Raw genomic sequence first — 113688 nt, forward strand, 5'->3', positions numbered from 1 at the left:
CCTGGCGGGTGGACGAGCTCGGGGACCAGCGGGCGCCGGTGCTGCCGCTGGCGTGACCGGCGCCGCAGCAGTCATTCCGCCGCGGCGACGAAGTTCCGCAGGATCTCGCGGTCGTCGTCGGCGCGGGCGGCCCAGACGAGCTCGCTCCGGTGCTCGTCCGCCTCGAGCGGCAGCAGCACGACCGTGTCCGGAGCGGCGAGGGTCGCGCTCTCCGGTGCGACCGTGACCCCGAGGCCCGCTCCCACCAGGTGCAGCACCGTGGCCCAGGTGGTGGCCTCCTGCACGACCACGGGTCGCCTGGCGCCCGACACCACCGGCGAGAGGTTGCGTTCGGTGGCGACCGAGCCGGCCTCGGCCGGGAAGAACACGAACGGGTCGTCGAGCAGCTCCGGGCCCCGGATCGACGACCGCGCGGCGAGGCGGTGCCCGCTCGGGACCGCCGCCACGAACCGCTCGCTGCGGAACGACAGGAAACGCACCCCCGGGTCGGGATCGGGGTCGCGCAGGACGGCGAGATCGAGCTCCCCGCGGACGATCCGGGCGAGCAGCGTCGACGAGTAGCCCTCGGTGAGTTCCACGCGGACGAGGGGGTAGCGCTCCCGGAACACCTGGACACGCTCGATGGGGCCGAGCGGCAGGGCGGAGACGACGAACCCGACGTCGAGGCGACCGGCCTCGCCACGACCGACCCGGACGGTCTCGTCGAGGTCCCGGCGCGCCTGGGCCAGGAGCGATCGCGCGCGACCCTGCAGCGACCGGCCTGCCGCGGTGAGGGCCACGCTGCGACTCGTCCGGGCGAAGAGGTCGACGCCGAGCGCCTGCTCCGTCCGCCGGATCTGCTGCGACAGCGCGGGCTGGGCGATCCGGAGCGCCCGGGCGGCCCGGCCGAAGTGCAGCTCGTCGGCCACGGCGAGGAATGCGTGCAGCTGGCGGAGGTCGACCTCGGGTTCCCGATCCATGCACTGAGCGTATCGATCGACACGAACGAGTATTGGACGGCACTCGGCCCGAGTCCGAGGATGGGTCCATGCCCGATGCGACCACCGACGCCGTCCTCATCACCGACATCGCCTCCGCCGCCGACGCCGAGGCGTTCCGTGTCCTCAACGAGGCGTGGATCAGCCGGTTCTTCACGCTCGAGGACGAGGACCGGAAGCTCCTGGGCGACCCGCTCGGGCAGATCGTCGAGCCCGGTGGCGCGGCCTTCGTCGCACGGCTCGGATCGGACGGGCCGGTCATCGGCTGCGTCGGCATCGCGCCCATCGGGCCCGGGGTGTTCGAGCTGGTCAAGATGGCCGTCTCGCCCGAGCACCAGGGGCACGGCACCGGCCGGAAGCTCATCGCCGCGGCGCTCGAACGTGCCCGGGCGATCGGTGCGCACCGGGTGGTGCTGGAGAGCAACGCGCAGCTGGCCAGCGCGGTGCACCTGTACGAGGCGTTCGGGTTCCGGCACCTCGGCCACGACGAGGTCGCGCCGAGCCCTTACGCGCGCGCCGACGTCCACATGGCGCTCGACCTCTGACCCGCCGACCGGCGCGACCGAGCCGACCGGCGCGACCGGCGCGTCCGGGCCGAGCGCCGCGTCCGGGCCGGCCGGCGCGTCCGGCGCGTCCGGGCGGCCGGTACGCTCGCGGCATGGCGACACACGAGGTGCAGGCCGTCCGCGAGGGCGGCGCGTGGCAGGTGTTCATCGACGGGTTCCTGGTGACCGAGGTCACCCGGTGGCCGTCCGTCGGGTTCGTCGCCCGCGAGTGGATCGCGCTCACCGAAGAGGTGCCCGCGCGCGAGGTCGACATCACGATCCGCGTGGTCGGCCGCAACCAGTACGTGGCCTGACGTCCCCCGTCAGCGAGCAGCTGCGACGAGCTGCTGCGCCCGTTGGTGCGACACGTGGAGCAGCGGGCCGATCTCCCGCACGGTGAGCCCGGACTCGTGGAGGACCAACGCCGCAGCTGCGGTCTCCCTCGCCGCCTCGACGCGCGCACGCTCGGATTCCTCCCGAAGCGCCCGGGCACGGTCCAGGTGTGCCTGCGCCGCCTCGGGCATCGCCACCTCGACGACGAGCTCGAACGACTCCGGATCACGGTCGTCGTTCATCAGCGAGAGCCAATCGCGAGCCATGAGCTCGATCTCGCGTTCGCGCTTTGCCTGCGTCCGGACGACCCCGTCGATCGAGATCACCCAGTACTTCGTGCCTCGTTCGGCTCGTACCGTGTGTCGGCTCATCGTCGGCCATCTCCTTGTCGTTCGCATTCGCGGAGGATGCTGCGCGCCGTCAGCTCCTCCACCTCTCGGTGTCTCGGGACGGCGATCGTGTTCGGACCGAACCGGAACAGCTCGTGACGCCCGCCGTGGCGCTGGAAGACGAACCCGACACCCTGCTCGTCGGCTTTCCGAGCAAGCCGGCGGAGCAACTCCGTGCGCCTCACGGTAGTTGCCCAACTGTCGGTAGGCAACTCTGTCTAGTTCCGTTGGACAAGTGAGATCCGTGTGGTCGCATGCACCGACCGTGACGGGCCACGGACCGCTGCGCCGGAGCAGCGACACCACCGGTGGACAGGTGTGGCCAGCGGGGCGCTGTGGAGGAATGTCTGGGCACGGGCCGACGCCGCGCGCTGCGACCGTCTGCGCGACCTGCACGGACCGTTCGTGGCGTCCTCGGCTCGCCGCCTCATCGAGGCGCGCCGGACCGAGCAGCCGACCCGCGCCTCCAGGGCGACGGCAACAGCCGACAGCCGACAGCCGTCGGCCGACAGCTCACACCCGCCCGCCGCTCACGCGACGTGCCAGACCAACCCCTCCTGCGCACTCGACGGGTAGGCCGCGGCGATCCGCAGCACCGCCTCGCGCAGCGTGTCCGGCGAGCACGCGAGGTTCAGCCGCGCGAAGCCGCGCCCCTGCGACCCGAACCCGAGGCCGGAGTTCAACGCGACGTAGGCGTGCTCCCGGAGCGGCACGGCCGGGTCGTCGCCCAGCCCGATGCCGCGGAAATCGAGCCACGCCAGGTAGCCGGCGCGGGGCCGGGTGTACACGACGCCGGGCAGGTGTTCGGCGAGCAGGGAGCCGAGCAGCCGCTCGTTCGCGACGATCCGGGCGACCACGTCGTCGAGCCAGTCCGTCGCCAGGCTGAACGCCGCGAGGTTCGCGTGCAGACCGAGGATGCTCGTGCGGCAGGCGACCTCCTCCCACAGCGTGTCGAGGAGCGCCGCCGTCCGTACGTCCCCGGCGACGATGATCGAGCACTTCACGCCGGCGAGGTTCCAGCCCTTGCTCGCACTCGTGACGCAGATGCTCCGCGCACCAGCGGGTTCGGCGACCGCGGCGAACGGGGTGAAGCGGACGCCGGGGTGCGTCAGCGGTGCGTGGATCTCGTCGCTGATGACGAGGACGTCGTACCGTGCGGCCAGTTCGGCGAGCGCCACCAGGTCGTCGTGGTCGTGCACGAGGCCGACGGGGTTGTGCGGGTTGCAGAGCAGGAAGACGCGGACACCGTCGGCGAAGGAGCGCTCGAGCGCCTCGAGGTCGAGCCGGTACACGCCCCACTGTTCGAGCAGGGGGACCTCGGCGACCTGACATCGGGCCTCTTCGACGAGCTCGAAGAACGGCGGGTACACCGGCGGGGTGATCGCCACGCGGCCACCGTCGGGCAGGGCGAGCCGCAGCGACTCGACGATCCCGACGCTGACGTCCGTGGCCAGGTAGACCCGGGCCGGGTCGACGTCCCAGTCCCACCGGTCCTTCGCGAACGCGGCGAACGCCGGCGCGAGCGGGCCGGGGCCGTCGAGGTAGCCGAGGTCGGACTGCTGCACCCGCTCGATGAGCGCCTGCCGGATCGCCGGTGCGACCTCGTGGTCCATCTCGGCGACGAACAGGGGCAGCACGTCGGGCGCGTACCGCGTCCACTTGATGCTCGTGCGGACCCCTCGGAGCGTGCCGACCGGGTCCTCCTCGTCGTGCGCCATGCGTCCCAGCATGCATCGGACTGGAGGCGCGGCGCGAGTCCGGCCGTCATCCTGCGTCGCGCGGGGGCCACGCTGCGGCCGGGGGTCGCGTGGCGGCCGGGGGCCGGATCGCATCGTGAGCAGAAGTGGTCGGGTTGCCTGCGCCGACCCGACCACTTCTGCTCACCAGATGCGCGTCACGCCCTCGGCTCGGGCTCGACCGCCAGCCAGAGCTCGGCATCCGCGCTACGACCGTCGGGGGCGAGCCGGACACGAGCGATCTCCGGCGCCGCCACGAGACGGTAGGGGTTGGCGGGCAGCCACTCCCCGAACGCCTGCGGCCACAGCGCCTGGATCGCTCCGGGCACCGATCCCGAGCCGGAGAACACCACCCACGTCGCTGCCGGCACCTCGATGACGTCGAGGCCCGGTGCGCTCTCGACCGAGGTGGCGGCGACGACGGAGTAGCGGAGTCGACTGCCGTCCGCGCGACCCTCGGTGAACGCATCGGACACCGAGAGCACACCCGACGGCTCCTGGTCGGACAGCCCAGCGATGCGCGCTCGGTCCTCCGGAGTGATGCTGCGTTCGAACGCCTGGATCGCGTCGTTCGGCCCCTCGTACACGAGCGGGACACGGGTCGAGCGTCCGATGAGACGGAAGGCGGGTTTCTGGACGAGGCGGTACTGCACGGGAGTGCTCCCTTCGACGGTGAGACGGAAGGACAGCCGACCCTGCGACCGGAGGACGGCGCCGGGCTCGCGCGCCTCCTGTGGCCCGATGCCGTGCACGGCTCGGAACGCCCGCCCGAACGCATCGGCAGAGCCGTACCTGAAGCGTGCGGCGACGTCGGAGACGGTCATCGTCCCCGAGGCGATGACGGCGGCGGCGAGCGTCATCCGGCGACGCCGGACGTAGTCGGAGAGCGGCATGCCGGCGAGCGCGGAGAACACCCGCCGGAAGTGGTACTCGCTCGTCCCGGTGATGCGCGCGAGCTCGTCCACGGCGAGCACCGTGTCGTCCGGGCCGCCGTCGAGGTGTTCCTCGACCGCGGCGATCGCCTCGTTCCAACGCTCCATGTCGGTGTCCTTCCTGGTGGTGTCCTCGACGCTACGGTGACGTCGCGCGACGGACACGATGATCCCTGCCCGGGTCGGTCGGCCTACTGTCTGGGTCATGAGCACGAGCACCGCCGACAAGGCGACCACCCTCAAGCAGCTGCACGAAGCCCCGGAGATCCTCCGGGTCGTCAACGTCTGGGACGCGATCAGCGCGAAGGTCGTCAGCGACCTGCCGGAGACGAAGGCGATCGCCACCGCCGGGCACTCCATCGCCGCCTCGCACGGGTACGAGGACGGCGGGATGCCGCTCGACGTCGCCCTCGCCGGGGCCGCGACCGTCGCCGCCGCCACGGACCTGCCCGTCACGGCGGACCTCGACGACGGCTACGCGGACCCGGCCGAGACGATCCGGCGCGCGATCGCTGCGGGGATCGTCGGCGCGAACGTCGAGGACCGCCTGCGTCCCTTCGACGAGGCCGTCGCCCGCGTCGCCGCCATCACCGCCGCCGCCCAGGCCGAGGGCATCGACTTCCAGCTCAACGCCCGTACCGACGCCATCGCCCGCGGTGGGGACCGTCCGATGGAGGAGAGCATCGCGGACGCCATCGCCCGCGGCAAGGCGTTCCTCGACAACGGTGCCGCGCTGGTGTTCGTGCCGGGAGCCGTCCAGCGGGACGTCGTCGAGCAGCTCGTCGCCGGCCTCGGCCGCGGCAAGCTGTCCGTGATCGGCCTGCCCGGCGCCCTGCCCGCCGCCGAGTACGAAGCCCTCGGGGTCGCCCGCATCTCCTACGGGCCGCTCACCCAGCGCGTCGCGCTGCGCGCGCTCCGCGACCTGGCGACCGACCTGTACGGCGGTGGCGTCGTGCCGGAGGACACCCCGACCCTGAACTGAAGCAACAGGCGGACAGGAGGCGCGGTGTCGGCTGGCACCGCGCCTCCCGTCCGTCGGCCGGTCGCCTCCGCTAGCGTCGTGCCATGACCCTGGACGTCGACGCACTGCTCGCACCGCCCTCCCCCGTGGCCGCGCGGGCGCTCGACGTCGTGCGGGCGTGGTCCTCACCGGCGCTGGTGAACCACTGCCTGCGCTCGTGGGCCTGGGCCGTGCTCCTCGCGGAGTCCGACGGTCACGAGCCGGACCGTGAGCTCCTCTTCGTCGCGACGATGCTGCACGACCTGGGTGTGACGCCCTCGTTCGACGCCCACGCCGTCCCGTTCGAGGAAGCCGGCGGCGCCGTCGGCAGCGTCTTCGCACGCGGTGCCGGATGGGACGCGCTCCGCGCCCGTCGCGTCGGCGAGGTGATCGAGCGGCACATGTGGACGTCGGTCGACCCCGCGCTCGACGTCGAGGGGCACCTGCTCGAGGTCGCGACCTCGCTCGACGTCTCCGGGGCCGGGTTCTCCCGCTGGAAGACGTCGGACCTCGGCGCCGTCACCGCAGCCGTCCCCCGCCTCGACTTCTCCGAGGCGTTCGACGGGCTGGTCCACGAGCAGGCCGGTCGGAAGCCGTCCTCGTCCGCCGCCCGCCTGGACGGCTCGGGCAACGTGGCGGCCGGCGGCACCCGCTGGCGATCGTTCCTGGACAATCCGTCCGCCATCCACTAGTCTGTTCACTTGGTGCACTGCAGCGAACCCATCTGACTCGCGCACACCGACCCGTCTCGAAGCCGACTCACCCGAGTCGCATTCCCGCGAGACCCCGCTCGATCCGAACGGACGAGCTGCACGTCGAAGCTCGACGTGCGCGCCCCGCACTCGATGCGTCGCGCCGGACTCAGCCGTCCGCCGACACCGAGTCGCCCTGGCGCCGAACGACCAGGAAGTACCGCAACACCATGACCAGCAACGAACGCATCACCATCATCGGCACCGCCCTCGCGGCGCCGACCGTCTCCCCCGACCGCATCGCCGAGTTCGGGGTCCGTGACGAGCACTCGCAGCGCGAGTACCTCGTCCGCATCCCGGCCGACGACCTCGGTCTCTTCATCACCCGTGGCGCTCGCGTCGACATCGACGGCGAGGCCGGCTGGACCGTGCCCGGTCGCTCGTGGCGCGGCGAGGCGAGCCGCACGCTCGTGCAGGCACAGTCCGTCCGCGGCGGCGAGCTCGCGCTCGCAGCCTGACACCAGCGCCCCACCACACGAAGGCCGTCGAGCACTGCTCGGCGGCCTTCGTCGTACGCCCGGTCAGTCGGTGTCGTCCGCACCGGCGAACCGGTGCCCGCCGTCGACGTCGACCGGGCGTTCGGTCCCCGCTCGCGTGGCAGCGTCACGCAACCGTCGGATGAAGTCGTGGTCCTCGGGTTCGAGTTCGTCGTCCGGTGCCGCACTCACGGTCAGTTCGCTCGACGGCCCGACCAGCACCGTGGTCCGGGTCACCGAGCCGTCGTCGGCCACCGCCGGGATCGCAACGGTGTCCGTCCGAGCATTGGCACCGAGGACCGCCGCGTAGTCCGCGACCGCATCGGCGATCGCGTCGCCCGTGAGGATCCGGCTGCCGTCGTAGTGGATGTACTTCACGTTGCCTCCTAGCGTCCCGACGGTAGGAGGGCGTGATGCACGCGGGCCGGGCGAGCGCGTTCCGTGGCCAAACGAGGGGCGTTCCGGACCGGCTGAGGCCACGAACATCCGGAATGTCCGGGCCGCCGCCGTCCTGCAGGCCATCGTGGTCCGATGCGTGTCGAAGACAGTGCCGCCCTGATCCGCTCGGCTCGCGATGACGTTCTGATGTCGAGGGCATCGCTCGCACGCGCAGCCGGGGTCCCGGCATCCGCGATCGCGGCGTTCGAAGGAGGGAGAGAGCGCCCCTCGGAAGCGGTGTTCCTGAGCATCCTCCGCGCGGCACGTCTCCGACCGAGCATCCCGCTCGCCTTCTACGCCGACGATGTCCTCGCCGAGGCTCGCCGGTTCCGACTCCGGGACGTCCGTGTGTTCGGGTCCGTGGTGCGCGGCCACGACACCGAGACGAGCGACATCGATCTGCTGGTGTCCATCACCTCGACGACGTCGCTCTTCGACCTGGGCGGCTTCGCCCATGCTGTCGAACAGATCACGGGGTTCCCCGTCGACTTGCTGGCGGACGACCTCTACGACGACGAGCAGTTCCGCCACGTCCTCGTCGAGTCCGTACCGCTCTGAACGCTGTGGGTCAGTACTCGCCCTTGACGACGAAGTACGACCCGCGGATCGTCCCGGCGAGCTTCGACTTCTGCCGGGCGAACTTGAACCCGGACAGCTCGTCGGGCACCTCCATGCCGTCCGAGAGCTTGAAGCCGACCGCGCGCTTGCCGCCCGGCTCCAACGTGTAGAGGACGTTCACGGCGAGCCCCGACTCGTAGAAGACGTGGGTCCAGCGGATCCCGTCGACGAAGGCCTCGGTGGCCTCGAGCGGCTTCGATGCGATCACCAGCCCGCGTTCGTCCTGCAGGACCTTCGTGACGTAGTCGACCAGGTCGGGGACGTCCTCGGCGGGGTGGGTCGTGAAGACGTGGTCGTACTTGTTCTTGAAGTAGCGGGCCTCGTTCGCCCGGAGCCCGGCGAGGGCGTCCGCGACCGGCGAGGACTCCAACCCGACGGTGGACAGGTGCTCGAAGTCGACGACGTACGACATGGGGCCTCCTCGGCGATGTGCTCAGCGTCAATGTAGCGCGGCGACGTGAACTTAACACCCCGGAGATTCAGGTTCTTGAACGCCCTCGTCGCCTCGCTCTGATCACCGCCCCGACACACTGATCCCGGATGACGACTTGATTATCGTCCGCAACCGCTTGCCGAGCGGCGCCTGCTCGTGGAACGCGCGCTCCAAGTAATCAGGTTCACCGCGACAGAGCTGAAAGTCGTACACATCGCGCTCCTGCAGCAGACAGCGAATTTCCGACTGGTTCTTCCCTCAGCGTCGCCTATCGGAAGCGCGCTCAGCCGGTCAGGACAGGATCCGCGAACATCATTCAATCAGAAACGTCAGGAGCCAGAAGATCGGCATTTGCCTCATCGAAGTCAGAGAGCCTCCTGGCGCCAAGTTCCTTCGATCGGCTTGACCTTCAGGACTATGGACCCTGGGCCGTATTCCTCGTCGGTGCTTCCATCGATGGAAGCCCCGGAGGACTTGTTCAGCAACTCGCCAAGCTTGGCCCGATCGGGTTCCTTTTCGCAGCTCAGATTGATATCAAGTTTTGTACACCATTTACTCCCGTTGAGACTTTCGTAGGTTGACCGCAAAGTGATCCGATGTTCGTCGCCGCGTTGGAGTTCGCGCAAAAAATCCTGAGATTTGGATCCATATAGACGACTGGCTAAGACCGTAGAGTCCGAGATTGTGGCCCCTAGAGGCTCCGCAAGCGCTGATCTACTTTGACCGCTACCAACCGCCGGAAGGTCCGGCGATGCGACAACTATGTTGAGAGCCGGATCCTGAGACTCATTCCGGATCGTTACCGAAAGACGCAAACGGACGTCTAGCGCATCATTGGTCCACTCCACTCGGCGGATTTCTGCACCATCCTCATCGATTGATGGCAAGACGAAAGGCCGCCTGCTCCGCTTTCGTTCCGTCGTGTCGGCACTCAACGCGAATGCAACCCCGAGCAAACCAATTCCGGAAAATATGGCCGCAGCGAGACCGAAGATGTCGCCCACTTGGCCATATCCCGCTAGCGACTGCGCGTCCACAAGTGAAGCGAGAATCGGTACAACTAACCAGACTCCGACGAGAATGGCAAAGATTGCTACGGTCAACCCTGCCCAAAGTGCAATCCGGGACGACTTACTCAAAGCCACTCACCAATCCATTCCATGACCTTACGGGCTCTGATTTCCATCGACACTTCCATCTCGGAGCCATCCGGGAAGCCCTGCGTAGTCAAGGACGTCCCCTTCATAGGAACGAAGCGAGATCGCGCAAACGGTTTATCCACCACGACGAGGTCACCAACACGAACGGCAGCAGCTGGCACCTTTACACCGGTGATCAACGTCGAGAATGGCACGTCTCCCGCGGCCTGCGAGAGGACCGTTCCAGATGTCGGGTCCTCCGCCTGCCCCAGAACGGCGGCGCCACGAAGGCCAAGACGGAGGATTCGGCTTCGCCGGATCGGCTCCTTCAGCGCAGCCGAAAGCACGTCGACGGCATCTTCAATGCTTGGAACATCTCCGTTATGCGCAGCATCAGTGAGTATCCGCGTATTAGCTCCTTGCGCATAAGCCTGCGCAAGAATGGACCGCCAGTACCACCTTTGAACCGTTTCGGGAGAATTCTGCTTCCGGAGCAAGAACGCCGCGGTAAGAACCATAGCTTCTGACGGGAGATTGCCTTGTCTCACTCCACACCGAAGCTCGAAAAATTCCAATGCTTTTCGATAGTCCAGGATCGCGTCATCCCACTCTTCGACTACAGTTTCGGGCTTCAGTGAAAGCACGTCGCGCTGCCGAACACCCATTACCGCGCGAGGGCCTACTGGCCGCCCCTCCTCACGGAGAGAGGCCCATTCGACAAGCGCGATCAATTTAAGGATTTCCGTACCTGAAGTTTTGTACTTCCGGAACAGCTCCTCGCTTTCCAAGCATTCGTCCCACCGAGCACGAAGATTGAAATTGTGTGGATACAACAACGCTACCATCAGGTCAAAAGCATTTAACTGCTCCCCGGTCCTGTTCAGCGTCTCAAAGATTCTGGTGAGCGCCTCGAGGTCGATATCATTCTGCATCAAAATGGTGGAGAATTCGTATCCCCCGGAGAGGAATCCGACAACTCGCTCGCCGATAAGCTTCACCCGGCGAGCATCCTCACCACTTACTGTCGTCAAACGCCGATCCAGCAGGGATTTGTTGACCAATTCACGAATGGTGAATTTGGAGTCGGTTGGGCTGAAATTGTCCCTATCGGCCCATCGAATCGACGGATACTCTTCGAATTCGCTCTGTTCAGAGGTGTCCACGAAATAGACGACACTACCGGTATCTGTCAATGCATGGAAAAGAGCAGTGATTCTCTGTTGACCATCCAACACATGAAGTCGAACATATTTTCGATCAACTTCCGGGCCGCCAGCTATCTGCTTGACCCGGAAGGGCTGGGGGCCTTCGAGGAGCAAGAGTGACCCGATTGGCCAGCCCCTCGCAACACTCTCGAGAAGCTCAATTACCTGATCAGGCTTCCAGACGAAGTTGCGCTGAAACTCAGGGATCGCTAGGGTCCCGGCCGACACCATCTGGATGAGTCGCTCGAGAGGATACGACGTCGTTGCATGCTTCAAGCTGTAGCTCGATCATGAGAGATCATGATCTTTTTCTAACAGTCGTCACAACGCATGCGGACTCGACACGCGGAGCAGGCACAGGCGCCCACTCGAATCGACGGAAAGAACCCCCGAGATCCTTCATCATGTCGAACAGGACTTTGGCCGAGTCGAGACGCGGACGACACTGCCATATTGCACGCGGCAGTTCGTCCGGTCCATGGCTGTATTGACCGGCCGGCGGCCCCTGGCTCGCCCTGGCATGAAGGCGGGTCAGTTGTTGAAGCGGAACTCCACCACGTCGCCGTCCTGCATGACGTAGTCCTTGCCCTCGATCCGCGCCTTGCCGTGCGCACGAGCCTCGGCGATCGAGCCGGCGGTCATGAGGTCATCGAACGAGATGACCTCGGCCTTGATGAAGCCCTTCTCGAAGTCCGTGTGGATGACGCCGGCAGCCTGGGGAGCCTTCCACCCCTTGCCGATCGTCCACGCGCGGGCTTCCTTCGGACCGGCCGTCAGGTAGGTCTGCAGCCCGAGGGTGTCGAAGCCGATGCGGGCCAGCTGGTCGAGGCCGGACTCGGTCTGCCCGGTCGACTCGAGGAGCTCGGCGGCGTCGGCCGGGTCGAGCTCGATCAGCTCGGACTCGACCTGCGCGTCGAGGAACACGGCCTGGGCGGGAGCGACGAGCGCGGCCAGCTCGGCCTTGCGCGACTCGTCGGTGAGGATCGCCTCGTCCACGTTGAAGACGAAGATGAACGGCTTGGCCGACAGCAGCCCGAGCTCGGCGATCGGTGCGAGGTCGATCGAGGTGGCGGACAGGAGCGTGCCCTGCTCGAGCGCAGCCTTGGCCTCGCGAGCGGTCTCGAGCACGATCGGCTCGGCCTGCTTGAGCTTCACGGTCTTCTCGTACCGCGGCAGCGCCTTCTCGATCGTCTCGAGGTCGGCGAGGATCAGCTCGGTGTTGATGACCTCGAGGTCGTCCTTCGGGGACACCTTGTTCGCCACGTGCACGACGTCGTCGTCGGTGAAGCCGCGGACGACCTGCGCGATGGCGTCGGCCTCGCGGATGTTGGCGAGGAACTTGTTGCCGAGCCCCTCGCCCTCGCTCGCGCCCTTGACGATGCCGGCGATGTCGACGAACGACACGGGGGCCGGCACGGTCTTCTCGGAGTTGAAGAGCGTCGCGAGCTGGTCCAGCCGCGGGTCCGGCAGGTTCACCACGCCGACGTTCGGCTCGATCGTCGCGAACGGGTAGTTCGCGGCGAGGACCTGGTTCTTGGTCAGGGCGTTGAACAGGGTCGACTTGCCGACGTTCGGGAGACCGACGATTCCGATGGTGAGTGCCACGGGAGGACAGCCTACCGGCGGCCGCCCGCCGGGGCCGACCCGCGCCTCCAGTCCGATGCCTCAGCGACCCGCGTGATCGCGCGCTCGACGACGTCGAGGACGTCGGTCTGCAACCGCTGCGAGCGCCGCCAGTCGCCGCGCACCTGCAGCGCGTGGTCGGCACCGCCGACGGTCTGGAGGCGCGCGGCCGTCCCCGATGCACGCTCGGGCCGCCACATGGTGTCTCCCCCACCCCCGATGGCGACGTGCTCGTCACCCGCGTCGGCGAGGGAACGAGCAACGTCGTCGTGCGTCAGCACCGGCGTGAGCCAGATGCCTGCGACCCCGTTCCGGACCGCCCACGGCAGGGCGAAGCACCCGAAGGACTTCGCGACGACGAGGTCGGGCAACCGGCCGCCGAGCGCGTCAGCGACGGCGGCCTCGACGAAGCCGACGGGATCGGTCGCAGCACGGTCGTCGACGTCCCAGCCGGGCGCGACGACCTCGCACCCGGCCGCGGTGGCGATCTCGCGGGACCACCAGAGCAACGGTGCCTGCTGGCCGTAGCCGGACCCGGCGAGCACGAGGACGAGCGGCGGTCGGTCGGTGCGGTTCCCCATCCGCCCACCGTACGGCTGGGACCGCCGACCCGGCCGCAACGCCGGGGCGGCTTCCAGCGATGTCGGCGCCGCGTGCGACCATCGGAGCCGTGCCGTTGAACTTCACCGCGATCGACTTCGAGACCGCGAACAGCTCGCCCGCCAGCGCCTGCTCGGTCGGACTCGTCAAGGTCCGTGCCGGCCGGGTCGTCGAGCGGGCGTCCTGGTTCATCCGGCCGCCGGTGGGGCACGACGCCTTCCTCGAGTGGAACACCCGGATCCACGGCATCGTCGCGTCGGACGTCGTCGGGGCGAAGTCGTGGGAGCAGCAGTACCCCGACATCGTCGCGTTCGCCGAGGGGGACGTGCTCGTGGCGCACAACGCCCGGTTCGACATGGGCGTGATCGCGGGCGGGTGCTCGGCGACGGGGATCGACCTCGCGGAACACCACTCGCTGTGCTCGCTGCAGGTCGCCCGCAAGACCTACACCCTCGACTCCTACCGGCTGCCGATGGCGGCACGGGCCGCCGGGTACGAGGGGTTCCAGCACCACGATGCCGCCGCCGATGCCGAGGCCTGCGCGGCGATCGTCGTGCACGCGGCCGGGCACCACGGCACGGACACGGTCGAGGCGCTGGGTGCCGCGGTCCGGGTCGCCATCGCGCCGGTGCGGGCACGAGCCGAGCAGCCGCGCACGGCTCCGCAGACGCGGCTGTCGAACCGCCCGATGATCTTCGCCGACTGACCCTCCCCGCCGAGCCGTTCCGCCGCTACGCTCAGCGCATGGCCGCGACCACCACCATCGAGCGTGACGTCGTCATCGCCGCGCCGACGTCGACGATCCTGCCGCACCTGTCCGACCTCCACCGGTGGGTGGACTGGTCGCCGTGGGAAGGCCGCGACCCCGAGCTGCACCGCGAGTACGGCGGGACACCCGGCGCGGTCGGCTCCACGTACGCGTGGAAGGGCAACCGCAAGGCCGGCAGCGGCGACATGGTCATGCGGCGGGTCACCGCGGACGAGGTGGAGATCGGCCTGCGGTTCACGGCACCGTTCGCGTCGTCGAGCACCACCGCGTTCCGGCTCGACGAGGTCCCCGGCGGCACCCGTGTGGTGTGGACGATGACGAGCCCGGTGACGGTGATGTCGAGGATCGTCAACCTGGTGATGAACATGGAGCGGTTCATCGGGGGCGACTTCGAGAAGGGCCTCGCGCGGCTCAAGGTCGTCGTCGAGCGCTGACGACGACCGCACGGCACCGCGGCCGGGACCGCACGAGCCCCGGTGGTGCGGCCGGGACCGCACGAGGCCCGGTGGTGCGGCCGGGACCGCATGAGCCCCGGTGGTATTGTCATGACAATCCCTCGGTGCCGCCGCCGAACCGTACTGCTGAAGGACCGCGATGACCAACGATGGCCAGCTGCCGTCCGACCTGTTCCTGGACCTGGACCGGTCGGGGCCGATGCCCCTGTACTTCCAGGTGGCCTCGCGCATCGAGGAGTCGATCCGCTCCGGCGCCATGCCGCCCGGTGCCCGTCTCGAGAACGAGATCGCCCTCGGTGAGCGGCTCGGACTGTCGCGTCCGACCATCCGCCGGGCGATCCAGGACCTCGTCGACAAGGGCCTGCTGGTACGCCGCCGCGGGATCGGCACGCAGGTCGTGCACGGCCCCGTGACCCGCAAGGTCGAGCTCACGAGTCTGTACGACGACCTCGCGCAGGGGTCGCAGGCACCCGCGACGAAGCTGCTCGAACGGAACGACGTCCCCGCGCCGGAGGTCGTCGCCGAGGCCCTCGGCATCGCACCGGGGACCACGGTCGCGCACATCCGCCGCGTGCGCTTCGCCGAGGACGTGCCGATGGCGATCCTCGAGAACTACCTGCCGCCCGAGTTTCTCGAGATCACCGACGACGACCTGCAGTCGCACGGCCTCTACCAGCTGCTGCGCGGCCGCGGCGTCACGATGCGGGTCGCGAAGCAGAGGATCGGTGCCCGGGCGGTCACCGACGAGGAGGCCACGCTGCTCGAGATCGAGGACGGCGACCCGGTGCTGACGATGAGCCGCACGGCCTACGACGCCTCGGGCCGAGCGGTCGAGTACGGCGTGCACTGCTACCGACCGGACCGCTACTCGTTCGAGGTCACGCTCGTCGACAAGTAGGACTCAGGCCGACGGCACGCCGAGCTCGCCGGTCACGTACTGCGCGCGACCGAAGCCGAACGACCAGTCCTCCGGACCGTTCTCGACGTACCCGATGAAGACGTCCTCGGACGCCACCCCGACCGCGGCGAGCCCGTCGTGGATCGCCCGGTAGAGCTCCTGCTTCGCCGCCTGGTCCCGCCCGCGCTGGGTGAACACCTGGATCATGACGACGCCGTCGGTGCGCTCGAACCCGAGCCCGGCGTCCTCGGCGATGATCTGCTGGGCGGGGTGCTCGGTGATGACCTGGAAGCGGTCGCGGGCCGGGATCCCGTACACGTCGACGATGGCGGTGTGGATCGCGTCGGCGATGGCGCGCACGGCCTCGGGGGCGCGGCCGGTGGTGAGGTCGATACGGACGAGCGGCATGGCGCCTCCTGCAGTTCGGAACTTTGTCCTGTCAAAGTACCACGTCGGTGGATCGCGACACCCAGACGGACGGGAGGCGCGGTGCCAACTGGCACCGCGCCTCCCGTCCGTCCGTCGTGGCCGGCTAGAGCACCGGGGTCGCCGCCTTGTAGGTGAGCGGTCCGTCGACGCGCGCGACCTCGTGCCATGCCCCGTCGGCGAGCGACGCCTCGGCCGCTTCCACGATCGACGCGGCCGCCAGGCCGTCGGCGACCGACGGCGCGAGCTGCTCCCCGCGCCGGACGCTCGCGATGAACTGCGCCGCCTCGACGGTCTTCAGGTCGTCGTAGCCCATCGCGGTGCCGGCGCCCGGTTGGAAGCGGGCGAACTCGCCGTCACCCGGGGCCACGTAGTGGGTGGCGTACCCGTCGACCTCCTGCCCGTCGAGGAACACCTCGAGCTCGTTGAGGCGCTGGAAGTCCCACCGGATCGACCCCCGCGTGCCGTAGACCTCGAGCGTGTACTCGGCGTGCGGCCCGCGCATCACCCGGCTGGAGTCCATCGTGCCGACGGCACCGTCCTCGAAGCGGAAGAGGAGCGCCGCGTAGTCCTCGTTCTCGACGGGCTTCCGCTCCCCCGTCGCGGCGGCACTGCGGTCGACGATGCCGGCGCCGGGGAGCGGGCGGTCGGCGATGAAGGTCTCCGCGAGCGCCGTCACGGACGCGATCCGGCCGACGACGTACTGCGCCAGGTCGAGGCCGTGCGAGAGCAGGTCGCCGAGGACCCCCGACCCGGCACGCTCCCGTTCGAAACGCCAGGTCAGCGGCGCCGCGGGATCGGCCGAGTAGTCGGCGAGGAGCGATCCGCGCACGTTCGTGATCCGACCGAGCCGACCGGTGCGCACCAGCTCCCTGGCGCGTTGGACGGCGGGGGCGTGCCGGTAGTTGAAGCCGACACTCGTGACGACGCCCGCGCGCTGGACGGCCTCGTGGATCGCGCGGGAGTCGCTGGCGTACCGCCCCATCGGCTTCTCGATCCAGAACGGCTTGCCCGCCTCGGCGGCGGCGACCGCCATCTCGCGGTGCAGGAAGTTCGGCGAGCAGATCGACACGACGTCGACCTCGGGGTCGGCGAGGACGTCGTGGAAGTCGGCGACGGCGCGGTCGTAGCCGAGCCGCGACGTGGCCTGGTCGCGGGCGGCCTCGATCGGGTCGGCCGCGACGACGAGCCGGGGGTGGACGCCGAGCTCCGGGAAGTGGTCGGGCAGGGCACGGTAGGCGCGGGAGTGCAGGCGCCCCATCCAGCCGACCGAGATGAGGCCGACCCCGATGGTGGCAGGCGCGGGCGCAGCCCCGGGTGCGGGTACGGGCTCGGGTGCGGGTACGGGCTCGGGCCCGGGTGCGGGTGGAGTCGCGGTCATGCTGCCGGCACGATGATGTCGCGTACCAGGGCGTCGGGCTTCGCGTCGGCGTCGAGGAACTGCCGCAGCGTGGTGACCGTCGCCCCGAAGCGGTCGAACTCGTCGATCGTCATGCCGTCGACGTCGTAGCCACGCGCGAACTCCGGCGTGGCCGCACGGAGCGCCGCGATGACCGCTGCCGGGACCTCGTCGTGGATCGCGTCCGGTCGCCACGGGAAGGCGTTGTCGTTGATGTCCTTGGACCACTGGAACGGCGGCGACACGACGAGGTCACCGCCCTGGAACTCCGACCACTGCAGCGGGTTCCGGAAGGCGGCGACGAGGACCCGCGACCGGAAGCCACGCTCCTGGAAGACCCGGTAGGCGTGCTTCACCGCGGCGACGCCCGCCCACTCGAGGATGCCGGGGTCGACCATGACGTGCTCGCGCGCCACCACCGTCTTCAGCCAGTCGTCGAACCGGCCCGCCATCAGCGTGACGACGTGACCGAACTCCTGTTGCGGCAGCCCGTCGGCGGCGCGACGGTCGAGGGCGCGCTCGATCGCCTCGCCCACGGCCACCACCTGCGGCACCGTGAACGACACCGTGGCGTTGATCGAGACACCGCGGTACGCCGCCTCCTCGATCGCCGCGATGCCGACCTTCGTCGCCGGGATCTTCACGATGATGTTCGGCGCGAGCTGCGAGAACCGAACGGCCTGCTCGACGAGCGCGTCCTGGTCGCGGTGGAACCGCGGATCGGTCTGCATGCTCAGTCGACCGTTGCGGCCGCCGGACGCCTCGAACGCGGGCAGCAGCTGTGCGGCCGCCGCGATCGAGAGCTCCTCGACGGCCTTCCAGCCGATCCAGGACTCCCCCGCCGTCGGGTGCTCGGCGGCGATCTCGCGGATGCGGGGCACCCAGCGCTCGGGGTCCTGCTGGATGCACGTGTAGGCGATCACCGGGTTGCACGTGGCCCCCACCGCCCCGTACTCGTGGATCGCGGTGGCGAGCTCGCGGGGGTCCGCCGAGTCGTTCCACAGGGCGGTCGGGGTCTGTTCCGCGGCCTGTCGGGTGACGGGGCGGACGTCGGCGTCGGAGGTCGCCGGGGTCCCCGGGGTCGCCGGGGTCGCCGGGGTCGCCGGGGTCGACAGCGTGTCGGTCATCGGGAGAGTCCCTTCGTGATCGTGGCGAGTCGGGAGCGCGAGACCTGGGCCGCGGGTTCGTCCGGCATCGGTCAGGCCGTCTCGTAGAACGCCGGCTTCCGGGTGGCGTACGCGATGTGTTCGAGGGCGCCGGACTGCTGGGCCCGCACCGCGACCTCGGCGACGACCGAGGCGGTGTAGCCGTCCCACGCGCTCGGACCGTCGATGCCGCCCTGCTTGGCGGCGTCGACCCAGCGCTGCACCTCTTCGTCGTAGGCGGCGCCGAAGCGTTCCACGAACGACGGCGTGACGCCCTGGCCGGACACCCCCTGCGAGACGAGGGTCATCGAGGTCTCGCGGCCGATGTACGCGACGCCGGACTCGAAGACCGCGTCGGTCGTCACCTGGTACCCGAACTGGGCGTTCACGTTGATCTCGACGATCGCCATGGTGCCGGACTCGGTCGTGAACAGGACGAACTGCGGCTCGGGCAGGTCGGCCGGGGCGAGGGAGCTCTTGCGCGGCTTCTTCACCTCGACGGCGACGATCGGCTCGCCCGTGATGAACGGGATGATGTCGATCTCGTGGATCACCGAGTCGTGGATGAGCATCGACTCGCTGAAGTTCGGCGGCGTGGTCGGGTTCCGGTGCGCGTGGTGCAGGGCGAGCAGTGCGCCGTTCGACCCCGACTCCCGCAGCGCCCGGAGCTCCTGGTACCCCTTGTCGAAGCGCCGCATGAAGCCGACCTGGATCATCGGACGGTCGGCCTTCGCCTGCTCGAGCTCGACGATGCGCAGGGAGTCCTCGGCGCTCGTCGTCAGCGGCTTCTCGCACAGGACGGCGAGGCCCCGCTCGACGGCGGGCACGAGGACGGGTTCGTGCAGGAACCCCGGGGTCGCGACGATGACCGCGTCGATCCCGGTGGCCACGAGGGCGTCCTCGAACGACGCGGCGGTGATCGCACCGGGCGCCGTCGCCGCGGCGGCCGTGGCACGCGCGGTGTCGGGGTCGACGATCGCGACGACGTCCGCGCCGGCGATCGTGGAGGTGATCCGGCGGACGTGGTCGCTGCCCATCGCGCCGGCACCGACGACGGCGACGCGGAGGTTCTCGGTGGTGCTCATGCTGGTCTCCAGTGGTGGTCGGCGCGTCAGCGCGTCCGGGCGGCGGCGGTCGAGCCGAAGATGTGCTGGAACGTGCGCTCGGCGATCGGGCCGGGAGCGTCGACGGAACAGCCGTACATGTCCTGCTCGACGATCCCGAAGACGTCCGGGTTGATCGCCGCGACCGCCTCGATGATCGGGGCGAGCTCCGGGGTGCCGTGTGGCGGCTCGGTCATGATCCCCTGCGCCACCGCGGTGCCGAACGGCACGTCGTTCTTCAGCACGTCGAAGAGCAGGTCGGTGTCGACCTGCTTGAGGTGCAGGTAGCCGATCCGCTCGGGGTGCTCGGCGATCATCCTGAGGTTGTCGCCGCCGTAGTAGGCGAAGTGCCCGGTGTCGAGGCAGAGGTTCGTGTACGCCGGGTCCGTCTCCGACAGGAAGCGGACGGTCTCCCGGTAGGTGCCGATGTGGCTGTCGGCGTGGGTGTGGAACTGCTGGTGGACGCCGAACTCCTCGAGCAGCGCCTTGCCGAGCTGGTCGTGGCCCTTCCCCAACCGCTCCCACTGCTCGTCCGTCAGGGTCCGGGGTTCGAGCACCTGGTTCGTGGCGTCCGAGCGCCACAGGTCCGGGATCGTGACGAGGTGCTCCGCGCCGAGCTCGGACGCGAGCCCGGCGACCTTGACGGCCTGGTCCCAGGCGCGCTGGAACTGGTCGTCGCCCTTGTGGAAGCCGGTGAACACGGTGCCGGCCGAGAGCTGCAGCCCGCGGGACTCGAGCTCGTCGGACAGCTGCGACGGATCGGTCGGCAGGTACCCGTACGGACCGAGCTCGATCCACTCGTAGCCGGCGGCCGCGGCCTCGTCGAGGAAGCGCTGCCACGGGACCTGGTTCGGGTCGTCCGCGAACCAGACGCCCCACGAGTCGGGGGCGGTGCCGATCCGGATGGCGTCGGTGGCGGTGGCGGTGTCGGTCATGACGTCGTCGTCCTTTGCGGAGGGGTCGGGTCGGAGGGGTGTTCAGCCGAGCAGGGGGCGCTGCGCCGTGACCTGCTGCTCGTACGCGGCGCGGGCGGCCTGCGTCGTGGGCAGGGTCGAGGTCTGGGCGACCGGCACGTCCCACCAGCCGTCGCCGTCGGGGGCGTAGACGAGCGGGTCGGAGTGGACGTGCACGAGCGTGGTGTGGTCGTTCGCCTTCGCCTGACGCACCGCGGCCCGGAGGTCGTCGATGGCGCTCGGCCCCGGCTGCACCTCGATGACGTCCACGCCGTAGGAGCGGGCGTTCGCGGCGAGGTCGACCGGCAGCACGTCGTCGTTCTCGAACGAGCCGGTCTCGTCGAGGTACCGGTACTTCGTGCCGTACCGCTCGGAGCCGACCGTCTCGGACAGGTGCCCGATGGACGCGAACCCGTTGTTCTGGATGAGGACCACGACGATCTTGATGCCCTCGGCGACCGCGGTGACGAGCTCGGTGTGGAGCATGAGGTAGCTGCCGTCACCGACCATCACGATCGCGTCGCGGTCCGGGGCGGCACGGCGCACCCCGATGCCGCCGGCGATCTCGTAGCCCATGCAGGAGAACGCGTACTCGACGTGGTACCCGAGCGCGTCCCGCACCCGCCAGAGCTTGTGCAGGTCGCCGGGCAGCGATCCGGCCGCCTGGATGACGACGTCCCGCGGGTCGGTCGCGGACTGCACCGCGCCGATGATCTCGGACTGCCCGGGCAGGGCGCGACCCGACGGTGCGAACGCGCGGTCGACGACGGCGTCCCACTCCTGCTTCCGCTCGGCGATCTCGGCCGCGTAGCGAGCGTCGACCGCGTACGACGAGTCGGACGTGAGCGACGTGGTCAAGGCGACCAGCGCCTCCCGGGCGTCCGCGATCAGCGGGAGCTGCGACCCGTGCTTGTAGGCGTCGAACGCGGCGACGTTGACGTTGACGAACGTGACGTCCGGGTTCTGGAACGCCGTCCGCGAGGCCGTCGTGAAGTCGCTGTACCGCGTACCGATCCCGATGACGACGTCGGCCTGTGCGGCGATCGCGTTCGCGGCAGCCGTGCCGGTCGCACCGATGCCGCCGAGGTACTGCGGGTGGTCCCAGACGAGCGACCCGCCGCCGGCCTGCGAGGTGCCGACCGGGATGCCGGTCGCCTCGACGAACGCGGCGAGCTCGCCCTCGGCGCCGGCGTAGAGCACGCCACCACCGGCGACGATGACCGGCCGCTTCGCCGCCCGGATCGCCTCGACCGCACGCGCCAGCGGGCCGTGCTCCGGCAGCGGGCGGCGGATGTGCCACTCGCGCGGCTGCAGGAAGGCGACGGGGACGTCGAACTGCTCGGCCTGCACGTCCTCCGGCAACGCGATCGTGACGGCACCGGTCTCGGCCGGGTCCGTCAGCACCCGCATCGCCGCGAGGGCGATCGAGAACAGCTGTTCCGGCCGTTCGACGCGGTCGAAGTAGCGCGAGAGCGGACGGAACGCGTCGGTCACCTGCAACGAGGTGTCGTGCGGCAGCTCGATCTGCTGCAGGACCGGGTCGGTGGTCCGCGTGGCGAAGGTGTCCGACGGCAGCAGGAGCGCCGGCAGCCGATTCGTCGTGGCGAGTGCCGCGGCGGTGAGCATGTTGGCGGCGCCCGGGCCGACCGACGCCGTCGCCGCGAAGGTCGCACGACGGCGGCGCATCCGCGCGAAGCCGACGGCCTCGTGCACCATCGCCTGCTCGTTGCGGGCCTGGTGGTACGGCAGCAGTCCCGGCTGCTCGACGTGCAGCTGCTTGATGGCCTGGCCGACGCCGGCGACGTTGCCGTGCCCGAAGATGCCGAAGATCCCCGGGATCGTGCGTTCGCGGACGTCGCCGTCGACGGTCCACTGGTTCGCCAGGAACAGAACGAGCGCCTGGCCGACGGTCATCCGACGGGTCTCGGTCATCGGACGGGGTCCTTCCGGTAGGGCAGGCGTGGGTCGAGCTGTTCGTGCTCCCACGTCTGGCGGACCCAGCCGTGTGCCGGGTCGTCGGTGATGTTCCAGACGCGCTCCGGGTCGGGCCCGGCCATCACGTTGAGGTAGTACATGTCGTAGCCGGGCGCCGCGACGGCCGGCCCGTGCCAGCCGAACGGCACCAGGGCGATGTCCCCGGTGCGGACCTGACGGAACTCGTCGATCGCCCGGTCGTCGGACGCGTACGTCCGGTGCAGCGCGAAGGGGGCGGCCTCCGGTGGGGCGGCGACCCCGCGGGACACCGCGGCCTCGTAGTAGTAGATCTCCTCGAGGTTCGACTCCTCGCCCCCGACGTGCGTGTCGTGCTTGTGCGGCGGGTACGACGACCAGTTGCCCGCGGGGGTGATCACCTCGCACACGATGAACCGCGCGGCGTCGAGTGCGGCGGGCGTCCCGAAGTTGTGCACCTGTCGACTCGACTGCCCTGCGCCGCGGAGCTCGACCGGGACGTCGTCGCGGGCGATGTACGCGCTCGGCCGGACGGTCTCGGTGGGCGCCTCGGCGACGGCGACCCGGCCCTCGCCGGTGATCGTCGCGGCGGTCCCGGAACCCAGGTAGAGGACGTCGGTCGGTCCCTCGAAGACGCTCGCGCGTCCGTCGAGGGGCTGCGTGGTGCCGTCGTACGCGACCGTGAAGCTGCCGGCGAGGGGAACGACGAGTCGTTCCACTGCGTCGGCCGGGAGGCGCAGCTCGCCCCCGTCGCGGAGCGCACCGGTCCGCAGACCGGTGTGCGCCCACCCCGCGATGCTGCCGTCCACCACGTCGGTCCAGCCCGCCTCGGGGCGGGAGCCGGCCGGGATGAACCAGTTCTCGTTCGTCATCGGTCGCGTCAGCCGTTCGACGGGAAGCCGAGGTTGATGCCGCCGTGCGACGGGTCGAGCCACCGGCTCGTGATCGCCTTCTGGCGGGTGAAGAAGCTCACGCCGTCGGCCCCGTACGCCTTGTGATCGCCGAAGAGCGAGTTCTTCCACCCGCCGAACGAGTAGTACGCGACCGGCACCGGGATCGGCACGTTGATGCCGATCATGCCGACCTGCACGTCACGCTGGAAGCGACGAGCTGCACCGCCGTCGTTGGTGAAGATCGCGGTGCCGTTGCCGAACGCGCCCGAGTTGATGAGCGCCAGGCCCTCCTCGTAGCTCGCGACACGGACGACGCTCAGCACCGGGCCGAAGATCTCCTCGGTGTAGACCCGGCTCGTCGTCGGCACCTTGTCGATGAGGGTCGGGCCGAGCCAGAAGCCGTTCTCGTCGCCGTCGGCGCGGACGGTCCGGCCGTCCACCACGACCTCGGCGCCGTCCTGCTCGGCGACCTCGATGTACGAGGCGACCTTGTCGCGGTGCTGCTTCGTGACGAGCGGCCCCATGTCGCAGCCACGACGGCCGTCGCCGACGCGCAGGGTGGCCGCGCGCTCGGTGATCTTCTGGATGAGTTCGTCCGCCACCGGCTCGACGGCGACGATGACCGAGATCGCCATGCAGCGCTCACCGGCGGAGCCGAAGCCCGCGTTGATCGCGTTGTCGGCGACGAGGTCGAGGTCGGCGTCCGGCAGCACGAGCATGTGGTTCTTCGCGCCGCCGAGGGCCTGCACGCGCTTGCCGTGCTTCGTGCCGGTCTCGTAGACGTACTGGGCGATCGGGGTGGAGCCGACGAACGAGATCGACTCGACGTCCGGGCTCGTGAGCAGGCCGTCGACGCTCGTCTTGTCGCCGTTGAGCACGTTGAAGACGCCGTCGGGGAGGCCGGCCTCCTGGAACTTCGACGCGAGCCAGATCGCCGCCGACGGGTCCTTCTCGCTCGGCTTCAGGACCACGGTGTTGCCCGCGGCGATCGCGATCGGCAGGAACCACAGCGGCACCATCGCGGGGAAGTTGAACGGCGAGATGATCCCGACGACCCCGAGCGGCTGCCGGATCGAGTAGACGTCGATGCCGGTCGAGACCTGGTCGGAGAACTCGCCCTTCATCAGGCTGGGGATGTTCGTCGCGAGCTCCACGACCTCCTGCCCGCGGGCGATCTCACCGAGCGCGTCGTCGATGACCTTGCCGTGCTCGCTCGTGATGATCTCGGCGAGCTCGGCCTTGTCGCGGTTCAGGATCTCGCGGAAGGCGAAGAGGATCTGCTGGCGCTTGGCCAGCGAGCGCTCGGCCCACGCCGGGAACGCCGCCTTCGCACTCGCGATCGCCGCCTGGATCTCGTCCTCGTTCGCGAGGGCCACCTGTTTCGTCGCGACACCGAGCGCCGGGTCGTAGACCGGGGCCGTGTTGCCGGACGCCGACGCGACGCGCGCCCCGTCGATCCAGTGCCCGATGGTCGTGGTGGCGGTCTCCGTGGTGGTCATGCGTTGCTTCCTTCCGGGATGGACGGGTCCATGGTGGTGGCCTGCGCGGGCCGAGCGGTCGGTTCGTGGGCATCTGTGGAGAACCCGGACCCGGTCGGGCGGGTGTGGACGAGCCCCGCGGCCACGTCCACCGCGGCGGCGACGTCGCCGTCCGGCGGGTAGAGCAACGTCCGGCCGACGACCAGGCCGCGCACGCCGGGGAGCGCGAGCGCGTCGGCCCACTTGGCGTAGGTCTCGAGCGGACGGGTCGACGGGTCCCCGCCGAGCAGCAGCGTCGGCAGCGTCGTGGCCGCCATCACCCGCTCCATGTCGTCGACGACGGGGATCTTCAGCCAGCTGTACGCGCTCGACTCCCCCAGCCCCGCGGCGATCGCCATCGAGGTGATGACGGCGTCGGCGGTGAGGTCGTTCACGACCCGGCCGTCGCGCCACGAGGACATGAACGGCTCGAGCATGATCGGCAGCCGGAGCGCCGCCGCTTCGCTCACCGCCCGCGCCGTGGCCTCGAGCGTCGGGGCGGTCCCCGCGTCCTCGAGGGCGATGCGCACCAGCAGCTTGGCGAAGTCGAACCGGGAGTCCGCGATGGCCTTGGCCGAGTACGCCGTGTACCGGTCGTCCATCTCGAACGCCGCACCGCGCAGCCCGCCGCGGTTCATCGACCCGACCACGACCTTGTCGTCGAGGGCGCCGAGGAGCGCCAGGTCCTCGAGGACGTCCGGCGTCCCGAGCACCCCGTCGACCCCGGGTCGTCCGAGGGCCGTGACGAGCCGCTCGAGCAGGTCGTAGCGGTCGGCCATCGCGGACTCGTCACCCCGGACCGCCAGGGCTCCGCGTGCCGGGTGGTCGGCGGCGACGATGAAGAGCTTGCCGTCGTCGGCGAGCAGGGAGCGCGTGCGACGGGCGTCGAGCGCGGCACGGACGAGGTCCGGCCGTCCCGCGCGGACGTCCCGCAGCCGCGCGAAGTCGGCGGTGCTGATCTCAGGCACGGACGGCCTCCTCGGTCGGGTTGTCCTGCAGGAACCGTTCGATCTCGTCGCTCGTCGGCATCGCGGTCGAGCACTCGAAGCGGGTGGCGACGATGGCGCCGGCGGCGTTGCAGAAGGCGAGCGTCCGCTCGAGCCCCCACCCCTGCAGCAGCCCGTGGGTCAGTGCCCCGCCGAACCCGTCGCCGGATCCGAGGCCGTTGACGACGTCGATGCGGTGCGGGCGGAGCTCGACGAACTCGTCGCGGGTCTTCGCCAGCACGCCCTTCGGTCCCTGCTTGACGATCGCGATCTCGACGCCGCGCTCGAGCAGCGCGTCGGCCGCTCGGACGGGGTCGGTCTCGCCAACGGCGACCTCGCACTCCTCGCGGTTGCCGACGGCGACCGTGGCGTGCTCGAGGGCAGCCTCGACCTCGCGCGTCGCGGCCTCGGGGCTCGACCAGAACATCGAGCGGTAGTCCAGGTCGAGCACCGTGTGCAGCGCGGTCGGTGCGTCGGCGTCGCTCCGCGCCCGCATCGCCGTGTGGTGCGCACTGCGGCTCGGCTCCTCGCTGAGGCCCGTCACGGTGGTCCAGAAGACCCTCGCGCGCTCGATCTCGTGCAGCGGCAGCGACTTCGCCGTGATCATCAGGTCCGGCGCCTTCGGTGCCCGGTAGAAGTACAGCGGGAAGTCGTCCGGCGGGAAGATCTCGCAGAACGCGACGGGGGTGTTCAGCCCCGCGACCGTCTCGACGAAGGCGTTCGCGACGCCGAACTCCGGCAGGGTCCTGGCGATGTACCGACCGAACGGGTCGTTGCCCGTTCGGGTGATGACCGCGGCGTCGGCGCCGTGCCGGGCTGCCGCGATCGCCACGTTCGTGGCGCTGCCGCCGACCGACTTCGAGAAGGTCGTGACGTCCTCGAGCGGCCCGGTCTGCTGCGGGTAGACGTCGACGCTCACACGTCCCATCGTGATCACGTCGTACGCGTGGGGAGCGGGGTTCGTCATGCGACGCGAGGGACCTTCCGTGCGGCTTCATCGGCGGACGATGACGACTGTACACCGTGTTTGCCATAATGTCATGACATGGATGCACCAGGCCTGAAGGCGCGGTGTCGGTGGGTCCTGACAAGGTCACGACATGCAGATCCTCGCCCTGGTCATCGGTCTCGTGATCGGCGTCGCCGTCGGTGCGGTCGTCGCCTGGTCGCTCGCACGGTCGCGCGCCGGCGTGGACGCCGCCACGTCCCGCGCCAGCGCCGACGCCCTCCGGTCGCGCCTCGACGAGGTCCGTCGCGACGCCGAGGAACGACTCGACGCACAGGACGCGCAGTACCGCCGGCAGGTCGACTCGCTCGAGCGCCGGGCCGCCGAACTCGAGCACCTCGTCCAGCGCATGCACGGCGCCGACGCCGCCCGGTCGCAGGGCGAGTCGAAGGTGCTGTCCGCGCTCAGCCCGGTCGCGCAGACGCTCGACGTCATGCGCGCCAAGATCGCCGAGCTCGAACAGTCCCGCAGCGAGCAGTACGGGGCGATCTCCGCGCAGCTGCGGTCGGCGGCCGAGTCCGAGGAACGCCTCCGGGCCACCGCCGACACCCTCGCGAGCGCGCTGTCGTCGAACAGCACACGCGGAGTGTGGGGCGAGACGCAGCTGCGCAACGTGGTCGAGGCCGCCGGCCTGCTCGAACGCGTCGACTTCGACGTGCAGTCCTCGGTGACGACCGCCGCCGGCACCGCCCGGCCCGACATGGTGGTGCACCTGCCCGGTGGCAAGACGATCGCCGTCGACGCCAAGGTCCCATTCAGCGCCTACCTGCAGGCGGCGGAGATCCCCGCGACCGCGACCGGTGCCGAGGGTGCTCGACGCGACGCGCTCATCGGGCAGCACGTCAAGGCACTGCGGGCGCACGTCGACGCCCTCGCCGCGCGTGAGTACTGGACCGGGTACGACGCCTCACCCGAGCTGACGATCGCGTTCATCCCCTCCGAGTCGCTCGTCTCGAGCGCCCTCGCCGCCGACCCCGGGCTGCTCGACCACGCGTTCCGCAAGCGCATCGCCCTGGCCTCGCCCGTGACGCTGTGGTCCGTGCTGAAGACCGTCGCGTTCTCGTGGCAGCAGGACGTCGTCTCGCAAGAGGCGCACGAGCTCTTCCGGGTCTCCCGCGAGCTCTACGGCCGCCTGGCCACCATGGCCGGGCACGTCGACAAGCTCGGGCGCTCGATCCGTGGCTCCGTCGTCGACTACAACCGCTTCGTGGGGTCGCTCGAACGGCAGGTGCTCCCGAGCGCCCGTCGACTGTCGCTGCTCGACGAGTCGAAGGTCATCGCGGACCCGGCGTCGATCGACGACGAGCCGCGACTGCTCACCGCGCCCGAGCTCGTCGCCGCCGTCGACGACTGACCCCGCGCCCGCGGCGCACTGGCGCCGCTCCGTCGAACCACGAATGCGACATCGAACTCCCCCGCGGGGCTGGTTCGATGTCGCATTCATGGTTCGACCCGGCCGCGGGTCTGCGGGTCAGCGGGTCAGCGGGTCAGAACCACTTCTCGGCGCGGTGGTCGGCCTGGATGCGGCGGATCGTGTTCGAGCGGGACCGGAGCACGAGCGAGTCCGTGTGGATGACGCCACGCGAGCGCCGGACACCGTCCACGAGGACACCGTCGGTGACACCGGTGGCGACGAAGAACGTGTTGTCCCCGGTGACCAGGTCGTCCTGGTCGAGGACCTTGTCGAGGTCGTGCCCGGCGGCGAGGGCCTTCTCGCGCTCCTCGTCGTCCTTCGGCTGGAGCTTGCCGAGGATGACCCCGCCGAGCGCCTTGATCGCGCACGCCGTGATGATGCCCTCGGGGGTCCCGCCGACACCGACGCACATGTCGATCGTCGACCCGGGCAGCGCCGCCGCGATGCCACCGGCGACGTCACCGTCGAGGAGCAGTCGCGTGCCGGCACCGGTCGCGCGGATGGCACGGATGAGCTCGTCGTGACGGGGACGGTCGAGGACGGCGATCTGCATGTCCTCGAGGTCCTTGCCCTTCGCCTTCGCGAGCGCACGGATGTTGTCGCCGATGGGCTTGTCGAGGTCCAGGACCCCACGCCCCTCGGGGCCGGCGGCGATCTTGTCCATGTAGAACACCGCGCTCGGGTCGTACATCGAGCCGCGGTCCGACACGGCCATGACGGAGATGGCGTTCTGGCGACCAGCGGCGGTCAGCGAGGTGCCGTCGATCGGGTCCACGGCGATGTCGCAGGCCGGGCCGTGCCCGTTGCCGACGTGCTCGCCGTTGTAGAGCATCGGGGCGTTGTCCTTCTCGCCCTCGCCGATGACGACCACGCCGTCGAAGTTCACCGTGCCGAGGAACTTCCGCATCGCGTCCACGGCGGCACCGTCCGCGAGGTTCTTCTCACCGCGCCCGACCCACGGCTGCGCTCGGATCGCCGCCGCCTCGGTCGCACGCACGAGCTCGAGCGCCAGGTTGCGGTCGGGCTGGAGGAACAGGGAACCGGTTTCCGTCGTGGGAGTCACGCTCGTCAGCCTACCGACCGGCGGCCGACCGCCGGTCCGGACGGCGGGCCCGTGAACGCATGTGCACGCCCGCCGCGCGTCGGCGGCGTGACCCGCACCGCGCCTCTCCCAACCGGCACGGCCGGCCCGCCGCTGGCGCGTCGCACCGGAACCGGCGGTCGGGGCCCAGTCCTGCTGACTACGATCGGCGAGGACACCACCGAAGTCGAAGGAGATCCACGTGCCCATCGCAACGCCGGAACAGTACGCCGAGATGATCGAACGAGCGAAGGCCGGCAAGTTCGCGTACCCGGCCGTCAACGTGTCGTCGTCCCAGACGATCAACGCGGTCCTCCAGGGCCTGCAGGAGTCCGGCTCGGACGGCATCCTCCAGGTGACCACGGGCGGCGCCGACTACTTCGCCGGTCACACGGTCAAGAACCGCGCAGCGGGCGCCCTCGCGATGGCGCGCTTCGCCCACGAGGTCGCGAAGAACTACGACATCACCGTCGCCCTGCACACCGACCACTGCCCGAAGGACGCCCTCGACGGCTTCGTGCTCCCGCTCATCGCGGCGAGCGAGGAAGAGGTCCGCCAGGGTCGCAACCCGATCTTCCAGTCGCACATGTGGGACGGCTCGGCCGTGCCCCTCGACGAGAACATCGAGATCGCGACGACCATGCTCCAGAAGACCCGGAACATCAACGCCATCCTCGAGGTCGAGATCGGCGTCGTCGGCGGCGAGGAGGACGGCGTCGAGCACGAGGGCACGAACGACGCCCTCTACACGACCCCGAACGACGTCGAGAAGGTCGTCGACGCCCTCGGACTCGGTGACCAGGGCCGCTGGATCGCCGCGCTCACGTTCGGCAACGTGCACGGTGTCTACAAGCCCGGTGGCGTCAAGCTCCGCCCCGAGCTCCTCGGTGAGATCCAGGCGTCGGTCGCCGCGAAGCACGGCACGGGCGAGAACCCGCTCGACCTCGTCTTCCACGGTGGCTCCGGCTCGACCGACGACGAGATCCACGAAGCCGTGCGCAACGGCGTCATCAAGATGAACATCGACACCGACACGCAGTACGCCTTCACGCGTTCGATCGCCGACTCGATGTTCCGGAACTACGACGGTGTGCTGAAGATCGACGGCGAGGTCGGCAACAAGAAGCAGTACGACCCGCGCGCCTGGGGCAAGGTCGCCGAGACCGCCATGGCGGCCCGCGTCGGCGAGGCCGCGAAGGTGCTCGGCTCGGCCGGTCACAGCCAGGGCTGACGCGCCGGGGTCACGACCTGGAGGAACGGGGCGCGTCCGTCGGACGCGCCCCGTCCTGCATCCGGTCGCCTCCACCGCGTGCCACGATGGCAGGGTGACCGCCGACGCCATCGCCTCCGACTTCGCCCAGTTCGTCACCGAGTCCCCGACCGCGTTCCACGCGGCCGCGGTGGCCCGGGACCGCCTCGTGGCGGCGGGGTTCGAGGAGCTCGACGAGCTCGCCGCCTGGCCGACGACGCCCGGCGCCTACGTGGTGGTCCGTGACGGTGCCGTCATCGCCTGGCGTCTGCCTTCCGGCGCCACCGCGACGACACCGTTCCGGATCCTCGGCGCCCACACCGACTCCCCGGGGTTCCGCGTCAAGCCGAACCCCGGTGTCCGGACCGGCGGCTGGGAGCAGCTGAACGTCGAGGTCTACGGCGGTGCGCTCCTCTCCACGTGGTTCGACCGCGACCTGCGGATCGCCGGCCGGGTCGTGGACGCCGACGGATCCGTCCGGCTGGTGTCGACCGACGCCGTCGCCCGCATCCCGAACCTCGCGATCCACCTCGACCGCGGCGTGAACGACGGCAAGGAGATCGACCGGCAGCGGCACACGCTGCCGATCGTCGGCGTCGACGGTGACGCCGGCGGCACCGACGTGGTCTCGTGGCTCCGCGCCCGACTCGGCGAGACCTGCGTGTCCTGGGACCTGTTCCTCGCCGACACCCAGGCCCCCGCGCGCATCGGCATCGACCGCGAGTTCCTCGCATCCGGTCGCATGGACAACCTGACCAGCGTGCACGCCGGGCTCCGCGGCATCGTCGACGCGCCGGCCGACGGCGACCACATCCCCGTGTTCGCCGCGTTCGACCACGAGGAGATCGGGTCGTCGACGCCGTCCGGCGCGGGCGGGCCCTTCCTCGAGGACGTCCTCGGCCGCGTGCAGGAGGGCCTCGGCGCCACCCGCTCCGAGGCGGCGCGGGCGTTCCGTGCGTCGTGGCTGCTCTCGAGCGACGCCGGACACCTCGTCCACCCGAACCAGCCCGAGAAGCACGACCCCACCAACCGCCCGCGCCCCGGCGGTGGGCCGCTCCTGAAGATCAGCGCGAACCAGCGCTACATGACCGAGGCGAAGGGCGAAGCCGTCTGGGCCGCCGCGTGCGCCACCGCCGGCGTGCCGTGGCAGCCGTTCGTCAACGTGAACACGATCCCCGGCGGCTCGACGATCGGCCCGATCGCGGCGACCCGGCTCGGGATCCCGACGATCGACATCGGCGTGGGGCTGCTCTCGATGCACTCGATCCGCGAGCTCGTGCACGTCGACGACCTCGCCGCCCTGCACGGGGCCGTCGCCGCGTTCCTGGCGGGGTAGCAGGGTCGCCCGGAACGGCCGGGTGCCCAGCTACAGCGTCACGACCACCTTCTGGGCGGACACTCCCGCGCGCTGGCGGTCGATCGCCGTCTGCACCGACCCGAGCCCCTCGCCGACCACGAGCGCCTCGGGGACCGGACGCAGCGTCCCGTCGGACAGCCCGGTCTCGAGCACCTCGCTCCAGAGTCGACGGCCCACCTCGTCGTCGCGCAGGCTGCTCCCCCAGACGAACGCCGACCGGATGCCGGCCCGTCGTGCACGCAGCGTGAGCCGGGCCATGGTCAGCCCGACCCGCGTGAAGACGGGCAGCATCGCCGGGAACAGGCGTCGGCGGCCCGCGAGTCCGTCGAGCGAGACGGGCGTGCTCGCCATCGCGAGGACACTCCCGCCGGTCCGTCGGAGCACCTCGATGCACGCGGCTGCCGAGGTCGTGCCGAGTGCGACGGCCCCCACGACCCGGCGCCCGCCGATGCCCTCGACGAGGTGCTCGACTGCCCGCGCGTCGCCGTGGTCCACGACGACGTCCGCTCCGAGCGACCGCACGAGTGCGGCGTTCCGGGGCGATGCCGTGCTGACGACGTCGTAGCCCGCTGCCCGGGCGAGCTGGACGGCGTTCATCCCGACACTCGTCGAGCCGCCCCACACCACCACGACGCCCCGCTCACCCTCGGGCTCGACGGCGTCACCGGGCACGACGGCGTCGCCGGGCATCCTGAGGCCGAGGTGCGCCGGCTGGAACAGTGCGCAGGCAGCGGTCGAGGCGCCGAGCGGCAGGACCGCGGCCTCTGCGTCCGACACGCCGGACGGCGTCGCAGCGGTCAGCCGCTCGAGCAGCACCGTCGTCTCCTGGAACGCTCCCTCCCGCATCGGGTCACGCCCGCGGTCGGTGCCCGTCGCGAGCCCGAACACCCGGTCCCCGACACGGAAGCGGGTGACCCCAGCGCCGACCGCCAGCACCTCGCCGGCGACGTCCGACCCGAGGACCGCCGGGTAGCGGAGCCAGCGGTAGGTCACCGACCCCGTGCCCTGGATCACCCAGTCGACCGGGTTCACGGCGATCGCCCGGACGCGCACCAACACCTCGCCCGCTCCGGGTTCGGCGTCGGGGACGCTCGACACGACGAGGGGAGCGCGAGATGCGCGGAGGACGGCGGCGGAGTGCTGCGACACGGGTGTGCCTTTCTGCAGGAGTGATGACACGCGGTGTCGTCACTCTAGCGCGTGACGACACCCGGTGTCATCATCTAGGCTCGCGGCATGGCCAGATGGGCGCCCGACTCCCGGGAACGACTGCGGACCGCCGCGCTCGAGCTCTTCGCCGAGCGCGGTTTCGCGGCCACGACCGTGCCGGAAATCGTCCTCCGGGCGGGACTGACGAAACGGACCTTCTTCCGGCACTTCAGCGACAAGCGCGAGGTGTTCTTCGGCGACGACGAGATCCCGCGCCTGGCCGCGGGGGTCCTCGCGGACGCACCCGCCGACGTCGGTCCGCTGGAGCTCGTGACCGAGGGACTCCGGACGCTCGCGATCCGACGGTTCGAAGCACAGCGCGAGCACATGCGTTCGGCCCGGCGGATCATCGAGGCCGAACCGTCACTCCGCGAGCGGGACCTGCGGAAGCAGGCCGACCTCCGAGACGCCGTGCAGCAGGGCTTCGTCGACCGGGGCGAGGACGAACTCACGGCACGTGTCCTCGGCGGACTCACCGTCGAGCTCTTCCAGACCGCGCTCGAGGGATGGCTGGCCGACGACGACACCGCACCGCTCACCGAGCACCTGGACCGGGTGCTCAGCCGGATGCGGTCGACCTTCGGCTGCTGACCCGGCGATCGAGACCGTCGTCGCCGCGTTCCCCGTCGGCGGACGCGCTGGGCGGGTCAGCCGCCGGTGGCCATCCGCTGCACGTACGCCGTGAACGCCGGGTCCTGGAGGAGCACGACCATCACCGGCACGATGCCGAGCACCGACGCGACCACACCGCCCAGGAGCGGGACCCAGAACGTCCAGCGCCGGGCACGGAGCCGCCGGATCGACCACCAGGCGACCAGCACGAACACCACGACGAGCACGACCGCTCGGACGAGCACGGCGGTCGAGAGCGCCGCCGGGTCGGACAGCTCGGTGTACTGGCGCTCGACGAGGGTCCGGATCGTCGAGGCGGTGGTGCCGACGGCGAGGGACTCGACGACCGACCAGAGGCCGATCACCAGCAGCCCGACCGTCAGGACGACGTCGAGCGGGGTGGCACCGAACCGTCCGGCGACCGGTGTCGGGCGGGCCGTGGCATCGTCGGTCGCAGCGCTGGGCCGCTGCGCGCCGGCACGGGGACCGCGGTCGCGAGCGGGCTGGTCGCGCGCCGCGCGTTCGTCAGCCGACCGGGAGCGTTCTTCGTGTTCGAGTCGCTCCTGTTCGACGAGCACCGGGTTCACCCAGCCCTCGGGCGCGTACTCGCCGTACTGCGGTGCCGGGCGGCCGTGGACGCGACCACGCTGGTCGGCGTCGGCCGACGTGGCGGGGGTGCGCCGCGCCTCCTGGCCGGCAGGGGGATCGGCGACGTGACCCGGGTCGCGGGCCGGGACCGCAGACCAGCCGTCCGTGCCGCCGCTCACCGGCGCCGCCCGCCGAGTGCGCGCGTCGGGTTGCCCGACGCGTCGGTGCGGAGCTCCTTGGGGAGCGAGAACATGAGGTCCTCGTGCGCGGTGACGACCTCTTCGACGGCGCCGTAGCCGGCGTCCGCGAGCTGGTCGAGGACCTCGGTGACGAGTTCTTCCGGAACGCTCGCGCCGCTCGTGACGCCGACGGTCACGACGCCGGTCAGCCAGTCCTGCTGGATCTCGGCGGCGTAGTCGACGCGGTGCGCGGCCTTCGCGCCGTGCTCCAGCGCGACCTCGACCAGGCGCACGCTGTTCGACGAGTTCGCCGAGCCGACGACGATCACGAGGTCTGCCGCGGGCGCGACCTTCTTGATCGCGACCTGGCGGTTCTGGGTGGCGTAGCAGATGTCGTCGGAGGGCGGGTCCTCGATCGCGGGGAACTTCTCGCGCAGCCGACGGACGGTCTCCATGGTCTCGTCGACGCTCAGCGTGGTCTGCGAGAGCCAGACGAGGTTGTCGGGGTCGGGGACCTCGAGCGCGGCGACGTCCTCGGGACCGTTGACCAGGATCGTGCGGTCGGGCGCGTGCCCCATGGTGCCCTCGACCTCTTCGTGGCCGGCGTGTCCGATGAGGATGATCGTGCGGTCGGCCCGGGCGAAGCGCGTGGCTTCGCGGTGGACCTTCGTGACCAGGGGGCACGTGGCGTCGATGGCGTGCAGGTCGCGGTCGGCCGCGCCGGCGACGACCGCCGGCGAGACGCCGTGCGCGCTGAACACGACGTGCGAGCCGCGCGGGACCTCGGTGACGTCGTCGACGAACACCGCTCCGCGCTGCTCGAGGGTCGACACGACGTGGACGTTGTGCACGATCTGCTTGCGGACGTACACCGGCTCGCCGTACTGCTCGAGGGCCTTCTCGACCGCGACGACGGCTCGGTCGACGCCGGCGCAGTAGCCGCGGGGCGCTGCGAGCAGGACCTTCTTGGTGCCGGCGACCGGTTCGTCCCGCAGGCGGCCGCGCGCCGCGAGGACCCGCGGGGCGGCGAGCGGGACCGTGTGGCCGTTGGTGATCGTCACGTCCTCGATGATAGGTGAGCGGGTCGCGTGCGGGCTGGGCGCGGGTGCGACCTGTGGAGAACCCGTCGCGCCCCCGCTGTCACCGGTGTCCGGCACGATGGACGTCCCGCACGAGAAGGAGCGACATGGCGATCGAACAGGGACCACCCACGGCCGACAACCCGTGGCCCGTCGCACTGCTCGGTGCCAAGATCCGCGACTGGATCGACCGCCTCGGCACCGCCTGGGTCGAGGGCGAGATCACCCAGTGGAACGTCGCCGGCGGCAACGTCTACGGCAAGCTCAAGGACGTCGAGGTCGACGCCACCGTGTCGTTCTCGATCTGGTCGAGCGTGCGCTCCCGGGTCCCGGCGGACATCAAGCAGGGCGACCGGGTCGTCGCCGCCGTCAAGCCGAACTACTGGGTCAAGGGCGGCTCGCTGACGATGCAGGTCGTCGAGATGAAGCACGTCGGGCTCGGTGACCTGCTCGAACGCCTCGAACGGCTGCGCCGGACCCTCGCCGAGGAAGGGCTGTTCGACCCCGCCCGGAAGAAGCGGCTGCCGTTCCTGCCGCACCGGATCGGCCTCATCACGGGCAAGGACTCCGACGCCGAGAAGGACGTCAAGCGCAACGCGCAGCTCCGGTGGCCCCAGGTGGAGTTCCGGACGGTGCACACCGCGGTGCAGGGCGACCGCACCGTCGGCGAGGTCACGGCCGCGATCGCGGAACTCGACGCCGACCCCTCCGTCGACGTCATCATCGTCGCCCGCGGCGGCGGCGACTTCCAGAACCTGCTCGGCTTCAGCGACGAGGGACTCGTGCGTGCCGCCGCCGCGGCGACCACCCCGATCGTCTCGGCCATCGGGCACGAGGCCGACCGGCCGATCCTCGACGAGGTCGCGGACCTCCGCGCCTCCACCCCGACCGACGCGGCCAAGCGTGTGGTGCCGGACGTCGCCGAGGAACTCGCCAACGTCCGGCAGGCGCGGGCACGACTCGGGCTGCGCCTGTCGCACACCCTGTCTGTCGAGGCGGACCGGATCGCGGCCCTGCGCTCCCGCCCGGCCCTCGCGTCCACCGCGTGGCTCGTCGACACCCGCGCGGAAGAGGTGGCGCGCGACCTCTCCCGCGCCCGTGAGCTGCTGGACCGGCGGCTCGAACGCTCCCACGCCGAGGTCGATCACCTCACCGCCAGGCTCCGGGCGCTGTCGCCGCGGGACACCCTGCGCCGTGGCTACGCCATCGTCCAGACGGCGGACGGCGGGGTCGTGCGCGGCGCCGATGACCTGTCCGGGGCGACGCCCGTGCACGTGACGCTCGGCGCCGGGACGGCCACCGGGACGCTCGAGCCGGACGGGCCGGGGCCGGACGGCGTCTGAGCGGCTGCGGGTTCTCCACCGGTCTGCCCGTGCGGGGCACACGTCGGTGGGCGCTCGGTAGGATCGAGGGGTGTCATCCCAGCAGGAACCCGAGCAGCCCGCCGTCCGGTCGCTGAGCTACGAAGCGGCGCGCGACGAACTCGTGCGCGTCGTCGCCGAGCTCGAACAGGGGTCGGCCACGCTCGAACGCTCGCTGTCCCTGTGGGAACGCGGCGAGTCGCTCGCCGCCCGGTGCGAAGAGTGGCTCGTCGGCGCACGCGCGCGGCTCGACGCCGCCCGTGCCGCGTCCGAGTCCGAGGACGGCGCAGCGCGATGACCGACGCCGACGGCCGCCCGATCGTCGCCGAGCTGGGCCGCGCCGAGACCCCGGAAGAGACCTGGGCGCGAAAGGACGCCGCACGCACCGCACGACGGCAGCACCAGACGGCGTTCAACCTCGTCATCGCGCTGATCGCCTCGCTCGGGATCGTCCTGTTCCTCGTCGCCGTGGTCGTCCGCCCGGACACCACGATCGGCGACCGCACGGTCGACTACCGGCAGGTCGCGTCCCAGGCGCAGGTGCCCGGCGTCACGCTGGCGGCTCCGGCCCTGCCGAAGGGCTTCTCGTCGAACCGCGCCGACTACCAGGACAAGACCTCCGACGGCGTGAGCGTCTGGACCGTCGGCCTGATCACGCCCGACAAGCAGTACATCGGCCTGCAGCAGGGCATCGACGCGAACGCGACGTGGGTGTCGAACCAGCTCGACCAGCACGCGGCCACCGGCTCCCGCGCGATCGCCGGCACGAAGTGGACCGTGTACGACCGCCGGTCCGAGGGGGACGACGCCGGCAACCAGGCGTACTCGCTCGTGGCGAGGTTCGACCAGGGCACCGTCGTCCTGGCCGGCACCGCCGACGACGCCGCCTTCCGGACCGTCGCCACCGCCGTCGCGAAGCAGTTCGCGAACTGACCCTCCGCACCAGCGCGAGCACCAGCCCCAGCACGACCACCAGCGCGAGCACCAGCCCCAGCCCGACCCCCAGCACGACCACCGACCCGAAGCCCCGAGGAACCCCATGCCCGACCGCGCCGCCGCCACCCCGTCCGACGCCCTCCGACTCCTCGTCGAGGGCAACGCCCGCTTCGCCGCCGACAAGCGCCGCACCGGCCGGATCGACCCGGACCGCCGCTCGGAACTCGCCGGGTCGCAGGCGCCCTTCGCCACCGTGCTCGGCTGCTCCGACTCGCGCGTGCCGTTCGAGCACGTCTTCGACGCCGGCATCGGTGACCTCTTCGCGATCCGCAACGCCGGGCAGATCGTCGACGACGTCGTGCTCGGGTCGATCGAGTTCGCCGTCGTCGCGCTCGGCACCCCGCTCGTGGTCGTGCTCCGGCACACCAAGTGCGGTGCGGTCGCCGCCGCCCGCTCCGGCGAGCCCGTGCTGGCACCGCACCTGCAGGCGCTGGTGGACGCCATCGCCCCGAGCGTCGAGCGTGTCCGCAGCACCGACGCCGACGTCCCGCAGGAGTCGGTCGGCGCCGCCCACCTCGAGGCCACGCTGCGCCAGGTGATCGAGCGGTCCGGTGCCGTCTCCGACGCGATCGCCGAGGGTAGATTGGCCGTCGTCGGCGCGACCTACGACCTCACCACGGGCGAGGTCGCCATCGACACCGTCGTGGGCCAGGCCTGACCCGCCGCCACGACGAATCGTCCCGGACACCCTCGGGACACCCACCAGCCGGCGCGACCGCGGCCGGCGAGCACCCCAGGAAGGACCACGACGACGTGACCGACACCACCCCGACCACCGTGACCGACAGCTCCGGCGAGTACCGCATCGAGCACGACACCATGGGCGAGGTCCGGGTGCCGGTGTCCGCGCTCTACCGGGCGCAGACGCAGCGCGCGGTGGAGAACTTCCCGATCTCGGGGAGCGGACTCGAGTCGGCGCAGATCGTCGCCCTCGCCCGGATCAAGCGCGCCGCCGCGATCGTCAACGGGGAGCTCGGCATCGTCGACCCCGCGCTGGCCGACGCCGTCGCGCAGGCGGCGGACGCGATCATCGGCGGGGCGCACCACGACCAGTTCCCGGTCGACGTCTACCAGACCGGCAGCGGGACCTCGTCGAACATGAACATGAACGAGGTCCTCGCGACGCTCGCGTCGGACATCGCGGGCACCGCCGTGCACCCGAACGACCACGTGAACGCCTCGCAGTCCTCGAACGACGTCTTCCCCACGTCGGTGCACGTGGCGGTGACCGAGGCCCTCATCCGCACCCTCGTGCCGGCGCTCGAGCACCTCGCCGAGTCGCTCGAGGCCAAGGCGACGCTGTGGGCCGACGCGGTGAAGTCCGGTCGGACGCACCTCATGGACGCGACGCCCGTCACCCTCGGGCAGGAGTTCGGCGGCTACGCACGCCAGGTCCGTCTGGGCATCGAGCGGGTCGAGGCGACGCTCCCCCGCGTCGCCGAGGTCCCCCTCGGTGGCACGGCGGTCGGCACCGGGATCAACACGCCGAAGGGCTTCCCGCAGCGCGTCATCGCCCAGCTCGCGACCGACACCGGCCTGCCGATCACCGAGGCGCTCGACCACTTCGAGGCCCAGGGTGCGCGTGACGCCCTCGTCGAGGCCTCGGGTGCCCTCAAGGTCCTCGCGGTCAGCCTGACGAAGATCAACAACGACCTGCGCTGGATGGGCTCCGGGCCGAACACCGGCCTGGGCGAGCTGCACATCCCCGACCTGCAGCCGGGCTCGTCGATCATGCCCGGCAAGGTCAACCCGGTCATCCCCGAGGCCACTCTCATGGTCGCCGCCCGCGTCATCGGCAACGACGCCACGATCGCTTGGGCGGGTGCGTCCGGCGCGTTCGAGCTGAACGTCGCGATCCCGGTGATGGGCACCGCGTTGCTCGAGTCGATCCGTCTGCTCGCGAACAGCTCGCGGGTGCTCGCCGACAAGACCATCGACGGGCTCGAGGCGAACCTCGACCGTGCCCGCGCGTTCGCCGAGTCCTCGCCGTCGATCGTGACGCCGCTCAACCGCGTGATCGGGTACGAGGCAGCCGCCAAGGTCGCCAAGTACGCCGTGCGCGAGGGGATCACCGTGCGCGAGGCCGTGATCGCCCTCGGTCACGTCGAGCGGGGCGAGGTCACCGAGGAGCAGCTCGACAGCGCCCTCGACGTGCTGAGCATGACGCACCCGAACTGACGCACCCGCGGTGCAGACGGGAGGCGCGGTGCCAGCTGGCACCGCGCCTCCTGTCCGTCTCATGCACCGTCTTCACGCGCTGAGCGACACGTCACGGCCGCGCGACAGCGTGACGTGTCGCCCAGCGCGAAAGCTCCCCGCGCGCCGCGCCGCGCCGCCGCACGCCCGGCCGGCCGTCGGCCCCGCTAGACCAGGTCCGGCGAGTCGAGCATCTCCGTCACCAGTGCCGCGATCGCCGACCGCTCCGAGCGCGTCAGCGTCACGTGCGCGAACAGCGGGTGCCCCTTTAGGCGTTCGATCACCGACGCGACCCCGTCGTGCCGGCCGACCCGCAGGTTGTCGCGCTGCGCGACGTCGTGGGTGAGGACGACCCGCGAGTTCTGGCCGATGCGGGACAGCATCGTGAGCAGGACGTTCCGTTCGAGGGACTGCGCCTCGTCCACGATTACGAACGCGTCGTGCAGGGAGCGCCCGCGGATGTGCGTCAGCGGGAGCACCTCGAGCATGCCCCGCTCGACGACCTCGTCGAGGACGTTGTCGGAGACCAGGGCACCGAGCGTGTCGTACACGGCCTGGGCCCACGGGTTCATCTTCTCGGCCGCGTCGCCCGGCAGGTACCCGAGCTCCTGGCCGCCCACCGCGTAGAGCGGCCGGAACACCATGATCTTCTTGTGCTGCTGGCGTTCGAGGACCGCCTCGAGGCCGGCGCAGAGCGCGAGCGCCGACTTGCCCGTCCCGGCGCTGCCGCCGAGGGACACGATGCCGATCTCCGGGTCGAGCAGGGCGTCGATCGCGAGCCGCTGTTCGGCCGAGCGGCCGCGGAGGCCGAAGACCTCGCGGTCGCCGCGCACCAGCGCCACCGCGCCAGCGGTGTGCACCCGGCCGAGGGCCGAGCCGCGCTCGGAGTGGATCACGACACCGGTGTTGACCGGGACGCCGTCCAGCTGGGACGACCGGATCTCCTCGTTCTCGTACAGGTCGGACATCTGCTCGCCGGAGACCTGCAGGTCGGCGATGCCGGTGTAGCCGGAGTCGATCGCGAGCTCGGCACGGTACTCCTCCGCCGCCATGCCGATCGACGAGGCCTTGACGCGCAGCGGCAGGTCCTTCGACACGACGACCACGTCGAGGCCGTCGTTCTTGAGGTTCGACGCGACCGCGAGGATCCGCGAGTCGTTGTCGCCGAGCTGCAGCCCGGACGGGAGGACGGACTGGTTCGAGTGGTTCAGCTCGACCCGGAACGAGCCGCCGTCGCCGATCGCGATCGGGAAGTCGAGCCGCTCGTGCTCGATCCGCAGCTCGTCGAGGAGCCGGAGCGCCTGCCGGGCGAAGTACCCGATCTCCGGGTCGTTGCGCTTGGACTCCAGCTCGCTGACGACCACCACGGGCAGGACCACCGCGTGCTCCGCGAAGCGGAACAGTGCCCGCGGATCGCTGAGGAGCACCGAGGTGTCGAGCACGTACGTGCGCTGGGCGACCGATGTGGACGAGTCCGCGGTGTGCTGCTGCTGTGTTCCGCGAGAGACGTTCTGAGAGGTCACGACCACTCCATCCCCGGGCCGCGCTCGGCCCGGTCCATGTCCTCGAACGCGGCCACTGGAGCGGTCCCGAAGCACCGACTGTGGCCGCTTCGATCGGGCGCGGTGCCCGATGCCGTCAAACTACGTCGGACCGCTGACACGACGCGAGCGACACGCGGTTTCCGGAGTTACGGTCACGTGAACAGCGCGACCGTCCGCCGGTCTGGAGGCGCGGTGCGGGCCCGCCCCGCGTCTGGCGTCCCGCGTCTCCCGCCCCGCGTCTTCCGCCCCGCGCGAATTCACGGGCCCAGCGACACTTCTCGCGCTGTAGAGCGCGTGAACTGTCGCTCACCCCGTGAGATCGCGGGCGCAGCGCGGCTGGCAGCGCGGCGCGCGCTGCGCGGGCGCGCCGCGCCCGCGCCGCTACTGCATCGTGGCGTAGGAGAGGCAGGCGTCGCGGAACATGTCGAGGGTCTCGTCCGTCGTGGACGCGAACACCGAGACCCGCGCGACCCCGAGCCGCGTCGTCACCGTCACCCCGTGGTTGTGGAACGCGGCGGACAGCGCGGTGAGGCGCCCCTGCGGCGGCCGGAGCACCACGATGCCGGCCCGCTCGCGCGGGTCGCGGCTGGACTCGACGGACAGGCCGAACTCGTCGGCGATGTCGAACACGCGCTCGACGCGGTCGGCGACGCGCTCCTGCACGGCGGGGACGCCCACGGCCACGAGCCGGTCGAGCGAGACCGCCATGCGCGCCTGCGCCACCGGGTCGATCCGGGTCATCTGGAACCCGGCGGCACCGGGGCGGACGGCGGGGACCTCGGTGGGCCACCCGGACGTCCCGTGCGGGCCGGACAACGCGGGGCGCAGCCGGTTGAGCGCGCGGTCACTGAACGCCGTGAACCCGGTGCCCCAGCCAGCGTGCAACCACTTCTGCCCACCCGTGGCGACGACGTCGGCGACCTCGTACGGAGCGTCCACCACGCCGAAGCCCTGGATCGCATCGACGATGAGGAGGCGGTCGCCGATGACCTCGCGGACGGCGGCGAGGTCGGCGAGGTAGCCGGTCTGCCAGTCGACGAGCGAGAGCGCGACCGCGGTGACGTCGTCGGTGAGGCGCGACTCGATGAGCGACGGGGTCATCCACCCGGCACCGGACTCGATCACGACCGGCTGCACGCGCCCGCCCGTCGCCGAGGCCGCACTCGCGAGTGCCAACGGCAGCGACGGGTACTCGTCGGCCGAGACGAGCACCCCGCCGGTCAGCCCGAACGCGGTGTGCAGGAGCCCGGGGGTCGTCGCGGTCTGCGACACGACCTGGTCCTCGCGCCGGCCGACCAAGCGGGCCGCGACGGTCCGGACGCGTGCGTCCTGCTCGTCGAGCGTCTCCATGGCACCGAAGCGCATGTGCTCCTGGATCGTCCCGAGCACGCGCTGCTCCTCGAGGACCGCGGTCTGCACGGGGCCGAACGCGGCGTGGTCGAGGTAGCCGGGCTCCTCGGCGAAGCCTGAGGCATACTCGGCGATGTTCACAGGGGCAACCTTCCGTGGGACGAAAACCCTGTGAGTCTACTGGGATCAGCGAGAACGGACCGCACCCGGTCCGGTCCACGCACCGGTGCCAGCCGACGGCAGTGCCCGACGGCACCTGCCCGGGGACGGAGCGCGCGGTCCGGTCGTCAGCCGCCGAAGCGCCGCGACCGCAACCCGAAGTCGCGAACGGCCCGCAGGAAGTCGACCTCGCGCAGGTCCGGGTAGAACGCCTCGACGAAGTAGAACTCGCTGTGCGCGCTCTGCCACAGCATGAAGTCCGACAACCGCTGCTCGCCCGACGTCCGGATGACGAGGTCGGGGTCCGGCTGCCCCTGCGTGTACAGGTGGTCGCCGATGAGCTCCGGCGTCAGCACCTCGGCCAGGGTGTCGAGCGTGCCGCCGCCCTCGCCGTGCGCGCGGACGATGCTGCGCATGGCGTCGGCGATCTCGCGGCGCCCGCCGTAGCCGACCGCGAGGTTCACGTGCAGGCCGGTGTGGTCGGCCGTCCGTCGTTCCGCGGCGGACAGCGCCTCGACGAGGGGTCCGGGGAGCCCCTCGTTCGCTCCGACGTGCTGCACGCGCCAGTCACGGTGGTCCGCGAGGGTGCCCGCGAGGTCGGCGATGATGCCGACGAGCTGCTCGAGCTCCTCACCACCGCGGCCGGTCAGGTTGTCGGAGGACAGCAGGTAGAGCGTCACGACCTCGATGCCGAGGTCGTCGCACCAGGTCAGGAACTCCGGGATCTTCGCGGCGCCCGCCCGGTGCCCGTGCGCAGCGGACTCGAGACCGAGCTGCTTCGCCCAGCGCCGGTTGCCGTCCACGATCATGGCGACGTGCTTCGGCATCGCCGAGCCGTCGATCTGCCGACGGATCCGGCTCTGGTAGGCGCGGTAGAGGATCCCTCGTCCTGCCCATCCCACCCTGCCGGTCACGGATCGAACATAGTGCACCCGACCTCGGAGCGGACCGCGTTCGCCGGGAGGTCCGGACGTGTTCGGCGTTCGTTCGGCATCTGGCCCTACGGTCGGACCATGCAGGCCGAGCACGACACCGGGACCCTCCCCCACGTCCCCTTCACCGACGAGGCCCAGAGCACGGTCGCCGGACGGTCAGCCGCCGGTCGCGCCGCCGGCGTGCCCGAGCCCCGGCCCGCCTGGCGCGGATGGATCCACCTCGGGGCGTTCCCGTTCGCGATCGCGATGGGCGTCGTCCTCATCGCCCTGGCGGGCTCCCCCGCGGCGAAGGTCGGCAGCGCGGTGTTCATGGCGACGTCGCTCGCCATGTTCGGCGTCTCGGCGACGTACCACCGCTTCCCGTGGGGCCCGAAGGTCAAGGCGGTGCTGAAGCGCATCGACCACACGAACATCCTGCTGCTCATCGCCGGCACCTACACACCCGTGGCGATCTGCGCCCTGTCGCACACCCTGATGGTCGTGGTGCTCTGGGTGATGTGGTCCGGCGCGGCCCTCGGCATCGCGTTCCGCGTCCTCTGGATCGGCGCGCCACGGTGGCTCTACGTCCCGATCTACCTCGTCCTCGGCTGTGCGGCGCTCGGGCTGCTGCCGCAGTTCTTCGCGGCCAGCGTGCCGATGACGGTGCTCGTGCTCTCCGGCGGGCTCGCGTACGTGATCGGCGCGCTCGTGTACGGCTTCAAGCGCCCGAACCCGTCCCCGACGGTGTTCGGCTTCCACGAGGTGTTCCACGCCCTCACCGTCGTCGCCTTCGCGGCCCAGTGGGCGGGCGTGCTCATCGTGGCGCTGGACCCGGTGCGCTGACCGCGACGGGACGTCGGACAGGAGGCACGGCTCGCGCCCGCCCCGCCCCCGACGTCGCGCACACGCGCGCGTCCACCGCACCGGTCACGTCCACCGCGCCGGTCGCGCGGTCGCGTCACCCGCGCTCGGTGTCGTCCCCGACGTCGGCCCGGCCGTCCTCGGCCGCGCGCCGCTCCGGCTCGTCCGTCGCGACGCCGTCACGCCCGACACCGTCCGGCCCCGTCGCGGTGCCGTTCGCCTCGGCCTCGAGCCGCTCCCGGATCTCGGCGCGGTAGCGCGTCCGCCGGATGCGGCGGGTCATGTCGATGACGAGCAGGATCGTCACGATCGCGACGACCGCGATCGCGATGAAGCCGGCGACGCCCGGCGTCACGTCCACGTCGGGGACGGTCGAGGTCGGGCTCGGGCTGGGGGTCGCGGCGAGTGCCGCGTGGATGGTGCTCACGCAGTGGTGTCCTTGTCGGCAGGGATCCCCGCGAACAGGTCGGACTCGGGGAGCTCGGTCGGCACGCGTGCCTCGACGAGCTGGTAGTCCTCGGTCGGCCACACCGTCGCGAGGAGGTCGTTCGGCCAGTAGAAGAAGGCACTGTCCGGCGGCACCTGGCTCGCGTGCGCCCGGAGCGCCGCGTCCCGCGCGTCGAAGTACTCGTGCACGTCGACGTGAGTGGTGGCGAGGTCGGGCCGGTCGGCGAACCGCTCGACCCACTCGCGGAGCTGCTCCACCGCGGGGCTGTCGGGATCGCGTTCCTGCAGGGCCGCGAAGACCGTCCGGAAGCGTCGGGGGTTCATCGTGCGCTCGTAGTAGAGCTTCGCGATCGACCAGGCGGGGCCGGCGTCCGGGTAGGCGGTCGGGTCGGCGGCGGCCGTCCAGGCGGCGACCGAGACCTCGTGCGTCCGGATGTGGTCGGGGTGCGGGTAGCCGCCGTTCTCGTCGTAGGTGACGAGGACGTGCGGGCGGAACCGACGGATGACCCGCACCAGCGCCTCGGTCGAGTACTCGAGCGGCACGGTGGAGAAGGTGCCGGGCCGGACCGTCTCGCCCTTGTCGGCGTCCGGCAGTCCGGAGTCGTGGTAGCCGAGCCACAGGTGGTCGATGCCGAGCGCGGCCTGGGCTCCGGCCATCTCGGTGCGCCGGTAGCCGGCCATGTCGCGGTGCGCGCGGGTCGTGGCGGGCTCGCCGAGCTGCTCGTTGAGGATGTCACCGGCCTCGCCGCCGGTGCAGGAGACCACGAGGACCTCGTTGCCCTCGGCCGCGTACTTCGCCGCGGTCCCCGCTCCCTTGCTCGACTCGTCGTCGGGATGGGCGTGGACGGCCAACAGGCGGTACGGCACTGGGGTTCCTCACTGGTCGCGTGGCAGCACACAGCATCACGTGAACTACCCTGGGATCAGGATAATCACCCCGGGAGCCCCGAACTGTCCGAACCGCAGCACCCATCGGCACCTCAGCCGTCCGCCGGCACCACCGCGACGCTGGACGACCGCTACGGCCGCACCCCCGGGCGTGCCCGCCGCAGCCGGCTGATCGGCATCGTCGCCGCCGCTGGCGTCGCCCTCGTCTTCATCGTCTGGGTGATCTGGGCCGGCCCCGGGCAGACCAGCCACGGACTCGACACCGACGACGTCGGGTACCAGGTCGTCTCCGACCACGAGGTCGTGGTGCACACGCAGATCTCGGTCGACCCCGGAACGGTCGCGAAGTGCGCCGTCCAGGTCCTCGACAAGTCGTACACGATCGTCGGGTGGCGCGAGATCCGGGTGCCCGCATCCGATCAACGCGTGCGCAGCATCAGCACCCCTGTGAACACCGTGTCACGGGGCGTGACCGGCTTGATCCACGACTGCTGGGTTCCCTAGACTGCTGTGATTCGCGGACGAGACCGGCCACACCGGCCGGTCTCGTTCCATGCTGAAGGGAATCACCATGAGCAACGACACCCAGGTCACGTGGCTGACGCAAGAGGCGCACGACCGCCTCACGGCCGAGCTCGAGACGCTGTCCGGTGAAGGTCGCCAGGAGATCGCGAACCGCATCGAAGCCGCCCGCGAAGAGGGCGACCTCAAGGAGAACGGCGGCTACCACGCTGCCAAGGACGAGCAGGGCAAGATCGAGGCCCGCATCCGTCAGCTCACCGAGCTCCTCAAGCACGCCACCGTCGGCGAAGCCGACTTCGACGGCACGGTCGAGCCCGGCACCGTCGTGACCGCCGTCATCGCCGGTGACGAGTCGACGTTCCTCGTCGGCAACCGCGAGATCGTCGGCGAGGGCTCGGACCTCACCGTCTACAGCCCGGTCAGCCCGGTCGGCGCGGCCATCGTCGGCCTGCGCGCCGGCGGCACGACCACCTACACGGCACCCAACGGCAAGGAGATCGCCGTCGAGGTCACCAAGGTCGAGCGCTACGAGCCGTAGACCCACCCGCTGCCATGACAGGAGGCGCGGTGCCAGCTGGCACCGCGCCTCCTGTCATGGGGTGACCGATGTCAGTGCTCCAGCAGCTCCGGCCGGAAGCCCACCTCGCGGAGGCGCTGGATGACCTCCTGCGCGTGCTCCGGCCCGCGGGCCTCGATCGACAGGTCCAGGGCGACCTCGTTGATCACGAGCCCCTGGCCGTGGCGGGTGTGGAGGACCTCGACGACGTTCGCACCGGCCTCCGAGATGACCTGCGAGACCCGGGCGAGCTGACCCGGACGGTCCGGCAGCATGATCCGGATCCCGATGTACCGCGACGCCGCGACGAGACCGCGCGTGATGACGCGTTCCATCATGAGGGGGTCGATGTTGCCGCCGCTGAGCAGGACCACCGTGCGCCCGGTGTCGCGGACGGCGCCGGACATGATCGCCGCGACACCGACGGCGCCGGCGGGCTCGACGACGAGCTTCGCGCGCTCGAGGAGCACCAGGAGTGCGCGGGCGACGTCGTCGTCGGACACGGTCACGATGTCGTCGACGAGGTCGCGGATGATCGGGAAGTTCAGGTCGCCCGGCCGCGCCACCGCGATGCCGTCCGCGATCGTCGGCTTCGTGTGCACCGTGACGGGTTCGCCGGCCTCGATCGAGCTCGGGTAGGCGGCGGCGTTCTCGGCCTGCACCCCGATGACGCGGATGCTGCGACCGGTGCGCTCGGCGATGCCCTTGACGGCGAGGGCGATCCCGGAGATGACCCCGCCACCGCCGATCGGCACGACGACGGTGTCGGCGTCCGGCACCTGCTCGAGGATCTCGAGCCCGAGGGTCCCCTGTCCGGCGATGACCGCGGGGTGGTCGAAGGGCGGGATGAACACGGCGCCGGTCCGGTTCGCGAAGTCCTTCGCCGCACTCAGGGCCTCTTCCACGGAGTGCCCGCGCAGGACGACCTCGGCGCCGTAGTGCCGGGTGGCCTGGAGCTTCGGCAGGGCGACACCGACGGGGGTGAAGATCGTCGCCGGTATCCCGAGCTCGCGCGCGGCGAGGGCGACGCCCTGCGCGTGGTTGCCGGCGCTCGCGGCGACGACGCCGGCGGCCCGCTGCTCGGCGGTGAGCGTCGACAGGCGGTTGTAGGCGCCGCGGACCTTGTACGCCCCGGTGCGCTGCAGGTTCTCGCACTTGAGGTGGACCGGCGACCCGAGGACCTCGGCGAGGAACTGCGAGGTCTCCATCGGCGTGACACGAGCGACCCCGGCGATCGTCACGCGAGCCTTCTCGATGTCGTCGAGCGTGGGGATCAGCGGCGTGGTGGTGTCGGTCACGGGTCCATCATCGTCGCTCGCGGCGCTCCTGACGAACCCGTGACGTCAGTTGGTGCTGGCCGTTCCCTCAGCCGCAGTGGCCTGCGGCTTGCTGCCGGGTGCCGGGACGTCGTCGCCGACCTTGTGCCGACGTCGTCGCATGAGCTGCAGCTGCCCGTGCTGACCGCGTTTCGGCGTGGCCTCGAGCACGTGCTCGGAGTCGAGGCCCCGCCAGCGACCGCTCGCGATGGTCATCACCATCGTGTTCACCGTCGCGATGATCGGCACGGCGAAGAACGCCCCGGCGATGCCGGCGAGCCCGGAGGCCGCGGTGACCCCGAGGACCACCGCGAGGGGGTGCACCTTCACCGCGTTGCCCATCACGAGCGGCTGCAGGATGTGGCCCTCGATCTGCTGGACGAGCAGGACGACACCGAGCACGAGGACCGCCGCCAGCGGACCGTTGAAGATCAGGGCGACGAAGACGGCGAGGAAGCCGGTGACGATCGCGCCGACCACGGGGATGAACGCACCGAGGAACACGAAGGCCGCGATCGGGATGACGAGCGGCATGCCGCCGAAGAACAGGCCGACGATGTACGCGCCGAGTCCGATGCCGACGGCGTCGACGAACGCGACGAAGATCTGGACACGGATGAAGCTCGTCAGGGTGATCCACCCGGCGACCCCGGCACCGTCGACGGTCGCGCGGGCCTTCTTCGGGAACAGCCGGACGGCCCACCGCCAGACGTTCTTGCCGTCGATGAGCAGGAAGATCGTGGTGAACAGGATGATGAAGAGCGCCTCGAACACGTGGGTGGCACCGGAACCCGCGCTCGCGACCCCGGACAGGATCGACGCGCTGTTGTCCTGCAGCCACTTCGTGCCGTCGTTCAACCAGCCGTTGACGTCGCTCTGCGTGATGCCCAGGCCGGAGTTCAGGACGAGGTCCTTGATGTTCGCGTACTGCTCCACCGTGCGGTCGCGGAGCGACGGGTAGGACGCGATGATCTGGTCGACCACGAGCCACACCAGGGCACCGATCGCCGCCAGCCCGCCGAGCAGGCTGATCACGACCGCGAGCCACTTCGGCACGTGGTGACGCTGCATCCAGTTCGAGATCGGCACGAGCAGCGCCGAGACGACGATGCCGACGAGGAACGGGATGAGGATCTGGCTGAAGATCGTCATCAGCCAGATGAAGACCGCGATCACGCCGATGACGACCAGGATCCGCCACGACCACGCGCCGGCGATGCGCATGCCCGTCGGGACGGCTTCCTCGACCACGGGGTCCGGATGCGTCGGTTGCTGCTTTCTGCCCCATGCCATGACCGCGAGTGTAGCGATGTGCGTCCTGACAGGTACCAGATGCGGCATACACGGGTCTCCCCGGGGTGTCGGCGGCGATCGGTAGCCTCGGTCCCATGGCCAGGACCACGCTCTCCGCCGCCGAGGCCCGCCGTGTCGCACTGGCCGCCCAGGGCTTCGGCGTACCGCCGGCCGACCGGGTGTCGACGCGTGCCCTCACGGCCGGGTTCGCGCGGCTCGGCCTGCTGCAGATCGACTCCGTCAACGTCTTCGAGCGCAGCCACTACCTCCCGCTGTTCGCCCGCCTCGGCGCCTACGACCGCGCCACGCTCGACCGCCGCACCATGACGGCGCGCGGCCCCTACGCCGAGTACTGGGCGCACGAGGCGGCCTTCGTCGACCGTGCCGACCTGCCGCTCTTCCGGTGGCGGATGGACGCGCTGCGGGCGCGGGACGCCTGGCCGAACCGGATCGAGGGGGTCCGTCGGACGGAGGGCGTCCGCCGCGAGCTGCGGGCGCTCCTCGCGGCCGAGGGGCCGATGCCGGCCAGCGCGGTCGAGCACGAGGCGAACGTCCGACGTGGGCCGTGGTGGGGGTGGAGCGACGTCAAGACCGGCCTCGAGCAGATGTTCCGCTGGGGCGACGTGGTGAGCGCCGGTCGCTCCGGCTTCGAACGGGTCTACGCCCTCCCCGAGCAGGTCCTGCCGAACGGCACGCTCGAGGGGGCACCGGCACGCCCCGACGCCGTCCTCGAGCTCGTCCGGCGGGCATCGCGTGCGCTCGGCGTCGGCACCCGCGCGGACGTCGCCGACTACTTCCGGCTGCGGTCCGACGACACCGCCCGGGCGATCGCCGAGCTCGCGGCCGCCGGCGAGCTCGTGCCGGTGCAGGTCGAGTCCTGGGGCGAGCGGGCCTGGATGCACGCCGACGCCCGGGTGCCGCGTCGGATGTCGGCGGACGCCGTCCTCAGTCCCTTCGACCCGGTCGTCTGGTTCCGGCGACGGGCCGAGCGGATGTACGGCTTCCACTACCGGATCGAGATCTACACGCCCGCACCGAAGCGGGTGTTCGGGTACTACGTGCTGCCGGTGCTGCAGGACGACCGGCTCGTCGGACGGGTCGACCTGAAGAGCGACCGGCAGCGCGGGGTCCTGCGGGTCCGCACGGCGTGGGAGGAGCCGGGCGAGCGACTCGATGCCGAACGGCTGGCCGAGACGCTCCGCCGGACGGCTGCGTGGCAGGGCCTCGACGGGGTCGAGGTCACCGACCGCGGGACGGCTGCAGCGGCGGTCGCCGGAGCGCTCGGCGTCGGGCTCGTGCCGCACGTGGCGGCCGACGACGCCGACGCGAGCGCGGCACCGGACCCGGCCGTCTGACGACCCGCCGACGCGAGCGCGGCACCGAACCCGGCTGTCTGACGGGCCGCCGACGCGGGACGGACTGGGCCCGCGCCTCCTGGCCCACGGGCCGCGACGCGGGACGGACCCGACCCTCGCCTCCTGGCCCACGGGCCGCCACGCGGGCGTGGGACGTCCGGTCAGAAGCGGTCGAGGCTCGCGCGGAGACGGGCGATCCGGTCCGGCAGCGGCGGGTGCGTCGAGAACATCCGGTCCATGAGTCCGGGGCGCATCGGGTCCGCGATCCAGAGGTGCGCCATCGACGAGTTCTGCGTCTGCATCGGCCGACCGTACGCACCGAGCTTCTCGAGCGCGCGGGCGAGTCCCTCGGGGTGACGCGTGGTCATCGCACCGGTCGCGTCGGCCAGGTACTCACGCTGCCGGGAGACCGCGGCCTGCACGCCCGCCGCGGCGATCGGCGCGACGATCACCGCCACGATGCCGGCGACGAGCAGCACCGGGTTCGTGCCGCCGTTGTCGTTGTTCCGGTTCCGACCGCCGGCGAGCCCGCTGAAGATCGAGATGCGGAGCAGGACGTCGGCGATGAGGCCGACCGCGACGACCAGGCCGAACACCATCGTCGAGACGCGGATGTCGTAGTTCCGGACGTGCCCGAGCTCGTGCGCCATGACGCCCTGCAGCTCCTGGTCGTCCATGATCGCGAGCAGCCCGGTCGTCGCGGCGACGATCGCGTGGTCGGGGTCACGGCCGGTTGCGAAGGCGTTCGGCGACGGGTCCTCGATCACGAAGACCCGCGGCATCGGCATCCCGGTGGCGATCGCGAGGTTCTCCACGGTGCGCCAGAGCCGCGGCTCGGTGGTCCGGTCGATCTCGATGCCGCCCGCGATCGCGGTGGCCTGGCGTCCGGCGGCGAAGTACTGCACGACCGCGTAGCCGAGGGCGACCACGAGGACGATCACACCGATCGACACGTTGCCGGCGAGGTAGCCGCCGAGGAACCCGAGCGCACCGATGATCAGCAGGAAGACCAGGACGATGAGGACCGTGTTGCGCTTGTTGCGCGCGATCGCGCTGTACACGTCGCAGCAGTCTCCGGGCGGATCAGAACTGGACGCGCGGCGGTTCGGCGATGGCCGCGGGCTCGGCGGTCTCGAAGAACGACGCCTCGGAGAAGCCCCGGCTCTTCGCGAACGACGAGTTCGGGAAGACCCGGATCTTCGTGTTCAGCTCGCGCACGCCGCCGTTGTAGAAGCGTCGGGCGGACTGGATCTTGTCCTCGGTGTCGACGAGCTCCGACTGCAGCTGCAGGAAGTTCTGGCTGGACTGCAGCTGGGGGTACCCCTCGGCGACCGCGAACACGCTCTTGAGCGCCTTCTGCATGTGCCCCTCGGCCGTGGAGGCGCTCGAGGCGTCCCCGGCGCTGAGCGTCTCGGCACGGGCCTTCGTGACGGCCTCGAACACGGACTTCTCGTGCGTGGCGTACCCCTTGACCGTCTCGACGATGGTCGGGATGAGATCCGCGCGGCGCTTGAGCTGCACCGAGATGTCGCTCCACGCCTCGTCGACGCGGACCTTCAGCGTGACGAGCGAGTTGTAGGTGACCCACAGGTAGATCCCCACGACGACGAGGAGGACCACCACCACTCCGACGACGATCAGCGTCGTGATGAGTCCGGTGTCCATGAGGGCGTACTCCTTCTCGCGTCGGGATCGCGGTGTGACGGGGCCGTCGGGCCCGCGTCACGGCCGAGGACGATTGTACCGACCGTCCGGCTCCCCTCCCGCCCGCACGGCGACGGTTCACGGTCGATTCCCGAGTCGCACACACCGCGCGCTCGGGCTGCTCGGCGTGTCGCTCGGCGGGCGGACATCATCCGTTCGACGTATTGACCCGAGCGTCCCGATCACGTGGGATGGACTCGGATGAACGCGCGCGGGGAGAACGTGGACGACCGGGCCGTCGGGGGCGACGGCCCCGTTCGGCGAACCCGGACCACGCTGGCGCTCGCGGGGGCCGCCGCACTCGTCGCCACCCTGCTGACGCTCGCCAGCGCGCCCGCCACCGCCGTGACCGACACCCCTCGGGCCACGCCGGACACCGACCCGACGACCTCGTCGCTCGCACTGTCGACCCCGGGGCCGACGACGACCCCGACACCGACGCCGGATCCGCAGGGCCACCTGACCCCGGCCCCGCCCGGCACCTCGCCGAGCCGACCCCCGGTCCGCCCGTCGATCGACGACCCCGGTGACATCACGACCGGGACCGTGCGGTTCAGCGGGTCGGGTACGCCGGCGCACACCCTGCGCGTGACCGGACCGGCCGCCACCGGGCGGACCGGCTGCACCGCCACCGTCGGCGACGACGGCTCCTGGGCGTGCCTCGCGACCGTGCGCAGCGGACCGCAGCAGGTCTTCACGGTCTCCGACGAGAGCTTCCCCGGGCTCGGCTCGGCGCGCACCCCGGCGTCCGACGTCGTCGTCCCGCCCGTTGTCACCTCGTCGCGCACCACGAACGGCCCGGTGAGCGGGACGGGCCACGCCGGCTCGACGGTCACGCTCTCGGTGTCCGGGTCGTCGGCGGACCGCACCGCCACGGTCGGCGCGGACGGCCGGTGGACCATCGTCCTCGGCGGCGCCGACGCCCGGCTCACCGTCACGGCCACGCAGACGGCGAGCACGGCCGACGGGTACCGCTCGGACCTCCGCAGTGCGGCCTCCGCGCCGGTGACCGTGACGCTCGACCGGACCGCGCCGACGGCCCCGCGGATCACCGAGCCCGGGTCCGGCGACCGCGTGCGGGTCCAGCCCGTCACGATCGGCGGCACGGGCGAGGCCGGTGCCGTCCTCACGGTCTACGCCGACCACGCGCCGGTGTGCCGGACCGAGGTGCGTGCGTCCGGGCGGTGGTCCTGCACCACGGACGGCTCGACCCTCCGCGGCGGCACGGTGGCGCTCACGGCGGCCCAGCACGACGCGGCCGGGAACTTCTCGCGAACGTCGGCGGCCGTGCGGGTGGTCCTCACCGGCACCACGAGCACGCCCGGCGACGGGTCGACGGGCAGCGGCACCGCGTCCGGCACCCCGAGCGCGCCGGGCGGCGGGGCCGGTACCGGGACCGGCACGGGCACCGGTGGGTCCGACGGCTCCGGCGGAGGCACGGGCGGCGCGGGGACCGATGGCGGAGGCACCGGCGGCGCGGGGACCGGTGGCGCAGGCACCGGCGGCACGGGGTCGGGCGGCACGGGGTCGGGCGGCGCGGGCACCGGCGGCACGGGGTCGGGTGGCGTCGGCAGCACCGGCGGCCGCGGCCTCGACTGGTCCGGCCCGGCCGGCGACTGGACCGCCTCGACGGAGTACGACACGACCGTCCCGACGATCCAGGCGGCCTTCTCGTGGCGCACCGTCATCGTCGCCACGGCCGTCGCAGCCGGCTTCCTCGTGCTCATCGCCGGCCCGCTCGCCGTCGTCGGCGGGGTCGCCCGCGGCCGGATCCGTTCGCCGTTCGCCGGGCTCCTCGGTCGCAACCGTCCCCACGCCGAACGGCGGCGCGGCGACGATGCGCTGCCGACCTGGGCGTCGATCACCGTCGCCGTGCTCGTGGTCGGGCTCGCCACCCTGCTCGGCGTCGGCGTCTCGCTCGAGGCCCGGTACGTCCGCCTGGCGATCGCGGTCCTGCTCGGGGCGGCGGTCCTGACGACGACGATCGTCCTCGCGTCGCGATGGGCTGCGGGGACCGACCGGGACACGATCGGCTTCCGGGTCTCCCCGTGGCTGGTGCTCGCCGCCCTGGTGGCGTGCGGCATCACCCGGACCTTCGACCTCTCGCCCGCCGTCATCGTCGGGGCCGTCCTCGTCCCGGTCGGCCGACCGGACCTCGACACCCAGGCGCTCCGGCTCGGCTCCTCGATCGTCGCCGGTGCCCGCAGCGCCACCTGGCGGTCGATCGCGCTGCTCGTCGTCGCGGCGGCCGGCTGGGTGCTCCACTCGGTGACGCCGGGCTCCGGCTTCTGGATGTCCTTCGTGTCGGAGTTCGCGATCACGCTGTGCGTCGGCGGGCTCGGGGCCGTCGTGGTCACCCTGCTCCCGCTGGCCGGGTCCGCCGGGGCGTCCCTGCTCGCCCGCTCCCGTGGTCGGTACGCGGCGATCTCGGCGGTCGCCGTGGCGCTGGCCGCGGCCGTCTACTCCGGGCCGGCCGGCACGCACGTCGCTCCGGTCGCCCTGCTCGTCGTCGCCGCCGGCTGTGCCGCGGCAGCCGTCGCCGCGGCCTGGTGGCAGCGCGCAGCCCGCGTCGACCAGCGCGCCTGAGCATGACTCAATCCGAGTCGCGCTCGGGCTGCCGCAGCGGCTCGCATCCCGGATACGCTGACGACCGGTGCGCGCGGCACCACGACCGGTGCGAGCAGCACCACGACCGCTGCTGGGAGCGACGATGACCGAGACCCGATCCGACTACGACCCGACCCGCTTCCGGGACGTCTTCGAGCACAGCTACACCTACGCCAACGGCTTCGCGCGCAACACCCACCGCTTCGCCGGGCGACCGGCGCTCCGCGACCCCGACTCCGACCGCTCGTGGACGTACGCCGAGCTCGGGGCGGACGTCGACCGCGTGGCCGGGTGGCTCGTGCGCCACGGGGTCGGTCGTGGCTCGGTGGTCATGGTCGAGCTCTTCAACTCCCCCGAGTTCGCGATCCTCTACCTCGCGGCGCACCGCATCGGCGCCGTCTTCTCCCCCACCAACTTCCGCCTGGCGTCGGACGAGGTCGCGTTCATCATCGAGGACTCCGCGCCCGTCGTCCTCGTGTACGACGCCGTGCGCACGCCCGACGTCTCGGCCGCCCTCGCCACCGCCGACCACACGCCGGAACACCTCGTGGTCGTGGGTGACGCCACCCGGGCCGGGGACACCGCGTTCGCCGCGCTCCTCGCCGGTGACCCCGTCACCGCGGACGAACTCGCCGCGACCGAACCCCGCAGCACGTACGACGAGACGACCCGCCTCTACACGAGCGGCACGACCGGACGACCGAAGCCCGTCCCGCTCCCGAGCCTCGTCGAGGTCCTCAGTGCGCACGACGTGATCATGCACTTCCCGCTGAGCCCGTTCGACAAGACGCTGAACATGTCGCCGCTCTTCCACCGCGGCGGCCTGTACTCCGGCGGCCCGAACCCGGTGTTCTACGTCGGCGCCGAGCTCACCACCCTCCGGCACTTCGACGCCGACCGCGTGCTCGACCTCGTCGAGTCCGAGCAGCTGACCTTCCTCATCGGTGCCCCGCCCAACCTCGTGCAGCTCGCCAACGCGCAGGAGCAGCGGCCCCGCGACCTGTCCTCGCTGCACGGCATCGTGACGATGGGTGCGCCGCTCGACCGTGCCGCCGCGCTCCGCTACCAGGAGCTCCTGTCGCCGCGCATCTTCAACGGCTACGGGACGACCGAGACCTTCTGGAACACCTTCCTCCGCCCCGAGGACTTCCCCGACGGCGCCGGCTCCACCGGTCGCGCGTCCACCGACGACGACGTCGCCGTCGTCCGCGTCTACGAGGACCGCCTGGCCGACCCGAGCGACACGGTGCCGAAGGACGGCTCGGAGATCGGCGAGTTCGCGGTCCGCACCGTGAAGTCCGGGTACTCGTACCGGAACCCCGGGCTCGAGGCCGAGAAGTTCGCGAACGGCTGGTTCTACCCGGGCGACCTCGCCACGTGGGACGAGCACGAGCGCGTGACGATCGTCGGCCGCAAGGACGACATGATCATCTCCGGCGGCGAGAACGTCCACCCGGTGCAGGTCGAGGCCGCGCTGCAGGAGCACCCCGGCGTCGCCGACTCGATCGTGGTCGGCATCCCCGACGAGCAGTGGGGCGAGGTCGTCACGGCGTACGTCGTCCGTGCCCCGGACCGGCTGCCGGAGGACGACGTCGCGGCTGCCGCTGCCCTCGAGGAGTGGACCGGGTCGCACCCCGGCCTCGCCCGCTACAAGCGACCGCGGCGCTACCGCTTCGTCGCCGAACTCCCCTACAACGCGACGGGCAAGAAGGTGCACTACCTCGCCAAGGCGTCCGCTGCCGAGGACCAGGCCGCCGGCCGCCTCATCGAGCCCTGACGGGGGTCGGACCGCGTCGACGCGTCGCCCCCGGTGCAGACGCACCACGGGTCGGCCGGGAGGCGCGGTGCGGGCCCGCCCCGCGCCTCCCGGCCGGTGGGTGGTGGGCACGCACCGGCCCGACCCACGCTCTTCGAGCCGCCGGGTCAGACCTGGCCGCGGTGCGGCGCGTTCCGCCGGAACAGACCGGGCAGCAGTCCGCCGATCTTCGTGCCGACGCACAGGCTGACGAAGGTCGCCAGGGGCGTCGCGAGCGCCACCGGGTCGAAGGTCGCCACCGCGACCAGACCGACCGTGCCGGGCACCAGGAGCAGGAACGCGGGGAAGAACGACACGTTGGCCGGGATCGCCGGGACGATCCGTTCGAGCACGCGCGTCGCGATGAACAGGAGCGCGGCGGTCGCCCCCGTCGCGACGACGCTGCCGCCCAGCGGGGTGATGCCGGTGAGCAGGCCGTACGCCGACGTCATGACGATCACCGAGACGAGGGTGAGTCGCCACCCGGACTGGAACACCAGTCCCAGTCCGACGGCCAGGATCACCACCGCCACCCAGGACACCCAGTAGGGCGGGACGGCCTCCCACCCGCCGCGATCGGTGCCGACACCGGCGACCTCGCCGACGAGCGCCGCGGACGACGGGTCGACGTGCAGGCCGGTCAGCGCGCTGCCCGCGGCGATGCCGGCGGCCATGAAGCCGAGCATGATGATGCCCTGCATGAGCCTCGACGACCCGGTGACGATGTCCGCCGCGGTGAGCTCGAGCAGGGCGTTCGTGATGAGCGCCCCGGGGACGAACACGGCGACCGGGGCGCAGACGGCGAAGAGCGGGACGTGGTCGAACCCGGTGCCCGCGGCGACGAGTCCGACGATGGTCGTCGACACGAAGGCGGCGAGGAACGGGACGATCGCGAGCGCCTCGCGGAAGCGCCGCAGCACGATGCTGATCACGCCGACGAGGGCCCCGACGCCGAGCGCGACGAGGACCGCCCACCACGGGCAGCGGAACACGACCGCGAGGCCCGCCGAGGTCAGGGCGTTGCCGAGGATCCACGGCACCGGCGCGGGCAGACGCGTGCTCGCGCGGATCGCACGGACGCGTGCCGGGATCTCGGCGAGGGCGATGGAGCCGCTCTCGAGACCGAGCACGACCCGGTTGGCGCGGGCCGACTGCCGCGCGGAGAGCTCGATGCCCTCGGCGTTCACGATCGTCGCGGCACCGGTGGCGGTCTCGCTGACGATGACGAGTGCGGGCAGGACGCCCACGGCGAGCTCCGGGCCGATGCCGGCGGCGTCCCGGGCCTTCTCGAGCGCCGAACGGACGTCGGTGACCGAGCTGCCGGCGTCGAGGAGGAGCGCTCCGAGGGTGCCGAGGAGCATGCCGACCGGGACCGCTTCGCCGTCGATCACCTCGACGTGCGGTTCGGGGCGGCGGAGCGTGTTGCGCAGCTGGGCGATGGCGCTTCCGAGTCCGACCACGAGTGTCGATGCTAGCTGGCGCCGCGGCCCGCCCGCGCGCCCGCGCGCCCGCGCGCCCGCGCGCCCGCGCGCCCGCGCGGCGGCGGACCGGCCGCGCGCACCGGCCGCGGGAGCCCGAGTCTCGGCTCCGCGGACAGTTTCGCGGTGCGGAGGCCGCGAAACTGTCCGCCTGGCCGAGTCTCGGCGGCGCGGCGGACCGGCGCGGCGGCGCGACCGCGCGGTGCGTACCCCCGGTGGGACTCGAACCCACAACTCGGCGATTTTAAGTCGCGTGCCTCTACCGATTGGGCCACGGGGGCGGGCCGCAACAGCCTACCGACGAAGACGAGGCGGCCACCCGTCAGGGTGACCGCCTCGGTCGTCGTGCGTGTCGCTACTTGGCGTCCGCCTCGGCCTTCACCGGCTCGGCGTCGTTCGAGACGTCCTTCGCCGGCTCACCGTACGCGGGGCCGGCAGCACCGGCGGGCTTGCCCTCTTCCGGAGCGGTGGTCGGCTTCGACGCCTCGATCGGAGCCGCCGGGGACTCGGCCGCGGGCTTCGGGCGCGACGCGAACGCCTCGAACGCCGCGCGCGGGGTCTCACGGTCGTCGAGCGACGCGATGTCGCGGCCGAGGAAGAAGCCGCCCACCCAGTCGCCGATGACGCGCCACTTGCGCTCCCACGACGGCATCGCCAGACCGTGGTAGCCGCGGTGGGCACCCCAGGCGAGGAAGCCCTTCATCGCGAACTTGCCGGACTGGAACACGCCGATGCCGAGACCGAGGCCCGCGACGGCGCCGAGGTTCTCGTGCTTGTAGTCGGTCGTCGCCTCGCCGCGCATCGTCGCGACGAGGTTCTTCGCGAGCTGCTTCGCCTGACGGACGGCGTGCTGGGCGTTCGGCACGCAGAAGCCACCCACGCCACCACCGGTGAGGTCCGGCACGGCCGCGACGTCACCACAGGCCCACGCGTCGGCGATCACGCCGTTGTCGTCGACCACGCGCAGGTCGGGCTGCACGCGGATGCGGCCACGCTGCTCGAGCGGGAGGTCGGTGCCCTTGACCATCGGGTTCGCCATGACGCCGGCGGTCCAGATGATGAGGTCGGACTCGATCTTCTCGATCGCACCGTCGTTGGTCTTGAGCTCGCAGACACCGCCGACCGCCGAGGCCAGCTGGGTCTCGAGGTGCACCGTGGCGCCGCGCTGCGCGAGGTTCTCGAGCACCCAGTGCGACGTCTCGAGCGAGACCTCGGGCATGATGCGGCCCATCGCCTCGACGAGGTGGAAGTGGGTGTCGTCGAAGGACAGCTCGGGGTAGCTCTTGAGCAGGTCCGAGGCGAACGACCGGAGCTCGGCGAACACCTCGATGCCGGCGAAGCCACCACCGACGACCACGACGGTCAGCAGACGGTCGCGCTCCGGGCCGGCCGGCCGGGTCGCGGCCTTGTGGAAGTTCGTGAGGATCTTGTCGCGGATCGCCGCGGCCTCTTCGATGGTCTTGAGACCGATCGCCTCGTCGGCGACACCCGGGATCGGGAAGGTGCGGGAGACCGCGCCGGCGGTCATGACGATCTGGTCGTACGACTCTTCCCAGGCATCGCCCTCGGCCGGGGTGATCGTCGCCGTCTTGTTCGCGTGGTCGACGTTCGTGACCTTCGCGGTGACGACGCGCGTCTTCTTGAGGTGACGACGGTGCGAGACGACCGCGTGGCGCGGCTCGATCGAGCCGGCGGCGACCTCGGGCAGGAACGGCTGGTAGGTCATGTACGGCAGCGGGTCCACCATCACGACCTCGGCTTCGCCCTGACGAAGGTGCTTCTCGAGCTTCCAGGCGGTGTAGAAACCGGCGTAACCGCCGCCGACGACGAGGATCTTGGGCACGGGGAATGATCTCCTTGGATGGGGGTTCGGGGAGTCGAGTCAGACTTCGCCGCCACCCGCCCCGACTCCAGCGTCTGCACCGCCATCATACGCCCGGCACTCGCACCGGGAGGGCGACCAGTCCGCGCGCTCGAGCGCGAGGTCGCCGATGGGGTTGACGCCGGGTCCGGCGGCGAGGGCGTGGCCGACGAGGGCGTGCAGGCACTTCACGCGGGTGGGCATGCCACCGGCGCTGATGCCGTCGATCTCGTCGACGTGCTCGATCGACTCGCGATCGGCCAGGTAGGACTCGTGCGCCGCGAGGTACGCGGCCGCGGTGGTGTCGTCCTCGAGCAGGGCTGCCAGCTCCGGCATCACCTGGTTCGCCTCGAGGGTGCTGACCGCAGCGGTGGCCGCGGGGTGGCACAGGTAGTAGAACGTCGGGAACGGGGTGCCGTTCGACAGACGGGGCTTCGTGGAGACGACCGTGGGGTTGCCACAGACGCAGCGTGCCGCGATCCCGATGACGTCACGAGCCGGTCGGCCGAGCTGCGCCGACACGACCTGGACGTCGCGGTCGGAGGGCGGGTCGAAGGGAGGGGTCGTCACGGGAACGTGAGCCTACCGGAGTCCCGCGCGTCGTCCTACTTCGTGTCGCCGGTGCCGGAGACGTCCGGTGCGACGAGCTGCTGCGTAGTCTCGTCGGTGAGCCCGGAGGTGAGCACCGACGACAGCATCGCCTGCAGCCAGTCGACCTTGGGCGTCTGCACGGTGGAGCTCACAGGGGTCCCGGAGTCGGTCGTCGGGCGCCCGTCGTCCTTCTGGTCCTGGTTGCCCATCACGAGGTAACTTTCCTCGCCCGGGTACACGTAGAGGAGCCGGTCCCGAGCCTGCGCCTCGATGTACGCGGGGTCGTCCCAGCGCGCGACGTCCTTCTTCTTCTGGGTGACGTCGGCCTTCTGGCTCGCAACCTCGCGCTGCTGCTGGGCGATCTGCTCCTGCTGCTGGATCAGTGTCCGCAGCGACGGCGCGAGCACGACGACGAAGAGCACGATGATCGCGAGCATGAGCAGGCTGAACCCGGAGAACCGGATCGAGCGGTACCACGGCTGCTCGGACGCGCCGCCCTCGGGCAGCGCCACGGGCACGCGGCGGACACGGGGCTTCTGGCTGGGCACGTTCCGACGATAACCCGCCAGCGGCGTGGGGCGCGGTCGGCACGCGGCCGTTCGGTGCCCTCCCAGCCCGCGGGCCAGGAGGCGCGGCTCGGCCCCGCCCCGCCGCGCACGCCCGGCATCCGGTCGCGCTCACCGCGTACTCGCCCCGGGCGAGCCGTCGACGTCGCACGATCGGCCGCCCGCGTCCGGCCGAGGTCGCACGATCGGCCGCGTGCGTCCGGCCGAGGTCGCACGATCGGCCGCCCACGTCCGGACGAGGCGGCAGGTCGTGCGACCTCGGCGCCCGGACGACGAGACGCCGCCCTCCCCGAGGGGAGGACGGCGTCTCGTGGGAACGCTGGTTACAGCGCGGCCGAACGCGGGAACGCCGAGCGGCCGGCGTAGACCGCCGCGTCGCCGAGCTCTTCCTCGATGCGGAGCAGCTGGTTGTACTTCGCGACGCGGTCCGAGCGGGCCGGGGCGCCGGTCTTGATCTGGCCACCGTCGACCGCGACCGCGATGTCCGCGATCGTCGTGTCCTCGGTCTCGCCGGAACGGTGCGAGAGGATCGAGGTAAGCCCGTGCCGGTGCGCGAGGGACACGGCGTCGAGCGTCTCGGTCAGGGTGCCGATCTGGTTCACCTTGACCAGGATCGAGTTGGCGGCCTTCTCGTCGATGCCGCGCTGCAGACGCTTCGGGTTCGTGACGAACAGGTCGTCGCCGACGATCTGCACCTTGTCGCCGATCTCGGCGGTCAGGTGGCTCCAGCCGGCCCAGTCGTCCTCGGCCAGCGGGTCCTCGATCGTCGCGAGCGGGTAGTCGCGGACGAGGTCGGCGAAGTACGCGGTGAACTCCTCGCCCGAGAGCTGCTTGCCCTCGAACGCGTACTTGCCGTCGTGGAAGAACTCGGTCGAGGCGACGTCGAGGCCCAGCGCGATGTCCTTGCCCGGGGTGAAGCCGGCCTTCTCGATCGCTGCGAGCAGGAAGTCGAGCGCCGCGCGGTTGGACGCGAGCTCCGGCGCGAAGCCGCCCTCGTCGCCGAGGCCGGTCGCGAGGCCCTGCTTCTTCAGTTCGCCCTTGAGCGCGTGGTAGGTCTCGACGCCCCAGCGGAGCGCTTCGGAGAACGACTCGGCGCCGTAGGGCACGAGGAAGAACTCCTGGATGTCGACGTTGGTGTCGGCGTGGGCGCCACCGTTGACGACGTTCATGAGCGGGACCGGCAGCGTGTGCGCGTTCGGGCCGCCGAGGTAGCGGAACAGCGGCAGGTCGGCCGAGTCGGCAGCGGCACGTGCCACCGCGAGCGAGGCGCCGAGGATCGCGTTCGCACCGAGGCGCGACTTGTTCTCGGTGCCGTCGAGCTCGATGAGCGCGGCGTCGACGAGGCGCTGGTCGGTGGCGTCGAAGCCCTCGAGCGCCGGACCGATCTCGTCGAGGACTGCGTCGACCGCCTTGAGGACGCCCTTGCCGCCGTAGCGGGAAGCGTCTCCGTCGCGGAGCTCGTACGCCTCGAACGCGCCGGTGGAGGCACCGGACGGGACGAGCGCGCGCGAGACGACGCCGTCGTCGAGGAGGACCTCGACCTCGACCGTCGGGTTGCCTCGGGAATCGAGGACTTCGCGTGCGCCTACGGCATCGATCTGGGCCACGGGGTACTCCCTACACGTTCGGTTGTGGTGATTGCGGAGTCGATCCTAGCGAGGCGCAGGTGAACACGAGGCGTGCATGACGGGCGACGGTGGAGAACTCACGCCAGGGGACGGAACTCCACACCCTCGAGCGTGTGCGTGTCCACCCCCACGGTGGCGAAGGCGTCGAACCCCTGCGCGACGAGACCGGCGAGCAGGTTCTTCATGTTCTTCGTGCGTCGTTCGAGCCGGACACGACGGTGCCCCGCGAGCGCCTCGGCCTTGAGCGCCGCGAGCCGCACCGGGTCGACGTCCTTGTCGTACACCAGCACGACCGCGTCGGACTCGGCCGACTCGGGGAGGGTCACGAGGTCGACGAGCCGCTCGAAGCCGAGCGAGAACCCGACCGCCGGGACGTCCTGCCCGAGGAACCGGCCGATCATGCCGTCGTAGCGACCGCCGCCGCCGAGGCTGTAGCCGAAGTCGGGGTGCGCGACCTCGAAGATCGTGCCGGTGTAGTAGCCCATGCCACGCACGAGCGTCGGGTCGAAGCGCAGGTCGACGCCCGGGAGCGCGGAACGGAGCTGCTGCAGGTCACCGAACGCCTCGGCGTCCAGCCACGGTGCGCCGTCGACCGCGTCCCAGTCGGCGGTCTCGAGCGTGCGGATGGTGTCGTCGAGCCCGGGCAGGTCGACGCCGACGGTCTCGCGGAGTTCCGCCGCCACACCGTCCGGCCCGATCTTGTCGAGCTTGTCGATCGTGATGAGCGCGCGGTCGGCGACGGCCGGGTCGGTGACACCCCACGAGGCGAGGAGCGCCAGGAGGATCCGTCGGTCGTTGATCCGGATGGTGGTGCCCTCGACGCCGAGCGCGTCGAGGGCCGCCGTCGTCGCCCGGATGAGCTCGATCTCGGCGAGCTGCCCCGGCTCGCCGAGGATGTCGATGTCGCACTGCACGAACTGCCGGTAGCGCCCCTTCTGCGGCCGCTCCGCACGCCAGACCGGAGCGATCTGCACCGACCGGAACACGGACGGCAGCTCGGCGCGGTGCGTCGCGTAGAAGCGGGCGAGGGGCACGGTGAGGTCGAACCGCAGGCCGAGGTCGGCGAGGTCGAGCGGTGATCCGGCGGCGTGGAGGTCCTCGGTGGAGAGCCCACGCTTCATGACGGCGAACGCGAGCTTCTCGTTGTCGCCGCCGAGGCCCGAGTGCAGCCGTGCAGCGTCCTCGACCACCGGCGTCTCGATCTCGTCGAAGCCGTGGTGCGCGTAGACACCCCGGATGACCCCGAGGACGTGCTCGCGCCGGGCCTTGTCTGCCGGGAGGAAGTCACGCATGCCACGGGGAGCCGTCACGGTCGGAGCCATGCGTCGATTCTGGCAGATCGACCCCGCCGACTTGCACACCCGCCGACCTGCTGATATTCTTCATCCAGAACCTCGGTTCGGCAGGTGCCTGATCCACCTGTCGGATCGTTCGCGAGGGCAACGTGCTGCAGTGTGCCCCGCGGTTCGAGCGGGCTGGTCCCTCGGCACCTCTTCCCTGGCGGTGCCGTCCGCCCGCTGGCGGGTGCCCTCCTTTTTTCGGGTTGGGAGGGCACCCGCTCACTCCCCGACGCGTCCCACCGACTCCAACTCCACGACCGCTGCCCGCAGACTCGCGATCGGGTCGATCCCGGCCTCCCGAGCGTCGGCGATCATCGTCAGCACGTCGGTCCCCCACCGCGGGTCCACCAGGTCGACGCCCGTGCCCGAGTCTGCGTTCACGCCCACTTCCGTGCCCGCGCCCGCTTCCGCACCCGCTTCCGGGCCCGCGCCCGCTTCCGCACCCGCGCCCGCTTCCGTGCCCGCGCTCCCGCTCGCGCCCGTCCCAGCGGAGGCGACGACGGACGCGACGACCGTGTCGGCGTCTCCCCGTTCCTCCAGGCGTTCCAGCAGCTTGACCGCCCGTTCCATCGGGGGCATCGCCCGCGGGACCCCGTCGAACACGCTCCGCCGCGAGGACTTCTCGGCCGCCTTGGCCGCGCGCCAGACCCGCACGACGTCCTCGACGGTGTCCGCCCGCTCGTCGCCGAACACGTGCGGGTGTCGGCGCACCATCTTGTCGCGGGCCCCGGCGGCCACGTCCTCGAGGTCGAACGACTCGGCGAGCCCGGCGTGCAGCACCACCTGGTAGAGCACGTCGCCGAGCTCCTCGCGGAGTTCGACCTCGTCGCCGGAGTCGATCGCGTCGACGAGCTCGTACGACTCCTCGACCGCGTAGCGCGCCAGCGACGCATGGGTCTGCGCGCGGTTCCAGACGCAGCCTCCGTCCGGGTCGAGCAGGCGGTCGACGACGGCGACGAGGTCCGAGACGGCGGTCATGCGGTCATCGTGCCACGCACCGCACCGTGGACGCCGCCGGGGCCCACCCGGTATGCTGTACGTGGCGTGTCGGGAAGTCTGGTCGACGGACCATCACCCGACCCCTCTCCGACGGAGCTCCATGCCCGCACTCTTCCGTTCCCCCCGTTTCAGCGCCATCGCGTTGCTCACCGCGGCCGTCCTCGGCCTCGTCGTGGCGAACTCGCCGCTCGGCCCCGGGCTCGAGCACCTCCTGCACGTGCACGCCCCGTGGGGAGCCGTCGGACTCGACCTGTCCGTGTCGCACTGGATCAGCGACGGCCTGCTCGCGGTGTTCTTCCTGCTCGTCGCGATCGAGCTCAAGCACGAGTTGGTCGCCGGCGAACTGTCCAACCCGAAGACGGCGGTCATCCCCGCCATCGCGGCCGTCGGCGGCGTCCTCGTCCCCGCGGGCGTCTACCTCGCGGTCACCGCCGGGACCCCGTACGGTCACGGCTGGCCGATCCCGACCGCGACGGACATCGCCTTCGCGCTCGGCGTCCTCGCGATGTTCGGACGCGGCCTGCCCTCGACGCTCCGGGTGTTCCTGCTGGCGCTGGCGGTGCTCGACGACCTCATCGCGATCATCATCATCGCGGTGGTGTTCGCCCACGACACGAACTTCCTCGCCCTCGCCGGGGCCGTCGTCGTGCTCGCACTCTTCTGGCTGCTCGGCAAGGCCCTGCGCCCCGGGCGTCGCGGTCAGGTCTGGGTCATCACGGGGATGGTCGTGCTCGGCATCGTGACGTGGTGGCTCGTCTACCACTCCGGCGTGCACGCGACGATCGCGGGCGTGGCGCTCGGACTCGTGCTGCCCCGCCGGCCCGGCCACACCCTGCACGAGAACGTCGAGCCGTGGTCGAACGCGATCGTCCTGCCGGTGTTCGCCTTCGCCTCGGCCGCGGTGGTGGTGCCGGCCGTCGGCATCGGCCAGCTCTCCCCCACGTTCTGGGCCGTCGTCCTCGCGCTGCCGGTCGGCAAGGTCATCGGCATCACGCTGTTCGGTGCCGTCGCGACCCGGATCTTCCGCGCGCCGGGCCGCTCGACCCTGTCGTTCTGGTCGATCGTCACGGTGGGGGTGCTCGGCGGGATCGGGTTCACGGTCTCGCTGCTCATGAACGAGCTCGCGTTCGCCCGGAACGAGGAGATCCTCGACGAGGGCGTGCTCGCCGTGCTGGTCGGCTCGGGCATCGCGATCGTGGCGTCCGCCGTGGTGGTCAGCCTGCGCGCGCGGCGGTACCGGGCGCGGAGGGAACTCTCCGAGGCCGAGGCGACCGAGTAGCGGGGCGCCGCGGGCCCGCGGGGCGCCGTCTCGGAACGACATTGTCGCCGTCGTACGACGACCACGATGTCGTTCGTTGCACGCGCGCACCGTTGCACGCGCGCTCAGGCGACGTTGTTGCTGTCGTACGACATCGACGATGTCGCATTGAGTCCACACTGCACGCCCGCACGCACGCAAGCGAGCACGCGACGCGACCGCCGGCGGACGGGAGGCGCGGTGCCAGCCGGCACCGCGCCTCCCGTCCGAGCGGACGCGCCACCAGGGCGCGCTACGCGGCCGGCGTCGACTCCGCCGGCGCCTTCGACGCCCCGTACACGGCGGTCAGGATGCTCTCGACCCACTGGATGAGCGCGTCGTCCGGCAGGGCCTCGCCGTGCGGCTTCGGCAGCGGGATGCTCGCCGCGTCCTGCTGCGGGAACCACCGGGCGCCCGGGAACATCCGCTTGAGCCGCACCTGCGCCGAGTCCGCGAGCTCCTTGCCCGCGACCCGCAGGTTGGAGCCCATGACCACGACGTCGGACAGCCCGACCTGCTGCGCCATCCGGCGGAGGCGCGAGACCTCGACGAGGGTGAGCACGGCCTGCGGCGGCTGCCCGTACCGGTCGGTCAGCTCGTCGAGGACCATGTCGATGCCCTCTGCCTGCGCCGCGGGAGCCGAGGCGGCGGAGAGCTTCTGGTACGCCTCGAGCCGGAGCCGCTCGGACTCGACGTAGTCGTCCGGGATGTGTGCGTCGACGGGGATCTCGAGGCGGAGTTCGGTCTGGCCCTCGGCGACGTCCCCGCGGAACTGCGAGACGGCCTCGCCGATCATGCGCAGGTACAGGTCGAACCCGACGCCCGCGATGTGCCCGGACTGCTCGCCACCGAGCAGGTTGCCCGCGCCGCGGAGCTCGAGGTCCTTCATGGCGACCTGCATGCCCGCACCGAGCTCGTTGTTCGCCGCGATCGTCTCGAGGCGGTCCTGTGCGGTCTCGGACAGGGGCTTGTCGGCGTCGTAGAGGAAGTACGCGTAGCCGCGCTCGCGGCCACGGCCCACGCGACCGCGGAGCTGGTGCAGCTGCGACAGTCCGTACTTGTCGGCCTTGTCGATGATGAGGGTGTTCGCGTTCGCGATGTCGAGGCCGGTCTCGATGATGGTGGTCGAGACGAGGACGTCGAACCGGCGCTCCCAGAAGTCGACCATCACCTGCTCGAGCGTCGACTCGGACATCTGCCCGTGCGCGACGGCGATCCGGGCGTCCGGCACGATCTCGGCGAGGTGCGCGGCGACGGACTGGATGTCCTTCACCCGGTTGTGCACGTAGAACACCTGCCCCTCGCGCAGGAGCTCGCGGCGGATCGCGGCGGCGACCTGCAGGTCGGACTGCGGTCCGACGAAGGTGAGGATCGGGTGGCGGTCCTCGGGCGGGGTCGCGAGGGTGGACATCTCGCGGATGCCGGTCACGGCCATCTCGAGCGACCGCGGGATCGGCGTCGCGGACATCGCGAGCACGTCGACGTTCGTCTTGAGCTTCTTCAGCTGGTCCTTGTGCTCGACGCCGAACCGCTGTTCCTCGTCGATGATCACGAGCCCGACGTCCTTGAACGCGATCCCCTGCGACAGGATCCGGTGGGTGCCGATGACGATGTCGACGGTGCCGTCGGCGAGCCCGGCGATGGTCTCCTTCGACTCCTTCTCGGTCTGGAACCGGCTGAGGGCGCGCAGGTGCACCGGGAAGCCGGCGAAGCGCTCCTGGAAGGTCTCCATGTGCTGGCGGACGAGCAGGGTCGTCGGGACGAGCACGGCGACCTGCTTGCCGTCCTGCACGGCCTTGAACGCTGCGCGGATCGCGACCTCGGTCTTGCCGTAGCCGACGTCGCCGGACAGCAGCCGGTCCATCGGGATCGGGCTCTCCATGTCGCGCTTGATCTCGTCGATGGTGGTGAGCTGGTCGGCGGTCTCGGCGAACGGGAACGCCTCTTCGAGCTCGCGCTGCCACGGGGTGTCCGGGCCGAACGCGTGCCCCTTCGACGCCATGCGCGCCGAGTAGAGCTTGACGAGGTCGACGGCGATGTCGCGGACCGCCTTGCGCGCCTTGCTCTTCGCCGAGGCCCAGTCGGAGCCGCCCATCTTCGACAGCGTCGGGGACTCGCCGCCGACGTACCGCGACAGCTGGTCGAGCTGGTCGGTGGGTACGAAGAGCTTGTCGCCCGGGAACCCGCGCTTCGACGGCGCGTACTCGAGCACGAGGTACTCGCGCTGCGTCTTGACCGCGTTGCGCCCACCGCTCGAGACCTCGCGCGAGACGAGCTCGACGAACTTGCCGATGCCGTGCGTGGCGTGCACGACGACGTCGCCCGGCTTGAGCTGCAGCGGGTCGACGACGTTCTTGCGCCGGCTCGCGAGCTTCTTGACGGTGCGGGCGCCCTGCTGGACGCTGCGCCCGTAGAACTCGGCCTCGCTGATCACGACGATCCGCGGGTCCGGCACGGCGAAGCCCGCCTCGACGGTGGCGGTCGTCACCAGGGCCACACCCGGCTCGGGAGGCGCGGTGACGGCCTCGGCTCGGGCTGCGACACCGGCGTCGGCGAGCACCTGCGCCGCCCGTTCGACCAGTCCCTGGCCCTGGGCGGTCACCACGACGGCCCACCCGTCGTCGGTGAGCTGCTTCACGTGGGCGATCGCACCGTCCGCGCTGCCGGCGAAGCTCGGCACCGCCTCGGCCCGGACGCGGATGTACTCCCCCGCCTCGGCTGCGGCCTCGGCGTCGGTGAGCACCCGGTCGGAGTCGCCCTCGTCGAGCCCGGAGTCGAACGGCGACACCGTCCACCAGGTGCGCTGCCCCCGCCCGTTCTTGAGCTGCTGCACGGTGAGGAAGTTGCCGGCGTCGAGGTCGATCGGCGCCTGGGCACCGGCGACCGCGGCGCTCCACGCGGCCTGCAGGAACTCGGTGTTCGTCTCGGCGAGGCTGTGCGCCCGACCGCTCACCCGCTCGGGCGAGAGGACCGCGACGACCGCGTCGGCCGGCAGGTAGTCGGTGACGGGCACGAGGTCCTGCACGAGGGCCGGGGCGAGGGACTCCATGCCCTCGACCGGGATGCCCTCGGCGATCTTCGCGAGCATCTGGGACAGGTTCGGGAACTCGTGGAGCATCTCGCGCGCCCGCTGCCGGACGTCGTCGCTCAGCAGCAGTTCGCGGGAGGCCGTGAGCTCGACGCGGCCGAGGTCGTCGTCCGTCGTGCGCTGGTCGGCGACGGAGAACGCCTTGATCGCCTCGATCTCGTCGCCGAAGAAGTCGACGCGGACGGGGTGGTCGGCGGTCGGTGGGAAGACGTCGAGGATGCCACCGCGCACGGCGAACTCCCCGCGCCGGGTGACGAGGTCGACCCGGGCGTAGGCCATGTCCACCAGCTGCCCGGCGATCGTGCCGAGGTCGTTGCCGCGGGAGTCGGTCGCGAGGACGATCGGGGCGAGTGAGGTGAGGTTGCCGGCGATGGGCTGCAGCGCCGCGCGGACGCTCGCCACCACCACCGTCGTGCGGCGCTGGGCCGCGGGGGCGTCCTGCCAGGCGGCGAGCTTGCGGAGGGTCGCGATGCGCGTGCCGACGGTCTGCGCGCTCGGGCTGAGCCGTTCGTGCGGCAGGGTCTCCCACGCGGGGAACTCGAGGACCTCGGCATCGGGCAGGTAGCTGCCGACCGACGAGCGGACGGCTTCCGCCTCGCGCCCGGTGGCCGTGATCACGAACAGGCACTGCGGCCCGTTGCGTTCGGCCAGCAGGGCGCCGAGCAGGGGCACGCGCAGGCCGTCGACGACCGAGAAGTCGGCGTCGCGGGGTGCGGCGCGGAGGACGCGATCGAACGCGGAGGCGCGCGAGAGCGCAGGGATGATGCCCGAGATCGTCACTCAGGAGATGGTACCGGCCACGACCGACAGCGCCCGCGTTCTGCGCGAACGGCGAACAGCGGACGGCGAGCGGCGGACGCCCGGAGGCGCCGGTCAGGACGGGGCGTGCACGCGCTGCTGCGCGGCGAGGAGCCCGAGGTCGGCGATCGCCTCGACTGCGTCCGCACCGTCGGCCAGCAGGTTCGGCAGCGTCTTCTTCTCGGTCGGCGAGAAGTCGCGCAGCACGTAGTCGGCCGGGTCCTGGCGCCCCGGGGGACGGCCGATGCCGATCCGCACGCGGGTGAACTCGTTGGTCCCCGTGGCCTTGATGATGTCGCGCAGGCCGTTGTGCCCGCCGTGCCCGCCGCTGCCCTTGAGGCGGACGGTGTCGAACGGCAGGTCCAGCTCGTCGTGCACGACGACGAGGTCGGCCGGGGTGGCGCTGTAGAACCCGAGCACGCTCGAGACCGGGCCACCGGAGGTGTTCATGAACGACCCCGGCTTGGCCAGCACCAGGCGGGGTCCGCCCGGGACCAGGCGCCCTTCGGCGACCTGGTTCGGGGTCTTGTGCTTCTTGAACGTCGCTCCCATGCGGGCGGCGAGTTCGTCGAGGACCATCTGACCGACGTTGTGACGGTTGCCCGCGTAGCCGGGCCCGGGGTTCCCGAGCCCGACCACGACGAGCGTCCTGCCTGTCATCAGCGTCGGCCAGATGTCCGCGAAGGGTGTTACTCGCCGTCGACCGGGGCGGAGCCGCCCTCGGCACCGGCCTCGGCGCCCGCCTCGGCAGCGGCCTCGTCGGCGGCGTCGTCGTCGGCGGTGCCACGCGGGGTGACGATCGCGACGACCAGCGCCTCGCCGTCGGTCTCGAGCTCGGCGCCCTCGGGGAGCTGCAGCTCGGAGGCGTGGATCTGCGCGCCGTCCTCGAGGCCCTCGACGTCGACCACGACGTGCTCGGGGATGGAGGTGGCGAGCACGAGCAGCGAGACCGTGTTGAGGTCCTGCACGTGGATGGTGCCGGAGAAGGACTCGCCCTCGACGACGACGGGCACGTCGACCGTGACCTTCTCGCCGCGGCGGAGGACCACGAGGTCGATGTGCTCGATGATCTGACGCACCGGGTCACGCTGGACGTCCTTGACGAGGGCGAGCTGGGCCGCACCCTCGATGTCGAGGTCGACGACCGCGTTCGCCGTGCGGACGAGCAGCATGGTCTCGTGACCAGGCAGCGTGATGTGCTTCGGCTCGGTGCCGTGGCCGTAGACGACGGCCGGGATCTTGTCGGCGGCGCGGAGCTTGCGGGCAGCGCCCTTGCCGAACTTGGTGCGGACTTCCGCTGCGAGCTTGGTGTAGTCGGCCATGGTGTCTCCTGGTCTCGGGGACGACACCGGGGTGCCGGCATCGTGGGGGTCTGTGGTGTTGCAACTCGAACGCGTGCACGCGTGAGGAACGCTCCCAAGCTGGGCCGGGTCTCCCACCGCGTCGATCACGGCCGCGCGTACGCGGCCCTCGCCGAAGTCAGTCACCGAGTCTAGCAGGACCGATCCGGGCGTGTCGCACCGCGTCCTGGACGTCGGCACAGGAGGACGGGAGGCGCGGTGCGGGCCCGCACCGCGCCTCCCGTCCCGCAGGGGGTGCCGTCAGTGACCGGCCGCCTCGGCGCCCTCCGGCACCTTGAGGAGGGAGAGCACCACGAACGCGAGGACGTAGAGCGCGACGAACGTCCAGACGACGCCGCCGGGGCCGCCCCACGGCAGCACCGCGCTGACGACGGCGTTCCCGAGGAAGGTCGCACCGCCGGCCGCGGTGGCGTACATCGCCATGGCCGCGCCGCGACGCTCCTCGCCGGCGAAGGCGGGGACGATCGCGCCCATCGGGGTGAACCCGGCGAGCATGATGCCGAACACGGTGCCGGCCGCGGTCGCGAGCCAGAAGCCCCACTCGGAGCCGGCCGGCACGAGGTGCGGCACGTACCACCAGGCGAGCAGCCCGATCGCCGAGGCGCCGATGCCGAACCACTTGACCGTGCGGATCCACCCGATGCGGTCACCGAGGGCGCCGAAGAACGCGTTGAACAGGATGTTGCCGGCGTAGACGATCACCGTCATCGTGAGCCACTTCGACTGCCCCCAGCCGAGCTCGGTGCCGATGATCGCGGGCATGATCACGAACATGCCGAACTCCGGCGCGGTGTTCACGAGCCGGATGAGCACCGCCAGCAGGACCTTCGGCCGCTTGATGCAGACCTCGATGCCGGAGGCGATCACCCGGGCGGCGGAGTGCGAGCGCGGTGCGATCCGGCCGAGCCCGGTGGACTCGTGCACGCCGAAGCGGACGATCGCCCACCCGACGACGACGAACACGAGCGACAGGGCCATCGACCACGTCTCGCCGAGCGATCCGCCGCCGAACGCCGGGATGCTGCCGATCGCGATGACGGAGCCGAGCGTCGGCAGCCCGCCGGTGAAGACCACGTAGAACCAGCCGACGGCGGTGGCGTTCCGCTCGCGGGCGACGGTGTGGTTGATCCAGCACAGGAACGAGAACGCGAAGAGCGGGAAGCCGAGGCCGCGCAGGAAGTACGTCAGCGCGATGAGCCCGACCGACGCTGTGGGCAGCGCCGCGAGGAACGCGACCTGGAACACCACCCAGAGGACGGCGCCGATGGTCATCACCCGGCGGGGCCCCCAGAGGTCGGAGAGCACACCGGCGAAGTACGAGGCCACCAGGACGGCGACGCCGTAGATGCCGATGATCATCGCGGCGCTGTCGGTGCCGCCGCTGCCGAGGACGCCGGCGATGTGCGGTGCGATGAAGTTCGACTCGATGCCGTCGCCCGTCATGAAGACGAGGACGCCGAGGAAGCCCCAGCGCAGGGCGTGTGGGATGCCGAGGCGGGCGAGGAGCCCATCGTGTGCCGTCGACGGTTGCGGTGGGGCGGCGGGTCCGGTCGCGGGTTCGGCCGCGGCTCCGGCGGCGGTTCCGGCCGCGGTTCGGTCGGCGGTTCCGGCCGCGGTTCCGTCGGCGGGGACGTGGGTGCCGCTCGGCGGGGTCAGGGTGCTGGTTCGGTTGGTGCGGGGTTCCGACATGCGTCGTCTCTCCTGGATGGCGCCCCGGAGTGCTCGACCCGGCATCGCGGCATGTCTCCGGGGTGCGCCGCGCGCCGCGCACCGACCGTCCGCGCAGGGGCTGCGGGCGGGTGGTGCGTCGGCGATGATGCGAGTCCTGTACCCGGGCCGCCCGGTGCTGCTGCGGGGGTCGTGCCCGGCGGACCATCGCCGGCCCGAAGCATGGTGCCCGAGATTAGACCGCTCCAACGCATCCCGTCAAGAACGACAACTGTTGGGTAACGATGTGGCCCGGGAGGCCGCACGCGGGGTATCGCGGCGTACGCGGTCGTTCCGGGCGTACCCGGTCGATTCTTTCGACCAGGTACGCCCGATCCTGCATTCCACGTCACGCGCCATGGGAAGGAACGTGCAGGTGGCGCCGGGCCGCTCAGTGGCCGAGGCCGCGCCGGTGCTCCTGGGCGGCGTGGAGGACGTCCCGCGCCCGGTCACTCGCCGCCTCCGCCTCGTCGCGCGCCGCTTCGAGCCGGGCGACCTCGGCGTCAGCCCGGTCGAGGGCACGTCGCAGCTCCGAGCGATGTTCCTCTGCGCGTTCGAGGTCGCCCGCTGCTGCGTCGAGCGCGGCGTCGGCGTCGCGCGACTCCGAGCGGGCCGCGGTCTCCGCCTCGCGTGCCGCCTTCCGCTCGGCCGCCAGGTAGCGCTCCGGTTCGGGGTCGCGCTCGGGCTCGGGGGCTGCGTTCGGGTGCGGTACGTCGCGCGAGGCCGTCGCCGTCGGTCGGGAGGCACGATTCCCCTTCCGGGCACCCCTCGCGCTGGTGATGGAGATGGGTGGTGCGTCGCTGCCGGACCAGGCGTCAGGCACGGCGTCCGGATCCGCGAGCGCCCCGTCGAGGTCGACCGCGTCGAAGCCGGCACTCTCGAGCGCACGGACGAGGAGCCCGGAGCGCACGGCGGCACCGGCGTGCGGATCCGCCATCGCCGCCTCGATGGTCGTCCGCACCTGGTCGAGCACGGCCCGGGTCACCGGGTGGCCGGCGTCCGAGGCGAGGTCGGCACCGGCCTGCGCGAGCGCGTCGATGACACTCGCCCGCTGACGCCGGAGCTGCCGGATCACGGCCGGGTCAGCATCCGCCTGGGCCTTGCGGATCGCGGGCCCGAGGTCGACCGCGTCGCCGAGGGCACCCTCGTGCGCCAGCAGGTCGATGACCCACGCGGCGGGTGCGGGCTTCCGGAGCCCGCCGATGGCCGTGGCGAGGGCACGGTCTTCCTTGCGGACCGAGCGCTGACGAGCCGTGCGCTCGGCAACGAAGTCCGCGGGCGCGACGAGGAGCAGTTCCCTCGCCACCTCCGCGAACCCCATGCGGCCCAGCTTGCCCGCTACCAGTCGTGGACGGTGCCGTCGGCGAGGCGGTTGAAGGGCAGGTACGCCTGCTCGTACGGGTACTTGCCGGCCTCGTCGACGTCGAGCGAGACCCCGAGGCCCGGCTCGTCGCCCGGGTGCAGGTAGCCGTCGGTGAAGGTGAACGTCTGCCGGAACACCTGGTTCGTCTTCGGGCCGTGCTGCATGTACTCCTGGATGCCGAAGTTGTGGATCGCCAATCCGAGGTGCATCTGCGCCGCGAGCCCCACCGGCGAGATGTCGGTCGGCCCGTGGAACCCGGACTTGATCTGGTACAGCGCCGCGTAGTCCATCGTCTTCTTCAGCGGGGAGATGCCGCCCATGTGCGTCACGGCACCGCGGACGTAGTCGATGAGCTGGTCGCGGATGATGTCCTTGAAGTCCCAGATCGTGTTGAAGACCTCGCCGATCGCGAGCGGCGTCGTGGTGTGCTGCCGGACGAGCTTCAGGGCTTCCTGGTTCTCGGCCGGGGTGCAGTCCTCGAGCCAGAAGAGGTCGTACGGTTCGAGCGACTTTCCGAGCTTCGCCGCCTGCAGCGGGGTCATCCGGTGGTGACCGTCGTGCAGCAGCGGCAGTTCGGGTCCGAACTCGTTCCGGACGGCCTCGAACACGGTGGGCACGTGCCGCAGGTAAGCCCGGGTGTCCCAGTCCTCCATCGCGGGGAAGGCGCCGCGCTGCGCGGGCTCGAAGTCGTAGCGGACGCCCTCGTTCCCCGAGGTCGTCTTGTTCGACGCGATCCCGTAGATCGACTCGAGGCCGGGCACGCCGGTCTGCACCCGGATCGACCGGTAGCCCTCGGACTGGTGCTCGCGGATGGAGTCGAACAGCTCCGGCAGCTCCTTGCCGGACGCGTGGCCGTACGCCATGAGTCCGGTGCGGGAGGCCCCGCCGAGCAGCTGGTAGACGGGCATCCCCGCGACCTTGCCCTTGATGTCCCAGAGCGCCATGTCGACGGCGGCGATCGCGGCCATCGTGACGGGGCCGCGGCGCCAGTACGACGAGCGGTAGAGGAACTGCCAGGCGTCCTCGATCCGGCTCGCGTCACGACCGACCAGCAGCGGGACCACGTGCTCGGACAGGTACGTGGCGACGGCGAGCTCGCGACCGTTCAGCGTCGCGTCGCCGAGGCCCGTGACCCCGTCGACCGTGGTGATCTTCAGCGTGACGAAGTTGCGGTTCGGGCTCGTGACGATGACCTCGGCGCGGTCGATCAGCTGACCGCGGTCGGCCGACGCCCACGTGTCCGGGCGTCCGGCGGTCGGGTCGGTCGCGGCTGCCGGGTCCGCTGCGCCCGGCACCGGGGCCGCGGGGTTCGTGGTCGTGTCGGTCATGCGGGGACTCCTTCGTCGGCGCCCGTGCGGGCGGGTGTCGTGCCGGCAGCGGCGCGGGCTGCCCGGATGCGGTCGGCCGCCGCGGTGATCGCGGCGACCACGGGAGTGGTGTCGAGGTCGGGGGCGATGACGCGCAGCACGTCGTGCACGTCCGAGTCTGGCCCGGGGGCTCCGACGTCGTCCACGAACTCGGGCTGGTCGGTGCAGTGCAGCCACCACGCGGCGAGGGCCGTGGCGGCTCCGGGGCCGATGCCGTCGGACGGGTCGCGCTCGAGCCGGTGGCGCACCACGTCGACGACGCGGACGGGCAGCTTCTGCGACCCACCGGACACGATCTGCCGCAGGGTGTGCCGGATGCGCGGGTTCCGGAACCGGTCCACCAGGGCATCGCGTGCGGCGGTGACCTCGTCGGCGGGGAGCGGCAGTTCGCGAGCCGCCTCGTCCCACAGCTGGTCGACCGCGGCGCGGCACACCGGGTCGTCCATCGCGGACGCCACGGTCTCGTGGCCGAGCTGCAGGCCGAGGTACGCCAGCAGCGAGTGGGACCCGTTCAGCAGCCAGAGCTTCCGCTGCTCGTACGGCGTGACGTCGTCGACGAGCCGCACGCCCGCGGTCTCCCAGGCGGGACGGTCGATGCCGTCGAAGGCGTCCTCGAGCACCCACTCGGCGAACGGCTCGGTGACCACCGGCACCCGGTCACCGTCGAGCGCACCGGGGAGCCCGGCGAGGTCGCGCAGATCGGCGTCGGTCGTAGCCGGGGTGATCCGGTCGACCATCGAGCTGGGGAACGCGACGTTCGACTCGATCCAGGCACGCAGGCCCTCGTCCCCGACGGCGTCGAGCACCGCCTCGCGGAGGACGTCGCCGTTGTGGGTCAGGTTGTCGAGCGACATCAGCGCGATCCGACCGCCGCCGACGGCGCGCCGGGCATCGAGCCCCGCGACCAACCGCGCGGGGACGTCGGAGCCGGATCGGTAGCCCTGCTCGGTGACCGTCAGCGTCACGAAGGTCGTCTCCGGGGACGCGACCACGTGCCTCCAGGTCGTGTCGTCGCTGCCCGGGTGGGCGGCGACGATCGTGTCGACCACCTCGGCGACGTCGCAGTCGGCCGCCCGGGTGACGAGCGTGTACCGGCAGCCCTGGGCGTTCAGCGCGTCGGCGGTGTCCGGTGACCGTCCGGTGAAGGCGGTGATGCCCCACGGCTCACCGTCCGCGTGCGCCGTGTACGAGGCGAGGTGGGCGCGCGCGAACGCACCCACCCCGAGGTGAACGATGCCGGGTCGGCGATCGGTCATGCCGACACCGGCACGAGGGACCGCAGGTACGCCAGGTTGTCGGCGGTGCGGGCCTCGAGCGGGAGGTCGGTGGAGAAGTCCTCGATCGTGACCCAGCCGTCGTACCCGTGCTGGCGCAGGGCGTCGAGGTAGTCGGCGACGGACGCCTGGCCGGCGCGCAGGGGCGCCCACTCGTTCTGCCAGATCGCGGACCCGTCGGCGCGGGTGTCGCCGGTGTCGACCCACCGGGCGTTCTTCACGTGGGCGTGGGCGAGGTAGGGGCCGAGCAGCTCGAACGCCGCGAGGTGGTCCTCCTGCCCCTCGATGACGAGGTTGCCGAGGTCGTGGATGACGCCGACGTGCGCCGGGTCGAGGCCGTCCACGAGCCGGAGCGCGGCCGACGCCGACGGCGTGATCGTCATGTGGTGCAGCTCGACGAGTGCCTTCACGCCGAGCTCGGTCGCGCGGGAGACGGCCCACTCGAGGTCCGCGCGGGTGCGGTCGAAGATCTGCGGGTAGGTCTCGCCGGTGCGCTCGCGCTCCTGCCGGTAGTGCGGCATGGTGACCCGGACCTGCCGGGCGCCGAGCTCGCTCGTGACCCGGAGCATCGTGTCGACGCCGGCGTGGTCGGACGCCTGCTGGTAGCCGCCGATGCCGGAGTACTCGAGCCCGGCGGCGTCGGTGATCCGGGCGATCTCGCCGACCTGGTCCTCGATGCCGGTGAACTGCCACGTCGACTTGTTGCCGGCCCAGAACGAGCGGCTGGCGGGCACCGTCGCACCGGGTGCGGGACGGTCGTCGACGACGCGCCACTCGATGCCGTCCCAGCCCTGTTCGGCCAGGGTCGACGCGGCCTCAGACGGGGTCCAGTCGGGGGTGGAGGCGGTGAACACGGAGAACTTCATCGGGTGGCTCCTTCTGCTGCGTGGGCGCCGACGACGGGGATGACGTCGTCGTACTTGCCCTCGATCACGTCATCGATGCGGACGGGCTCGCCGAGCGTCGAACTGACGTAGAGGCCGCGGACGGTGGCGAGGGACACGAGGGCGGCGTCGACCGTGACGCCGGGGTCGCGGCCGTCGCGGATCGCGGCGACGATGTCGGTGTACTGCCGTGCGTGGCCCGCGGCGAAGTGGTCGGGTTCGGCCGGGCCGCCGACGACGTGCTCCGGCGGGACGACCTCGTCCTTCTGGTCGACCGCGCCCTCGACCGCGGACGCGTTCGCCGTGGTGGAGGCCGACTCGAGCGTCGCGGTGTCCGGCGCGATGTGGAAGTAGGCCAGCCGGTCGTCGTCGACGATGGCGGACCCGTGCGTGCCGTAGACGGCGTACCGGGCGGAGAGCCCGGGGTAGGCGGCCGTCGTGCAGTGGATGACGCCGAGCGCGCCGCCGGCGAACCGGACGGTGGCGACGGCGGTGTCCTCGACCTCGATCCGGTCGTGCGCGAGCAGGCCGGTCTGCGCCGAGATCTCGACCGGACGGCCGAGTGCCCAGACGAGCAGGTCGACGGTGTGCACGCCCTGGTTCATCACCGCGCCGCCACCGTCGAGCGCCCAGGTGCCGCGCCAGTCGCCGGAGTCGTAGTAGCCCTGCGACCGGTACCAGGCGACGCTCGCGAGGCCCGAGGTCACCGTGCCGAACCCGCCGTCGTGCGCGGCCCGGGCCACGGCTGCCGACGCCGGGTCGAACCGGTGCTGGCTGATGACGCTCGTGACGAGCCCGCGGTCGCGGGCCGAGGCGGCGAGCGCGGCGATCTGCCGGGCGCGGGGCATCGTGGTGTCGAGGGGCTTCTCGATGACGACGTGCTTGCCGGCTGCGAGGGCGGCCTCGGCGAGCTGCACGTGCATGCCGGACGGCGAGCAGATCGCGACGACGTCGATGTCGGTCTGCGCGATCGCCTCCTCGATGGTCGCGGTGGTGACGGGGCGCGTCACGCCCATCGCCTCGATCTCGTCGGCGGCGCTCGTGGCGGCGGCGGGGATCGCGTCGACCAGGGCGACGACCTCGAGGTCGGGGTGGTGGACGGCGACCTTCGCGTGGTGGCGTCCGATGACGCCGGCGCCGACGACGGCCAGCTTGAGCGGGGTTGCTTCGGTCATCGCAGGGTGACTCCGATCTGGTCGGTGAGCTTCCGGAGGGCGCGACCGGCGCGACCGAAGGCCGCGGGGCCGGAGAACCCACCGAGGTGGGTGAAGTCGCTGAGGTGCGGCTCGAGCGAGGCGTAGCCGGAGTACCCGGCGTCGCGCAGCGCGGTGAGGGTCTGCAGCAGTTCGCCGTCGCCCTCGCCCGCGGGGACGACCGACGAGTCGGCGGCCAGGGCGTCCTTGACCTGCAGGTAGTCGACGTACGGCGCGAGCTGCGCCCATCCGTCGGTGAACGGCTTGACGCCGCACTGGACGTAGTTCGCGTTGTCCCAGGCGAGCCGGAGCGCGGGCGAGCCGACGCTCTCGACGATGTCGAGCACCCGCGAGGGGACGTCGCCGTAGATGTCCTTCTCGTTCTCGTGCAGCAGGGTGACCCCTTCGCGCTCGGCGAGGTCGGCGAGCGCCCGCATCCGGACGAGGACGTCGTCACGGACGTCCTCGGGCTGCCGGCCCGCGAAGTAGAAGGAGAAGATCCGGATGTTCGTCGTGCCGAGAGCGTGCGCCGCAGCGATGGCGCGACCGAGTCGTCCGACCTCGTGCTCGACGGGCTCGTCGACCGACACCTTGCCGATCGGCGAGGCGATGGCGGACACGGTCTGCCCGCGTTCCTCGAACAGGCGGTGGAGGCCGGCGAGCTGGTCCTCGTCGAGGTCGACGACGTTCACCCCCCAGGCGCTGCGGACCTCGATGGCGCTGGCGCCGAGCGCCTGCAGCACCGCGACCTGGATCGCCGGGTCGGCGTCGATCTCGTCGCCGAAACCGGAGAGCTCCCAACTGGGCTGGGTCATTGCATTCCCTTCATGGAGGCAGTCTGGAGGCGCGGGGCGGGCTGGCACCGCGCCTCCAGGCAGTCTGTGGACAAGTCGGAAGACTCCACAGCGCTACTTGACGGAACCGGCGGTGAGACCGCCGACGAGGTAGCGCTGGAAGATGAGGTAGAGCGCGACGACCGGCACGGCGCAGACGATCGACGCGGCCATCATCTGGCCGTAGATCGGGACGGCGCCGCCCTCCTGCGTGGTGCCGAGGACCTGCAGGACGACCGCCACCGTCCGCGTGTTCGGGGTCGTCATGATCGTCGAGAACAGGACGTCGTTCCAGCCGAGCAGGAAGGCGAAGATCGCCGACACGACGATGCCGGGCCACGAGAGCGGCAGGACGATCTTGGTGAGGATCTTCGTGCTCGAGGCACCGTCGATGCGGGCCGCTTCCTCGAGCTCCTTCGGCAGGCCACGCAGGTAGGTGACCATCACCCAGGTCGAGAACGGCAGGGCGAACGTCAGGTAGGTGACGAACAGGCCCCAGCGGGTGCCGATGATCTGCACGCCCGTGGCGCTCGCGATGTTCGAGAACACCACGAAGACGGGGAGCAGCAGGAGCGTGCCCGGGATCGACTGCAGCGCGAGCAGTCCACGGAGGATCGTCAACCGCCCGAGGAACCGGAACCGGACGAGGACGTACGCGGTGGACACGGCGAGCGCCGCACTCGCCACGGCGACGGCCCCGGCCGTGAGCATCGAGTTGACGAGGCCCTGCCCGAGCGCGACGGTCGACCAGATCTCGACGTAGTTCGACAGGGTGAACTCCGAGGGGAAGTACTCGCCGCGAGCGACCGCGACGTCGGAGTTGACCGAGCCGAACAGGATGTAGAGCACGGGGACGGCGATGAACGCGATGATGATCGCGATCACGGTCACGAGCAGCCACCGGGGCAGCAGTCGGGTGACGTCGGTGTCGTACGGACGCTTGTGCCGGCGGCCACGGTCCCCGGCGGTGATGCTCTCGGTGAGCGTCGCGGTGGGGCGGGTGCGGGTGGTGGTGAAGGCGCTCATGCTCGGGCTCCGTCGATGTCTGCGGCGGCGGCCGGGGTCGCCGCGGCGAGGGTCGCCCGGTCAGCCCGGCGCTGCCGGCGGTCGGGTCCGGCGTCGTCGCCGGTGTCGAGCTTCACGGCCCGCAGGTAGACGAAGAGCGGGATCGCGACGATCACGAGCGAGCAGATCGCCATCGCGGCGGAGAGCCCGAAGCGGAACGACTGGAAGCTGGCGATGTACGTGAGGACGGGCATCACCTCGACGCTCGACGGCAGCGGGATCCCGAAGAGCACGAACGGCAGGGTGAAGTTGTTGATGTTGTGCAGGATCGAGATGATGATCGCGAGCGAGAGCGGTCCGCGCAGGTACGGGAAGATGATGTAGCGGAGCTTCGCCCACCAGGTCACCCCGTCGAGGGCGGCGGCCTCGTGCACCTCGTTGTCGACCGCCTGCAGTCCGGCGAGCGAGAGCAGGTAGACGAACGGCCAGCTCGTCCAGATCATGACGCCGGCCAGCGCCCAGTACGACGCCGAGCCGTTCAGCCAGAGCACGTCGGTGTGCAGGATCGAGTTGACCACGCCCTGCGGCTGCAGCATCGTGCGGAAGAACGTGCCGACGACGAAGGCGGGGAGCACGTAGGGGACGAGGTAGATCGACCGGACGAGTCCGCGACCCGGGAACCGGTTCTGCGTGGAGATCGCCGCGGCGACGCCGATCGGCACCGTGACCGCGGTGACGAGCACCGAGATGGACACCGAGATCCAGATCGAGTGGAGCAGGGGCGAGTCCGTTAACGCCTCGGCGAAGTTCTGGAACCCGATGAACGGGGCGCTGAACCACTGACGGAGCGTGTACTGGTCGAGGTCGAGCATCGCGATGAAGACGCCCACCAGGAGCGGGACCACGATGACGGCGAGCATGAGGACGCCGCCGGGCAGGAGCATCCAGAGCGGACGCTCCCGCTTGTACAACGGCGTCTTGCCGACGGGGCGGACCTCGTGGGGCCGCGAACGCTTGGCGTCGGGCCGGGTCTGCGTGGCGGTCATCACAGGCCTCCGTTCTTCTGGCGGTTCAGCGTGGACTGGGCGTCCTGCTGCGCGTCCTGCAGACGCTTCCGGAGCTGGTCGTCGGAGACCGAGCCGCTCTTGAGCTGCGGGATGGACTGCACGACGACGTCGACGAGCGACAGCTGGATGTCGGACCAGGCGCCGGTGAAGGCGGTGGGCTTCGAGAGCTTCCCGGCCTCGATGATCGGGGCGAGTTGCGGGTTGTCGGCCGCCAGCTGGGCCGCGGCGTCGGCGTTCGTGGGCAGGTTGCCGAAGAGCCGGTAGTACTCCAATTGCGCCTTCGGCGTGCTGAGCTGCTTGATGAAGTCGAACGACAGGTCCTGCTTCGTGCCGTAGTCCGCGACGACCCAGTTGTCGCCGGAGAGGATGCTCGCGGCCTCGATCCCGTCACTCGGCCGCGACGTCGCTCCCGGGGGCACCGTCGGCAGCAGGGCGAACTCGTACTTGCCGTCGACGGGGGTGTTCGTGAACGAGTTGATCGCCGTGGTCGTCGTCATCGGGAAGAAGGCGGCCTTGCCCTCGGTGAACTGCGCGAGGGCCTGGGCGTTGTTCCACCCGATCGCGGCCTTGTCGACCACGCCGTCCTTCGTGACCCAGTCGAAGTAGGTGCGGTAGGCGTTCTGCACGGCCTTCGTGTCGATCTCGGCCTTGCCGTTCCCCGACACGATGGTGTTGCCGGCGTTCTGCGCCATGCCCCAGATGAACTTCCACGGGTCGAAGCCGTCGGCGTAGGCGATCGCCATGCCGTGCACGTCACCGCTGGTGGTGGCCTTCGCGTCGGCGGTGAGCTCGTCCCACGTCGTCGGCATCCGGGTGATGCCGGCCTTCGCGAGCAGGTCCTTGTTCACGGCCATCACGAACGGCCGGCTGGCGAACGGGATACCGATCTGCTTCGAGGTGCTCGGTCCGGAGATGCCGAAGGACGCGGGGTCGAACTGGTCCTTGCCCCCGACGGCCTTCCACTCCTTCGACCCCATCTCGACGAAGGCGCCGGTGGCGTACGCGGTCGGGGTGAACGTGCTGCCGATCGCGTACACGTCGGGGCCCTGCCCGGAGATGACGCTGGTCTGGATGGCGGTCAGCTCCTCCTGCGCGGAGGAGTACGTCTCCCACTGCACCTTCGCGCCGGTGGTCCGCTGGAACTCGGCGGCGACGTCCTGCTGCCACTGCTTGCGTTCCTTGGGGTACGTGGTGTCCGCGCCCATCATGACGCGGAGGGTGTTGGGGTCGTCGCCGCTGCCGTTGACCACCGCGCATCCCTGGAGGGACAGTGCGGCGAGGGCGACCACGGCCGCGGCACCGATGACGGTGCGGACATGGAGTCTTCGCGTGTTCACGGGGGTTTCCTCCTCGAGACCTCCTCCGGGCGGCACTGCCCGGTGGCACCACTGTCGCGCCACTGGCAACATGCGGCAATCGGTTGCCACTTGTTGCCAGACCGGTTTACGGTCGCTGCACCGGCGCATCGAGGCACCGGCAGACCGCACCGGTGCACCCACGCCCCGGCCCGGACGACGGAGGAACCGTGACCGACACCGACACCGCCCGGCGGGTGACCGTGCGCGAGGCCGACGCCGCCCGGCGGGAGACCGTGCGCGAGGCCGACACCGCTCGGCGGGTGACCATCCGCGACATCGCCGACGCGACCGGCGTCGCCCCCTCCACCGTCTCGCGTGCCCTCTCCCTGCCGGACCGCGTGAACCAGGCGACGCAGCAGCGGATCCAGCGCGTGGCGCGGGAGCTCGGCTACGTGCCGAACTCGCAGGCCCGCGCCCTGACCTCCGGTCGCACCCGTGCGGTGGCCGTGCTCGTGTCGGACATCACGAACCCCTTCTACTTCGACGTCATCCGCGGCACGCAGCACCAGCTCGCCGGCGCGGGGTGGACCCAGCTGCTCGTCGACACCGAGGAGTCCGCCGACGCCGAGATGGCCGCCCTCAGCGCGATCGCGGGCAAGGCCGACGGCGCCGTGCTCACCGCGTCCCGGTTGACCGACGCGCAGATCGCCCGGTTCGCCGAGCGCACGCCGCTCGTCGTCGTGAACCGTCGGCCGGCCGGGGTCCCGTCGGTGCTCATCGACACCCCCGGCGGGGTCGAGCAGGCCGTGCAGCACCTCGTCTCGCTCGGGCACCGGGACGTCCTGTACGTCGCCGGTCCGGACAGCTCGTGGTCGAACGAACGGCGGTGGCGCGCCCTCGTCCGGGTCGCGAAGCGCCTCGGTGTGCGGGTCGCCCGCGTCGGACCGCACGCGCCGTTCGTCGACTCGGGTGCAGCGGCCGCCGACGCCGCCGTGCACGCCGGGGCCACCGCCTGCATCGCCTTCAACGACCTCATCGCCATCGGCATGCTCGCCCGCCTGCGGGAGCGCGGGGTGCGCGTGCCCGAGGACATGAGCATCGTCGGGTGCGACGACATCTTCGGCGCCGACTTCTGCAACCCACCGCTCACCACGATGACCTCGCCGATCGAACGCGCCGGCCGGGTCGCGATCCGGATGCTGCTCGGACGGCTCGGCGCGATCCCCGCCGAGGAACTGCCCGGCGAGCACATGAGCGGTGCGGTCGCGCTCCCGACCCACCTCACCGTCCGCGAGTCCACCGGTCCCGCACCCGTCCCCCACGCGTCCTGAAGGAGTCGACGATGACCCAGACCACCACCGCCACACCGCTCGCCCCGCACCCGGACCGGCTCTTCGCCGCAGAACCGGGAGCGCGAGCGGTCGCCCGCACGGTCTACGACGCCGTCAAGGACGCGCCGATCATCTCGCCGCACGGACACGTCGACGCCACGCTCATCGCGGACGACCAACCGTTCCAGGACCCCGCGTCGCTGCTCATCACCCCGGACCACTACGTCCTGCGGCTCCTGCACGCGAACGGTGTCGGACTGGAGGCGCTGGGTCGCGTCGACCTGTCGGGAACCGGTGCCGTGCCTACCGGTCGCGCCGTCTGGCGGAACCTGGCCGAGCACTGGGACGACTTCCTCGGCACCCCGGTCCGCTACTGGTTCGAGACGGAGCTGCACGACGTCTTCGGCCTGACGGAGCAGCCGTCGGCCGCGAACGCGGACGCCCAGTACGACCACATCGCCGAGCTGCTCACCACGCCCGCGTTCCGTCCCCGCGCCCTGTTCGACGCCTTCGGCATCGAGGTGCTGGCGACCACCGACGACCCGACGGCCGACCTCGCCGCGCACGCGCGGCTCGCCGCCGATCCCACGTTCACCGGCCGGGTGGTCCCCACGTTCCGCGCGGACGCCGTCTTCGACCCGTCGCGGTCGGACTGGAGGCACGTGGTCGCGTCGATCGGCGAGGCCGCCGGCATCGACACGGGGACCCACGACGGGCTGCTGGCGGCACTGCGCGCACGTCGCCAGTACTTCGTCCAGCACGGTGCCACCGCCACCGACACCGGGGTCCTCGACGCCGGGTCGACGCCGCTGTCAGCCTCGGAGCGCTCGCGGATCCACGCGGCCGCGATGCAGGGTCCGTCCGGGGTGACCCCGTCGGAGGCCGTCGCGTACCGGCACGACATGCTCTACCGCTGGGCCGAGATGAGCGTCGAGGACGGTCTCGTCATGCAGCTCCACCCCGGAGTGCTGCGGAACCACCACGCGCCCACGCTCGAGCGCTTCGGACCCGACACCGGGCACGACCTGCCCGCCGTCGGCTCGTTCACCGAGCCCCTGCGTCCCCTGCTCGAGTCCTTCGGCACGGCGCCGGGGTTCCACCTCGTGCTGTTCACCGTCGACGAGACCGTCTTCTCGCGCGAGATCGGGCCCCTCGCCGGCTTCTACCCCGCCGTCTACGCGGGCGCTCCCTGGTGGTTCATCGACACCCCCGCAGCGATCGGCCGCTACCGGGCGGCGATCACCGACTCGGCGTCGTTCACGAAGACCTCGGGGTTCATCGACGACACCCGTGCCTACTGCTCGATCCCCGCGCGGCACGACATGGCCCGACGGGCGGACGCGGCCTACCTGGCGTCGCTCGTGGTGACGCACCAGCTGTCGGAGGAGGACGCGGTGCGGACGGCACGTCGGATCGTGTCGGACATCCCGAAGGCGACGTTCAAGCTCTGAGACGGCGGCTCCGGGCCGCGATGCACGAGGCTCCCCGCTCGGTGCGACGCTCGCGGCGTCGAACACAGCACGGAACCTCGCACGGAGCGGCTCAGCGTCACACGAGTTCGGCACCCGATCGTCGGAGCAGGTCGAGGGAACGACGGATCTCGGCCTCGGCCGCGGTCGGGTCACCGGACCAGTTGCACTCCAGCGAGACCGACCCGCGGTAGCCGCCGTCGTGCACGGCGGCGAGGAAGTCGCGCCACACGTCGTCGCCGCCGTCGGCCCCGAGCGGGCGACGGTCACGGTCGCTGACGTGCACGTGGCCGATGCGGGTGCCGAGCTCGCGGAGGACATCGAGCGACTCGCCCTCGTTCCGGATGTGGAAGAGGTCGGCGACGACGTCCACCCCGTCGACGCCGGCCTCGTCGAGGAACCGGACGGTCTCGGCGACGGAGTGCAGGACGTTCGTCTCCGAACGGCTCAGCGGTTCCAGGACGATGCGCAGGTCGGACGCGGCAGCGGTGTCCCGGGCCGTGCGGAGCACCTCGGCGAACCGGCGGAGGGCCTCGGCGCCGGACATGCCGCCGGGCGCCGTGCGGGCGGTCCCTGAACCGAACACGATCTTCGCGCCCGGTTCGGCGACGGAGCGGACGATGGGGAGGACGGCCGCGAAGTACGCGCGCACCGCGTCGGGGTCGGCGGTCAGCAGCCGGAGGTCACCGGGGACGAGGATCGCGAACGAGCCGAACCGGCCTCCGGCGTAGACCTCGTTGCGCGTCCAGCCGGACACGTCGTCCGACGGCACCGCCAGGTTGCCCGCGATCGTCGGCTCCACGTGGTCGGCGCCCGCGCGACGGACGGCCTCGGTCAGTGCTGCTCCGGCGACGACGCCGAACCCGGTGAAGGACATGGGGTCCATGCAACCCGGGGTGCCGCGGTCCCGCAGCCGTTGCCGTCCGTTGCCGCGGTGTCCGCCGTCAGTCGGCGGACTCGACGAGCTCGGAGAGGACTCGAGCGATCTCGGGCACTGCGTCGAGGCGCCCTTCTGCGACGGCGATGATGAAGTCGTAGGCCTGGTCGTTCGTCGCGGTCAGCCGTCGTCCGTTCATGCCGAGGAAGACGACGAGGAGCATGAGTCCGACGCGCTTGTTGCCGTCGACGAGGGCGTGGTTCCGCACCGCCGAGTGCACGAGCGCCGCAGCCTTCTCCACGATGGTCGGGTAGGCGTCAGTGCCGCCGACCGAGGTCGCCGGGCGTGCGACGGCAGCTTCGAGCAGCCCGACGTCGCGGAGGAGGAACCCGTCGCCGAGCGTCCGACGAGCGATGTGCAGCGCTTCGTCGGTCGTGAGGTGGATCACCTGCCGAGCCGGTCGAGCGCCTCGGCGTACCGCGGGAGTTCGCGGTCGAGGATGCTGTCGATCAGGTCGCTCCGGCTGTGGTGCTCGATGTACTCACGGATCGCGGCCCGGGCGATCTCCTGCATCGAGCGCGCTTCGAGATCAGCGCGCTTCCGCAGCGCGCTGGCTTCGTCGTCGTCGAGTCGGAGCGTCATGGCCATGCAGTTGATGGTATCACTCGTGATACCTGCCACGAGGGTGTTCACGGGCGCCAGCCCGGGGTGACGAGGCCGGTCTCGTAGGCGAAGACGACGAGCTGGGCGCGGTCACGGGCACCGAGCTTGATCATCGCCCGGGAGACGTGGGTCTTCGCGGTCATCGGGCTGACGAACAGGTGCTGGGCGATCTCGGCGTTCGTCATCCCGACGGCGACGAGCTGCATGACCTGGCGCTCGCGATCGGTGAGGACGTCGAGCTCCGGCGCGAGGGACGAAGGTTTCGCGTGCGTGGCGTACGCCTCGACCAGGGAGCGGGTCGCCCGGGGCGAGAGCAGGGACTCCCCCGCGACGACCGTCCGGATCGCCCGGAGGAGCTCGGCCGGTTCGGTGTCCTTCACGAGGAAGCCGGCGGCCCCACCACGGATGGCCTCGAACACGTAGTCGTCCTCTTCGAAGGTGGTGAGGACGACCACGTGCACGCCGGCCAGGTCGGGATCGGCCGAGATCCGTTGCGTCGCCGCGAGCCCATCGGTGCCCGGCATCCGGATGTCCATGAGGACGACGTCGGGGCGCTCCCGCCGTGCGACGTCCACCGCGGCGTCGCCGTCACCCGCCTCACCGACGACGGTCATCCCGGGTTCGGCGTCGACGAGCGCACGCAGTCCGGCGCGGACGAGCACCTGGTCGTCGACGAGGAGCACGCGGATCGGGCCCGGGGCGGTGGGGTCCGTGGTCATCGGGCTTCCTCTCGGTCGGGACCGACCACCGGGAGGCGAGCGGCCACCCGCCAGCCGCCGTCGGTCGTCGGGCCGGCGGACAGGGTGCCGTCGACGGCGTTCGCACGTTCCCGCATCCCGATGATCCCGTTGCCGGTCGGGGCGAGCGGTCCGCTCGAGCCGACGTCGGCCGATCGGGGTCCCGACGGGCGGTCGGCGACGACCAGGTCGACGACGTCCGGACCGATCGAGATCGTCACGTCGGCTCGGTGCCCGGGGGCGTGCTTCATGACGTTGGTCACCGACTCCTGCACGATGCGGAACGCGTTCCGGTCCGTGATGCCGTGCACGGTCGAACGATCGCCGTCGATGGTCAACCCGACGTCGACACCGGCGGCTCGCGCGCGTTCCACGAGGTCGGCGACGCGGTCGAGGCCGGCGGTCGGGGTGCGCTCGGCTCCGTCGGAGGCTCCGTTGGTGGTTCGGTCGGGGGTTCCGTCGACGGAGCGCAGCACGCCGAGGATGGTGCGGAGTTCGACGAGGGCTTCGCGGCTGGAGTCACGGATGTTGGCGAGAGAACCCCGCGTCTGGTCGGGCAGGTCGGCGCCGAGGTGGAGGGCGACCCCGGCCTGGAGGTTGATGAGCGACATGCTGTGCGCGACCGAGTCGTGGAGCTCGCGGGCGATCCGCACCCGCTCGTCGGCAGCGCGACGCCGGTCGGCCTCGGCACGCTGCCGCCGGCGTTCCGCGACCCGTTCGAGTCGGACGCGCACGAGCTCCGACACCGCGAGGGTGACGGTCGCCCAGGCGACCGCGAGCAGCACCGCGCCGAGGTCGAGGACCGGGGAGCGTCCGAGCACGGGATCGGCGGACGGGAGCAGCACCACCGCCGCCCCGGCCGCGGCGGTCGCCCACCACCGGTGTCCGCGCAGCCACGCGTTCGCCAGCGCCATGGTGAGCGCGGCGACGAAGGGGCCCCGCGGGCTCACGAGGGCGGCGTACCCCACGGTCGTCGCGAGGGTCACGAGGAGCACCGAGCGGGGGAACCGCCACCGCCACGGGAGCACCACGACGCCGACGACGAGCAGGGCGACGGCCGCCGGACCGACCTCGACGGGCTGGAGGCCGCCCGCGACGCCGCGCGCCCAGGGCGGACCGCCCGCGGACCCGTCGGCTGCGCCCGATGCCCACCGCGATGCCACGAGCGTCCCGGGGACCTGCAGGAACGCCACCGGCAGCACTCGTCCGACCCGGGCGAACCGACGGCGCCCGCGCCAGCGGGGGTCGTCGGTCGCCGGGACGGCGAGGGTCCGGTCGGTGTCCATGGCTCGAGCCTAGGGTCGGCTCCCGCCCGCGGCATCGGGCGGGAGCACGACCTGTGGACTACTCCCGCGGGAGCAGCCGGGTGTGGAGGAGAACGTGCACTACGACTGCGGGAGCAGACGGAAGTGGGGCTGCGGGACGGACGCGCACCGCGCCTCCAGTACCGAGTCTTGGAGGGTCGTGACAGCGACGCCGAACCGACCACAGGAGGTCACCATGCTCACCACCATCGCCGCCACCGCGCCCTACTGGCACGGCGGCGGGTTCCCGTTCTTCGGCTTCCCCGTGTTCTTCTTCGTCGCGTTCCTGGTCGTGTTCCTCGTGTTCGGGGTGTTCCGGCGGGGCAGCTGGCGGGCGCGGTCCGACGCGCGGTCGGTGCTCGCCGACCGCTTCGCCCGGGGTGACATCGACGCCGAGGAGTACCGCTCGCGCCTGTCCGAGCTCAGCCGGAAGTGACCGACAGCGCGGCGAGGATCGCCGCCACCGTCTCGTCGACCGATCCCTCGATCGACACGGTGACGGCGGCCTCGTCCGGCTGCGGTCGCTCGAGCGTGGCGAACTGCGAGTCGAGCAACGAGCTCGGCATGTACTCGTGGTGGCGGTGCGCCTGACGGTCGGCGATGAGGTCGTGTGATCCGTCGAGGAAGGCGATCACGAGCGTCGGTGCCGATCCGCGCAGCCGGTCCCGGTACGCGCGCCTGAGCGCCGAGTTCGCCATCACGCAGCGGTGTCCGGAGTCCTCGACCTCGGCGATCCGGGCGGCGCAGGCGTCCAGCCAGGGCCAGCGGTCCTCGTCCGTCAACGGGATGCCCTGCCGCATCTTCTCCTTGTTCGCGGCGGGGTGCAGATCGTCCGCGTCGACGAAGACCGTCGGCTGCCCGTCGGCGGCGAGGGCGTCGGCGAGGGCCCGCCCGATCGTCGACTTGCCGGAACCGGAGACCCCCATCACGAGCAGGGGCGGGAGGACAGCACGCTCGGTCATCCCTCCACCGTATTGGGCCGGTGAACAGTCGTCCCCAGTTGCCGTAACACCCGGGCGGTCCCAGGCTGCGGACCGTAGGTTGGTGCCGAACGACAGGACGAAGGAGACCTCGTGGCAGAGAACAACGGACAGGCGAACATCGGCGTGGTCGGTCTGGCGGTGATGGGTTCGAACCTCGCTCGGAACCTCGCCTCGCGGGAGGGCAACACCGTCGCGGTCTACAACCGCACGTACGCCCGCACCGAGGAACTGCTGAACGAGCACGCCGACGCCGGCTTCATCGCGTCCGAGTCGATCGACGACTTCGTGGCCTCGCTGTCGAAGCCCCGCACCGCGATCATCATGGTGCAGGCGGGCAAGGGCACCGACGCGGTCATCGAGCAGCTCGCCGAGCGATTCGAGGACGGCGACATCATCGTCGACGGCGGCAACGCGAACTTCCACGACACCATCCGTCGCGAGCACGACCTGCGCGAGAAGGGCCTCAACTTCGTCGGCACCGGCATCTCCGGCGGCGAAGAGGGCGCGCTGAAGGGCCCCTCGATCATGCCCGGCGGCTCGAAGGAGGCCTGGGAGACCCTCGGTCCGATCCTCAAGTCGATCGCCGCGGTCGCCGAGGGCGAGCCGTGCGTGACCCACATCGGCACCGACGGCGCCGGCCACTTCGTGAAGATGGTGCACAACGGCATCGAGTACGCCGACATGCAGCTCATCGCCGAGTCGTACGACCTGCTCCGCCGCGTCGGCGGGCTGAGCGTCGAGGACCTCGTCAAGGTCTTCGACGAGTGGAACAAGGGCGACCTCGAGTCGTACCTGATCGAGATCACCGGCGAGGTCCTCAAGCAGCGCGACGCCGACACCGGAAAGCCCCTCGTCGACGTCATCCGCGACGAAGCCGGGTCGAAGGGCACCGGCGTCTGGACCGTGCAGAACGCCGTCGGCCTCGGCATCCCCGTGTCCGGCATCGGCGAGGCCGTGTTCGCCCGTGCGGTGTCGTCGAAGCCGACGCAGCGCGCCGCGGTGCAGCAGGCGTTCCCCGACCGTCCCGACATCGCCCGTGTCCCCGACGGGTTCGAGGACGATGTCCGTGCGGCGCTCTACGCCTCGAAGGTCGTCGCGTACGCGCAGGGCTTCGACCTCATCATCGCCGGGGCGAAGGAGTACGACTGGGACATCGACCTCGGCAACATCGCGAAGATCTGGCGCGGCGGCTGCATCATCCGTGCGCAGTTCCTCAACCGCATCGTCGAGGCGTACGACAAGAACCCGAAGCTCGAGAGCCTGCTGGTCGACCCGTACTTCGCGAACGCCGTGCAGGAAGGCGAAGCCGCATGGCGTCGCATCGTCGGCATCGCCGCGGCTTCGGGGATCCCGGCGCCCGGCTTCTCGTCGGCGCTGGCGTACTTCGACTCGCTCGCCTCGGACCGGCTACCGGCCGCGCTCATCCAGGGACAGCGCGACTTCTTCGGCGCGCACACCTACCAGCGCATCGACAAGGACGGCACGTTCCACACGCTGTGGTCGGACGACGACCGCCGCGAGGTCGAGCAGGAGCCCTCCACCCACTAGCGCGCACCACGCGGAAGGCCCCGTCGATCGGCGGGGCCTTCCGTTTTTCGTCCGTCCCGCCGCTCGCGGTGTCGTCCGTCCCGCCGCTCGCGGTGTGGTCCGTTCCGCCGCTCGCGGTGTCGTCCGTTCCGCCGCTCGCGCTCCCGTCTCGCGGTCAGGCCACGATGCGCTCGCGCGCGAGGTCGGCCACGAGCCGCTCCATCCGGGGCCCCCGGCCGAGCATCCGTCTGGACCCCGGTGCCGAGCGGACGAAGAAGGTCGCCACCGCGGTCGTGTCGTCGGGCCGGACGTAGTGCATCGCGATCGCCCACGAGCGGCCGTCGCCGTGCACGTCCTCGAGCCCGACGTGCACCATCCGGCTCCACCGGATGACGAGCAGTCTGGTGGCTCGGCGTTCCTCGAGTTCCCACAGTGACGCCTCGGTCGCGCCGAAGGCCCAGGTGACCCGGTGCCCGAGGGCGACGTCGGGACGCACGGCCGCGACGGAGGCTCGCAGTTCGGGCGTCGGCGCTGCAGGGACGAGCCACACGGTCGGGTCGATCCGACGGATCGCGAGTGCGAGCGCCTCGTCCTCATGCCGGCGGCGGAGCGACCAGCCGCGCAGCACGGCACCGGCGATGACGAGGAGGCCGGCACCGATCACGGCGACCTCGGCGACACCGAAGTACGTCAGGTCGGCGTCGGGCGTGGTGGAGACGACGATGATGCGTGCGGTGAGCAGCGCGGCCCAGACCCCGACGATGACCCAGCGGAGCACCAGGAGCCGCCGTGCCTGCGACATCGGGTGGCGGTTCCGCCGCCGGGCGCGACCGAAGCCCGGGACACGGTCGGGACGCCTCAGCACACCCCGATCCTCGCATGGTCCACCTGCCGTCGGCTGGCCGGTGCCGGTGAACGCCCGACGAACCGGTGGACAGGGCGGGTCGGTGGGGATGCGGGTCGGTGGGGATGCGGGTCGGTGGGGATGCGGGTCGGTGGTCGGGGCACGGGTCCTCCACAGGCGGTGCCGCCGCCGGTCCCGTCCACCGTGTGCGCGACTGTCAGCACACACGCGGTGGGGTCGACCTACGCTCGGCTCGTGACCATTGATCTCGCGCCCGCCCCCGCGGCGGTCCCGCGCCCCCGACTGCTCGCTGCCGCGATCGGCATCGTCGCCGCGCTCGCGTTCTTCGCCGCCGCGGAACTCGGAGCCCTCGTGCTCAGCGGTGCAGGCAGCCCGCTCGTCGCGGTCGGGTCGGCGGTCATCGACCTCGCCCCGCCCGGCGCGAAGGACCTCATGGTGTCGCTGTTCGGCACCGGCGACAAGATCGCCCTGTTCGTCCTGATGTCCGTGATCGTCGCGGCGGTCAGCGCAGGTGCGGGCGTGCTCGAGCGTGCGCGCCCGCCGTTCGGCGCCGTCGTGTTCGCCGTCGGCGGTGTCCTCTCGCTCCTGGCCGTCACCACCCGTTCCGGCAGCGGCACGCTGGACGGTGCCCCCTCGGTCCTCGGCGTCGCGGCAGCCGTCGTCGTGCTCCGACTCCTCACCGCCCGGCTCCGTCGGTGGGAGTCCGCCGCAGCCGTGCCGTCGGCGGCCGCGCGACCCGCGTCCGCCGAACGCCGCGCGTTCCTCGTCTGGGGCGTCACGGCGGCGGCCGTCGCGGTCGTTGTCGGTGGCGCCGCCCGACTGGGGACCGCCGCAGCGCAGGCCACCGCCGCGGCACGGCGGGCGATCCGGTTGCCCGGCCCTGCCACCGCGGCGCCCGCGGTCCCGGCGGGAGCGTCCCTTGACGTACCCGGCATCACGCCGTACGTCACGCCGACGAGCGACTTCTACCGGATCGACACTGCGCTGCGCGTGCCGTCGGTGGACACCGCGGACTGGAAGCTCCGCATCCACGGCGCGGTTGACCACGAGGTCGAGCTGACCTGGGACGACCTGCTCGCCCTCCCTCTCGAGGAACACCACGCGACCCTCAGCTGCGTCTCGAACGAGGTCGGGGGTGACCTCATCGGGAACGCGCTGTGGCTCGGCTACCCGATCCGGAAGCTGCTCGAGCGGGCCGCGCCGCACGCGAGCGCCGACATGGTGCTGTCGCGCAGCGTCGACGGGTTCACCGCGGGGACGCCGCTCGACGTGCTGCAGGACGCCGGGACGGCGGCGCTCCTGGCGGTCGGGATGAACGGCGAGCCACTGCCGCCGGAACACGGCTTCCCGGTGCGCATGGTGGTGCCCGGACTCTTCGGGTACGTCTCCGCCACGAAGTGGGTCACCGAGCTCGAGATCACCCGCTTCGCCGATGCACAGGGCTACTGGACGCCTCGCGGCTGGTCGGAGCGTGGCCCGGTCAAGCTGGAGTCACGCATCGACACCCCGCGTGCCGGTTCGACCGTCGACGCCGGGACGACCGTCGCGATCGCCGGGGTCGCCTGGCAGCCGCACACCGGGGTGAAGGCCGTGCAGGTCCGGATCGGTGACGGCGCATGGGAGACGGCAACCCTCGCGGACTCCGTCTCGGCGGACACGTGGCGGCAGTGGGTCTACCGCTGGACCCCGACGAAGGGATCGCACCGGATCCAGGTCCGAGCCGTGAGCGCGGACGGCGAAGTGCAGACGAGCGTGGAACGGCCGCCCGCACCGAACGGCGCGAGCGGATGGCACACGGTCGAGGTCCGCGCCGCCTGACCGCCTGACCGGCCGTACCGCAGACGGCGGCGCGGGTCGGACCGGAGGCATGGATCAGACCGGAGACGCGGGTCGGACAGGAGGCGCGGGTCGGCCCCGCGACTGGCGTCGCGTCAGGCGGGACGCGTCGCCACGACGCAGGTGCCGTCGACCTCGCCGTCCGACTCCACCGACACCTGGAACCCGGGCGCCGCGAAGGCAGCTGCCGACGCCTCGGACTGCCCGGCGGAGACCTCGATGACGAGAGCGCCGCCCGGGCGGAGCCACTCCCCCGCACCCGCGGCGATCCGTCGGTGCAGGTCGAGGCCGTCCGTTCCCCCGTCGAGCGCGACCCGGTGCTCGTGGTCGCGGGCCTCGGACGGCATCGTGGCGATGGACGCCGTCGGCACGTAGGGGGCGTTGACGGCGATGACGTCGACCACGCCACGGAACCGGTCCGGCAGCGGCGCGAAGAGGTCGCCGGCCACGACGATGCCGCGGTCGCCGATGTTCTCGGCCGCGACGTCGACCGCCGCCGGATCGACGTCCGACGCGACGAGGTCCAGCGCACCCACACGCTGGAGCAGGGCGACCGAGATCGCCCCGGCACCGCAGCAGAGGTCGACGACCCGGTCGTAGCGGCGCAACCGCCGAGCAGCCTGTTCCACGACCACCGTGGTGCGGGCCCGCGGCACGAAGACACCCGGCGTCACGCGCAGACGGTGTCCGTCGAAGGCCGCCCAGCCGAGCACGTACTCGAGCGGTTCGCCGCCGAGCCGCCGCTGGACGAGCGCGCGAAGGCGGACCGCGTCGCCGTCGCCGGCCTCGAGCAGCAGGTCGGCCTCGTCCTCGGCGAAGACGCTGCCCGCGGCCCGGAGTCGGGCCGCGAGCGCGTCACGCACGGGTGCGGTCAAGCGGCGCCGTCGAACATCGAGGTGACCGACCCGTCGTCGAAGACCTCGTGGATGGCGCGGGCGATGAGCGGTGCGATCGGCAGGACCTCGAGGCGGTCCCAGCGCTTGTCCTCGGGCAGCGGCAGGGTGTCGGTGACGACGACCCGGTCGATGAACTCGCTCTGCAGCAGCTCGGTCGCCGGGTCGGAGAACACCGCGTGCGTCGCAGCGACGACCACGCCCGTCGCTCCGGCCGCCTTGAGCGCTTCGGCCGCCTTGGCGATGGTGCGACCGGTGTCGATCAGGTCGTCGACGAGCAGGCAGACGCGACCCGAGACGTCACCGACGATCTCGTGCACGGACACCTGGTTCGGCACGAGCGGGTCGCGGCGCTTGTGGATGATGGCGAGCGGCGCGCCGAGCTTCTCCGACCAGATGTCGGCGACGCGGACGCGGCCCATGTCCGGCGAGACGACCGTCAGCGTCGAGGGGTCGAGCGTCTGCTGGAAGCGCTCGAGCAGGACGGGCATGGCGAACAGGTGGTCCACCGGGCCGTCGAAGAAGCCCTGGATCTGCGCGGCGTGCAGGTCGACGCTCATGATGCGGTGCGCACCGGCGGCCTTGAACAGGTCGGCGACGAGTCGCGCCGAGATCGGCTCACGCCCGCGGCCCTTCTTGTCCTGGCGGGCGTAGGGGTAGAACGGCGCGACGACGGTGATGCGCTTCGCCGAGGCACGCTTCAGGGCGTCGACCATGATGAGCTGCTCCATGAGCCACTCGTTGATCGGTGCCGTGTGGGACTGGATGACGAACGCGTCGCAGCCGCGGACCGACTCGTCGAAGCGGGCGTAGAGCTCCCCGTTCGCGAAGGTCCGTGCATCGGTCGGGACGAGGTCCACGCCGAGTTCCTCGGCGATCTCGGCCGAGAGCGCCGGGTGTGCCCGCCCCGAGACGAGGACGAGTCGTTTCTGGCCGGTCGTTTTGATTCCGGACAAGTGCGGTGCTCACTCCCTGACCCCGCGGGGCCGTGTTGATCGGCCCGAGAGCCGTCAGATCTGTTCGCCGTTCGCGCGCCGAGCGGCCTCGGCTGCCGGCGAACCGGGTCGGTGTTCCTCGACCCATCCGTCGGTGTTGCGCTGTGGGGCGTAGCTGATCGCCAGCGACCCGGCAGGGACGTCCTTGCGGACGGTCGTACCCGCGCCGGTGTACGCTCCGTCACCAATCCTAACCGGGGCGACGAACACGTTGTGCGACCCTGTGCGCACGTTCGAGCCGACCTCGGTCCGGTGCTTGTGCACCCCGTCGTAGTTGGCCGTGATGGTGTTCGCGCCGATGTTCGAGTCCTCGCCCACCTCGGCGTCGCCGATGTACGACAGGTGCGGCACCTTGCTGCCCCGGCCGATCGTCGCGTTCTTCGTCTCGACGAACGTACCGATCTTGCCCCCGTCGCCGAGGATCGTGCCCGGCCGCAGGTACGCGAAGGGCCCGACGGAGGCACCGTCGCCGATGACCGCGAGGGTGGCATCGACGCGGTTCACCACGGCACCGACGCCGACCTCGGTGTCCCGCAGGGTCGTGTCCGGCCCGACGACCGCGCCCGAGGCGATCGCGGTGGCGCCGATGAGCTGCGTGCCCGGGAGGATCTCGGCGTCGGGTTCGATCGAGACGTCGAGGTCGATCCACGTCGTCGCAGGGTCCTGCACCGTGACGCCGGCGAGCTGGTGCCGACGGACGATGCGCGCGTTCAGCACCCGCGCGGCGTCGGACAGCTGCGCACGGTCGTTGATGCCGGCGACGAGCCACGGGTCGGTCAGCGTGACGACGTCGATGCGCGCGCCCCGGGCCCCGATGAGCGCCGGTGCGTCGGTGATGTACTTCTCGCCCTGCGCGTTCGCCGTGGTGAGCGAGGGCAGGACCGCACGGAGGTGCGTGACGTCGAACGCGTAGATCCCCGCGTTCGCCTCGGTGATCTCCAGCTGCTCGGCCGTGGCGTCCTTGTGCTCGACGACCCCGACGAACGTCCCGTCGGCGTCACGGACGATGCGCCCGAGTCCGGTCGGGTCCGGGGCGATCGCGCTGACGAAGGTGGCGCCGTTGCTCCCGCCGACGTGGGCGTCCACGAGTGCTCGGAGCGACGCCGCGTCGAGCAGCGGGACGTCGCCGGAGAGCACCACGACGGCCCCCTCGAAGTCGGCGGGGAGGGCCTGCACGGCGACCTCGACCGCACGCCCGGTGCCGGGCACGTCGTCCTGGTCGACCACGATCGCGTCGGGCGCCCGCTCGGTCACCTCGGCCGCGACGAGCTCCCGTTCGTGCCGCACGACGACGGCGACGTGCTCGGGCTCGAGGGACGACGCCGTCCGGAGCACGTGCGCGATGAGCGGCAGCCCGGCGAGGCGGTGCAGCACCTTGGGCGTGGACGACTTCATGCGCGTGCCCTGCCCGGCGGCGAGGACGACGACGGCGATGCGCTGGTCGGTCATGGCTCCATCCTGGCGCACGCGCGCTGCGGAGTCCGCCGGAACCGCCCGACCGCCGCAACCGTGCGCACAACCGCAGCGGGTGGACGGGCCCACACCGCGCCTCCTGGCCCGGGCGCGGACCCACCCGCGCGCCTCAACCGGGCTCCGCTGCGTCCCCGGCACCGCATCGTGAGACCGCCGAGATCGTGCTGCGGTGTGGCCCAGCGCCGAACTGCACACTCGCCACGCGTCCGCCGGTTCCGCTGACGACGTACTGCGGACTCCCGTCGTTGTAGGAGTCCGTCGAGTACTGCACGTCGAGCCCGTCCGCTGCCCACGCTGCGCCGACCAGCTGCTGCGTGGCCTTCGGGTCCGGCACTCCCCCACCGACCCGAGTGACGTTGAACAGGGCCCCGCGACTCCCGCCCGCGAGCACGCAGTCCTGCGTCCACGAGTTGTCCTGGGACGGGTTCCACTCCACGGCGGACGCGCGCATCGTCTCCGCGACGAACGCTTCGGCGAGGACGCCCTGCTGCGGCGTGGTGGGAACGGTGGCCGTCGGCGCGCCCGCGCCTGACGGGTCAATCGAGCAGCTCGCCAGGGCGAGAGCGGTCAGGGCAGCGGTGAGGAGACCGATCAGCCGAGGTCCGCAGCGTCTCCGGTTCCGCACTTCGACACCCCTCCCATGCTGGACTTCGTCGTCGCTGCACCGAACTGGATGCGCTCGACCACGCCACCGCGTCCGTTGACCAGGTACCGCTTCGCGCCGGAGGTCATCTCGTCCGTCGTGTACTCGACCGTCAAGCCGTCGCGCGCCCAGGCCGTGCCCACCGACTTGGTCACGGCCTCCGGGTCGTCGACACCCGCGCCGGTCCGGACGATGTTGGAGAGGGCGCCTGCCGAGCCGTCCGCGAGCACGCAGTCCTGCGCGTACTCCTCGGACCGGTCGGCGTCCCAGTCGACTCCGGAACGGCGCATCGTCTCCTCGACGTAGTCCGCTGCCTGTCGGCGCTGGTGCTCTGCGATCGGTGCAGCCTGCACGGTGTCCTCCTTGGTCGGGGTGCCCGCCGCGCAGCCCGCGAGCAGGAACGCGGCGAGCAGCACCGTCCCGATCGCCGTCGGTTCTCTGGTCGTGATCCGCGTCGAGCGAGACCGCCGCCCCCGACACGGACTGAACCGGAGATCCCTCCACGGAGACCGCTCACTGCGGACGTACGCTTCAGCCGAGGTCGGCTGCATCACCCGTCCCGCAGTGCGACACCGCGACGAGCGAGCTGCGCCCGGTCGCCGCCCCGAACTGGATGCGTTCGACGTCACCACCAGCCCCCTTGACGACGAACTGCCGGCTGCCGTCGTTGAGCGAGGACTCGGTGTACCGGACGGTCAATCCGTCCGCAGCCCACGACCTGCCGACGGCCCGCACCGCAGCCTCGGGGTCCGAGACCCCCGAGCCGATGCGGGCGAGGTTGTAGAGCGCTCCGGACGTGCCTTCACCGAGGAGACACTCCTGGGCGTACTCGTTCGCCTGCGAGTCGTCCCACGTGACGCCCGAGGTCTGCATGGTCGCGTCCACGTACGCGGCAGCGAGATCGCGCTGGTGCTGGACGCTCGGTGTACTCGGTGTGCTCTGCACAGCGGTGCCTCCTGTCGGCGGCCCCGAACACGCGGCGAGCGCCAGTGTCAGGGTGAGGGTCAGTGTCACGGCGAGTGAGGGCCCGGCGGCCTTGCCTCGGGGGCGTCCGCTCACAGTGTCGGTCCCATCAGGTTGTCGAAGTAGTCCTGCTGCAGGGCGCTCACCCCCGCGTCGTCGGCTGGCGTGAGGTCCTCGCCTCCGACGAACGTAGCCTGCGCGACGTTGTCGAGCGACTCGGTCCCGAGGTTGAAGTACCCCTGGCTGCCGCCGTACCCGATCGGGTCGTGCGTCGTCACGCCCGCTCCTTCGCCGGGATCACCGCCGTTCGTCCCGAAGGTACTCGCGCCGAAGGAGTCGTCCATGGGGTCCTGGCGACCGCTGCCTGCTCGGCCGACCCAGGCCCACTGGTCCCGCGGGTCGTCCGTGAACGGGATGCCGGGGCTCCCCTGGCCGGCGTAGACGTGGTCGGCTGCGATGCCGGACGCACCTCCGATGTCCTGCTCGATGCCTGCCGAGGCGACGCTGACGAAGGCATCGACGTGCACACCGTGATCGTGGAGCGCATCAGACGCCACGGTGGTCCCGTAGGAGTGCCCGACCACGTTGAGGGCCGGTGCGTCCGGACGCGCCGCTCGGAAGCCCAGGAGGTCGGCACTGAGCCGGTCCGCCCCAGCCCGGGCTGCGTCGCCGTGCAGCACGCCCATCGTGGTGAGCCCACTCGGAACCGGCGGTGCCTCGTAGTTCATCCAGGCGACGACCGCGTGCTCGGAACCAGTGGCGTTCTTGCCTTCCTGCGCCGTCCAGAGGTTCTGGGCCGCGGTGGTCCACCCGGAGGTGTCCTTGGTCGTCGTGCCCATCCCCGGCACCATGTACGAGACGTTGGTGGCGGTGTCGAGGTCGCCGACAGCCACCGCAGCGAGCGGCGGCCGGTGCTCGGTGTCGAGCGTCAGGAGCGAGCGACCCGGCTTCGCCGTCGACGCGAGCGTCTTCTCGATGTTCCGGTACGCGTCGAGGTTCGCCTGCGCCGCCTCGATCCCCTGGTCCGCCGCATGCGACGCCGGCCACCCGAGCCCCTCGCGCCGCTCCTTCGCGTCGGCGAGGTCCTGCTCGGCCTGTGCCACGGCCGACACGAGCGTCATCCGGTTCGCCCGGTCCCGCGCCCAGGCGGGCAGCCCCGCGAGGTTGCCGACGACCGCGGGCAGCGATGCGATGAGCGCGTCCTGCGCGGCGGTGTGCTCGGCGCCGGTCGTGTCCTTCCCACCGCCCAGGGTCTTCCAGAGCGCGGCGACCTCGTCGGGCGACATGCCGGCGATGCGGTCGGCGAGGGTGCGGTCGAGCATCATGAGCGCGCCGAGCTCGGTCGGCGACAGGCTGGCGAGCATCGACGCGAGGTCGTCGTCGGACGCGCCGACGCCACGTCCCTCGATGCTGCCGAGGCGTCCGAGCGTCTCGGGGCCGGTGATCACCCGGAGCAGCGCCTGGTCGGCCGTCGTGCGGTCCTGCACGAGCTGCTCCCACTGCGCGTCGAGCGCCGCGGACCGGTCGCCGGCGTCGGCGATGGCCCGCTCCGCGTTCGCGAGGCTCCTGGCGTCCGCCTCGGTCGCGTCGTCGGCCTTCGCGGCGGAGCGGAGCGTCGGCAGCGTCAGCTGCTGTCCGGCGAGCTCGGCCGCGACGGTCCCGCGCTGCAGGCGGATCGCGTCGGCGTCGTCCTTGATGCGCTGGACGTCCTTCGCGTACTGGTCGAAGGCGTCCCCGGCGGCGTCGAAGAGCGCCACCAGGCCGGACGCGCTCGGACGCATCTCGTCGAGCAGTGCCGCGAAGCGCGTCTGGGCCTCGCCCTTCCACGTCGGAGAGGCCGTGACGTCGGACGCCGAGGCGATCTTCGCCAGGGCGTCCTGCACGGCGTCGGCCCGGTCGTGCCAGTGCCTCCCCAGGGCGGTGATGCCCGCGGGGTCGCCGACGTCCGGCTCCTCGCCGCTCACTTGCCGTCCGCCTGCTTCGCGAGGGCGGCTTCCTGCGCGTCGACCTGCGCGCCCAGGTCGTGCGGGAAGACCGCGGCCTGCTCGAGGGCGGCGTCGACTGCGTCGATCATGCCCTGGTGGGCGAGCGAGAGACCCGCGGTGCGGCTGATCACGTCGAGCACGCCGAGGCAACCGGTGCTGAGGCCCGTGAACCGGGCGGTGTCCGCCCCGAGTGCGGTCCGGGCGTCGGTCAGCGCGGTCGCGACCGCTGCGAGCGTCTCCGACTCGATCCGCAGTGCTGCGGCCCCCATGTGTTCCCCCGTCGTTCCCCCTGGACGTCCGCGACGATAGCACCGCCACCACCGGCGTGCACGGGATCAGCGCGCGACCACCGGCTCCCGCTTGACGAACGCCATGAGCATGAGCCCGGCCACCAGCACCACGACGACCCCGAGGATCCCGTACCGCGTCGACCCGCCGACCGTGACGGCGACCCCGAACAGCGCCGGGGCGAGGAACGACGCCGCCCGTCCGGTCGTGGCGTAGAGCCCGAAGAGCTCGCCCTCGCGGCCGGGCGTCGCGAGCCGCGCCAGGTACGCCCGCGAGGACGACTGCACCGGCCCGACGAACAGCGCCAGCGTCAGCCCGAGCACCCAGAAGCCCGCGGTGACGTTCCCGACCGCGAACACGCCGATGCCGCACACCGCGAGCCCGATCAGCGAGACGGTGATGATCGCGCGTGAGCCGAACCGGTCGTCGAGCCGGCCGGACAGGAACGTGGCGATGCCCGCGACGACGTTCGCCGCGATGGCGAAGAGGATGACCTGCGAGGGGCTGAAGCCGAACACCTGCGCGGCGACGATGCCGCCGAAGGTGAACACCGCGCCGACACCGTCACGGAACACCGCGCTCGCGAGCAGGAACGCCAAGACGTTCCGGCGCTCGCGCCAGAGCCGGGCGATGTCCCGCCCGAGGTCCCGGTACGCCCCGAGCAGGCTGCCGCTGCGCGAGCGGTCGGGTGCGGCCTCGGGGACGGTCACGAACAGCGGGATCGAGCTCACGGCGAGCCACACCGCGGCGATGCCGATCGCGACACGGACGTCCCACTGCCCGGACGCCACGGTCGCGGGCAGGTGCAGGAGCCCCGCGACGTCGCCGCCGCCGAAGTCCTGGATGCAGAGCACGAGCAGGACGACCAGCAGCACGATCCCGCCGAAGTACCCGGCCGCCCAGCCGATCGCCGAGACACGTCCGGTCTGCTCCCCCGACGCGACCTGACCGAGCATCGCGTTGTAGCCGACGCTGGCGATCTCGTACGCCACGGTCCCGATGCCGAGCAGGGCCGCTCCGAGCAGCAGGTACGGCTGGCTCGGCGCGACGAACACCATGCCGCCGATCGACAGCGCGATCCCGATCGTGGCGATGAGGACCGACCGGCGTCGGTGTCCGGAGGAGTCCGCGAGCCGGCCCACGGCCGGAGCGACCAGGGCGACGACGATCCCGGCGATCGTGAGGGCGGTGGAGACCACGGCCGCGTTGTGGGCGAGCTCCCGCTCGACGAGCGCCTTCCCGGCGGCGGAGGTGTCGCCGACGAGCGCCGGGTTCACGAACGCGCGGCTCGCCAGGTAGGTGCTGAAGACGAACGTCGTGACGACCGCGTTGAACGCCGCCGAGCCCCAGTCCCACAGGGCCCACGACACGAGGGCGCGCCGGTCGGTGCGCTGCGGCACTGCAGCCGCGGGTGAAGCCGTCATGCGCGAACCGTAGCGCGTCCCGGTGTCCGGACGGTGGCCCCAGTGGTGGCGTCCCGACGCGCGTCGCGTGCCCTGGTGGGGACCACGGGACGGACGGGAGGCGCGGTGCGGGCCCGCCCCGCGCCTCCCGTCCGTCGTCCGGTCACGCTCCGGACGGCGTGCCGCCGGGGTAGACGACGGACTTGAGGGACGCCGGGTCGGTGTCGCTCTCGAGGGCCTCGCGGACGTCGTCGAGGCCGAAGCGACCCGTGACGAGGGAGTCCAGGTCCACCTGGCCCGAGGCGACCAGCTCGATGGCGACCGGCCACGTGCCGGTGTAGCGGAAGATGCCGGTGACGGTGACCTCGAGGTTCTGGATGTGCTCGACCGGCAGCGTCATCTCGGAGTTGCCGAGCCCGACGAGGACGGCGGCACCGGCCGGTCCGACCGCCTTGATGCCGTCGGACACCGCGCGGGGTGCGCCGCTGGCGTCGATGAAGGCGTCGAAGGGCGGCAGGTCGGACGCGACCGAGACGACCGTCGGGTCCACGGCCTCGGTCGCACCGTAGGACAGCGCGCGCTCGCGGCGCTCCGGGACGAGGTCGCTGATGACGATGCGCGACGCACCGAACGCCCGCGCGGCCTGGGCGCAGATGATGCCGATCGGGCCGGCGCCGGCGATGAGCACGCTCGACCCGGGCACGATGCCGGCCTTGCGGACGGCGGCGATCCCGACCGAGAGGGGTTCGAGCAGCGCCCCGGCCTCGAACGACACCGAGTCGGGCAGGGTGTGCGCGAACTCGGACTCGATCGTGACGAACTCGGCGAACGCCCCGTCCACCGGCGGCGTCGCGTAGAAGCGCATGTGCGGGCAGAGGTTGTACCGCCCCGCGAGGCACTGGGCGCAGCGGTGACAGGGGCGCTGCGGCTCGATCGCCACCCGCTCCCCGACGCGCGACGGGTCGACGCCCTCGCCGACCGCGGTGATCGTGCCGGAGAGCTCGTGGCCGAGCACGAGGGGCTCCTCGACCACGAAGTCCCCGATCCGGCCGTGCCGGTAGTAGTGGACGTCGGAGCCGCACACGCCGACGGCGGCGACCCGGACGAGCACGTCCCCCGGGTCGACCGCGGGGACGGGGCGGTCCTCGACGGTGAGGTCCTGCGTGCCGAGCAGCAGGCTCACGCGCTGGGTGGAGGTCATGGGGTTCTCGCTTCCTCGGCCGCGTCGTCGCGGCCGGACGGGTGGGTGGTCGTGCGGTCGTGTGTGGCGGTGGCGGTGGCGGTGGCGGGCGGCACCGGGGCGACTGCCCGCACTGCGGCGGTCGTCGGCACCGCGGTGGCGGTCGGCCCTGCGGCGACGGCCGACACTGCGCCGACTGCCGGCACGGCGTCGCTGATCCGGTCCGGGTCGCCGAGCAGGGCACCGAACGCGATCTCGGCGGCGCCGTGCACGAGTACGTCCGCCCCGAGCGCCGCGGGCACGATCCGGAGCCGGTCGGCGGTCCCGGTCATCGACTGCGCGCGCACGTCGTCGAGGATCCGGTCCCCGACGTGGTCGAGCAGGACCCCGAGGAAGCCGCCGAGCACGACGATCGACGGGTTCACGGTGTGGATCGCGTTGCGGAGCGCCGTGGCCAGGGCGGCCACCTGGCGGTCCACGACCCGCTCGACCTCGGGTCGCTCCTCGGCGAGCGCCGCGGCGAGGGCGACGAGGTCGTCCGGAGCGGTCCCGGTCGCCGCGGCGAGGGCGTCGCGTGAGGCCTCGGTCTCGAGGCACCCGACCGCCCCGCAGTGACAGCGGATGCCGTTCCCCGCGACGAAGGTGTGGCCGAGCTCACCCGCGTAGCCGTCGGCCCCGCTCAGCGGCCGGCCGGCGGTGATGACCCCGCCGCCGATGCCGCTCGCGCCACCGTTGAGGTACACCAGGTCGTCGACCCCGCGGCCGCTGCCGGCCAGTCGTTCGGCCCAGGCACCGAGGTTGGCGTCGTTCGCGGCACGCACCGGCAGCCCGGTCCGGTCGGCGAGCGGCCGGGCGAAGGGTGCGTCGTGCCAGCCGAGGTGCGGTGCGTACTGGACGGTCCCGTCCTCCACCCGGACCGTCCCCGGCACGGCGACCCCGATCCCGACGAGTCGGAGGGTCGCGGAACCCGCCGACGCCGGACGGATCCGGTCGAGCATCGAGGCGACGGTCTCGACCGCTTCACCGGGCGTCGGCGGACGGCGCTGTGGTTCGACGAGCCGGGTGCGCACGGTGCCGTCGAGTCCGACGAGGGCGACCGACACGGCGTCGACCTCGACAGTCACGGCGGCGGCGACCACGTCCGCCGCTGCCCGGACGACCGGGCTCGGACGGCCGACCCCGGTGCCGGGTGCGCCGGCGGTCGGCAGCTCCTCGTGCAGGAGGCCCCGCTCGACGAGCTCGCCGACGAGCGTGAGGGTGGTCGAGCGGTTCAGGCCGGTGCGCCGGGTGACCTCGGCACGGGTGATCGGCCCCTCCTCGTGCACGAGCCGGAGGACGCGCGCCGCGTTGCTCGGCACGGGTGTCGTGCCCGGCGTTGCGGCGGTCGTGCTCGTCATCGGTCCCTCGTGGTGGTGGTTGGTGTGCGGCCGAGTCTCGGGCCGGCGGACTGTTTCGCGGCGTCACGGCCGCGAAACAGTCCGCCCAGCCGAGTCTCGGGGCCGCGAGCCGCGGGGCGCGGCGCGGGCCGCGGCGCGGCGCGCTACCGCGAGCGCGAGAACGCGGCGTCGAACGCGGCCTCGGGCGGCGCGATGGTCCCGAGCCGCCGCACGAACGCCAGCGCCTCCGGTCCGCCGACGAGTCGGTCCATGCCGGCGTCCTCCCACTCGACGCTCGTCGGCCCGGCGTACCCGATGTGGTTCAGCACGCGGAACACCCGCTCCCACGGGACGTCGCCGTGCCCGGCCGTGACGAAGTCCCACCCGCGCCGGGGGTCGCCCCACGGCAGGTGCGACGAGAGTCGTCCGTTGCGGCCGTCGAGCTGCTTGACCGACTCCTTGCAGTGCACGTGGTAGACCCGGTCGGCGAAGTCGAGCAGGAACGCTGCCGGGTCGAGGTCCTGCCAGACGAAGTGCGACGGGTCGAAGTTGAACCCGAACGCCGGTCGGTCGGCGAAGACCTCGAGCGCCCGCTTGGCCGTCCAGTAGTCGTAGGCGATCTCGGACGGGTGCACCTCGAGCGCGAAGCGCACGCCGACCTCCTCGAACACGTCGAGGATGGGCGACCACCGGTCGTGGAAGTCCTGGTACCCGGCGTCGATCATCGACGCGGGCACGGGCGGGAACCCCGCGACCGTCTTCCAGATCGACGAGCCGGAGAACCCGGTGACGGTGTCGACGCCGAGTGCCGCTGCGGCCCGTGCGGTCCACTGCAGTTCCTCGGCGGCGCGCTGCCGGACGCCCTCCGGGTCGCCGTCGCCCCAGACGTGCGGCGCGAGGATGTCCTCGTGCCGCTGGTCGATCGGGTCGTCGCAGACGGCCTGGCCGGTCAGGTGGTTCGCGATGGTCCAGACCTGCAGCCCGTTGCGCTCGAGGATCGCCTTGCGGTCCGCGACGTACCCGGGGTCCGTCGCGGCGCGCCGGACGTCGAGGTGGTCGCCCCAGCAGGCGATCTCGAGCCCGTCGTAGCCCCACTCGCCGGCGAGGCGCGCGACCTCCTCGAAGGGCAGGTCGGCCCACTGGCCGGTGAAGAGGGTGACCGGCCTGGAGGCGCGGGTCGTCCCCGTCTCGTCGGTTCCGTCCGTCGTCGTCATCGTCGTCGTCCTTCCTCGCGGTGTGCGGTGGTCACCATGATCCCGGTTCCGACCCGGCGGGCACGGTGTCGGGGCGGTCGACGCGCGACTCGACCGCGACGACCGTGTGGTTCCTCGAGGCGGTCTGCACGGCCTCCATGATCTCGAGGACGTGGAACGCGAGGTCCCCCGACGCGCGGTGCGGCCGGTCGGTCGCGATGGCGTGCGCCATGTCCGCCAGCCCGTACCCGCGGCCCGCGTCGGCGTACCCGGCCGTCACGGGCAGTTCCCGCCACTCGCGGTCGTCGGCCGTCGCGATCGACACCGGGTCGGAGAACCGGTTCGGGTCGGGGACGGCGAGGCTGCCGGCGGTGCCGTGCACCTCGAAGAGCGGGGCCCGGGTCGCCCACACCTCGAACGAGACGGTGACCGTGGAGACGACTCCGCGCTCGTGTTCGAGGACGGCTACGACGTGGGTGTCGACGTCGACGGGGATCGGCGCTCCGGCGAAGGGGCCGGTCGCGATGGTCCGCTCGCGGGTCGACCGGGTGGCACTGCCGCTCACCCGGACGACGGGGCCGAAGAACTGCACGAGGCTCGTCAGGTAGTACGGCCCCATGTCGAGCAGCGGGCCGCCCCCGGGCTGGTAGTAGAACGCCGGTGCCGGGTGCCAGAGCTCGTGTCCCGGGGCGCTCCAGGACACCGCGGCGCCGACCGGGTCACCGATCAGGCCGTCGTCGATCGCGGCGCGGGCGGTCTGGATGCCGGTCCCGAGCACGGTGTCGGGCGCGCTGCCGACCCGCAGGCCCGAGCGTCCGGCCAGCTCGAGCACCGGCGCGGCCTCGGCCGTCGCGAGCGCGAGCGGCTTCTCGCCGTAGACGTGCTTGCCGGCGTCGAGGGCCCGGGTGGCGACCTCGGCGTGCGCGGCCGGGATCGTCAGGTTCAGCACGACGTCGACGTCGTCCGCGCCGAGGAGCTCGTCGACGCTCGTGCCCCGGACGCCCTGGGCCTCGCCGACCGACCGCGCACGCTCGACGTCGAGGTCGGCCACGGCGGTGAGCGCCAGTCCGGGCAGGGCCGGGAAGTGCTCGAAGTACTGCTGGCTGATGTTGCCGACGCCGACGACGCCGACGCGCATCGGTCCGTCGTTCACCGTGCTGCCCACAGGAGTCCCCGTTCGATGATGGTGTGGAGCGGCTGCGACTCGACGACCTCGAGCCGGTGCCCCGGCGCGGAGACGAACACGCGTCCCTCGCCCCACTGGCGGGTCCAGATCGCCGGCGCCGTGACCGGACGGTTCCAGGCGTCGAAGTCCCTCGCCGCCTGCGTGGTCGTGGCCAGCACGTCGTTGTACTCGTCGGAGAGCACCCAGTACTGCTCGGTGACGAGGTCGAAGTCCTCGATGCCCTCGGTGATCGGGTGCTCGTGGCCGAGGTCGGTGATGTGCACCGTGTACGGGATGTAGTTGTCGGACTGCTCGCCGGTGCGCTCCGACGGGTGCTTCCCGGCGTGGTGCGCGAACTGCCCGCCGACCATGTGCAGGTAGTCGGCGGTGTTCCGGAACGCGTCCGCGATCCCGCCGTGCCAGCCCGCGAGCCCGGCACCGCCGAGCACGGCCTTCTGGAGTCCGGCGAACTCGTCGTCGGCGATGGTCGACATCGTGACGACCTGCACGATCAGGTCGACGTCCGCCATGACCGACTCGTCGGCGTACACGGCGGTCGAGTCGGACACGCGGACGTCGAAGCCGTTGTCCTGCAGGAACGGGACGAACAGGTCGGTGGTCTCGACGGGCATGTGCCCGTCCCACCCGCCGCGGACGACGAGTGCCTTCCGGTCCGCCACTCAGATCACCGTCCAGGCACTGCCGTCGGCCGCGCTCCGCTCGACGGCGTCGAGGACCCGCTGCACGTGCAGCCCGTCCTCGAACGACGGCGACGGGTCGGTGCCCGCGACGATCGCCTCGACGAAGTCCTTCACCTCGTGGCTGAAGGTGTGCTCGTAGCCGATGAGGTGCCCGGTCGGCCACCACGCGGCCATGTACGGGTGCTCGGGCTCGGTGACCATGATCCGCTGGAAGCCCTGTTCGCCGGCCGGTGCCGTGGCGTCGTAGAAGCGCAGTTCGTTCATCGACTCGAGGTCGAACTGGATCGCGCCGGCCGACCCGCTGATCTCGAGCGTGAGCCCGTTCTTCCGACCGGTCGCGTAGCGCGTCGCCTCGAACGAGCCGATCGCACCATCGGCGGCGCCACCGGCGAGGCGTCCGAGGAAGAACGCAGCGTCGTCGACGGTGACCTGCCCGCGTTCGGTCGAGGCGGTGCCGGACAGCCCGACGCCCTCGGCCATGAGCGGACGCTCGGTCACGAACGTCTCGAGCGTGCCGGAGACGGTCGAGAGCCGTGCGCCGGTGACGTGCTCGGCGAGGTCGATCGCGTGCGCACCGATGTCACCGAGCGATCCGGACCCGGCGAGCGCCTTGTCGAGCCGCCACGTCATCGGGCCGTCCTCGTCGGCCAACCAGTCCTGCAGGTAGAGCGCGCGGACCTGGCGGACGGTCCCGAGCCTCCCGTCCTCCACCAGCCGCTTCGCGAACGCGATGGCCGGGACGCGGCGGTAGCTGAAGCCGACCATCGCGCGGACCCCGTCCGCTCGCGCCGCTGCGGCGGCGGCGGTCATCGCCTCGGCCTCGGCCACGCTGTTGGCGAGCGGCTTCTCGCACAGCACGTGCTTGCCTGCCTCGAGTGCCGCGATGGCGACCTCGACGTGCGACGACCCCGGCGAGCAGACGTCGACGACGTCGATGTCCGGATCGGTGACCACGGCGCGCCAGTCGGTGGAGGCGGCCTGCCAGCCGTACTGCTGCCGTGCCGCCTCGGTCCGGTCGGGGTCACGGCCGACGATGACGGCCATCTCCGGTTCGACCCCGAGGTCGAAGAACCTCGGTGCGGTCCGCCACCCCTGTGAGTGCGCGGCTCCCATGAAGCCGTGGCCCACCATGGCCACTCGAAGTCGGTCCTGTGCCATCCGCTCGCTCCCTTGCGATCACGTCCTTGCCAGAGTCAACACTACCGCTTATGTTGGGCGCGGCAACATTTTGTTTCGACGACGAACGGTGACCACCATGGCAACGACGCCCACCCGTGCAGACAAGTTCTCCTTCGGTCTCTGGACCATCGGCTACAACGGCTCCGACCCCTTCGGCGGCCCGACCCGCCCCGCACTCGACGTGGTCGAGGCGGTCGAGAAGCTCGACGAGCTCGGCGCCTACGGCCTGACCTTCCACGACGACGACCTCTTCGCGTTCGGCTCGACCGACGCCGAGCGGCAGACCCAGATCGACCGCCTCAAGGGCGCGCTCGACGCCACCGGCATCCAGGTGCCGATGGTGACGACGAACCTCTTCTCGGCCCCGGTCTTCAAGGACGGCGGGTTCACCTCGAACGACCGCCAGGTGCGCCGCTTCGCGCTCCGCAAGGTCCTGCGCAACATCGACCTCGCCGCCGAGCTCGGCGCGTCGACGTTCGTGATGTGGGGCGGCCGCGAGGGCGCCGAGTACGACAGCGCGAAGGACGTGCAGGCCGCGCTCGAGCGCTACCGCGAGGCCGTCAACCTGCTCGCCCAGTACGTCACCGACAAGGGCTACGGCATCCGGTTCGCGATCGAGCCGAAGCCGAACGAACCCCGCGGCGACATCCTCCTGCCGACCCTCGGTCACGCGATCGCCTTCACCGAGACGCTCGAGCGTCCGGAGCTGTTCGGCATCAACCCCGAGGTCGGCCACGAGCAGATGGCCGGTCTGAACTTCACGGCCGGCATCGCCCAGGCGCTCTACCAGGGCAAGCTCTTCCACATCGACCTCAACGGCCAGCGCGGCATCAAGTACGACCAGGACCTCGTCTTCGGTCACGGCGACCTGCAGAACGCGTTCTCGCTCGTCGACCTGCTCGAGCACGGCGCTCCCCAGGGCGGCCCGGCGTACGACGGCCCCCGCCACTTCGACTACAAGCCGAGCCGCACCGAGGACATCACCGGCGTCTGGGACTCGGCGGCCGCGAACATGCGCATGTACCTCCTGCTCAAGGAGCGGGCACAGGCGTTCCGCGCCGACCCCGAGGTCCAGGCCGCGCTCGAGGCGTCGAAGGTCGGCGAGCTCAGCACCCCGACCCTGAACGACGGCGAGACGTACGACTCGTTCCTCGCGGACCGCTCCGCGTACGAGGACTTCGACGCCGACGCGTACTTCGGCGGCAAGGGCTTCGGCTTCGTGAAGCTGCAGCAGCTCGCCATCGAGCACCTCATGGGCGCTCGTTGAGCTCGCAGCTCGTCGCCGGGGTCGACTCGTCGACCCAGTCCTGCAAGGTCACGATCCGCGACGCTGACACCGGCGCCGTCGTCCGGGAGGGTCGCGCGACCCACCCGGACGGCACGTCCGTCGACCCCCGCCACTGGTGGGACGCGCTCGGCAGCGCGATCGCGGACGCCGGCGGTCTCGACGGCGTCGAGGCGATCGCGGTCGCCGGGCAGCAGCACGGCATGGTCGCGCTCGACGCCGACGGTCGCGTCGTCCGCGACGCGCTGCTCTGGAACGACGTGCGGAGCGCCGACGCGGCCGCGCAGATGGTCGAGGAGCTGGGCCAGGAGGCATGGGTCGCCCGGACGGGTCTGGTGCCGGTGGCGTCGTTCACCGGTACCAAGCTCCGGTGGCTCCGCGACGCGGAGCCCGAGAACGCGGCCCGCGTCGCGGCCGTCGCGCTCCCCCACGACTGGCTGTCGTGGCGGTTGCGCGGGTACGGCCCGGCCGACGAGAGCCCGCTCGGACCGGACCTCGACGCGCTCGCGACCGACGGCTCGGACGCCAGCGGCACGGCCTACTGGGACCCGGTGCGCCGCGAGTACGACGCCGAGCTGTTCGAGCTCGCGCTCGGCCGTGGGCTGCGGGTCGCGGGTGCCACCGACGGCGCTCGGGACGACGACGTCGTGGTGCCGCGGGTCGTCGCGCCCGACGAGGCGATGGGCTCCCTCGGGGTCGACGTGCCGCTCCCCGGCGGTGCGACCGCTCCCTCGGGCCTGATCGTCGGCGCGGGACTCGGCGACAACGCCGGGGCAGCGCTCGGCCTCGGACTCGGTCCGGGTGACGTCGCGGTGTCCCTCGGGACGAGCGGCACGGTCTTCGGCGTCACCGACGCCGAGGTGCGCGACCCGAGCGGGACCGTGGCGGGCTTCGCCGACGGGAGCGGGTCGCGCCTCCCGATCGTCACGACGCTCAACGCGGCCCGCGTGCTCGAGGTGATCGGCGGCCTGCTCGGCGTGGACCACGACGCGCTCGGCGAGCTGGCGCTCCAGGCGCCGGCCGGTGCCGACGGTCTCGTGCTCGTGCC

108 protein-coding genes and 1 tRNA gene (2 of these 109 cut by a window edge) are annotated in these 113688 nt (G+C 71.5%); 33 read left to right on the plus strand and 76 right to left on the minus strand.

Translation table 11 applies throughout. From position 1 onward, the window contains the following. Positions 1-56, plus strand: the end of a protein-coding gene (locus ACQXVK_RS01545) for a hypothetical protein (RefSeq protein WP_022906065.1). 199 nt of this gene lie to the left of the window's left edge; 56 of the gene's 255 nt are visible here — the last part of the coding sequence; its start codon lies beyond the left edge, outside the window; its stop codon occupies positions 54-56. Between the two features lie 15 nt (positions 57-71). Here the strand turns inward: ACQXVK_RS01545 and ACQXVK_RS01550 are convergent, their stop codons facing one another. Beyond that, on the minus strand, positions 72-959 hold the full coding sequence (locus ACQXVK_RS01550; RefSeq protein WP_430852443.1) for a LysR substrate-binding domain-containing protein: 888 nt from the start codon (positions 957-959) through the stop codon (positions 72-74). A gap of 68 nt (positions 960-1027) precedes the next feature. Here ACQXVK_RS01550 and ACQXVK_RS01555 point away from each other — a divergent pair, with 68 nt between their 5' ends. Next, positions 1028-1522 (plus strand): GNAT family N-acetyltransferase, encoded by a 495-nt coding sequence (locus ACQXVK_RS01555; protein WP_430852444.1) that lies wholly within the window; start codon positions 1028-1030, stop codon positions 1520-1522. A 113-nt stretch (positions 1523-1635) separates the two neighbouring features. Then, positions 1636-1836, plus strand: a complete 201-nt coding sequence (locus ACQXVK_RS01560) for a hypothetical protein (RefSeq protein WP_416393991.1) — start codon at positions 1636-1638, stop codon at positions 1834-1836. Between the two features lie 9 nt (positions 1837-1845). On the opposite strand, the gene ACQXVK_RS01565 is transcribed toward ACQXVK_RS01560, so the two are convergent. From ACQXVK_RS01565 to ACQXVK_RS01575, 3 genes are all read right to left on the minus strand, one after another. After that, entirely contained in the window at positions 1846-2226 is a 381-nt protein-coding gene (locus ACQXVK_RS01565) for a hypothetical protein (RefSeq protein ID WP_402264560.1), read from the minus strand. 548 nt (positions 2227-2774) lie between these two features. Further along, the gene (locus ACQXVK_RS01570; protein WP_430852445.1) at positions 2775-3962 is read right to left on the minus strand and encodes a MalY/PatB family protein; all 1188 of its coding nucleotides are present in this window, start codon (positions 3960-3962) and stop codon (positions 2775-2777) included. Between the two features lie 176 nt (positions 3963-4138). Beyond that, positions 4139-5020, minus strand: a complete 882-nt coding sequence (locus ACQXVK_RS01575) for an AraC family transcriptional regulator (protein WP_430852446.1) — start codon at positions 5018-5020, stop codon at positions 4139-4141. 97 nt (positions 5021-5117) lie between these two features. On the opposite strand from ACQXVK_RS01575, the gene ACQXVK_RS01580 reads away from it, so the two are divergent. The 3 genes from ACQXVK_RS01580 (at position 5118) to ACQXVK_RS01590 (ending at position 7122) form a co-directional block, all read left to right on the plus strand. Then, on the plus strand, positions 5118-5894 hold the full coding sequence (locus tag ACQXVK_RS01580; RefSeq protein ID WP_430852447.1) for an isocitrate lyase/PEP mutase family protein: 777 nt from the start codon (positions 5118-5120) through the stop codon (positions 5892-5894). Positions 5895-5977: 83 nt separating this feature from the next. Then, complete coding sequence (locus ACQXVK_RS01585; RefSeq protein WP_430852448.1) at positions 5978-6604, plus strand: HD domain-containing protein; 627 nt, start codon at positions 5978-5980, stop codon at positions 6602-6604. 230 nt (positions 6605-6834) lie between these two features. Continuing rightward, positions 6835-7122 carry a hypothetical protein gene (locus ACQXVK_RS01590; protein ID WP_148286865.1) on the plus strand — a complete coding sequence of 96 codons (288 nt, stop codon included), beginning with the start codon at positions 6835-6837 and terminating at the stop codon, positions 7120-7122. A 63-nt stretch (positions 7123-7185) separates the two neighbouring features. On the opposite strand, the gene ACQXVK_RS01595 is transcribed toward ACQXVK_RS01590, so the two are convergent. After that, positions 7186-7518: a hypothetical protein gene (locus tag ACQXVK_RS01595; RefSeq protein WP_402264574.1), complete on the minus strand. Its 333-nt coding sequence runs from the start codon at positions 7516-7518 to the stop codon at positions 7186-7188. Positions 7519-7725: 207 nt separating this feature from the next. On the opposite strand from ACQXVK_RS01595, the gene ACQXVK_RS01600 reads away from it, so the two are divergent. After that, a complete protein-coding gene (locus tag ACQXVK_RS01600) occupies positions 7726-8136 on the plus strand; it encodes a nucleotidyltransferase domain-containing protein (protein ID WP_430852449.1) in 411 nt (136 codons plus the stop codon). Between the two features lie 10 nt (positions 8137-8146). Here ACQXVK_RS01600 and ACQXVK_RS01605 read toward each other — a convergent pair whose 3' ends face one another. The 5 genes from ACQXVK_RS01605 to ACQXVK_RS01625 form a co-directional block, all read right to left on the minus strand. Continuing rightward, positions 8147-8608, minus strand: coding sequence for a phage tail protein (locus tag ACQXVK_RS01605; RefSeq protein WP_430852450.1), 462 nt, complete (start codon positions 8606-8608; stop codon positions 8147-8149). A 386-nt stretch (positions 8609-8994) separates the two neighbouring features. Beyond that, the gene (locus tag ACQXVK_RS01610; protein ID WP_430852451.1) at positions 8995-9774 is read right to left on the minus strand and encodes a hypothetical protein; all 780 of its coding nucleotides are present in this window, start codon (positions 9772-9774) and stop codon (positions 8995-8997) included. Continuing rightward, the gene (locus ACQXVK_RS01615) at positions 9765-11204 is read right to left on the minus strand and encodes a DUF262 domain-containing protein (RefSeq protein ID WP_430852749.1); all 1440 of its coding nucleotides are present in this window, start codon (positions 11202-11204) and stop codon (positions 9765-9767) included. The genes ACQXVK_RS01610 and ACQXVK_RS01615 overlap by 10 nt, the downstream gene beginning before the upstream one ends. Positions 11205-11504: 300 nt before the next feature. Beyond that, on the minus strand, positions 11505-12578 hold the full coding sequence (ychF, locus tag ACQXVK_RS01620; RefSeq protein WP_416393984.1) for a redox-regulated ATPase YchF: 1074 nt from the start codon (positions 12576-12578) through the stop codon (positions 11505-11507). A gap of 11 nt (positions 12579-12589) precedes the next feature. Beyond that, the gene (locus ACQXVK_RS01625; protein ID WP_430852452.1) at positions 12590-13177 is read right to left on the minus strand and encodes a hypothetical protein; all 588 of its coding nucleotides are present in this window, start codon (positions 13175-13177) and stop codon (positions 12590-12592) included. 89 nt (positions 13178-13266) lie between these two features. Between ACQXVK_RS01625 and ACQXVK_RS01630 the strand changes: the two genes are divergently transcribed. From ACQXVK_RS01630 to ACQXVK_RS01640, 3 genes are all read left to right on the plus strand, one after another. Beyond that, a complete protein-coding gene (locus tag ACQXVK_RS01630; RefSeq protein WP_430852453.1) occupies positions 13267-13902 on the plus strand; it encodes an exonuclease domain-containing protein in 636 nt (211 codons plus the stop codon). Between the two features lie 38 nt (positions 13903-13940). Next, complete coding sequence (locus tag ACQXVK_RS01635) at positions 13941-14399, plus strand: SRPBCC family protein (protein ID WP_430852454.1); 459 nt, start codon at positions 13941-13943, stop codon at positions 14397-14399. A gap of 160 nt (positions 14400-14559) precedes the next feature. Beyond that, the gene (locus ACQXVK_RS01640) at positions 14560-15318 is read left to right on the plus strand and encodes a GntR family transcriptional regulator (protein WP_402264588.1); all 759 of its coding nucleotides are present in this window, start codon (positions 14560-14562) and stop codon (positions 15316-15318) included. A gap of 3 nt (positions 15319-15321) precedes the next feature. Here ACQXVK_RS01640 and ACQXVK_RS01645 read toward each other — a convergent pair whose 3' ends face one another. The 10 genes from ACQXVK_RS01645 to iolC form a co-directional block, all read right to left on the minus strand. Beyond that, positions 15322-15726 carry a tautomerase family protein gene (locus tag ACQXVK_RS01645; RefSeq protein ID WP_402264590.1) on the minus strand — a complete coding sequence of 135 codons (405 nt, stop codon included), beginning with the start codon at positions 15724-15726 and terminating at the stop codon, positions 15322-15324. A gap of 124 nt (positions 15727-15850) precedes the next feature. Next, the gene (locus ACQXVK_RS01650; RefSeq protein WP_430852455.1) at positions 15851-17125 is read right to left on the minus strand and encodes a Gfo/Idh/MocA family protein; all 1275 of its coding nucleotides are present in this window, start codon (positions 17123-17125) and stop codon (positions 15851-15853) included. Continuing rightward, positions 17122-18270 carry a transaldolase family protein gene (locus tag ACQXVK_RS01655; RefSeq protein WP_430852456.1) on the minus strand — a complete coding sequence of 383 codons (1149 nt, stop codon included), beginning with the start codon at positions 18268-18270 and terminating at the stop codon, positions 17122-17124. Before ACQXVK_RS01655 ends, ACQXVK_RS01650 begins: the two co-directional genes overlap by 4 nt. 71 nt (positions 18271-18341) lie before the next feature. Next, positions 18342-19373 (minus strand): Gfo/Idh/MocA family protein, encoded by a 1032-nt coding sequence (locus ACQXVK_RS01660; RefSeq protein WP_430852457.1) that lies wholly within the window; start codon positions 19371-19373, stop codon positions 18342-18344. A 26-nt stretch (positions 19374-19399) separates the two neighbouring features. Next, positions 19400-20326, minus strand: a complete 927-nt coding sequence (locus tag ACQXVK_RS01665) for a sugar phosphate isomerase/epimerase family protein (protein ID WP_430852458.1) — start codon at positions 20324-20326, stop codon at positions 19400-19402. A 42-nt stretch (positions 20327-20368) separates the two neighbouring features. Beyond that, the gene (gene iolD, locus ACQXVK_RS01670; protein ID WP_430852459.1) at positions 20369-22276 is read right to left on the minus strand and encodes a 3D-(3,5/4)-trihydroxycyclohexane-1,2-dione acylhydrolase (decyclizing); all 1908 of its coding nucleotides are present in this window, start codon (positions 22274-22276) and stop codon (positions 20369-20371) included. Beyond that, positions 22273-23166, minus strand: coding sequence for a 5-deoxy-glucuronate isomerase (gene iolB, locus ACQXVK_RS01675; protein WP_430852460.1), 894 nt, complete (start codon positions 23164-23166; stop codon positions 22273-22275). Before iolB ends, iolD begins: the two co-directional genes overlap by 4 nt. An 8-nt stretch (positions 23167-23174) precedes the next feature. Further along, positions 23175-24686, minus strand: coding sequence for a CoA-acylating methylmalonate-semialdehyde dehydrogenase (locus tag ACQXVK_RS01680; protein ID WP_430852461.1), 1512 nt, complete (start codon positions 24684-24686; stop codon positions 23175-23177). Beyond that, positions 24683-25672: a class I fructose-bisphosphate aldolase gene (locus tag ACQXVK_RS01685; protein WP_430852462.1), complete on the minus strand. Its 990-nt coding sequence runs from the start codon at positions 25670-25672 to the stop codon at positions 24683-24685. Before ACQXVK_RS01685 ends, ACQXVK_RS01680 begins: the two co-directional genes overlap by 4 nt. Further along, positions 25665-26657: a 5-dehydro-2-deoxygluconokinase gene (iolC, locus tag ACQXVK_RS01690; RefSeq protein ID WP_430852463.1), complete on the minus strand. Its 993-nt coding sequence runs from the start codon at positions 26655-26657 to the stop codon at positions 25665-25667. Before iolC ends, ACQXVK_RS01685 begins: the two co-directional genes overlap by 8 nt. A gap of 133 nt (positions 26658-26790) precedes the next feature. On the opposite strand from iolC, the gene rmuC reads away from it, so the two are divergent. Next, complete coding sequence (gene rmuC / locus ACQXVK_RS01695; RefSeq protein WP_430852464.1) at positions 26791-28050, plus strand: DNA recombination protein RmuC; 1260 nt, start codon at positions 26791-26793, stop codon at positions 28048-28050. Positions 28051-28183: 133 nt separating this feature from the next. Here rmuC and glpX read toward each other — a convergent pair whose 3' ends face one another. Continuing rightward, complete coding sequence (gene glpX, locus ACQXVK_RS01700) at positions 28184-29173, minus strand: class II fructose-bisphosphatase (protein WP_022906003.1); 990 nt, start codon at positions 29171-29173, stop codon at positions 28184-28186. A gap of 220 nt (positions 29174-29393) precedes the next feature. Between glpX and fbaA the strand changes: the two genes are divergently transcribed. After that, complete coding sequence (fbaA, locus tag ACQXVK_RS01705) at positions 29394-30422, plus strand: class II fructose-bisphosphate aldolase (protein ID WP_416395806.1); 1029 nt, start codon at positions 29394-29396, stop codon at positions 30420-30422. A gap of 94 nt (positions 30423-30516) precedes the next feature. Continuing rightward, positions 30517-31776: a M18 family aminopeptidase gene (locus ACQXVK_RS01710; protein WP_430852465.1), complete on the plus strand. Its 1260-nt coding sequence runs from the start codon at positions 30517-30519 to the stop codon at positions 31774-31776. Between the two features lie 30 nt (positions 31777-31806). Here the strand turns inward: ACQXVK_RS01710 and ACQXVK_RS01715 are convergent, their stop codons facing one another. Further along, a complete protein-coding gene (locus ACQXVK_RS01715; RefSeq protein ID WP_430852466.1) occupies positions 31807-32976 on the minus strand; it encodes a zinc-binding alcohol dehydrogenase family protein in 1170 nt (389 codons plus the stop codon). A 57-nt stretch (positions 32977-33033) separates the two neighbouring features. Between ACQXVK_RS01715 and ACQXVK_RS01720 the strand changes: the two genes are divergently transcribed. Then, positions 33034-33597 (plus strand): TetR family transcriptional regulator, encoded by a 564-nt coding sequence (locus tag ACQXVK_RS01720; protein WP_430852467.1) that lies wholly within the window; start codon positions 33034-33036, stop codon positions 33595-33597. Positions 33598-33653: 56 nt separating this feature from the next. Here the strand turns inward: ACQXVK_RS01720 and ACQXVK_RS01725 are convergent, their stop codons facing one another. Beyond that, the gene (locus ACQXVK_RS01725) at positions 33654-34385 is read right to left on the minus strand and encodes a DUF6264 family protein (RefSeq protein ID WP_430852468.1); all 732 of its coding nucleotides are present in this window, start codon (positions 34383-34385) and stop codon (positions 33654-33656) included. After that, positions 34382-35446: a 4-hydroxy-3-methylbut-2-enyl diphosphate reductase gene (locus ACQXVK_RS01730; RefSeq protein ID WP_430852469.1), complete on the minus strand. Its 1065-nt coding sequence runs from the start codon at positions 35444-35446 to the stop codon at positions 34382-34384. The genes ACQXVK_RS01725 and ACQXVK_RS01730 overlap by 4 nt, the downstream gene beginning before the upstream one ends. Before the next feature lie 125 nt (positions 35447-35571). On the opposite strand from ACQXVK_RS01730, the gene xseA reads away from it, so the two are divergent. The 5 genes from xseA to ACQXVK_RS01755 all read left to right on the plus strand — a co-directional run bounded on the left by xseA (position 35572) and on the right by ACQXVK_RS01755 (position 39999). Next, positions 35572-36807: an exodeoxyribonuclease VII large subunit gene (xseA, locus tag ACQXVK_RS01735; protein ID WP_430852470.1), complete on the plus strand. Its 1236-nt coding sequence runs from the start codon at positions 35572-35574 to the stop codon at positions 36805-36807. Between the two features lie 70 nt (positions 36808-36877). Next, positions 36878-37123 (plus strand): exodeoxyribonuclease VII small subunit, encoded by a 246-nt coding sequence (locus ACQXVK_RS01740; protein WP_430852471.1) that lies wholly within the window; start codon positions 36878-36880, stop codon positions 37121-37123. Continuing rightward, on the plus strand, positions 37120-37758 hold the full coding sequence (locus ACQXVK_RS01745; protein WP_430852472.1) for a DUF4245 domain-containing protein: 639 nt from the start codon (positions 37120-37122) through the stop codon (positions 37756-37758). The genes ACQXVK_RS01740 and ACQXVK_RS01745 overlap by 4 nt, the downstream gene beginning before the upstream one ends. A gap of 106 nt (positions 37759-37864) precedes the next feature. Continuing rightward, on the plus strand, positions 37865-38479 hold the full coding sequence (locus tag ACQXVK_RS01750; RefSeq protein WP_430852473.1) for a carbonic anhydrase: 615 nt from the start codon (positions 37865-37867) through the stop codon (positions 38477-38479). A gap of 119 nt (positions 38480-38598) precedes the next feature. Continuing rightward, complete coding sequence (locus ACQXVK_RS01755) at positions 38599-39999, plus strand: class II fumarate hydratase (protein WP_430852750.1); 1401 nt, start codon at positions 38599-38601, stop codon at positions 39997-39999. A 185-nt stretch (positions 40000-40184) separates the two neighbouring features. On the opposite strand, the gene ACQXVK_RS01760 is transcribed toward ACQXVK_RS01755, so the two are convergent. The 3 genes from ACQXVK_RS01760 to ACQXVK_RS01770 all read right to left on the minus strand — a co-directional run bounded on the left by ACQXVK_RS01760 (position 40185) and on the right by ACQXVK_RS01770 (position 43984). Next, entirely contained in the window at positions 40185-41546 is a 1362-nt protein-coding gene (locus ACQXVK_RS01760; protein ID WP_416396321.1) for a PhoH family protein, read from the minus strand. A gap of 396 nt (positions 41547-41942) precedes the next feature. Further along, the gene (locus ACQXVK_RS01765) at positions 41943-43052 is read right to left on the minus strand and encodes an aminotransferase class V-fold PLP-dependent enzyme (protein WP_022907937.1); all 1110 of its coding nucleotides are present in this window, start codon (positions 43050-43052) and stop codon (positions 41943-41945) included. Between the two features lie 146 nt (positions 43053-43198). Next, entirely contained in the window at positions 43199-43984 is a 786-nt protein-coding gene (locus tag ACQXVK_RS01770; protein WP_031262986.1) for an isoprenyl transferase, read from the minus strand. A 99-nt stretch (positions 43985-44083) separates the two neighbouring features. On the opposite strand from ACQXVK_RS01770, the gene trhA reads away from it, so the two are divergent. Beyond that, positions 44084-44827, plus strand: a complete 744-nt coding sequence (trhA, locus tag ACQXVK_RS01775; RefSeq protein WP_430852474.1) for a PAQR family membrane homeostasis protein TrhA — start codon at positions 44084-44086, stop codon at positions 44825-44827. Between the two features lie 115 nt (positions 44828-44942). On the opposite strand, the gene ACQXVK_RS01780 is transcribed toward trhA, so the two are convergent. Both ACQXVK_RS01780 and mca read right to left on the minus strand, forming a co-directional pair. After that, positions 44943-45272: a hypothetical protein gene (locus ACQXVK_RS01780; protein ID WP_022907934.1), complete on the minus strand. Its 330-nt coding sequence runs from the start codon at positions 45270-45272 to the stop codon at positions 44943-44945. Then, a complete protein-coding gene (mca, locus tag ACQXVK_RS01785) occupies positions 45269-46159 on the minus strand; it encodes a mycothiol conjugate amidase Mca (RefSeq protein ID WP_402264650.1) in 891 nt (296 codons plus the stop codon). The genes ACQXVK_RS01780 and mca overlap by 4 nt, the downstream gene beginning before the upstream one ends. Here mca and ACQXVK_RS01790 point away from each other — a divergent pair. Continuing rightward, positions 46133-46684 (plus strand): DUF4307 domain-containing protein, encoded by a 552-nt coding sequence (locus ACQXVK_RS01790; RefSeq protein WP_430852475.1) that lies wholly within the window; start codon positions 46133-46135, stop codon positions 46682-46684. The genes mca and ACQXVK_RS01790 overlap by 27 nt on opposite strands. 67 nt (positions 46685-46751) lie before the next feature. Next, positions 46752-47240, plus strand: a complete 489-nt coding sequence (greA, locus tag ACQXVK_RS01795) for a transcription elongation factor GreA (RefSeq protein WP_031262982.1) — start codon at positions 46752-46754, stop codon at positions 47238-47240. A 71-nt stretch (positions 47241-47311) separates the two neighbouring features. Here the strand turns inward: greA and ilvA are convergent, their stop codons facing one another. Beyond that, positions 47312-48556: a threonine ammonia-lyase gene (gene ilvA, locus ACQXVK_RS01800; protein ID WP_430852476.1), complete on the minus strand. Its 1245-nt coding sequence runs from the start codon at positions 48554-48556 to the stop codon at positions 47312-47314. A gap of 45 nt (positions 48557-48601) precedes the next feature. Next, positions 48602-49867: an AI-2E family transporter gene (locus tag ACQXVK_RS01805; protein WP_430852477.1), complete on the minus strand. Its 1266-nt coding sequence runs from the start codon at positions 49865-49867 to the stop codon at positions 48602-48604. Between the two features lie 95 nt (positions 49868-49962). Between ACQXVK_RS01805 and ACQXVK_RS01810 the strand changes: the two genes are divergently transcribed. Next, complete coding sequence (locus ACQXVK_RS01810; protein WP_430852478.1) at positions 49963-51222, plus strand: winged helix-turn-helix domain-containing protein; 1260 nt, start codon at positions 49963-49965, stop codon at positions 51220-51222. 161 nt (positions 51223-51383) lie between these two features. On the opposite strand, the gene ACQXVK_RS01815 is transcribed toward ACQXVK_RS01810, so the two are convergent. After that, entirely contained in the window at positions 51384-52283 is a 900-nt protein-coding gene (locus tag ACQXVK_RS01815) for a M48 family metalloprotease (protein WP_402264658.1), read from the minus strand. 22 nt (positions 52284-52305) lie between these two features. Next, positions 52306-52887, minus strand: a complete 582-nt coding sequence (locus ACQXVK_RS01820; RefSeq protein ID WP_402264661.1) for a LemA family protein — start codon at positions 52885-52887, stop codon at positions 52306-52308. A gap of 240 nt (positions 52888-53127) precedes the next feature. Between ACQXVK_RS01820 and ACQXVK_RS01825 the strand changes: the two genes are divergently transcribed. Together ACQXVK_RS01825 and ACQXVK_RS01830 are read left to right on the plus strand one after the other, a co-directional pair. After that, positions 53128-55512: a hypothetical protein gene (locus tag ACQXVK_RS01825; protein ID WP_430852479.1), complete on the plus strand. Its 2385-nt coding sequence runs from the start codon at positions 53128-53130 to the stop codon at positions 55510-55512. Positions 55513-55636: 124 nt separating this feature from the next. Continuing rightward, complete coding sequence (locus ACQXVK_RS01830; RefSeq protein WP_430852480.1) at positions 55637-57310, plus strand: class I adenylate-forming enzyme family protein; 1674 nt, start codon at positions 55637-55639, stop codon at positions 57308-57310. Positions 57311-57456: 146 nt separating this feature from the next. On the opposite strand, the gene ACQXVK_RS01835 is transcribed toward ACQXVK_RS01830, so the two are convergent. From ACQXVK_RS01835 to ACQXVK_RS01870, 8 genes are all read right to left on the minus strand, one after another. After that, the gene (locus tag ACQXVK_RS01835; RefSeq protein ID WP_402264669.1) at positions 57457-58788 is read right to left on the minus strand and encodes a threonine/serine exporter family protein; all 1332 of its coding nucleotides are present in this window, start codon (positions 58786-58788) and stop codon (positions 57457-57459) included. A gap of 225 nt (positions 58789-59013) precedes the next feature. After that, positions 59014-59087, minus strand: a tRNA-Leu gene (locus ACQXVK_RS01840). A 74-nt stretch (positions 59088-59161) separates the two neighbouring features. Further along, positions 59162-60649: an FAD-dependent oxidoreductase gene (locus ACQXVK_RS01845; protein ID WP_430852481.1), complete on the minus strand. Its 1488-nt coding sequence runs from the start codon at positions 60647-60649 to the stop codon at positions 59162-59164. A gap of 39 nt (positions 60650-60688) precedes the next feature. Further along, a complete protein-coding gene (locus ACQXVK_RS01850; RefSeq protein ID WP_022906197.1) occupies positions 60689-61237 on the minus strand; it encodes a DUF501 domain-containing protein in 549 nt (182 codons plus the stop codon). A gap of 35 nt (positions 61238-61272) precedes the next feature. Continuing rightward, positions 61273-61806, minus strand: a complete 534-nt coding sequence (locus ACQXVK_RS01855; RefSeq protein ID WP_031261700.1) for an FtsB family cell division protein — start codon at positions 61804-61806, stop codon at positions 61273-61275. Positions 61807-62147: 341 nt separating this feature from the next. Then, positions 62148-63431 (minus strand): phosphopyruvate hydratase, encoded by a 1284-nt coding sequence (eno, locus tag ACQXVK_RS01860; RefSeq protein ID WP_430852482.1) that lies wholly within the window; start codon positions 63429-63431, stop codon positions 62148-62150. Positions 63432-63529: 98 nt separating this feature from the next. Further along, complete coding sequence (hisS, locus tag ACQXVK_RS01865; RefSeq protein ID WP_430852483.1) at positions 63530-64774, minus strand: histidine--tRNA ligase; 1245 nt, start codon at positions 64772-64774, stop codon at positions 63530-63532. 237 nt (positions 64775-65011) lie between these two features. Then, positions 65012-65770, minus strand: coding sequence for a MazG family protein (locus ACQXVK_RS01870; RefSeq protein ID WP_430852484.1), 759 nt, complete (start codon positions 65768-65770; stop codon positions 65012-65014). Between the two features lie 121 nt (positions 65771-65891). Between ACQXVK_RS01870 and nhaA the strand changes: the two genes are divergently transcribed. Then, complete coding sequence (gene nhaA / locus ACQXVK_RS01875; protein ID WP_430852485.1) at positions 65892-67070, plus strand: Na+/H+ antiporter NhaA; 1179 nt, start codon at positions 65892-65894, stop codon at positions 67068-67070. 271 nt (positions 67071-67341) lie between these two features. Here the strand turns inward: nhaA and mfd are convergent, their stop codons facing one another. The 13 genes from mfd to ACQXVK_RS01940 form a co-directional block, all read right to left on the minus strand. Further along, positions 67342-70956: a transcription-repair coupling factor gene (gene mfd / locus ACQXVK_RS01880; RefSeq protein ID WP_430852486.1), complete on the minus strand. Its 3615-nt coding sequence runs from the start codon at positions 70954-70956 to the stop codon at positions 67342-67344. 93 nt (positions 70957-71049) lie between these two features. Next, positions 71050-71634, minus strand: coding sequence for an aminoacyl-tRNA hydrolase (gene pth / locus ACQXVK_RS01885; RefSeq protein WP_402264684.1), 585 nt, complete (start codon positions 71632-71634; stop codon positions 71050-71052). A 29-nt stretch (positions 71635-71663) separates the two neighbouring features. Further along, positions 71664-72296 (minus strand): 50S ribosomal protein L25/general stress protein Ctc, encoded by a 633-nt coding sequence (locus ACQXVK_RS01890; RefSeq protein WP_416394247.1) that lies wholly within the window; start codon positions 72294-72296, stop codon positions 71664-71666. 279 nt (positions 72297-72575) lie between these two features. Further along, a complete protein-coding gene (locus ACQXVK_RS01895; RefSeq protein ID WP_430852487.1) occupies positions 72576-74024 on the minus strand; it encodes an RbtT/DalT/CsbX family MFS transporter in 1449 nt (482 codons plus the stop codon). Between the two features lie 409 nt (positions 74025-74433). Further along, on the minus strand, positions 74434-75363 hold the full coding sequence (locus tag ACQXVK_RS01900; RefSeq protein WP_430852488.1) for a hypothetical protein: 930 nt from the start codon (positions 75361-75363) through the stop codon (positions 74434-74436). Positions 75364-75380: 17 nt separating this feature from the next. After that, positions 75381-76733 carry a D-mannonate dehydratase ManD gene (gene manD / locus ACQXVK_RS01905; protein ID WP_430852489.1) on the minus strand — a complete coding sequence of 451 codons (1353 nt, stop codon included), beginning with the start codon at positions 76731-76733 and terminating at the stop codon, positions 75381-75383. Continuing rightward, the gene (locus ACQXVK_RS01910; RefSeq protein WP_430852490.1) at positions 76730-78028 is read right to left on the minus strand and encodes a mannitol dehydrogenase family protein; all 1299 of its coding nucleotides are present in this window, start codon (positions 78026-78028) and stop codon (positions 76730-76732) included. The genes manD and ACQXVK_RS01910 overlap by 4 nt, the downstream gene beginning before the upstream one ends. Beyond that, the gene (locus ACQXVK_RS01915; RefSeq protein WP_430852491.1) at positions 78025-78912 is read right to left on the minus strand and encodes a sugar phosphate isomerase/epimerase family protein; all 888 of its coding nucleotides are present in this window, start codon (positions 78910-78912) and stop codon (positions 78025-78027) included. Before ACQXVK_RS01915 ends, ACQXVK_RS01910 begins: the two co-directional genes overlap by 4 nt. Continuing rightward, the gene (locus tag ACQXVK_RS01920; RefSeq protein ID WP_430852492.1) at positions 78909-80105 is read right to left on the minus strand and encodes a Gfo/Idh/MocA family oxidoreductase; all 1197 of its coding nucleotides are present in this window, start codon (positions 80103-80105) and stop codon (positions 78909-78911) included. The genes ACQXVK_RS01915 and ACQXVK_RS01920 overlap by 4 nt, the downstream gene beginning before the upstream one ends. Next, positions 80102-80938: a sugar phosphate isomerase/epimerase family protein gene (locus ACQXVK_RS01925; RefSeq protein WP_416394260.1), complete on the minus strand. Its 837-nt coding sequence runs from the start codon at positions 80936-80938 to the stop codon at positions 80102-80104. Before ACQXVK_RS01925 ends, ACQXVK_RS01920 begins: the two co-directional genes overlap by 4 nt. A gap of 93 nt (positions 80939-81031) precedes the next feature. After that, complete coding sequence (locus ACQXVK_RS01930) at positions 81032-81982, minus strand: carbohydrate ABC transporter permease (RefSeq protein ID WP_416394261.1); 951 nt, start codon at positions 81980-81982, stop codon at positions 81032-81034. After that, on the minus strand, positions 81979-83007 hold the full coding sequence (locus ACQXVK_RS01935) for a carbohydrate ABC transporter permease (RefSeq protein ID WP_430852493.1): 1029 nt from the start codon (positions 83005-83007) through the stop codon (positions 81979-81981). The genes ACQXVK_RS01930 and ACQXVK_RS01935 overlap by 4 nt, the downstream gene beginning before the upstream one ends. Then, positions 83007-84365 (minus strand): ABC transporter substrate-binding protein, encoded by a 1359-nt coding sequence (locus ACQXVK_RS01940; RefSeq protein ID WP_430852494.1) that lies wholly within the window; start codon positions 84363-84365, stop codon positions 83007-83009. Before ACQXVK_RS01940 ends, ACQXVK_RS01935 begins: the two co-directional genes overlap by 1 nt. 254 nt (positions 84366-84619) lie before the next feature. Between ACQXVK_RS01940 and ACQXVK_RS01945 the strand changes: the two genes are divergently transcribed. Both ACQXVK_RS01945 and uxaC read left to right on the plus strand, forming a co-directional pair. Continuing rightward, on the plus strand, positions 84620-85657 hold the full coding sequence (locus tag ACQXVK_RS01945) for a LacI family DNA-binding transcriptional regulator (RefSeq protein ID WP_402265690.1): 1038 nt from the start codon (positions 84620-84622) through the stop codon (positions 85655-85657). 11 nt (positions 85658-85668) lie between these two features. Then, positions 85669-87108, plus strand: a complete 1440-nt coding sequence (gene uxaC / locus ACQXVK_RS01950; RefSeq protein WP_430852495.1) for a glucuronate isomerase — start codon at positions 85669-85671, stop codon at positions 87106-87108. Positions 87109-87205: 97 nt separating this feature from the next. Here uxaC and ACQXVK_RS01955 read toward each other — a convergent pair whose 3' ends face one another. The 5 genes from ACQXVK_RS01955 to ACQXVK_RS01975 form a co-directional block, all read right to left on the minus strand. Then, the gene (locus ACQXVK_RS01955) at positions 87206-88003 is read right to left on the minus strand and encodes a sugar phosphate isomerase/epimerase family protein (protein ID WP_430852496.1); all 798 of its coding nucleotides are present in this window, start codon (positions 88001-88003) and stop codon (positions 87206-87208) included. Between the two features lie 67 nt (positions 88004-88070). Beyond that, the gene (locus ACQXVK_RS01960; RefSeq protein WP_022907041.1) at positions 88071-88451 is read right to left on the minus strand and encodes a type II toxin-antitoxin system death-on-curing family toxin; all 381 of its coding nucleotides are present in this window, start codon (positions 88449-88451) and stop codon (positions 88071-88073) included. Beyond that, positions 88448-88651: a hypothetical protein gene (locus tag ACQXVK_RS01965; protein ID WP_402264725.1), complete on the minus strand. Its 204-nt coding sequence runs from the start codon at positions 88649-88651 to the stop codon at positions 88448-88450. Before ACQXVK_RS01965 ends, ACQXVK_RS01960 begins: the two co-directional genes overlap by 4 nt. A 41-nt stretch (positions 88652-88692) precedes the next feature. Beyond that, entirely contained in the window at positions 88693-89385 is a 693-nt protein-coding gene (locus tag ACQXVK_RS01970) for a response regulator (RefSeq protein ID WP_430852497.1), read from the minus strand. Next, complete coding sequence (locus ACQXVK_RS01975; RefSeq protein WP_430852498.1) at positions 89382-90689, minus strand: sensor histidine kinase; 1308 nt, start codon at positions 90687-90689, stop codon at positions 89382-89384. The genes ACQXVK_RS01970 and ACQXVK_RS01975 overlap by 4 nt, the downstream gene beginning before the upstream one ends. A gap of 214 nt (positions 90690-90903) precedes the next feature. Here ACQXVK_RS01975 and ACQXVK_RS01980 point away from each other — a divergent pair, with 214 nt between their 5' ends. After that, positions 90904-91143 carry a hypothetical protein gene (locus ACQXVK_RS01980; protein WP_430852499.1) on the plus strand — a complete coding sequence of 80 codons (240 nt, stop codon included), beginning with the start codon at positions 90904-90906 and terminating at the stop codon, positions 91141-91143. Here ACQXVK_RS01980 and ACQXVK_RS01985 read toward each other — a convergent pair. Then, positions 91130-91669: a gluconokinase gene (locus ACQXVK_RS01985; protein WP_402264736.1), complete on the minus strand. Its 540-nt coding sequence runs from the start codon at positions 91667-91669 to the stop codon at positions 91130-91132. The two genes, ACQXVK_RS01980 and ACQXVK_RS01985, sit on opposite strands and share 14 nt — an antisense overlap. 111 nt (positions 91670-91780) lie before the next feature. On the opposite strand from ACQXVK_RS01985, the gene gndA reads away from it, so the two are divergent. Next, positions 91781-93238, plus strand: coding sequence for an NADP-dependent phosphogluconate dehydrogenase (gene gndA, locus ACQXVK_RS01990; RefSeq protein ID WP_430852500.1), 1458 nt, complete (start codon positions 91781-91783; stop codon positions 93236-93238). A 154-nt stretch (positions 93239-93392) separates the two neighbouring features. Here gndA and ACQXVK_RS01995 read toward each other — a convergent pair whose 3' ends face one another. Continuing rightward, on the minus strand, positions 93393-94082 hold the full coding sequence (locus tag ACQXVK_RS01995) for a hypothetical protein (protein ID WP_022907048.1): 690 nt from the start codon (positions 94080-94082) through the stop codon (positions 93393-93395). 234 nt (positions 94083-94316) lie between these two features. Here ACQXVK_RS01995 and ACQXVK_RS02000 point away from each other — a divergent pair, with 234 nt between their 5' ends. Continuing rightward, entirely contained in the window at positions 94317-95900 is a 1584-nt protein-coding gene (locus tag ACQXVK_RS02000) for a molybdopterin-dependent oxidoreductase (RefSeq protein WP_430852501.1), read from the plus strand. 113 nt (positions 95901-96013) lie between these two features. On the opposite strand, the gene ACQXVK_RS02005 is transcribed toward ACQXVK_RS02000, so the two are convergent. From ACQXVK_RS02005 to ACQXVK_RS02075, 15 genes are all read right to left on the minus strand, one after another. Beyond that, the gene (locus ACQXVK_RS02005) at positions 96014-96793 is read right to left on the minus strand and encodes a putative protein N(5)-glutamine methyltransferase (protein ID WP_430852502.1); all 780 of its coding nucleotides are present in this window, start codon (positions 96791-96793) and stop codon (positions 96014-96016) included. Continuing rightward, positions 96790-97767 (minus strand): ribose-phosphate diphosphokinase, encoded by a 978-nt coding sequence (locus tag ACQXVK_RS02010; RefSeq protein ID WP_022907051.1) that lies wholly within the window; start codon positions 97765-97767, stop codon positions 96790-96792. The genes ACQXVK_RS02005 and ACQXVK_RS02010 overlap by 4 nt, the downstream gene beginning before the upstream one ends. A gap of 54 nt (positions 97768-97821) precedes the next feature. Then, complete coding sequence (glmU, locus tag ACQXVK_RS02015) at positions 97822-99255, minus strand: bifunctional UDP-N-acetylglucosamine diphosphorylase/glucosamine-1-phosphate N-acetyltransferase GlmU (RefSeq protein ID WP_430852503.1); 1434 nt, start codon at positions 99253-99255, stop codon at positions 97822-97824. A 133-nt stretch (positions 99256-99388) separates the two neighbouring features. Continuing rightward, positions 99389-99715, minus strand: coding sequence for a hypothetical protein (locus tag ACQXVK_RS02020; RefSeq protein WP_430852504.1), 327 nt, complete (start codon positions 99713-99715; stop codon positions 99389-99391). Between the two features lie 155 nt (positions 99716-99870). After that, positions 99871-100338, minus strand: coding sequence for a hypothetical protein (locus ACQXVK_RS02025; RefSeq protein ID WP_430852505.1), 468 nt, complete (start codon positions 100336-100338; stop codon positions 99871-99873). A gap of 115 nt (positions 100339-100453) precedes the next feature. Beyond that, positions 100454-100867 carry a hypothetical protein gene (locus ACQXVK_RS02030; RefSeq protein ID WP_430852506.1) on the minus strand — a complete coding sequence of 138 codons (414 nt, stop codon included), beginning with the start codon at positions 100865-100867 and terminating at the stop codon, positions 100454-100456. A 110-nt stretch (positions 100868-100977) separates the two neighbouring features. Beyond that, on the minus strand, positions 100978-102849 hold the full coding sequence (locus ACQXVK_RS02035; RefSeq protein WP_430852507.1) for an alpha/beta hydrolase: 1872 nt from the start codon (positions 102847-102849) through the stop codon (positions 100978-100980). Further along, positions 102846-103139 carry a hypothetical protein gene (locus ACQXVK_RS02040; protein WP_022906247.1) on the minus strand — a complete coding sequence of 98 codons (294 nt, stop codon included), beginning with the start codon at positions 103137-103139 and terminating at the stop codon, positions 102846-102848. Before ACQXVK_RS02040 ends, ACQXVK_RS02035 begins: the two co-directional genes overlap by 4 nt. 66 nt (positions 103140-103205) lie before the next feature. Then, the gene (locus ACQXVK_RS02045; protein WP_430852508.1) at positions 103206-104582 is read right to left on the minus strand and encodes an MFS transporter; all 1377 of its coding nucleotides are present in this window, start codon (positions 104580-104582) and stop codon (positions 103206-103208) included. 142 nt (positions 104583-104724) lie between these two features. Beyond that, entirely contained in the window at positions 104725-105762 is a 1038-nt protein-coding gene (locus ACQXVK_RS02050) for an NAD(P)-dependent alcohol dehydrogenase (RefSeq protein WP_430852509.1), read from the minus strand. Continuing rightward, positions 105759-107138: an ROK family protein gene (locus ACQXVK_RS02055; RefSeq protein WP_430852510.1), complete on the minus strand. Its 1380-nt coding sequence runs from the start codon at positions 107136-107138 to the stop codon at positions 105759-105761. The genes ACQXVK_RS02050 and ACQXVK_RS02055 overlap by 4 nt, the downstream gene beginning before the upstream one ends. Before the next feature lie 143 nt (positions 107139-107281). Next, on the minus strand, positions 107282-108331 hold the full coding sequence (locus tag ACQXVK_RS02060; protein ID WP_416393603.1) for a sugar phosphate isomerase/epimerase family protein: 1050 nt from the start codon (positions 108329-108331) through the stop codon (positions 107282-107284). Positions 108332-108362: 31 nt separating this feature from the next. Next, positions 108363-109448: a Gfo/Idh/MocA family protein gene (locus tag ACQXVK_RS02065; protein ID WP_430852511.1), complete on the minus strand. Its 1086-nt coding sequence runs from the start codon at positions 109446-109448 to the stop codon at positions 108363-108365. An 11-nt stretch (positions 109449-109459) separates the two neighbouring features. Further along, positions 109460-110107, minus strand: coding sequence for a ThuA domain-containing protein (locus tag ACQXVK_RS02070; protein WP_430852751.1), 648 nt, complete (start codon positions 110105-110107; stop codon positions 109460-109462). A gap of 48 nt (positions 110108-110155) precedes the next feature. Further along, positions 110156-111334, minus strand: a complete 1179-nt coding sequence (locus ACQXVK_RS02075) for a Gfo/Idh/MocA family protein (RefSeq protein WP_022908178.1) — start codon at positions 111332-111334, stop codon at positions 110156-110158. 97 nt (positions 111335-111431) lie between these two features. Here ACQXVK_RS02075 and xylA point away from each other — a divergent pair, with 97 nt between their 5' ends. Both xylA and ACQXVK_RS02085 read left to right on the plus strand, forming a co-directional pair. Continuing rightward, on the plus strand, positions 111432-112622 hold the full coding sequence (xylA, locus tag ACQXVK_RS02080) for a xylose isomerase (RefSeq protein WP_022908177.1): 1191 nt from the start codon (positions 111432-111434) through the stop codon (positions 112620-112622). Continuing rightward, positions 112619-113688, plus strand: the 5' portion of a protein-coding gene (locus ACQXVK_RS02085; RefSeq protein WP_430852512.1) for an FGGY family carbohydrate kinase. Its footprint extends 409 nt past the window's final position; only the first 1070 of its 1479 coding nucleotides appear in the window; its start codon is at positions 112619-112621; the stop codon falls past the right edge of the window. Before xylA ends, ACQXVK_RS02085 begins: the two co-directional genes overlap by 4 nt.

Source organism: Curtobacterium sp. AB451, assembly GCF_050585845.1.
In the GTDB taxonomy this organism is placed as follows: Bacteria; Actinomycetota; Actinomycetes; order Actinomycetales; family Microbacteriaceae; genus Curtobacterium.

Bases quoted from the DNA above. Each gene is read 5' to 3' on its own strand.
- ACQXVK_RS01935 (WP_430852493.1), bottom strand. From the start codon at position 83,007: ATGACCGCCACGCAGACCCGGCCCGACGCCAAGCGTTCGCGGCCCCAC.
- hisS (WP_430852483.1), bottom strand. From the start codon at position 64,774: ATGGCTCCGACCGTGACGGCTCCCCGTGGCATGCGTGACTTCCTCCCG.
- trhA (WP_430852474.1), top strand. From the start codon at position 44,084: ATGCAGGCCGAGCACGACACCGGGACCCTCCCCCACGTCCCCTTCACC.
- ACQXVK_RS01970 (WP_430852497.1), bottom strand. From the start codon at position 89,385: ATGACCACGGACCCCACCGCCCCGGGCCCGATCCGCGTGCTCCTCGTC.
- iolD (WP_430852459.1), bottom strand. From the start codon at position 22,276: ATGACCGAGACCCGTCGGATGACCGTCGGCCAGGCGCTCGTTCTGTTC.
- ACQXVK_RS01985 (WP_402264736.1), bottom strand. From the start codon at position 91,669: ATGACCGAGCGTGCTGTCCTCCCGCCCCTGCTCGTGATGGGGGTCTCC.
- ACQXVK_RS01590 (WP_148286865.1), top strand. From the start codon at position 6,835: ATGACCAGCAACGAACGCATCACCATCATCGGCACCGCCCTCGCGGCG.
- ACQXVK_RS01585 (WP_430852448.1), top strand. From the start codon at position 5,978: ATGACCCTGGACGTCGACGCACTGCTCGCACCGCCCTCCCCCGTGGCC.
- greA (WP_031262982.1), top strand. From the start codon at position 46,752: ATGAGCAACGACACCCAGGTCACGTGGCTGACGCAAGAGGCGCACGAC.
- xylA (WP_022908177.1), top strand. From the start codon at position 111,432: ATGGCAACGACGCCCACCCGTGCAGACAAGTTCTCCTTCGGTCTCTGG.
- ACQXVK_RS01655 (WP_430852456.1), bottom strand. From the start codon at position 18,270: ATGACCGACACGCTGTCGACCCCGGCGACCCCGGCGACCCCGGCGACC.
- ACQXVK_RS01745 (WP_430852472.1), top strand. From the start codon at position 37,120: ATGACCGACGCCGACGGCCGCCCGATCGTCGCCGAGCTGGGCCGCGCC.
- ACQXVK_RS01805 (WP_430852477.1), bottom strand. From the start codon at position 49,867: ATGGCATGGGGCAGAAAGCAGCAACCGACGCATCCGGACCCCGTGGTC.
- ACQXVK_RS01625 (WP_430852452.1), bottom strand. From the start codon at position 13,177: ATGGGGAACCGCACCGACCGACCGCCGCTCGTCCTCGTGCTCGCCGGG.
- nhaA (WP_430852485.1), top strand. From the start codon at position 65,892: ATGCCCGCACTCTTCCGTTCCCCCCGTTTCAGCGCCATCGCGTTGCTC.
- ACQXVK_RS01975 (WP_430852498.1), bottom strand. From the start codon at position 90,689: ATGGACACCGACCGGACCCTCGCCGTCCCGGCGACCGACGACCCCCGC.
- iolC (WP_430852463.1), bottom strand. From the start codon at position 26,657: ATGACGAACCCCGCTCCCCACGCGTACGACGTGATCACGATGGGACGT.
- xseA (WP_430852470.1), top strand. From the start codon at position 35,572: ATGGCGATCGAACAGGGACCACCCACGGCCGACAACCCGTGGCCCGTC.
- ACQXVK_RS01665 (WP_430852458.1), bottom strand. From the start codon at position 20,326: ATGACCGACACCGCCACCGCCACCGACGCCATCCGGATCGGCACCGCC.
- ACQXVK_RS01720 (WP_430852467.1), top strand. From the start codon at position 33,034: ATGGCCAGATGGGCGCCCGACTCCCGGGAACGACTGCGGACCGCCGCG.
- ACQXVK_RS02055 (WP_430852510.1), bottom strand. From the start codon at position 107,138: ATGACGAGCACGACCGCCGCAACGCCGGGCACGACACCCGTGCCGAGC.
- ACQXVK_RS01980 (WP_430852499.1), top strand. From the start codon at position 90,904: ATGCTCACCACCATCGCCGCCACCGCGCCCTACTGGCACGGCGGCGGG.
- ACQXVK_RS02075 (WP_022908178.1), bottom strand. From the start codon at position 111,334: ATGGCACAGGACCGACTTCGAGTGGCCATGGTGGGCCACGGCTTCATG.
- ACQXVK_RS02040 (WP_022906247.1), bottom strand. From the start codon at position 103,139: ATGGGGGCCGCAGCACTGCGGATCGAGTCGGAGACGCTCGCAGCGGTC.
- ACQXVK_RS01825 (WP_430852479.1), top strand. From the start codon at position 53,128: ATGAACGCGCGCGGGGAGAACGTGGACGACCGGGCCGTCGGGGGCGAC.
- ACQXVK_RS02060 (WP_416393603.1), bottom strand. From the start codon at position 108,331: ATGACGACGACGGACGGAACCGACGAGACGGGGACGACCCGCGCCTCC.
- ACQXVK_RS02065 (WP_430852511.1), bottom strand. From the start codon at position 109,448: ATGCGCGTCGGCGTCGTCGGCGTCGGCAACATCAGCCAGCAGTACTTC.
- ACQXVK_RS01660 (WP_430852457.1), bottom strand. From the start codon at position 19,373: ATGAGCACCACCGAGAACCTCCGCGTCGCCGTCGTCGGTGCCGGCGCG.
- ACQXVK_RS01680 (WP_430852461.1), bottom strand. From the start codon at position 24,686: ATGACCACCACGGAGACCGCCACCACGACCATCGGGCACTGGATCGAC.
- ACQXVK_RS01650 (WP_430852455.1), bottom strand. From the start codon at position 17,125: ATGACCGCGACTCCACCCGCACCCGGGCCCGAGCCCGTACCCGCACCC.
- ACQXVK_RS01635 (WP_430852454.1), top strand. From the start codon at position 13,941: ATGGCCGCGACCACCACCATCGAGCGTGACGTCGTCATCGCCGCGCCG.
- ACQXVK_RS01645 (WP_402264590.1), bottom strand. From the start codon at position 15,726: ATGCCGCTCGTCCGTATCGACCTCACCACCGGCCGCGCCCCCGAGGCC.
- ACQXVK_RS01915 (WP_430852491.1), bottom strand. From the start codon at position 78,912: ATGAAGTTCTCCGTGTTCACCGCCTCCACCCCCGACTGGACCCCGTCT.
- ACQXVK_RS01600 (WP_430852449.1), top strand. From the start codon at position 7,726: ATGTCGAGGGCATCGCTCGCACGCGCAGCCGGGGTCCCGGCATCCGCG.
- rmuC (WP_430852464.1), top strand. From the start codon at position 26,791: ATGCAGATCCTCGCCCTGGTCATCGGTCTCGTGATCGGCGTCGCCGTC.
- pth (WP_402264684.1), bottom strand. From the start codon at position 71,634: ATGACAGGCAGGACGCTCGTCGTGGTCGGGCTCGGGAACCCCGGGCCC.
- ACQXVK_RS01900 (WP_430852488.1), bottom strand. From the start codon at position 75,363: ATGGGGTTCGCGGAGGTGGCGAGGGAACTGCTCCTCGTCGCGCCCGCG.
- ACQXVK_RS01895 (WP_430852487.1), bottom strand. From the start codon at position 74,024: ATGTCGGAACCCCGCACCAACCGAACCAGCACCCTGACCCCGCCGAGC.
- ACQXVK_RS01640 (WP_402264588.1), top strand. From the start codon at position 14,560: ATGACCAACGATGGCCAGCTGCCGTCCGACCTGTTCCTGGACCTGGAC.
- manD (WP_430852489.1), bottom strand. From the start codon at position 76,733: ATGACCGACACGACCACGAACCCCGCGGCCCCGGTGCCGGGCGCAGCG.
- ACQXVK_RS01910 (WP_430852490.1), bottom strand. From the start codon at position 78,028: ATGACCGATCGCCGACCCGGCATCGTTCACCTCGGGGTGGGTGCGTTC.
- ACQXVK_RS01555 (WP_430852444.1), top strand. From the start codon at position 1,028: ATGCCCGATGCGACCACCGACGCCGTCCTCATCACCGACATCGCCTCC.
- ACQXVK_RS01605 (WP_430852450.1), bottom strand. From the start codon at position 8,608: ATGTCGTACGTCGTCGACTTCGAGCACCTGTCCACCGTCGGGTTGGAG.
- ACQXVK_RS01955 (WP_430852496.1), bottom strand. From the start codon at position 88,003: ATGTCCTTCACCGGGTTCGGCGTCGTCGCCGGAGCAGCACTGACCGAG.
- ACQXVK_RS01820 (WP_402264661.1), bottom strand. From the start codon at position 52,887: ATGGACACCGGACTCATCACGACGCTGATCGTCGTCGGAGTGGTGGTG.
- ACQXVK_RS01570 (WP_430852445.1), bottom strand. From the start codon at position 3,962: ATGGCGCACGACGAGGAGGACCCGGTCGGCACGCTCCGAGGGGTCCGC.
- ACQXVK_RS01575 (WP_430852446.1), bottom strand. From the start codon at position 5,020: ATGGAGCGTTGGAACGAGGCGATCGCCGCGGTCGAGGAACACCTCGAC.
- ACQXVK_RS01925 (WP_416394260.1), bottom strand. From the start codon at position 80,938: ATGACCCAGCCCAGTTGGGAGCTCTCCGGTTTCGGCGACGAGATCGAC.
- ACQXVK_RS01870 (WP_430852484.1), bottom strand. From the start codon at position 65,770: ATGACCGCCGTCTCGGACCTCGTCGCCGTCGTCGACCGCCTGCTCGAC.
- ACQXVK_RS01565 (WP_402264560.1), bottom strand. From the start codon at position 2,226: ATGAGCCGACACACGGTACGAGCCGAACGAGGCACGAAGTACTGGGTG.
- ACQXVK_RS01810 (WP_430852478.1), top strand. From the start codon at position 49,963: ATGGCCAGGACCACGCTCTCCGCCGCCGAGGCCCGCCGTGTCGCACTG.
- ACQXVK_RS01550 (WP_430852443.1), bottom strand. From the start codon at position 959: ATGGATCGGGAACCCGAGGTCGACCTCCGCCAGCTGCACGCATTCCTC.
- ACQXVK_RS01580 (WP_430852447.1), top strand. From the start codon at position 5,118: ATGAGCACGAGCACCGCCGACAAGGCGACCACCCTCAAGCAGCTGCAC.
- ACQXVK_RS01930 (WP_416394261.1), bottom strand. From the start codon at position 81,982: ATGAGCGCCTTCACCACCACCCGCACCCGCCCCACCGCGACGCTCACC.
- ACQXVK_RS02045 (WP_430852508.1), bottom strand. From the start codon at position 104,582: ATGACGGCTTCACCCGCGGCTGCAGTGCCGCAGCGCACCGACCGGCGC.
- iolB (WP_430852460.1), bottom strand. From the start codon at position 23,166: ATGACGAACGAGAACTGGTTCATCCCGGCCGGCTCCCGCCCCGAGGCG.
- ACQXVK_RS01560 (WP_416393991.1), top strand. From the start codon at position 1,636: ATGGCGACACACGAGGTGCAGGCCGTCCGCGAGGGCGGCGCGTGGCAG.
- ACQXVK_RS01615 (WP_430852749.1), bottom strand. From the start codon at position 11,204: ATGGTGTCGGCCGGGACCCTAGCGATCCCTGAGTTTCAGCGCAACTTC.
- ACQXVK_RS01830 (WP_430852480.1), top strand. From the start codon at position 55,637: ATGACCGAGACCCGATCCGACTACGACCCGACCCGCTTCCGGGACGTC.
- ACQXVK_RS01750 (WP_430852473.1), top strand. From the start codon at position 37,865: ATGCCCGACCGCGCCGCCGCCACCCCGTCCGACGCCCTCCGACTCCTC.
- ACQXVK_RS01890 (WP_416394247.1), bottom strand. From the start codon at position 72,296: ATGGCCGACTACACCAAGCTCGCAGCGGAAGTCCGCACCAAGTTCGGC.
- ACQXVK_RS01965 (WP_402264725.1), bottom strand. From the start codon at position 88,651: ATGGCCATGACGCTCCGACTCGACGACGACGAAGCCAGCGCGCTGCGG.
- ACQXVK_RS02050 (WP_430852509.1), bottom strand. From the start codon at position 105,762: ATGACCTCCACCCAGCGCGTGAGCCTGCTGCTCGGCACGCAGGACCTC.
- ACQXVK_RS01920 (WP_430852492.1), bottom strand. From the start codon at position 80,105: ATGACCGAAGCAACCCCGCTCAAGCTGGCCGTCGTCGGCGCCGGCGTC.
- uxaC (WP_430852495.1), top strand. From the start codon at position 85,669: ATGACCCAGACCACCACCGCCACACCGCTCGCCCCGCACCCGGACCGG.
- ACQXVK_RS02070 (WP_430852751.1), bottom strand. From the start codon at position 110,107: ATGCCCGTCGAGACCACCGACCTGTTCGTCCCGTTCCTGCAGGACAAC.
- glmU (WP_430852503.1), bottom strand. From the start codon at position 99,255: ATGACCGACCAGCGCATCGCCGTCGTCGTCCTCGCCGCCGGGCAGGGC.